This window comes from Variovorax sp. GrIS 2.14, assembly GCF_046115955.1.
In the GTDB taxonomy this organism is placed as follows: domain Bacteria; phylum Pseudomonadota; class Gammaproteobacteria; order Burkholderiales; family Burkholderiaceae_C; genus Variovorax.
Window position 1 is genome coordinate 1 of record NZ_JBJXIA010000001.1, and the last position, 112,591, is coordinate 112,591.

At 65.0% G+C, this 112,591-nt stretch carries 104 protein-coding genes, 2 pseudogenes and 1 riboswitch (1 of these 107 cut by a window edge); of the genes and pseudogenes, 39 read left to right on the forward strand and 67 right to left on the reverse strand.

The features are described 5' to 3' along the window. Positions 1 to 207: pseudogene (locus RCH10_RS00005) on the reverse strand (hypothetical protein); the annotation flags it as partial. Between the two features lie 213 nt (positions 208 to 420). Here RCH10_RS00005 and RCH10_RS00010 point away from each other — a divergent pair. Continuing rightward, on the forward strand, positions 421 to 1,959 hold the full coding sequence (locus RCH10_RS00010; RefSeq protein ID WP_409050767.1) for a YifB family Mg chelatase-like AAA ATPase: 1,539 nt from the start codon (positions 421 to 423) through the stop codon (positions 1,957 to 1,959). 30 nt (positions 1,960 to 1,989) lie between these two features. Here the strand turns inward: RCH10_RS00010 and RCH10_RS00015 are convergent, their stop codons facing one another. From RCH10_RS00015 to RCH10_RS00070, 12 genes are all read right to left on the reverse strand, one after another. Beyond that, positions 1,990 to 3,195, reverse strand: a complete 1,206-nt coding sequence (locus RCH10_RS00015; RefSeq protein ID WP_409050768.1) for a fumarylacetoacetate hydrolase family protein — start codon at positions 3,193 to 3,195, stop codon at positions 1,990 to 1,992. Positions 3,196 to 3,253: 58 nt separating this feature from the next. Continuing rightward, positions 3,254 to 7,015: a molybdopterin cofactor-binding domain-containing protein gene (locus RCH10_RS00020; RefSeq protein ID WP_409050769.1), complete on the reverse strand. Its 3,762-nt coding sequence runs from the start codon at positions 7,013 to 7,015 to the stop codon at positions 3,254 to 3,256. A 10-nt stretch (positions 7,016 to 7,025) separates the two neighbouring features. Next, positions 7,026 to 7,499 carry a (2Fe-2S)-binding protein gene (locus tag RCH10_RS00025; protein WP_409050770.1) on the reverse strand — a complete coding sequence of 158 codons (474 nt, stop codon included), beginning with the start codon at positions 7,497 to 7,499 and terminating at the stop codon, positions 7,026 to 7,028. Next, positions 7,499 to 8,167 carry a bifunctional nicotinamidase/pyrazinamidase gene (pncA, locus tag RCH10_RS00030; protein ID WP_409050771.1) on the reverse strand — a complete coding sequence of 223 codons (669 nt, stop codon included), beginning with the start codon at positions 8,165 to 8,167 and terminating at the stop codon, positions 7,499 to 7,501. The genes RCH10_RS00025 and pncA overlap by 1 nt, the downstream gene beginning before the upstream one ends. 102 nt (positions 8,168 to 8,269) lie before the next feature. Beyond that, positions 8,270 to 9,004, reverse strand: a complete 735-nt coding sequence (locus RCH10_RS00035; protein ID WP_409050772.1) for an ABC transporter ATP-binding protein — start codon at positions 9,002 to 9,004, stop codon at positions 8,270 to 8,272. Beyond that, positions 9,001 to 9,837 (reverse strand): ABC transporter ATP-binding protein, encoded by an 837-nt coding sequence (locus tag RCH10_RS00040; RefSeq protein WP_409050773.1) that lies wholly within the window; start codon positions 9,835 to 9,837, stop codon positions 9,001 to 9,003. The genes RCH10_RS00035 and RCH10_RS00040 overlap by 4 nt, the downstream gene beginning before the upstream one ends. Then, positions 9,834 to 11,780 carry an ABC transporter permease gene (locus RCH10_RS00045; protein WP_409050774.1) on the reverse strand — a complete coding sequence of 649 codons (1,947 nt, stop codon included), beginning with the start codon at positions 11,778 to 11,780 and terminating at the stop codon, positions 9,834 to 9,836. The genes RCH10_RS00040 and RCH10_RS00045 overlap by 4 nt, the downstream gene beginning before the upstream one ends. 41 nt (positions 11,781 to 11,821) lie before the next feature. Then, positions 11,822 to 13,027, reverse strand: coding sequence for an ABC transporter substrate-binding protein (locus RCH10_RS00050; RefSeq protein ID WP_409050775.1), 1,206 nt, complete (start codon positions 13,025 to 13,027; stop codon positions 11,822 to 11,824). 154 nt (positions 13,028 to 13,181) lie between these two features. Further along, the gene (locus tag RCH10_RS00055) at positions 13,182 to 13,766 is read right to left on the reverse strand and encodes an amino acid synthesis family protein (RefSeq protein ID WP_323497294.1); all 585 of its coding nucleotides are present in this window, start codon (positions 13,764 to 13,766) and stop codon (positions 13,182 to 13,184) included. Between the two features lie 40 nt (positions 13,767 to 13,806). After that, positions 13,807 to 14,448, reverse strand: a complete 642-nt coding sequence (locus tag RCH10_RS00060) for an amino acid synthesis family protein (RefSeq protein ID WP_409050776.1) — start codon at positions 14,446 to 14,448, stop codon at positions 13,807 to 13,809. 30 nt (positions 14,449 to 14,478) lie between these two features. Beyond that, entirely contained in the window at positions 14,479 to 15,408 is a 930-nt protein-coding gene (locus tag RCH10_RS00065) for a UPF0280 family protein (RefSeq protein WP_409050777.1), read from the reverse strand. A gap of 13 nt (positions 15,409 to 15,421) precedes the next feature. Beyond that, complete coding sequence (locus RCH10_RS00070; protein WP_409050778.1) at positions 15,422 to 17,011, reverse strand: 6-hydroxynicotinate reductase; 1,590 nt, start codon at positions 17,009 to 17,011, stop codon at positions 15,422 to 15,424. A gap of 272 nt (positions 17,012 to 17,283) precedes the next feature. Here RCH10_RS00070 and RCH10_RS00075 point away from each other — a divergent pair, with 272 nt between their 5' ends. From RCH10_RS00075 to RCH10_RS00085, 3 genes are read left to right on the forward strand one after another with little or no spacing between them, the layout of a single operon-like run. Continuing rightward, a complete protein-coding gene (locus RCH10_RS00075) occupies positions 17,284 to 18,057 on the forward strand; it encodes a ferredoxin--NADP reductase (protein WP_323497297.1) in 774 nt (257 codons plus the stop codon). Next, positions 18,057 to 18,812: a TetR/AcrR family transcriptional regulator gene (locus RCH10_RS00080; protein WP_409050779.1), complete on the forward strand. Its 756-nt coding sequence runs from the start codon at positions 18,057 to 18,059 to the stop codon at positions 18,810 to 18,812. Before RCH10_RS00075 ends, RCH10_RS00080 begins: the two co-directional genes overlap by 1 nt. Further along, the gene (locus RCH10_RS00085; RefSeq protein ID WP_409050780.1) at positions 18,758 to 19,957 is read left to right on the forward strand and encodes an amidohydrolase family protein; all 1,200 of its coding nucleotides are present in this window, start codon (positions 18,758 to 18,760) and stop codon (positions 19,955 to 19,957) included. Before RCH10_RS00080 ends, RCH10_RS00085 begins: the two co-directional genes overlap by 55 nt. A gap of 45 nt (positions 19,958 to 20,002) precedes the next feature. Here RCH10_RS00085 and RCH10_RS00090 read toward each other — a convergent pair whose 3' ends face one another. Further along, entirely contained in the window at positions 20,003 to 20,482 is a 480-nt protein-coding gene (locus RCH10_RS00090) for a VOC family protein (RefSeq protein ID WP_323497300.1), read from the reverse strand. Positions 20,483 to 20,605: 123 nt separating this feature from the next. Between RCH10_RS00090 and RCH10_RS00095 the strand changes: the two genes are divergently transcribed. Then, positions 20,606 to 21,520, forward strand: a complete 915-nt coding sequence (locus tag RCH10_RS00095) for a protein NO VEIN domain-containing protein (protein WP_323497301.1) — start codon at positions 20,606 to 20,608, stop codon at positions 21,518 to 21,520. 34 nt (positions 21,521 to 21,554) lie between these two features. Here the strand turns inward: RCH10_RS00095 and RCH10_RS00100 are convergent, their stop codons facing one another. From RCH10_RS00100 to RCH10_RS00125, 6 genes are all read right to left on the reverse strand, one after another. Beyond that, complete coding sequence (locus RCH10_RS00100; RefSeq protein WP_323497302.1) at positions 21,555 to 21,953, reverse strand: GtrA family protein; 399 nt, start codon at positions 21,951 to 21,953, stop codon at positions 21,555 to 21,557. Between the two features lie 40 nt (positions 21,954 to 21,993). Beyond that, the gene (locus tag RCH10_RS00105; RefSeq protein WP_409050781.1) at positions 21,994 to 22,953 is read right to left on the reverse strand and encodes a glycosyltransferase family 2 protein; all 960 of its coding nucleotides are present in this window, start codon (positions 22,951 to 22,953) and stop codon (positions 21,994 to 21,996) included. After that, entirely contained in the window at positions 22,950 to 24,752 is a 1,803-nt protein-coding gene (locus tag RCH10_RS00110; RefSeq protein WP_409050782.1) for a glycosyltransferase family 39 protein, read from the reverse strand. The genes RCH10_RS00105 and RCH10_RS00110 overlap by 4 nt, the downstream gene beginning before the upstream one ends. A gap of 54 nt (positions 24,753 to 24,806) precedes the next feature. Next, positions 24,807 to 27,533 (reverse strand): methionine synthase, encoded by a 2,727-nt coding sequence (metH, locus tag RCH10_RS00115; RefSeq protein WP_409051312.1) that lies wholly within the window; start codon positions 27,531 to 27,533, stop codon positions 24,807 to 24,809. Between the two features lie 74 nt (positions 27,534 to 27,607). After that, positions 27,608 to 27,692: riboswitch (S-adenosyl-L-homocysteine riboswitch) on the reverse strand. A gap of 48 nt (positions 27,693 to 27,740) precedes the next feature. Next, positions 27,741 to 30,026: an ATP-dependent DNA helicase DinG gene (gene dinG / locus RCH10_RS00120; RefSeq protein WP_409050783.1), complete on the reverse strand. Its 2,286-nt coding sequence runs from the start codon at positions 30,024 to 30,026 to the stop codon at positions 27,741 to 27,743. A gap of 35 nt (positions 30,027 to 30,061) precedes the next feature. Further along, entirely contained in the window at positions 30,062 to 30,511 is a 450-nt protein-coding gene (locus RCH10_RS00125; RefSeq protein WP_323499801.1) for a PACE efflux transporter, read from the reverse strand. Positions 30,512 to 30,583: 72 nt separating this feature from the next. Here RCH10_RS00125 and RCH10_RS00130 point away from each other — a divergent pair, with 72 nt between their 5' ends. Then, a complete protein-coding gene (locus tag RCH10_RS00130; RefSeq protein WP_323497307.1) occupies positions 30,584 to 31,468 on the forward strand; it encodes a LysR family transcriptional regulator in 885 nt (294 codons plus the stop codon). Positions 31,469 to 31,496: 28 nt separating this feature from the next. Here the strand turns inward: RCH10_RS00130 and RCH10_RS00135 are convergent, their stop codons facing one another. The 15 genes from RCH10_RS00135 to RCH10_RS00205 all read right to left on the reverse strand — a co-directional run bounded on the left by RCH10_RS00135 (position 31,497) and on the right by RCH10_RS00205 (position 46,624). Next, the gene (locus RCH10_RS00135) at positions 31,497 to 32,264 is read right to left on the reverse strand and encodes an SH3 domain-containing protein (protein ID WP_323497308.1); all 768 of its coding nucleotides are present in this window, start codon (positions 32,262 to 32,264) and stop codon (positions 31,497 to 31,499) included. Between the two features lie 221 nt (positions 32,265 to 32,485). Next, on the reverse strand, positions 32,486 to 33,529 hold the full coding sequence (locus tag RCH10_RS00140) for a homocysteine S-methyltransferase family protein (protein WP_323497309.1): 1,044 nt from the start codon (positions 33,527 to 33,529) through the stop codon (positions 32,486 to 32,488). A 62-nt stretch (positions 33,530 to 33,591) separates the two neighbouring features. After that, on the reverse strand, positions 33,592 to 34,425 hold the full coding sequence (locus RCH10_RS00145; protein WP_409050784.1) for an alpha/beta fold hydrolase: 834 nt from the start codon (positions 34,423 to 34,425) through the stop codon (positions 33,592 to 33,594). Positions 34,426 to 34,505: 80 nt separating this feature from the next. After that, positions 34,506 to 35,318, reverse strand: a complete 813-nt coding sequence (gene hutG / locus RCH10_RS00150) for an N-formylglutamate deformylase (RefSeq protein ID WP_409050785.1) — start codon at positions 35,316 to 35,318, stop codon at positions 34,506 to 34,508. Further along, on the reverse strand, positions 35,315 to 36,724 hold the full coding sequence (locus tag RCH10_RS00155) for a formimidoylglutamate deiminase (protein WP_409050786.1): 1,410 nt from the start codon (positions 36,722 to 36,724) through the stop codon (positions 35,315 to 35,317). Before RCH10_RS00155 ends, hutG begins: the two co-directional genes overlap by 4 nt. Continuing rightward, positions 36,721 to 37,971, reverse strand: coding sequence for an imidazolonepropionase (gene hutI / locus RCH10_RS00160; protein ID WP_409050787.1), 1,251 nt, complete (start codon positions 37,969 to 37,971; stop codon positions 36,721 to 36,723). Before hutI ends, RCH10_RS00155 begins: the two co-directional genes overlap by 4 nt. Continuing rightward, positions 37,950 to 38,525, reverse strand: a complete 576-nt coding sequence (locus tag RCH10_RS00165) for a HutD family protein (protein WP_409050788.1) — start codon at positions 38,523 to 38,525, stop codon at positions 37,950 to 37,952. Before RCH10_RS00165 ends, hutI begins: the two co-directional genes overlap by 22 nt. Beyond that, the gene (locus tag RCH10_RS00170; RefSeq protein WP_323499789.1) at positions 38,522 to 39,190 is read right to left on the reverse strand and encodes an amino acid ABC transporter permease; all 669 of its coding nucleotides are present in this window, start codon (positions 39,188 to 39,190) and stop codon (positions 38,522 to 38,524) included. The genes RCH10_RS00165 and RCH10_RS00170 overlap by 4 nt, the downstream gene beginning before the upstream one ends. A gap of 18 nt (positions 39,191 to 39,208) precedes the next feature. Then, complete coding sequence (locus RCH10_RS00175; RefSeq protein WP_409050789.1) at positions 39,209 to 39,964, reverse strand: transporter substrate-binding domain-containing protein; 756 nt, start codon at positions 39,962 to 39,964, stop codon at positions 39,209 to 39,211. A gap of 38 nt (positions 39,965 to 40,002) precedes the next feature. Next, positions 40,003 to 41,745, reverse strand: coding sequence for a urocanate hydratase (gene hutU / locus RCH10_RS00180; RefSeq protein ID WP_409050790.1), 1,743 nt, complete (start codon positions 41,743 to 41,745; stop codon positions 40,003 to 40,005). Continuing rightward, the gene (hutH, locus tag RCH10_RS00185; protein WP_409050791.1) at positions 41,742 to 43,307 is read right to left on the reverse strand and encodes a histidine ammonia-lyase; all 1,566 of its coding nucleotides are present in this window, start codon (positions 43,305 to 43,307) and stop codon (positions 41,742 to 41,744) included. Before hutH ends, hutU begins: the two co-directional genes overlap by 4 nt. A gap of 17 nt (positions 43,308 to 43,324) precedes the next feature. Continuing rightward, on the reverse strand, positions 43,325 to 44,062 hold the full coding sequence (hutC, locus tag RCH10_RS00190) for a histidine utilization repressor (protein ID WP_323499785.1): 738 nt from the start codon (positions 44,060 to 44,062) through the stop codon (positions 43,325 to 43,327). After that, complete coding sequence (locus RCH10_RS00195; protein WP_409050792.1) at positions 44,059 to 44,856, reverse strand: ABC transporter ATP-binding protein; 798 nt, start codon at positions 44,854 to 44,856, stop codon at positions 44,059 to 44,061. The genes hutC and RCH10_RS00195 overlap by 4 nt, the downstream gene beginning before the upstream one ends. Then, positions 44,856 to 45,635 (reverse strand): ABC transporter permease, encoded by a 780-nt coding sequence (locus RCH10_RS00200; protein ID WP_409050793.1) that lies wholly within the window; start codon positions 45,633 to 45,635, stop codon positions 44,856 to 44,858. The genes RCH10_RS00195 and RCH10_RS00200 overlap by 1 nt, the downstream gene beginning before the upstream one ends. Beyond that, the gene (locus RCH10_RS00205) at positions 45,635 to 46,624 is read right to left on the reverse strand and encodes an ABC transporter substrate-binding protein (RefSeq protein WP_409050794.1); all 990 of its coding nucleotides are present in this window, start codon (positions 46,622 to 46,624) and stop codon (positions 45,635 to 45,637) included. Before RCH10_RS00205 ends, RCH10_RS00200 begins: the two co-directional genes overlap by 1 nt. A 318-nt stretch (positions 46,625 to 46,942) precedes the next feature. Here RCH10_RS00205 and RCH10_RS00210 point away from each other — a divergent pair, with 318 nt between their 5' ends. Together RCH10_RS00210 and recQ are read left to right on the forward strand one after the other, a co-directional pair. Then, positions 46,943 to 48,238, forward strand: coding sequence for an EAL and HDOD domain-containing protein (locus RCH10_RS00210; protein WP_409050795.1), 1,296 nt, complete (start codon positions 46,943 to 46,945; stop codon positions 48,236 to 48,238). A gap of 76 nt (positions 48,239 to 48,314) precedes the next feature. Further along, positions 48,315 to 50,222 (forward strand): DNA helicase RecQ, encoded by a 1,908-nt coding sequence (gene recQ / locus RCH10_RS00215; RefSeq protein ID WP_409050796.1) that lies wholly within the window; start codon positions 48,315 to 48,317, stop codon positions 50,220 to 50,222. 79 nt (positions 50,223 to 50,301) lie between these two features. On the opposite strand, the gene RCH10_RS00220 is transcribed toward recQ, so the two are convergent. Both RCH10_RS00220 and RCH10_RS00225 read right to left on the reverse strand, forming a co-directional pair. Beyond that, the gene (locus tag RCH10_RS00220; protein WP_409050797.1) at positions 50,302 to 51,495 is read right to left on the reverse strand and encodes a YadA-like family protein; all 1,194 of its coding nucleotides are present in this window, start codon (positions 51,493 to 51,495) and stop codon (positions 50,302 to 50,304) included. A 242-nt stretch (positions 51,496 to 51,737) separates the two neighbouring features. Next, positions 51,738 to 54,062, reverse strand: a complete 2,325-nt coding sequence (locus RCH10_RS00225; RefSeq protein ID WP_409050798.1) for an ATP-binding protein — start codon at positions 54,060 to 54,062, stop codon at positions 51,738 to 51,740. A 120-nt stretch (positions 54,063 to 54,182) separates the two neighbouring features. On the opposite strand from RCH10_RS00225, the gene RCH10_RS00230 reads away from it, so the two are divergent. From RCH10_RS00230 to RCH10_RS00240, 3 genes are all read left to right on the forward strand, one after another. Further along, a complete protein-coding gene (locus RCH10_RS00230; RefSeq protein ID WP_409050799.1) occupies positions 54,183 to 55,382 on the forward strand; it encodes a threonine ammonia-lyase in 1,200 nt (399 codons plus the stop codon). A 123-nt stretch (positions 55,383 to 55,505) separates the two neighbouring features. Further along, on the forward strand, positions 55,506 to 55,658 hold the full coding sequence (locus RCH10_RS00235) for a hypothetical protein (protein WP_187053850.1): 153 nt from the start codon (positions 55,506 to 55,508) through the stop codon (positions 55,656 to 55,658). Positions 55,659 to 55,816: 158 nt separating this feature from the next. Further along, entirely contained in the window at positions 55,817 to 57,703 is a 1,887-nt protein-coding gene (locus RCH10_RS00240) for a phosphoenolpyruvate carboxykinase (GTP) (RefSeq protein WP_409050800.1), read from the forward strand. A gap of 94 nt (positions 57,704 to 57,797) precedes the next feature. On the opposite strand, the gene RCH10_RS00245 is transcribed toward RCH10_RS00240, so the two are convergent. Continuing rightward, complete coding sequence (locus RCH10_RS00245) at positions 57,798 to 58,334, reverse strand: hypothetical protein (protein ID WP_409050801.1); 537 nt, start codon at positions 58,332 to 58,334, stop codon at positions 57,798 to 57,800. Between the two features lie 108 nt (positions 58,335 to 58,442). Between RCH10_RS00245 and RCH10_RS00250 the strand changes: the two genes are divergently transcribed. After that, positions 58,443 to 59,417, forward strand: coding sequence for a LysR family transcriptional regulator (locus RCH10_RS00250; protein WP_187053847.1), 975 nt, complete (start codon positions 58,443 to 58,445; stop codon positions 59,415 to 59,417). Here the strand turns inward: RCH10_RS00250 and RCH10_RS00255 are convergent. Continuing rightward, positions 59,401 to 59,586, reverse strand: a complete 186-nt coding sequence (locus RCH10_RS00255; protein WP_323496874.1) for a hypothetical protein — start codon at positions 59,584 to 59,586, stop codon at positions 59,401 to 59,403. The two genes, RCH10_RS00250 and RCH10_RS00255, sit on opposite strands and share 17 nt — an antisense overlap. Positions 59,587 to 59,705: 119 nt before the next feature. On the opposite strand from RCH10_RS00255, the gene RCH10_RS00260 reads away from it, so the two are divergent. After that, positions 59,706 to 60,530, forward strand: coding sequence for a metallophosphoesterase (locus RCH10_RS00260; RefSeq protein WP_409050802.1), 825 nt, complete (start codon positions 59,706 to 59,708; stop codon positions 60,528 to 60,530). Here the strand turns inward: RCH10_RS00260 and RCH10_RS00265 are convergent. Both RCH10_RS00265 and RCH10_RS00270 read right to left on the reverse strand, forming a co-directional pair. Next, complete coding sequence (locus tag RCH10_RS00265) at positions 60,527 to 62,086, reverse strand: alkaline phosphatase D family protein (RefSeq protein ID WP_409050803.1); 1,560 nt, start codon at positions 62,084 to 62,086, stop codon at positions 60,527 to 60,529. The two genes, RCH10_RS00260 and RCH10_RS00265, sit on opposite strands and share 4 nt — an antisense overlap. Positions 62,087 to 62,138: 52 nt before the next feature. Further along, the gene (locus tag RCH10_RS00270) at positions 62,139 to 63,722 is read right to left on the reverse strand and encodes a phospholipase D family protein (protein WP_409050804.1); all 1,584 of its coding nucleotides are present in this window, start codon (positions 63,720 to 63,722) and stop codon (positions 62,139 to 62,141) included. 150 nt (positions 63,723 to 63,872) lie between these two features. On the opposite strand from RCH10_RS00270, the gene RCH10_RS00275 reads away from it, so the two are divergent. Next, complete coding sequence (locus RCH10_RS00275; protein WP_409050805.1) at positions 63,873 to 65,102, forward strand: nucleoside recognition domain-containing protein; 1,230 nt, start codon at positions 63,873 to 63,875, stop codon at positions 65,100 to 65,102. Between the two features lie 95 nt (positions 65,103 to 65,197). Further along, complete coding sequence (locus RCH10_RS00280; RefSeq protein ID WP_323499771.1) at positions 65,198 to 65,713, forward strand: flavin reductase family protein; 516 nt, start codon at positions 65,198 to 65,200, stop codon at positions 65,711 to 65,713. 74 nt (positions 65,714 to 65,787) lie between these two features. Here RCH10_RS00280 and RCH10_RS00285 read toward each other — a convergent pair whose 3' ends face one another. Further along, entirely contained in the window at positions 65,788 to 66,501 is a 714-nt protein-coding gene (locus RCH10_RS00285; RefSeq protein WP_409050806.1) for an alpha/beta fold hydrolase, read from the reverse strand. A 165-nt stretch (positions 66,502 to 66,666) separates the two neighbouring features. On the opposite strand from RCH10_RS00285, the gene RCH10_RS00290 reads away from it, so the two are divergent. Beyond that, positions 66,667 to 67,563, forward strand: a complete 897-nt coding sequence (locus RCH10_RS00290; protein ID WP_409050807.1) for a DMT family transporter — start codon at positions 66,667 to 66,669, stop codon at positions 67,561 to 67,563. Further along, on the forward strand, positions 67,560 to 68,495 hold the full coding sequence (locus RCH10_RS00295) for a glutaminase (protein ID WP_409050808.1): 936 nt from the start codon (positions 67,560 to 67,562) through the stop codon (positions 68,493 to 68,495). The genes RCH10_RS00290 and RCH10_RS00295 overlap by 4 nt, the downstream gene beginning before the upstream one ends. A gap of 21 nt (positions 68,496 to 68,516) precedes the next feature. Here RCH10_RS00295 and RCH10_RS00300 read toward each other — a convergent pair whose 3' ends face one another. Beyond that, complete coding sequence (locus tag RCH10_RS00300; RefSeq protein ID WP_409051313.1) at positions 68,517 to 69,062, reverse strand: DUF427 domain-containing protein; 546 nt, start codon at positions 69,060 to 69,062, stop codon at positions 68,517 to 68,519. 37 nt (positions 69,063 to 69,099) lie between these two features. Between RCH10_RS00300 and RCH10_RS00305 the strand changes: the two genes are divergently transcribed. Further along, on the forward strand, positions 69,100 to 69,591 hold the full coding sequence (locus RCH10_RS00305) for a hypothetical protein (RefSeq protein WP_323496865.1): 492 nt from the start codon (positions 69,100 to 69,102) through the stop codon (positions 69,589 to 69,591). Between the two features lie 37 nt (positions 69,592 to 69,628). Here the strand turns inward: RCH10_RS00305 and RCH10_RS00310 are convergent, their stop codons facing one another. From RCH10_RS00310 to RCH10_RS00330, 5 genes are all read right to left on the reverse strand, one after another. Then, complete coding sequence (locus RCH10_RS00310; protein WP_409050809.1) at positions 69,629 to 70,186, reverse strand: DUF2867 domain-containing protein; 558 nt, start codon at positions 70,184 to 70,186, stop codon at positions 69,629 to 69,631. Positions 70,187 to 70,275: 89 nt separating this feature from the next. Beyond that, complete coding sequence (locus RCH10_RS00315) at positions 70,276 to 70,533, reverse strand: hypothetical protein (RefSeq protein ID WP_409050810.1); 258 nt, start codon at positions 70,531 to 70,533, stop codon at positions 70,276 to 70,278. 153 nt (positions 70,534 to 70,686) lie between these two features. Beyond that, entirely contained in the window at positions 70,687 to 72,381 is a 1,695-nt protein-coding gene (gene treF, locus RCH10_RS00320; protein ID WP_409051314.1) for an alpha,alpha-trehalase TreF, read from the reverse strand. Further along, on the reverse strand, positions 72,378 to 73,610 hold the full coding sequence (locus RCH10_RS00325) for a CaiB/BaiF CoA transferase family protein (RefSeq protein ID WP_409050811.1): 1,233 nt from the start codon (positions 73,608 to 73,610) through the stop codon (positions 72,378 to 72,380). Before RCH10_RS00325 ends, treF begins: the two co-directional genes overlap by 4 nt. 25 nt (positions 73,611 to 73,635) lie before the next feature. Beyond that, entirely contained in the window at positions 73,636 to 74,835 is a 1,200-nt protein-coding gene (locus RCH10_RS00330) for an acyl-CoA dehydrogenase (RefSeq protein ID WP_323496861.1), read from the reverse strand. A gap of 126 nt (positions 74,836 to 74,961) precedes the next feature. Between RCH10_RS00330 and RCH10_RS00335 the strand changes: the two genes are divergently transcribed. Further along, the gene (locus RCH10_RS00335; RefSeq protein ID WP_409050812.1) at positions 74,962 to 75,861 is read left to right on the forward strand and encodes a LysR substrate-binding domain-containing protein; all 900 of its coding nucleotides are present in this window, start codon (positions 74,962 to 74,964) and stop codon (positions 75,859 to 75,861) included. 7 nt (positions 75,862 to 75,868) lie between these two features. Here RCH10_RS00335 and RCH10_RS00340 read toward each other — a convergent pair whose 3' ends face one another. After that, positions 75,869 to 76,723, reverse strand: coding sequence for an oxidoreductase (locus tag RCH10_RS00340; RefSeq protein WP_409050813.1), 855 nt, complete (start codon positions 76,721 to 76,723; stop codon positions 75,869 to 75,871). Positions 76,724 to 76,836: 113 nt separating this feature from the next. After that, on the reverse strand, positions 76,837 to 77,550 hold the full coding sequence (locus RCH10_RS00345; RefSeq protein ID WP_409050814.1) for a YebC/PmpR family DNA-binding transcriptional regulator: 714 nt from the start codon (positions 77,548 to 77,550) through the stop codon (positions 76,837 to 76,839). A gap of 162 nt (positions 77,551 to 77,712) precedes the next feature. Between RCH10_RS00345 and RCH10_RS00350 the strand changes: the two genes are divergently transcribed. Together RCH10_RS00350 and RCH10_RS00355 are read left to right on the forward strand one after the other, a co-directional pair. Beyond that, positions 77,713 to 78,423, forward strand: coding sequence for a 2OG-Fe(II) oxygenase (locus RCH10_RS00350; RefSeq protein ID WP_409050815.1), 711 nt, complete (start codon positions 77,713 to 77,715; stop codon positions 78,421 to 78,423). 37 nt (positions 78,424 to 78,460) lie between these two features. Further along, entirely contained in the window at positions 78,461 to 78,859 is a 399-nt protein-coding gene (locus tag RCH10_RS00355; RefSeq protein WP_323499759.1) for a phage holin family protein, read from the forward strand. Between the two features lie 48 nt (positions 78,860 to 78,907). Here RCH10_RS00355 and RCH10_RS00360 read toward each other — a convergent pair whose 3' ends face one another. Further along, positions 78,908 to 80,386 carry a coniferyl aldehyde dehydrogenase gene (locus RCH10_RS00360; RefSeq protein ID WP_409050816.1) on the reverse strand — a complete coding sequence of 493 codons (1,479 nt, stop codon included), beginning with the start codon at positions 80,384 to 80,386 and terminating at the stop codon, positions 78,908 to 78,910. Further along, positions 80,383 to 81,285, reverse strand: coding sequence for a sterol desaturase family protein (locus tag RCH10_RS00365; protein WP_409050817.1), 903 nt, complete (start codon positions 81,283 to 81,285; stop codon positions 80,383 to 80,385). The genes RCH10_RS00360 and RCH10_RS00365 overlap by 4 nt, the downstream gene beginning before the upstream one ends. 162 nt (positions 81,286 to 81,447) lie before the next feature. Here RCH10_RS00365 and RCH10_RS00370 point away from each other — a divergent pair, with 162 nt between their 5' ends. Then, positions 81,448 to 82,344 carry a LysR family transcriptional regulator gene (locus RCH10_RS00370; protein ID WP_409050818.1) on the forward strand — a complete coding sequence of 299 codons (897 nt, stop codon included), beginning with the start codon at positions 81,448 to 81,450 and terminating at the stop codon, positions 82,342 to 82,344. Here RCH10_RS00370 and RCH10_RS00375 read toward each other — a convergent pair. The 12 genes from RCH10_RS00375 to RCH10_RS00430 form a co-directional block, all read right to left on the reverse strand. Next, entirely contained in the window at positions 82,313 to 83,164 is an 852-nt protein-coding gene (locus tag RCH10_RS00375) for an alpha/beta hydrolase (RefSeq protein ID WP_409050819.1), read from the reverse strand. The two genes, RCH10_RS00370 and RCH10_RS00375, sit on opposite strands and share 32 nt — an antisense overlap. 39 nt (positions 83,165 to 83,203) lie before the next feature. Beyond that, positions 83,204 to 84,193, reverse strand: a complete 990-nt coding sequence (locus RCH10_RS00380) for an ABC transporter permease (RefSeq protein WP_409050820.1) — start codon at positions 84,191 to 84,193, stop codon at positions 83,204 to 83,206. Further along, the gene (locus RCH10_RS00385) at positions 84,190 to 85,107 is read right to left on the reverse strand and encodes an ABC transporter permease (RefSeq protein ID WP_409050821.1); all 918 of its coding nucleotides are present in this window, start codon (positions 85,105 to 85,107) and stop codon (positions 84,190 to 84,192) included. Before RCH10_RS00385 ends, RCH10_RS00380 begins: the two co-directional genes overlap by 4 nt. Next, entirely contained in the window at positions 85,104 to 86,663 is a 1,560-nt protein-coding gene (locus RCH10_RS00390) for a sugar ABC transporter ATP-binding protein (RefSeq protein WP_409050822.1), read from the reverse strand. Before RCH10_RS00390 ends, RCH10_RS00385 begins: the two co-directional genes overlap by 4 nt. Positions 86,664 to 86,672: 9 nt before the next feature. Beyond that, positions 86,673 to 87,749, reverse strand: coding sequence for an ABC transporter substrate-binding protein (locus RCH10_RS00395; RefSeq protein ID WP_323496849.1), 1,077 nt, complete (start codon positions 87,747 to 87,749; stop codon positions 86,673 to 86,675). A 95-nt stretch (positions 87,750 to 87,844) separates the two neighbouring features. Next, complete coding sequence (locus tag RCH10_RS00400; protein ID WP_409050823.1) at positions 87,845 to 88,345, reverse strand: ribonuclease HI family protein; 501 nt, start codon at positions 88,343 to 88,345, stop codon at positions 87,845 to 87,847. A 15-nt stretch (positions 88,346 to 88,360) separates the two neighbouring features. After that, positions 88,361 to 90,376 (reverse strand): acetoacetate--CoA ligase, encoded by a 2,016-nt coding sequence (locus RCH10_RS00405; RefSeq protein ID WP_409050824.1) that lies wholly within the window; start codon positions 90,374 to 90,376, stop codon positions 88,361 to 88,363. Positions 90,377 to 90,473: 97 nt separating this feature from the next. After that, complete coding sequence (locus tag RCH10_RS00410; RefSeq protein ID WP_323496846.1) at positions 90,474 to 90,917, reverse strand: MaoC family dehydratase; 444 nt, start codon at positions 90,915 to 90,917, stop codon at positions 90,474 to 90,476. 34 nt (positions 90,918 to 90,951) lie between these two features. Next, entirely contained in the window at positions 90,952 to 92,250 is a 1,299-nt protein-coding gene (boxA, locus tag RCH10_RS00415) for a benzoyl-CoA 2,3-epoxidase subunit BoxA (RefSeq protein ID WP_409050825.1), read from the reverse strand. A gap of 6 nt (positions 92,251 to 92,256) precedes the next feature. Continuing rightward, complete coding sequence (gene boxB / locus RCH10_RS00420) at positions 92,257 to 93,684, reverse strand: benzoyl-CoA 2,3-epoxidase subunit BoxB (protein ID WP_409050826.1); 1,428 nt, start codon at positions 93,682 to 93,684, stop codon at positions 92,257 to 92,259. A gap of 33 nt (positions 93,685 to 93,717) precedes the next feature. Next, positions 93,718 to 95,415 carry a 2,3-epoxybenzoyl-CoA dihydrolase gene (boxC, locus tag RCH10_RS00425; RefSeq protein ID WP_409050827.1) on the reverse strand — a complete coding sequence of 566 codons (1,698 nt, stop codon included), beginning with the start codon at positions 95,413 to 95,415 and terminating at the stop codon, positions 93,718 to 93,720. 147 nt (positions 95,416 to 95,562) lie between these two features. After that, the gene (locus RCH10_RS00430; RefSeq protein ID WP_409050828.1) at positions 95,563 to 96,492 is read right to left on the reverse strand and encodes a helix-turn-helix transcriptional regulator; all 930 of its coding nucleotides are present in this window, start codon (positions 96,490 to 96,492) and stop codon (positions 95,563 to 95,565) included. 132 nt (positions 96,493 to 96,624) lie between these two features. Between RCH10_RS00430 and RCH10_RS00435 the strand changes: the two genes are divergently transcribed. Genes RCH10_RS00435 through RCH10_RS00465 form a run of 7 tightly spaced genes read left to right on the forward strand, consistent with a single transcriptional unit; the run spans position 96,625 to position 103,480 of the window. Next, positions 96,625 to 98,199 (forward strand): benzoate-CoA ligase family protein, encoded by a 1,575-nt coding sequence (locus tag RCH10_RS00435; RefSeq protein WP_409050829.1) that lies wholly within the window; start codon positions 96,625 to 96,627, stop codon positions 98,197 to 98,199. After that, on the forward strand, positions 98,196 to 98,996 hold the full coding sequence (locus tag RCH10_RS00440) for an alpha/beta fold hydrolase (protein ID WP_409050830.1): 801 nt from the start codon (positions 98,196 to 98,198) through the stop codon (positions 98,994 to 98,996). Before RCH10_RS00435 ends, RCH10_RS00440 begins: the two co-directional genes overlap by 4 nt. Next, positions 98,993 to 100,171, forward strand: a complete 1,179-nt coding sequence (locus RCH10_RS00445; protein WP_409050831.1) for an ABC transporter substrate-binding protein — start codon at positions 98,993 to 98,995, stop codon at positions 100,169 to 100,171. The genes RCH10_RS00440 and RCH10_RS00445 overlap by 4 nt, the downstream gene beginning before the upstream one ends. A 23-nt stretch (positions 100,172 to 100,194) precedes the next feature. Next, positions 100,195 to 101,067 carry a branched-chain amino acid ABC transporter permease gene (locus RCH10_RS00450; RefSeq protein ID WP_409050832.1) on the forward strand — a complete coding sequence of 291 codons (873 nt, stop codon included), beginning with the start codon at positions 100,195 to 100,197 and terminating at the stop codon, positions 101,065 to 101,067. Next, positions 101,067 to 102,017, forward strand: coding sequence for a branched-chain amino acid ABC transporter permease (locus tag RCH10_RS00455; RefSeq protein WP_409050833.1), 951 nt, complete (start codon positions 101,067 to 101,069; stop codon positions 102,015 to 102,017). Before RCH10_RS00450 ends, RCH10_RS00455 begins: the two co-directional genes overlap by 1 nt. A 13-nt stretch (positions 102,018 to 102,030) precedes the next feature. Next, entirely contained in the window at positions 102,031 to 102,777 is a 747-nt protein-coding gene (locus RCH10_RS00460; RefSeq protein WP_409050834.1) for an ABC transporter ATP-binding protein, read from the forward strand. Position 102,778: 1 nt separating this feature from the next. Further along, entirely contained in the window at positions 102,779 to 103,480 is a 702-nt protein-coding gene (locus RCH10_RS00465; RefSeq protein WP_409050835.1) for an ABC transporter ATP-binding protein, read from the forward strand. 32 nt (positions 103,481 to 103,512) lie between these two features. Here the strand turns inward: RCH10_RS00465 and RCH10_RS00470 are convergent, their stop codons facing one another. Continuing rightward, on the reverse strand, positions 103,513 to 104,832 hold the full coding sequence (locus RCH10_RS00470; protein ID WP_409050836.1) for a hypothetical protein: 1,320 nt from the start codon (positions 104,830 to 104,832) through the stop codon (positions 103,513 to 103,515). Positions 104,833 to 104,916: 84 nt separating this feature from the next. On the opposite strand from RCH10_RS00470, the gene RCH10_RS00475 reads away from it, so the two are divergent. After that, on the forward strand, positions 104,917 to 105,372 hold the full coding sequence (locus RCH10_RS00475; protein WP_323499743.1) for a hotdog fold thioesterase: 456 nt from the start codon (positions 104,917 to 104,919) through the stop codon (positions 105,370 to 105,372). Between the two features lie 18 nt (positions 105,373 to 105,390). Here the strand turns inward: RCH10_RS00475 and RCH10_RS00480 are convergent, their stop codons facing one another. After that, a complete protein-coding gene (locus RCH10_RS00480) occupies positions 105,391 to 105,780 on the reverse strand; it encodes a hypothetical protein (protein WP_409050837.1) in 390 nt (129 codons plus the stop codon). Between the two features lie 225 nt (positions 105,781 to 106,005). On the opposite strand from RCH10_RS00480, the gene minC reads away from it, so the two are divergent. The 9 genes and pseudogenes from minC to rutF all read left to right on the forward strand — a co-directional run bounded on the left by minC (position 106,006) and on the right by rutF (position 112,513). After that, positions 106,006 to 106,764: a septum site-determining protein MinC gene (gene minC, locus RCH10_RS00485; RefSeq protein ID WP_323496831.1), complete on the forward strand. Its 759-nt coding sequence runs from the start codon at positions 106,006 to 106,008 to the stop codon at positions 106,762 to 106,764. Positions 106,765 to 106,789: 25 nt separating this feature from the next. Beyond that, positions 106,790 to 107,605, forward strand: a complete 816-nt coding sequence (gene minD, locus RCH10_RS00490; protein ID WP_323499742.1) for a septum site-determining protein MinD — start codon at positions 106,790 to 106,792, stop codon at positions 107,603 to 107,605. Between the two features lie 2 nt (positions 107,606 to 107,607). Beyond that, positions 107,608 to 107,859 (forward strand): annotated as a pseudogene (gene minE / locus RCH10_RS00495) (cell division topological specificity factor MinE); the annotation flags it as partial. Between the two features lie 278 nt (positions 107,860 to 108,137). Next, a complete protein-coding gene (gene rutA, locus RCH10_RS00500; protein ID WP_409050838.1) occupies positions 108,138 to 109,250 on the forward strand; it encodes a pyrimidine utilization protein A in 1,113 nt (370 codons plus the stop codon). 48 nt (positions 109,251 to 109,298) lie between these two features. Continuing rightward, positions 109,299 to 110,051 (forward strand): pyrimidine utilization protein B, encoded by a 753-nt coding sequence (gene rutB / locus RCH10_RS00505; protein ID WP_409050839.1) that lies wholly within the window; start codon positions 109,299 to 109,301, stop codon positions 110,049 to 110,051. Positions 110,052 to 110,087: 36 nt separating this feature from the next. Next, positions 110,088 to 110,477, forward strand: coding sequence for a pyrimidine utilization protein C (gene rutC / locus RCH10_RS00510; protein WP_409050840.1), 390 nt, complete (start codon positions 110,088 to 110,090; stop codon positions 110,475 to 110,477). A gap of 38 nt (positions 110,478 to 110,515) precedes the next feature. Next, complete coding sequence (rutD, locus tag RCH10_RS00515; protein WP_409050841.1) at positions 110,516 to 111,361, forward strand: pyrimidine utilization protein D; 846 nt, start codon at positions 110,516 to 110,518, stop codon at positions 111,359 to 111,361. Then, entirely contained in the window at positions 111,358 to 111,948 is a 591-nt protein-coding gene (locus RCH10_RS00520) for a malonic semialdehyde reductase (RefSeq protein WP_409050842.1), read from the forward strand. The genes rutD and RCH10_RS00520 overlap by 4 nt, the downstream gene beginning before the upstream one ends. Positions 111,949 to 111,985: 37 nt before the next feature. Next, positions 111,986 to 112,513: an NADH-dependent FMN reductase RutF gene (rutF, locus tag RCH10_RS00525; protein ID WP_409051315.1), complete on the forward strand. Its 528-nt coding sequence runs from the start codon at positions 111,986 to 111,988 to the stop codon at positions 112,511 to 112,513. Between the two features lie 41 nt (positions 112,514 to 112,554). Here the strand turns inward: rutF and rutR are convergent, their stop codons facing one another. Continuing rightward, a protein-coding gene (rutR, locus tag RCH10_RS00530) for an HTH-type transcriptional regulator RutR (protein ID WP_409050843.1) crosses the window boundary here: on the reverse strand, positions 112,555 to 112,591 show its end. Its footprint extends 722 nt past the window's final position; the window shows 37 of its 759 coding nt (coding positions 723-759); its start codon lies beyond the right edge, outside the window; the stop codon is at positions 112,555 to 112,557.

Genomic DNA, 112,591 nt, shown 5'->3' on the forward strand with positions numbered 1-112,591 from the left:
GTACAAGCCGTTGTGGCCGATGGTGTCCTGGTCCTGGCCGCGGAACTTGTAGTTCGTGGTCAGCGAGATGTTGGCGGTCAGGGGGGACGTCGCCGCCGGCGCAGCAGCTGGATCGGCGGCCGGCGTTGTCTGGGCCAGGACGGCACCCGTCGCGGTCAAAGCGGTGGCCAGGACAACCAGGGTCTTGGCGGCGGTACGGTGCATCATCGGGTAGCTCCTCAGGGGGTTTTGGAATGGGTTGGAGTGATCCTCAAAGCAGGGAGCGTGCCAAAGTTCACGTAAGCGCGGAACCTGAACCGCTAATCCGAATCGCTCGCCGGGCGAAAGTTAATCAAACTGTTTCTGTCAATTGGCTGTCCGCCAACCGGCAGCAACGACCCCACAAAAGTATGGTGCACCATATTGGGGAAAGGGAGCGAAATGAGTTTGTCTTTGGTGCAAAGCCGCGCTTTGCTGGGCCTGGAAGCTGCCAGCGTGACCGTCGAGGTGCATTTAGCGAACGGGTTGCCCAGCTTCGTGCTGGTCGGGCTGGCCGATGTGGAGGTCAAGGAGGCCCGTGAACGGGTTCGCTCCGCGATCCAGAACGCCGGGCTCGACTTCCCGAACAACAAGCGAATCATCGTGAACCTCGCCCCGGCCGACCTGCCGAAGGACTCGGGCCGCCTCGATTTGCCGATCGCGCTCGGCATCCTCGCGGCCAGCGGTCAAATCGACGGTGCCCGGCTGGCAGGCCACGAGTTCGCGGGTGAGTTGTCTTTGTCAGGCCAGTTGAGGCCGGTGCGCGGCGCCCTGGCGATGGCACTCGCGCTGCACAGCTGCGGTGTCGCGACGAAGCTGGTGTTGCCCACCGAAAGTGCGAGGGAAGCCGCACTGGTGCATGGCACCGAGGTTTATGGCGCGGCGCATCTGCTCGATGTGGTGCGTCAATTTTTGCCAGCCGACGCGACTGCACCAATAGATGCTCCAGTCGACGGCTGGGCGCGCATGCTGCCGGCCGCGAGCGCCGCGCCGCCGCATTACGCCGATTTGTCCGACGTCAAAGGCCACGTCGGCGCCAAGCGGGCGCTCGAAATCGCGGCCGCCGGGAATCACTCGCTCCTGATGGTCGGACCGCCCGGTTCGGGCAAGTCAATGCTAGCGCAACGCTTTGCCGGGTTGTTGCCGGCGATGACGGTCGACGAGGCGCTCGAAAGCGCCGCCGTGGCCAGCCTCGGCGGCCACTTCGCCATCGAGCGCTGGATGCAACGGCCGACCTCGACACCGCACCACACCTCGAGCGCGGTGGCGCTGGTGGGTGGTCCATCGCCACCGCGACCGGGCGAGATTTCGCTGGCGCATCACGGTGTGCTGTTCCTCGACGAATTTCCCGAGTTCGCGCGCTCGGCGCTTGAAGCGCTGCGCGAACCGCTGGAGACCGGCACCATCACGATTGCGCGCGCGGCACGGCGCGCTGAATTCCCTGCGCGCTTCCAGCTCATCGCCGCGATGAACCCCTGCCCTTGCGGCTACCTCGGCTCTACGCTGAAAGCCTGCCGCTGCACGCCCGACCAGGTCGCGCGCTACCAGGGCAAGCTGAGCGGCCCGCTGCTCGACCGCATCGACCTGCATATCGAAGTACCTGCGGTATCGGCCAAGGAGCTGCTCGATTCACCTGCGGGTGAATCGACCGACAGCATCCGCACGCGAGCCGCCGCTGCGCGAGACCGCGCTGTCGAGCGACAGAGCAAGCCGAACCAGGCGCTACAAGGTGCAGAGATCGATCGCCACGCCGGCCTCGAACCGGCAGCCCTGAAGTTCATGCACACGGCCGCCGCCAAGCTGGGCTGGAGCGCGCGGTCTACGCATCGCGCGCTCAAGGTCGCGCGCACCATCGCCGACCTGGCGTCGTCGCCGCTGGTCGAGGTCGCGCATGTGGCGGAGGCAGTTCAATACAGGCGCGCCCTGCGCGGGACGCTCTGAAGTACGCGCTAAAACGTCCGCGCTGAAAAGCTAGAGCAATCCGCGTCCCGCAAGATTGCGCATCAACGCGCCAATGCCGAAGTTCCAGCGCGGCGCCTGATCAGCGTGCACCACGCGATTCACGAGCGCGCCGAGTTCCGGCGCCGAGATCGTCACAAGGTCGCCGACCACATGCGTGAAGCCCTGACCCGGACCGTGCCGGTCTTGCGTCGGTGCGAACATCGTGCCGAGGAACAGCATCAGGCCATCGGGATACGCGTGATGCGGGTTGATCGCCTGGCCGACCAGGTCGAGCGGATCGCGGCTGATCTTCGCGAGCGAACTCGATCCTTCGAGCACGAAGCCTTCAGGGCCGACGACCTTCAACCCGACCGTGATGCGGCGCACATCGTCGATGCCGAAGTGCGCATCGAACAAGCGGATGAACGGGCCGATGGCACATGACGCGTTGTTGTCTTTCGCCTTGCCGAGCAGCAGCGCGCTGCGGCCTTCGAAGTCGCGCAGGTTGACGTCGTTACCGAGCGCCGCACCGAGCGTCTGACCCCGGCTGTTCACCGCCAGCACGACCTCCGGCTCGGGGTTGTTCCAGACCGAGCCCGAATGAATGCCGACCTGCGCACCGGTGCCCACCGCCGCCAGCACCGGCGCCTTGGTGAAGATCTCGGCGTCGGGGCCGATGCCGACTTCGAGGTACTGCGACCACGCGCCTTGTGCGATCAGCAAGGCCTTGACCTTCGCGGCCTCGGCCGAGCCCGGCACGATGCCGGCCAGGTTGTCGCCCAGCACACCGCTGAGAGCCGCACGAATCGCGTCGGCCTTGGATGCATCGCCGCGGGACTGTTCCTCGATCACCCGCTCCAGCAGGCTCTCGACGAAGGTGACGCCGCTGGCCTTGATCGCCTGCAGGTCGCATGGCGCGAGCAACCATGGCCGGCCAAAGTCTCGCGCATTGGTCTCGTCGTCTTGCGCCTCGAAGCTGTTGGCGAGCACATCGGCGAGATGCGCGATGCGTGGCGCTTTGCCAGACTGGATGGCTTCGCGCACGGCATCGGCGGGCGGCGCATCGGCTTCGAGCAGGTCGCTCGCGGTCGGCGCGAGGCGCGAGAGATCGTGGAGTCCGCCTTCGTGCACTGCGGCCAGCGTGGGCCCGATGCCGGGTTGCCAGATGCGCCCGATGAGGGTGGCGCGGTCGGCGTCGCGGGGCAGGCTGGTGTCGGGCGAGAGGGTGGTGGTCATCGGGCGTATCTCCTGGTTCGGCGCTTGAAAGCAGCGTCTGCCGTCGATGGTACGGCGATCAGCGCAAGGCCCGCACGCGTGCGACCTGCGCCGGCAGCTCGTTCCATGCCGGCTCCTGTGGTGCGAAGCGCGCGCGCATGTAGCCCGCGAGTTGCGCGACCTGCGCATCGTCGAGTGCATCGCGAAATGCGGGCATGAAGCCGATGTCTTTGGTCGCCGGCGCGCGCACGCCATCGAGGATCGTGCGCAGCAGGTTGTCGGGTCGCGTGCTGGTGAGGTTGCTGTTGAGCGCGAGGGGCGTGTTGACGCCGAGCAGCGTCGGCCCGTCGCCATCGTGATGGCAGACGGCGCAGGCACTGTCGAACATGCGCTGCGCCGAGCCGAGCAGCGGGCCGCGACCGGCGGCGGCGCTGTCGATAGCGCGGGTCGCCGTGGCGGCGTGCGCTTCGGGCAATGCCGATGTCGTCACCGCATTGAACGTCGCCAGATAGCTTGCCATCGCGCGTACATCATCGTCGCTGACCGCGCCGAGTTCACGCACGACCTCGGCCATCGGACCGCCGGCGATGCCATGCCGTTGCGTGTGACCTTGGCGCAGATAGCGGTACAGCTCATCGGCGTCCCACGGAACGGCCGCCTTCGAAAGCGAGGTGAGTGCGGGCGCTTCCCATCCGTCGGCGATGGCGCCGGAGAAGAGCGCATTGCCGCCCTGCTCCGCGCCGAGCGAATTGCGCGGCGTGTGGCACGCGCCGCAATGGCCCAGGCCGTTGACCAGATAGGCGCCGCGGTTCCACTCGGCTGTCTGCGAGGCGACCGGTTGGTAGGGCGTCGCGTCGTGGAACAGCGCGTTCCATCCCGCCATCAAAGGACGAATGCTGAACGGGAACTTCAACTCGGCAGGCGGCGTTTCGGCGCGGACTGCGGGCAGCGACATGAAGTACGCATAGAGCGATTGAAGATCGTCGTCGCTGGTCTTCGCGAACGCCGTGTACGGGAATGCGGGGTACAGGTGACGGCCATCCCGCGAGACGCCTTCGCGCATCGCACGCTGGAATGCGCTGAACGACCAGTGCCCGAGACCCGTGTCGGCATCGGGCGTGAGGTTGGTTGCGTAGAGCGTGCCGAAGGGCGTCTCCATCGCACGTCCACCGGCGTTGGGCACGCCGCCTGCAGCGGTGTGGCATACGACGCAATCGCCGAGCGCTGCGAGCACCCGACCGCGCTCGATGGTCGAAGCGCTGTAGACCGGCGCGCTGAACGACACGGGTGCAATGACCGAGCGCCAGCCGAGCAGCCCGGCGATGACACCGATGCCACCGATGGCGAGCGCACTCCCCACCGCCCAAATGCTTCTTGTATTGCTGCTTCCCCCTTTGGGAGAAGGCTGGGACGGGGGCACGCGCAGGTCAAGTTGCGCCGGTTTCATGCCCTCACCCATGCCCTCCCGCAGCGGGGGAGGTAGTGAACTGCCGAGCGCAGCACGGATGACTTCGGAGGTGAACGGTGGCGACCGAAACCGCACCCCCGTCGCATCGAAGATTGCATTCGCGATCGCCGCCGTCCCCGGCACCGAAGACGACTCGCCCGCGCCCAGCGGCGGCTCGCCGGGGCGTGCCATCTGGATCACTTCGATGACGGGAACCTGCCGAAAATTGATGATCGGGTAGCTGCCCCATTCGCGGCTCGCGACGACGCCGGACGGCAGCACGCCGGGCAAGCGTTCGCCGGCCTTGTGCTGCGGTGCGAACCGCACCTCCTCCATCAGCGCACGACTCGTGGTCTGGATCACGTTGCCGTGTACCTGGTGTTCGACGCCCGCGGGGTTGATCGTCAGCCCCGCATCGTGGCCGACGACCACGCGCCGCACATGCACCTCGCCGGTCTTGCGATTGACCTCGACGTCGGCCACCCACGCCGCCCAGGCCGCGCCGAAGCCCGGCCATTTGCTGTGCACGTAGCGCGCATACGCGAAGCCTTGGCCGAACAGGATGTCGCCGCCCTCCCCCAGCCCGCCATCGGCGTTTTCCTGCGGCCCGGTACGCATGCGCCAGCCGGCTTTCTGCGCGGTCGCCTGCACCAGCTCGACAGCGCGCGGATCGTGCAGATGGCGCAGCCGGAACTGCACCGGATCGACGCCGGCGGCCGTCGCCAGCTCGTCGATGTACGACTCGTGCGCGAACGAGTTCGGCAGCGCCGACACCCCGCGCAACCACGACGCGCGAACCATTGGCGCCATGTCGTTGACCTTGACGCGCAGGTTGTCGACCGCATACGGCGGACGCGCCGTGCGGTCGCCCATTTCATAGGCATGCGCAACAGGTTCGATGGTGCGCGTCAGCAGCAACGCGAGCGTCGGCGATCCGTTGGAGGGGTAGGAGGTTTCGAAGTCATACGCAGCGATGCCGCCATCGGCGAGCAGGCCGCCGTCGATCTCCATCAGCTGCGCCGCACCCTTCGGCTCCCACGCATGCTCCTGCTCGCGCGTGAGCTGCACCCGCACCGGCGCACCGACCGCACGCGCCAGCAACGCAGCATCGGCGGCCACGTCGTCGGCGCCGTTGCGGCCATAGCAACCCGCGGCTTCCATGCGAACGACATCGACCTGCACATCGCGCACGCCCATCAGCTTGGCGAGATCTTCGCGCAGCACGTGCGGACTCTGCGAGCCGGCCCAGACGCGCAGTGCGATCTGACCACCGCCTTCATGCGTATCAGCATCGGCATCGGCATCGGCATGCCACTCCGCCAACGCGCATGAAGGTCCGACCGACGCGTGCATCTGGTACGGCCAGACATACGTCCGCCTCATCGAGCTGCCGGACGCCGCTAGCGCAGCCAGCGCCCCATCGACATCTCCTTCGTCGACCAGCAAGCGCTGCGTCGACGGGTTGTCGCGAATCGCCTGCGCGACGTCGCCGAGGTCGGGCATGCCGGGCCACGGCTTCCATGTCACGCGCAGTTCGCGCAAGGCTTGCTCCGCGTGCTCTTCGCGCTCGGCGACGATGCCGACGAAGTCGCGGATCACCACCACCGCGCGAATGCCGGGGATGTGAGCGATCGATGCTTCATCTACCGACTCCAGCGTGTTGCCGATGAAGTCGCCATGGTCGGCACCGGCATACGGCGGCCGCACGACGCGGCCGTGCAGCATGCCGGGCACGCGCATGTCGTGCACGAAGACGAGTTCGCCCGCCAGCTTGGCCGGGATGTCGACGCGCGGCTGCGAGGTGCCGACGATGCGGTAGTCGTCCGGATGCTTCAGTTCGCCGTGATGCGCCAGTTGCAGCACAGTGCGCTGGCCGGCCACGAGCTCGCCGAAAGCGACGCGGCGCTCGGGTACATCGGCGACGTGAACCGTGCCGTTGCGAACGACCAGCGCGTCGACCGGCGCATCGAGCCGTGCCGCGGCACGCGCAATTAACCAGGCCCGCGCCTGTGCTGCGGCGAAGCGCAACGGCCTCGCATGGTTCTGGATCGACGCACTGGCGATCGTTCCGCCCTGATTGGGCGCACGCGCGGTGTCGCCCAGCATGATGCGCACGCATGGCATGCCGAGGTCGAGCTCTTCGGCGACGATCTGCGCCAGTGCGGTCTGCAGGCCGGTGCCCAGATCGACGTGGCCGTTCAACCCCGTCGCGCTCCCGTCGTCCCACACCGCGAGCAGCACCTCGTCGCCTTCGATCGGGTTGCCCGACACGAGCTCAGGTTGGCCCTTGGCAGGCGGCGGTGCCGGCGGTGTCGGACGCACGATGACGAGCACGCCATCGGCATTCAAGAAGTCGGCGCGGGTGCGCGGCTGGTCGGCCCGCCGCGATGTCATTGCGCAGCGCTCATGACGCGGCCTCAGCCAGCCGCAGCGCCGCTATCTGGACCGCGCGAACGATCTCGACATGCGTGCCGCAACGGCACAGGTTGCCGGACAGCTCGGCGCGGATACGGTCTTCGCTGGGATTCGGCTCGCGCGCCAACAGCGCCGCAGCCTGCATCACCATGCCGTTCAGGCAGTAGCCGCACTGCGCGGCCTGCGCGTCTTCGAAAGCTTGCTGAACGGGGTGCCAATCGTCACGCGAACCCAGCCCTTCGAGCGTCGTGATCTCGCGCCCTTCGACGCCGTGCGCCGGGATCACGCAGCTGCGCGCCGCCACGCCGTCGACCCACACGGTGCACGCCCCGCATTGGCCAAGTCCGCAACCGTACTTGGGTCCGTTGAGCCCGAGGTCGTTGCGCAGCACGTGCAGCAACGATGCCTCGCGCGACACGGACAGCTGTTGCGCTCGGCCGTTGACGGTCAGGGAAAAGGCCATCAACCGATCAGCTCGGCCGACTGGATGCGCCCGACGCCCTGCGCGGCCATCTGCGCCCAGGCCTTGTCGAGCGAGCCATCGAGATCGATCGCACGCGTCGCGTCTTCGATGACGAACGCGGTGAAGCCGGCGGTGCGCGCGTCAAGGGCGGTCCACGCGACGCAGAAGTCGGTCGCCAGTCCGGTCACATAGACCGTGTCGATGCCGCGCGCATGCAGATAGGCGGCCAGGCCGGTCGACGTCTTGCGATCGGCTTCTTCGAAGGCGGAGTAACTGTCGATGCCGGGATGGAAACCCTTGCGGATGATGAGCTGCGCAGTGGGCAGGTGGAGGTCCTTGTGCAGCGCGGCGTCTTCGGTGCCCTGCACGCAATGGACCGGCCACAGCACCTGCTCGCCATACGGCATCGTCGCCATCTCGTAAGGGCTGCGGCCCGCGTGGTTGACAGCGAACGAGGCGTGGCCGGGCGGATGCCAGTCCTGCGTGATGACGATGTTCTCGAAGACCGACGCGAGGCGGTTGATCACCGGCACGACCTCGGCGCCGCCTTTCACAGGCAGGCCACCGCCGTCGATGAAGCCGTTCTGCACGTCGACCACGATCAGTGCGGTCCTGGCGCGAGAGCGGCCAAGGGAGTTCGCAGCGGAGTCGGGAAAAGAGGCGTTCACAGCTCAGCCCACCGCGGCGACGTTGCCCGACTGAGGGCGCGTGACAGCTTTGCGATGCATGGTTGGGTGTCCTTGGCTGGATGGTTGAGATGAAGCGACGAATCAAACGCTGAGATATTGCCGCCGCACATCTTCGTTGGCGGCAAGTTCGGCCATCGACGCGTGATAGCGGATCTGGCCTTTTTCGAGCACGTAGGCACGATCAGACACCAGTTCCGCAAAGTGCATGTTCTGCTCCGACAGCAGGATGCTGACGCCCTGCGACTTGAGCTCCAGGATCATGTTGACCATCTGTTCGACGATGACCGGCGCGACGCCTTCTGACGGTTCGTCGAGCAGCACCAGATACGGGTTGCCCATCAGCGTGCGCGCGACGGTCAGCATCTGCTGCTCGCCGCCGCTCATGCGGCCACCCGGCCGGTTCGGCATTTCGCCGAGATTGGGAAACAGCTTGAAGAGCCGCTCGGGCGTCCAGAGCGGTGCCGCCGTGCCGTCGGTCCAGTGCCGTTCGGGCTGCTTGCCGACCTCGAGGTTTTCCATCACCGTGAGATCGGTGAACACGCGCCGGTCCTCCGGAACGAAGCCGAGTCCGAGGCGCGCCGCCACATGCGGCTCGCTCTTCGAAATGTCGTGCCCCAGGAAGCGCACGGCACCGCGCCGTTTGGTCAGCATGCCGATCAGTGTCTTCAGCGTGGTCGACTTGCCGGCGCCGTTGCGGCCCATCAACGCGACGACTTCACCGCGTCGCACTTCGAGGTCGACGTCGTACAGTATCTGTGCCGCGCCGTACCAGGCGCAGAGCGACTTGGCTTCGAGCAGCAGTTCGTGTGCACTCATGCCGAGGCTCCAACAGCAGCATTGACAGCCGCTGCCTTCTCCGCGATTTTCTCGAAGGTCTTGCCGCTGCCGAAGTACACCTCCTGCACTTTCGGGTGGTCGCGGATCTCGAGCGGTTTGCCCTGCGCGATCAGACGTCCGCGCGCCAGCACGATCATGCGATCGGCGTACGCGAACACCACGTCCATGCTGTGCTCGGTGAAGAGAACGGCCAGGCCACGGCTGATCACGAGGTCTTTGGTCAAAGCCATCAGCGAGTTGCGCTCCTTCGGTGCCATGCCGGCAGTGGGCTCGTCCATCAGCAGCAGCTTGGGTGCGTTGGCCATCGCGATGGCGAGTTCGACGCGCTTGACGTCACCGTAAGCCAGTTCGCTGCACGGCCGATCGGCCTGCGCCTTCATGCCGACCTGGTCAAGCAACGCAAGTGCTTCGTCGCGCTTGTGCTCGGCCGCGCGACGCCACATCGAGAAAAGCCTGCCGTCGTGCGACAGCATCGCCATCTGCACGTTCTCGATCACGGTCAAGGAAGCGAAGGTTTCGGCGATCTGGAAGGTGCGGCCGACACCCAGGCGCCAGATCGCGCGCGGCTTCATGCCCACCAGCTCGTGACCGTCGAACAGGATGGAACCCTGGTCGGCCTTGAGCTGCCCGTTGACCATGTTGAAGGTGGTCGACTTGCCCGCGCCGTTCGGCCCGATCAGCGCCAGCAGTTCGCCGGCCTTCAACTCGAAGTCGATGCCGTCGACCGCCTTCACGCCACCGAAGGATTTGCCGAGGCCGGTGACCTTCAAAAGCGGGACGTCGGTCACGGATGTTGCGATGTCTGCGTTCATGGAAGTTGCTCCTTCCCCTTCCGGGGGAAGGCTGGGATGGGGGCATCCCCCGCCATTACAGTCTTGCGTTTCAGCTTGTCGAACATCTGCTTGGAAAACCCCGCGATGCCCTGCGGGAACAGCAGCACCAGAATCAAAATAATCGCACCCAGCATCGCGCGCCAGTAGTCGGTATTGCGCGCCACCGTGTCGTGCAACCAGCTGAAGGTGACGGCACCGACGACCGGGCCCGCCAGAGTCTGGACACCGCCTAACAACACCATGACGAGCCCGTCGACCGACTTGTCGACGCTCAGGCTCTCTGGCGAAATGCTGCCTTTGGAAAACGCATAGAGCGAGCCCGCGAGACCGGCTGCGGTGCCGGCGATGACGAACGCCGTCCATTGCATGCGCTTGACGTCGATGCCGATGGCGTCGGCACGCAGCACCGAGTCACGCCCGGCGCGCAGCGCGTAGCCGAAGGGCGAGAACAGCACCCGGCGCAGCAGCAGCACGCCGGCCGCCACCAGGATCAGCGTGAGCCAGTAGTACATGCGCTTGTCCGACAGCCATTCCGACGGCCAGACGCCGGTGAGCCCGTTGCTGCCGCCGGTGAACGAATCCCACTGGTAGACGATGGCCCAGGTGATCTGCGCGAAGGCCAGCGTCAGCATCGCCAGATAGACCCCCGACAGCCGCACCGCGAACCAGCCGTAGACGAAAGCGCCGATGGCTGCGACCAGCGGCGCCACGATCAGCGCGAGTTCCATCGGCAGGCCGCTGGCCTTGACCAGCAGCGCAGCGCCGTAGGCACCCAGGCCGAAATACGCCGCGTGGCCGAACGAATGCATGCCGGCCGGACCCATGATGAAGTGCAGGCTGGCAGCGAAGAGCGCGGCGATCAGCAGGTCGATCATCAGCACCGTGGTGTAGGGCGAGTCGACCGTGAGCAGCGGCATCGCCATCAGCAGTACGCCGAGCACGGCAACGGCCCACAGATAGCCCTTGCTGGCGCGACGCAATGGTTCTTCAGCCATGCCGACATAGCGGCTCGGCGCCTGCGGCCGGCCGAACAGGCCCCACGGGCGCCACACCAGCACGATCGCCATCACGATGAAGTCGACCACCAGCGTGAGCTTGGAGAACGAGACGCTGTAGCCGAAGAGTTCCACCACGCCGAGCCAGATGCAGACCGCCTTGATCTCGGAGATGAGCAGCGCGGCGACGTAGGCACCGGGGATCGAGCCCATGCCGCCGACCACCACCACCACAAAGGCGGCACCGATGGTGTTCAAGTCCATCGCCAGCGTGGCCGGCTCGCGCGGCAGTTGCAGCGCGCCACCGAGTCCCGCGAGCATGGCGCCCAGCGCGAACACCGCCGTAAAGAGCCACGCCTGGTTGACGCCCAGCGCACTGACCATCTCGCGGTCTTGCGTGGCGGCACGCACCAGCGTGCCGAAGCGCGTGCGTGTCAACAGCAGCCACATGAGGCCGAGAACGACCGGGCCGACGACGATCAGAAACAGGTCGTAGGTCGGGAACTGCCGCCCGAGGATTTCGACCGCGCCCGACAGGCCCGGCGCGCGAGGGCCGAGCAATTCGTCGGGTCCCCAGAGATAGAGCACCGCGTCCTTGATGACCAGGACGAGTGCGAAGGTGGCCAGCAACTGGAACAGTTCCGGCGACTTGTAGATGCGCCGCAGCAGCACCATTTCGATCAACGCGCCGAGTACGCCGACGGCCAGCGCCGCGATGACGATGGCCGGCCAGAAACCGAGCCCGGTGCCGAGCCGGTCGACCAGCGTGTAGGCAATGTAGATGCCCACCATGAAGAAGGAGCCGTGCGCGAAGTTGACGATGCGCGTGACCCCGAAGATCAACGACAGACCCGCGCCCACGAGGAACAACGAAGAAGCCGATGACAGCCCGGTGAGGAACTGCAGCAGCAGGGACGAGAGGCTCATGAGGCGGGCAGTCGAAAGCTAGCGGTCGAAAAAAAGAACGATCAGTCTGCGGCGCGCGACTTCTTGACGTCGGCGGCGCTCGGCTGGAACTTGGCGCCGTCGAAGTACGTGTAGTCGACCATCACGCCCTTGCCGTTTTCGTTCTTCGTCTTGCCGACGAACGCACCCATCGTCGATTGATGGTCTTCGGCGCGGTAGGTGATCTTGCCGAACGGGGTATCGACCGGCAGGCCCTTGAAGGCGGCGACCAGCTTCAGCGGCTCGGTGCTCTTGGCCTTGGCGATGCCTGCTGCGACCGACTTGATCATGGTGTATCCGACCACCGAGCCGAGGCGCGGGTAGTCGTTGTACTTGGCGTGATAGGCCAGGAAGAAGGCCTTGTGTTCGGGCGTTTGAATGCCGTACCACGGGTAGCCGGTGACGATCCAGCCGTTGGGCGTTTCTTCCTTGAGAGGATCGAGGTACTCGGGTTCACCGGTCAGCACGCTGACGACTGCGCGGTCCTTGAAGAGGCCGCGCGTATTGCCTTCGCGCACGAACTTCGACAGGTCGGCGCCGAACAGCACGTTGAAGATGGCGTCGGGCTTGGCATCGGCCAGCGCTTGCGCGACGGCACCAGCGTCGACCTTGCCCAGCGGCGGCGCCTGCTCGGCCACGAACTCGACATCGGGCTGTGCCGCCTTCAGCAGCGTCTTGAACGCAGCGACTGCCGACTGGCCGTATTCGTAGTTGGGGTACACGACGGCCCAGCGCTTCTTGTTGAGCTTGACGGCTTCAGGCACCAGCATCGCGGCCTGCATGTAGGTACCGGGGCGCAGACGGAAGGTGTACTCGTTGCCGCCTTGCCAGGTCATCTTGTCGGTCAGCGGTTCACCGGCCAGAAAGAAGATTTTCTTTTGCTTGGCGAAGTCGGCGACGGCCAGGCCGGTGTTCGACAGGAAGGTGCCGGTCAGCACATCGATCTTTTCGCGCGCCACCAGTTCTTCGGCCACGCGCACGGCGTCGCCGGGGTTCGCGTTGTCGTCACGCGTGATCAGCTCGACCTTCTTGCCGTTGACGCCGCCCTTGGCGTTGATCTCTTCGACTGCGAGTTCCATCCCCTTCTTGTAGGGCTCGAGGAAGGCGGGCTGCGCCTTGTAGCTGTTGACTTCGCCGATCTTGATCACGCCCTGCGCATGGGCGGGCACGACGGCGATGGCGAACACGGCGAGAGCCGCGGCGCTGAAGACATGACGCAATGGGTTCATCGGAAAACTCCTTGGGGATGGTGACAAGTAACGAATGAGTCGCTCTTCGCCGGGAACACCGCGGAACGGGCTTTGCCCGGCCGCTGGTGTTGCCCCCTGCAAGGGGGTTGGTGAAGCGACACGAAGTGCGCGAAGGCTGGGGGTGTGCTCATGTTCAGCGAAGACCGTCTTCACCTTTGATCTCGCTGGCCTTCAGGCCGCCGATGCGAGGCAGCGGACGGCCGCTGTCGGTAACGGCCACGGCAACGACGATCTCGTTGGCGCGCGGCGCATCGGACACGCGCGCTTCGATCGCGTCGAAGTGGCTGCGCACGAATGCGGCGTCCTTGTGACCGAGCGGCACGTCGATGGCGGTGCCGAGCGTGCCGCGCTTCTTGCTCGACGGCACCAGTGCGGCGCCTTTTTCGACCGCGGCACGCAACGGCGCGCCCAGCTTTGGATGCAGGATGGCGGCCGCATGTTCGAGCTCGCCGGCTTCGCCAACGATAGCCGCCTTGCCGTAACTCTCGACGGCGCCGGGCGCGATGCCCAACGCGGCGACGGCCTTTTGCCCGAGCAGTGCGCCGAGTTCTTCACCGATGGCGATCAGCGCGTCGAGGTTCTCGCTGTAGCGGCCGGCGTACGGGTTCTCGATGACAGCGATGGCGACGGCACGGCGCGTCGGCGGATCGATGGTCTGGCCCATTTCCTTGCGGACTTCATCCACCTGGACGACGAGTTTTCTGATGTTGGCGCTCATGAATTTTTCCTTGTCTTTGTATGCTTCGTGGGTGCCGCGTTCATCGCAAACCATCCCATTTGCTGATGTCATTGGCGAGCAGTCCACCCACACGTGCATGGATGCGGTAGCCCGTGCTCATCGCCAGGATGAAGACAATTTCGTCCGCAGCCGGCGCACCAGGCACGCGGACTTCGATCGCATCGAACTGGCCGCGCACGTAGCTGGCATTGATGTTGGTCAGCGGCACGTCGAGTGCGGCGCCGGGCGGGCCGACTTTCTTGGTCGACGGCACGATCGACAGAGCATTGGCAGGTTGGCCGGCCTTGGCTTCCGCCTTGCCAGCGGTATATGCAGCGCGGTCGCCCTTCCAGCCGAGCAGCTCGCGCATCGCATAGCCGCCGGGCACATGCCACAGCGCACCGTGCTCCAGCTCGCCGGCAGCGCCGACGATGGCGCCCTTGCCATACGTGGCGATCTGGTCGAGGGGCACGTCCATCGCGGCATGCAGCCGGTGCGCCATGTCGACCCCAACCGGATCGAGCAAGGCCATCATCGGCAGGATGTCGGGCTCGTAGCGGCCGGCGAATGGATTGGTCATCACCACGCCGACGGCGCCACGCACCAACGGCGTCTCGGCGCGCGGCCCGAACTCGTGGTGGATGTGCTCGACATGGGTGAAGACGCGACGGATATCGATCATTGCGATCATTGAAAGTTGCCTTGCTTTTCGTTAAGCAAATACTGAACCAATTGCAGACATCGCGACGCGCCCGACGGGCTGCGCGACACGCAGTGCGTCCGAGCATAAGGGCTCGACGACGCGCCATTGCTTCTGGCAAACCAGCACAGCGGCATGGATGCGGCCGGCCGCTTGCAGCGCCTGCGCGCAGGCTGCTCCCGCGTCCAGCGCACGCCGCACCTGCACGGAACCCAGCGTCGCGACATCGACCGTCACAGGGATGTCACCGAGGTCGCTGTCGTCCTTGCATTCGCTGGCCGGTTTGCGTCGAATGCCCACGTCGTCGACATCGACGGCGTTGGCGATCACCGTTGCCGCCGCATCGGCCTCGGCTGCGGTGGCCGCCAGCACGGTGACGCTGTCCGCGATGCCGAGCGACAAGCTGCGGCCGCGCCAGCCGCTGGTCGCGACACCGCGCACCGGCACGTCGGCAGTGATGTCGAATTGGCCGTCGGTCAGGAGCGGGCCGGCGCCGCGCCAATCGAAGGTCCCGATGTCCGCCAGCAGGCCGATGCGCACCTGCGCGCCCGGCGCGAGGTGCAGCGCGATGTCACCGCCATTGTTGATCCAGGCACGTTCGATGCCGGCGCGCAGGTAGCAGGCAACGAGCTCTTGCGCGACCGAGCCGGCGACGGCCGCCATCGGGGTAATGAAGCCAGCACTGAAGGGTGCGCAGGCCGACCACATGCGACGTGCGATGGGGCCGCGCAGCGTGCGCGTCGCTTGCACTGTTTGAATCGGTCGACGCAGTTCGCGCAGCTCGCCCACCAGTTCGTCGAGCACGCAGGCGAAGCGCTGCCAGGCGGCCTCATGCGCCGCGGCAACGACCGCTGCATCGCCATGTGCCTCGGCAATGACGTCGATGGGCCCGTGGCTGAAATGCCAGCGGTCCGCGTCGAGCCGGTTGCGTTGTGCCGTCATTTTCGGCAGTGCCTTAACCCAGCATGGGCGGTTGACCCAGTGGCCACGGATTGGCCTCGTCGATCGTCAGCCACTGGCGCGCGAGCGGGGCGCCATCGTCTTGCCAGGCCCCGCGCGCGAGCGCCTGCTCCAGCGAAAAGATGCTGTCCATGTGGCCACCGAGGGCGGCGTAGTCGTCGCGCCGCATGCTGAACTCGATCGGCGCCACGATGGCCGGCGTCGGCACGGTGCCGAAACTGTTGTCGGGCATGCGCATGACATCCGCCATGACCGTGATGCCGCCGCCGGGCCATACATAGGCCGGCGCGCCGCCGCAGGTCACGTTGACCAGCGCCTGCTTGATGGCACGCGTCAGCAGCACCGGGTTTTCCGTGACGCCGGCGCGCAGGCTGCCGCCGGCGCCGCCGAGAAACAACACCGTGCACAGCGATGGTTCGCAGTTCTCGCCGATGCGCTCGACGATGCGGCGCACCTCGGACGGCATCGGCTGCTCGACGGGCCGCAGCGCGTCGTCCAGCACGTACCACTGCGCGTGCTCGCCGGTGGTCGATGTCATCAGCAGTCGCAGGCCGGGCTTGGCCACACCCTCTTCCCAGCCTTCGATGATGGACAGCGGATCGTCGATGTCGGTTCCGCCCCAGCCATTGCCCGGATTGGCCACCTGAAAGTAACGGCCGGGCGTCGACTTGCGGCCGCGCATCTGCACCCCCGACTTCGGCATATCGAGGCATTTGCCGGCCTGGTGTTCGGTGAGCACCCCGGTAATGTGGTCGTCCACCACCACCACCTCGTCGGCCACGCTGGCGAACTGGCGCGCGAAGATGCCGACGGCTGCCGAGCCGCAACCGACACGCATGCGCTGCTCTTCGACGCCGTTGACGATCGGTGCCTTGCCGGCCTGGATCACCATGCTGGCGCCGCCGTCGATGGTGCATTCGACCGGCTTCTTGTTGCCGAGCAACTGCATCACCTCGACCGTCATACGGCCTTCTTTCTTGCTGCCGCCAGTCAGGTGATGCACACCCCCGAGCGACAGCATCTGCGAACCGTACTCCGCCGTGGTGACGTGCCCCACGACTTCGCCTCGGTAGCGCACGTTGGCCTGCTCGGCGCCCAGAAAACGATCGGTGTCGATCTTCACCTTCAGGCTGCAGTAGCTGAAGATGCCTTCGGTCACGACGGTGATCATGTCCACGCCGCGCGCCTTCGACGCCACGATAAAGGGCGCTGGTTTGTAGTCGGGGTACGTCGTCGACGAGCCGACGCCGGTAACGAAGACTTCGTCGGAATGCAGCAGGTCGCCGTTCCAGTCGGGGTCGATGCCATCGGCGGTCTCTGCTGCCGGTCGGTCGAAGGGCACGAGTGCGGGCGAGGCGCTCGACAGCTCACGACGCAGCAGCACCACGGGATCGACGCGCACCAGTACGCCGTCGCGGTTGGCGTACCGATCGCAGGCGCCGGTGCGGCCATCGGAGATCTGACACAGCACGGGACAGGCGTTGCACTCGATCTTGGCCGGCTTGGCGACGGCGCTGTCTTCGCGGCTGGCCGGCACCGGCATGTCCATGCCGGGCAATCCGTCTGTCTTGGTGTGTTCGGTCATCGTGGCGATCTCGTGAGGATTCTTCTGGACGCGGCTTGCGAATTGCGTGCAACAAACGTGCCGACGGCCGCGCTTGTCGGGCGTCTGACATTTGTGTAGCATTCCCTACACTTTCATGTGGCGTTCACTACATTCACGGTCAATGTAGCAAACGGGCCCGAGGCTTGCAATGGTGTTTTCGAGCGGCGTTTCCAAAGCGGGTTCGCAAGGCTTTTGGCAACCTAGGACAATCGGATGACCGACTTCTGTTCACAACCAACATCGAATCCCGTATGAGTGCATTCAGCGAAGAACGTGTCCTTACCGTCCACCACTGGACCGACCGGCTGTTCACCTTCACCACCACGCGCGATCCTTCCCTGCGCTTCTCGAACGGCCACTTCACCATGATCGGCCTCAAGGTGAACAACAAGCCGTTGTTGCGCGCCTACAGCATCGTGAGCCCCAACTACGAAGAGCATCTGGAGTTCCTGAGCATCAAGGTCGAAGACGGCCCTCTCACCTCGAAGCTGCAGCATATCCAGCCGGGCGACACCATCATCGTGGGTCGCAAGCCCACGGGCACGCTGCTGATCGACTACACGCTGCCCGGCAAGCGGCTCTATCTGTTCGGCACCGGCACCGGCCTCGCACCGTTCATGAGCATCATCCGCGACCCGGAAACGTACGAGAAGTTCGAGAAGGTCATCCTGGTGCACGGCGTGCGCCAGATCGACGAGCTGGCGTACCACGACCTGGTGACCGACCATTTGCCCAAGCACGAAATCCTGGGCGAGATGATCGAAAAGCAGTTGCTCTACTACCCGACCGTGACGCGTGAAGAGTTTCGCAACATGGGCCGCATCACCGAGCTCATCGAAAGCAACAAGCTGACCGACGACCTGGGCCTGCCGCCAATCAACGCCTCAGAAGACCGCGTCATGCTGTGCGGCAGCCCCGGCCTGCTGGTCGATCTAAAGCACATGCTCGAAGCGAAGGGTTTCAAAGAAGGAAATACTTCGACGCCCGGCGACTTCGTCATCGAACGCGCCTTCGCTGAAAAATAATGGAGCGCAAGGCCGCCGCCAAGCCCACACGCCGCACCGGCGTGCGCGAGGCTGCGGCGCAGGCCACGCGCGATTCGATCTTGAAGGCCGCCACCAAGGTCTTCGCCAAGTACGGCTACGACGGCGGCAGTGTCGAGAAAATCTCGAAAGCCGCCAAGTCGTTCGACCGGATGATCTATTACTACTTCGGCAGCAAAGAGGGCCTCTTCATCGCGGTGCTCGAAGGCATCTATCGGCGCATGGACGAGGCAGAGGCCTCGATCGAACTCGATGCCACGCGACCGGTCGAGTCGCTCACCGCGGTGATCCGCTTCGTGCTCGGCTACTACCGCAAGAACCCCGAGTTCGTCACGCTGCTCAACACCGAAAACCTGCACAAGGGCCGGCACATCGCCAAGTCGCTGCGGGCGCGCGAGTACTCCTCGCAGGCCATCGCCATCATCCAGCAGTTGCTCACCAGTGGCGTGGCGCAAGGGCTCTTTCGTGCCGACGTCGCCGCCCGCGATCTGTATCTGCTGATCGCATCGACCGGCTACTTCTATACGTCGAACCGACACACGCTCACGGCGTTTCTGGGCGAGCCGCTCGAAACGCCCGAAGCGGTGTCGCACTGGGAAGACTTCGTCATCGAGACCGTGCTGCGCACGGTCGATGCCGGCGTCCCCGATGAACAAACAACAGTCCCCCACGAGGTCAAGAAATGGCAGAAATCGCAACCGGCGGCAAGTCGGGCAAAGTCGTCATCCAGAACATAGGCCTGCTACTTTCGGGCGACATCGACAAGCCCATTCTCAATGCCGACACCATCGTGGTGAACGACGGTTTGATCGTCGCGGTCGGCAAGTACAAGGACCTGGACGTCGAGGGTGCCAAGACCGTCATCGACTGCCACCAGACCACCGTGGCGCCCGGTCTCATCGACAGCCACGTGCACCCGGTGTTCGGCGACTGGACGCCGCGCCAGAGCCAGCTCGGCTGGATCGAGTCGAGCATGAACGGCGGCGTGACGACCATGATCTCGGCCGGGGAAGTGCACTTGCCAGGTCGGCCGAAGGACATCGTCGGATTGAAGGCGCTCGCCATCACGGCGCAACGCGCGTTCGACAACTTTCGCCCGGCCGGCGTGAAGGTGCTGGCCGGTGCGCCGGTCATCGAAAAAGGCATGGTCGAGAGCGACTTCAAGGAACTGGCCGAAGCCGGCGTCGGCCTGCTGGGCGAAGTGGGACTGGGCACGGTCAAGGCCGGCTACGAAGCCAAGGAGATGGTCGCGTGGGCCCGCAAGTACGGCATCCAGAGCACCATCCACACGGGCGGCCCTTCGGTGCCGGGCTCGGGCTACATCGACAAGGACGTGGTGCTCGAAGCCGACGCTGACATCATCGGCCACATCAACGGCGGCCACACCTCGCTGCCCGAAGCGCATGTGTGCGAGCTCTGTGAGAAGAGTTCGCGCGCCATTGAGATCGTGCACAACGGCAACGAGAAAACCGCCATTGCGGCGGCCCGCGCCGCCATTGAACTCAAGTGCCCGCACCGCGTCATCCTCGGCACCGACGGGCCGGCTGGCTCGGGTGTGCAACCGCTCGGCATTCTGCGCATGGTCTCGTTCATTTCTGCCTTCGCCAACATCCCTGCGGAGCAGGTGTTCTGCTTTGCGACCGGCAACACGGCGCGCATCCGCAATCTGAACAGTGGCCTGATAGAGGTCGGCCGCGATGCCGACTTCGTGTTCATGGACCGGGCGCAGCATTCGCCCGCGTCGGGCCTGCTGGAGAGCGTGCAGATCGGCGACATTCCCGGCGTCGGCATGGTGATGATCGACGGCATCGTGCGTTGCGGCCGGAGTCGCAATACACCGCCTGCGACCGAGGTGCCGACGGTAGTTTCCGGCGCGCACTGAGCGCCACCAGCGCCCCGCGTTGTCGGGCATCGGCCCGGCGACCGTTCAGCCCCGCCGTGCCGCCTCGATCGCAACGACGTCGATCTTCTTCATGGTCATCATCGCGTCGAACACGCGCTTGGCCGCCGTGCGATCGGGGTCCGCGATGGCAGCCATCAGTACGCGCGGCGTGATCTGCCAGGACAGGCCCCATTGGTCCTTGCACCATCCGCACTCGCTTTCCTGACCGCCGTTGCCGACGATCGCATTCCACAAGCGATCGGTCTCGGCTTGGTCGTCGGTCGCGATCTGGAACGAGAACGCCTCGCTGTGCTTGAAATGCGGGCCCCCGTTCAGACCGATGCAGGGGATGCTCGCAACGGTGAACTCGACCAGCATCACATCGCCCTGCTTGCCATCGGGATAGTCGCCCGGTGCATGGTGGACGGCGCCCACAGCGCTGTCAGGGAACGTCTTGGCGTAGAAGGTGGCGGCGTCCAACGCGGTGCCGTCGTACCAAATACAAATCGTGTTTTTAGGGGTCATTTCGTATCTCCTGAAAATTGAGCGAAGCCGAACCCGAAACGAATTCTGCGCGAGCCACCCGACAATGGCCAGAGCGCTTCGCGGCATACTTGAGACGGTCACAACCCGCAGATTCCCTCCCGCATGGAAAAAGAAGTCGAACCCGCCGTCCTGGCCCTCATCAACGAAAAGCGCCTCACCGGCGAAAAGCGCACGCCTGTCGAAATCATCGCCCGCATGGGCGTGTTCGAAGCGCGCGACAAAGCGGGCGACCACGCCTGGCTGGCGACCGGCGACAACGTGATCGCCACCGTCTGGGCGGAGCTGGTCAGCATCTCCGGCGATGGGCGCTGGTTCTATCTCGAGTCGCTGGATGCGCAGCGCCGGCTGGACGGCGGGGAGCGAAGCGCCCAGCAGATTCAGCGCGCCAAAGACCGTCTGACTTTGCTCAAGCGGTCGCTCGACGCGGGCCAAGGCGTGCGGGCCGTATTGCAGACGAACCGCATCGAGATTGCCGACCTGGAAACGGACAAGGCGGCCAAAGTCTCGACACGTGTCCCGGACGAGCAGGAATGGCACGTCGCTTCGTGGGATGCCGACCTGAAGGTCGCAGTGCTGGTGCGCGGCGCGCGCGGCTGGCTGCCCACCGACGAAGACATGCAGGCCGCACGTGCGCGGGGCGGCGTTCCGGTGCCGCCGCCGGAAGTCGTGGTGGTCGTCGCCTCCCGCGAAGAGCTGCAGACGGCCGCGCTGGAGTATCTGACGCGCCACTTCGCGGGCTACGGATACAAGCCTGAGAACGTGGTCGGCCAGAACCTCGGCTACGACATCGAGGTGAAGGACAAGAAGGGCGCCACGTTGCTCAAGCTCGCGGTGAAAGGCACAGCGGCGGGGATGGCCAGCTTTCAGCTCTCGGCGCAAGAGCGCGCGTGCGCCAAGACGACAGACCAATGGCGCCTGGTCGTCGTCACCGATGTCCCCGGCCCGGCGGCGGCGCACAAGCTCTACAAGCCCACCGAAATCGACAGCGCGTCGGGGCTCGAGCCGCTGCTCGACTAGCCTGCCCTACCCTGCGTAGCGCCGCGGTTCGCAGTCAGGGACCGCGCCGGGCCTTGAACACCAGCTGCCGCGCCGACAGGAAGTTCAGCGTGAGGCCGGCGCAGCTGCCGAGCGCCACGCCGAGCGCGGGTGCCCAGCGACCGTCGATCCAGTGCAGGGTCGCGACGTAGACCGCGTAGTTGATGACGGCGCCGCCCAGCATCGTCACCAGATAGCCGAGGTACTCACGCACGATCGACGTGTCTGACGACCGCGCCGCGAAGGTGTAGCGCCGGTTGAGCGCCCACGTCGTGCTGGCCGCGGCCAGAAACGACATGACGCGTGCTGCATACCAGCCGAGCACCGGCGCGGCGAGGTACAGCACGCCGACGTCGACTCCCAGGCCGACGATGCCCACCGCAGCGAAGGTCAGGAATTCACGACCGAGCTTCATCGCGCTTTGATCGCCGGATCACTGCAGATCGATGGATGCTTCAAGGCTCGACAGCGTGTCGCACGCCCGGAATCGCGAGGTAGCGCAGCCGCTTGGCTTCCCGCCGGCCGATGGTCACCGTATGCAGCACCACGCCGCAAACGAAGGCGAGCATGGCGGTCAGCATGCTGCCGGTGAGCAGCACGGCCGTCGGCAAGCGCGGCACCAGACCAGTTTGGACGTAAGTGAGCGCTAGCGGCAGGGCGGCCAACAGCGATACGAGCGCCAGCACCCCTGCGATGCTGGCAAAGAACTGCAGCGGCCGTTCGCTCACGAACAGCTTGCAGATCGTCCTCAGGATGCGCCAGCCGTCGCGGTAGGTCGACAGCTTGCTGTGCGAGCCCTCGGGCCGCGAGCGATAGCGCACCGGCAGTTCGGCGAAGGGCATGCGCAGTTCGAGCGCGTGCACCGTGAGTTCGGTCTCGATCTCGAAGCCCGCCGACACGGCCGGGAACGACTTGGCATAGCGGCGCGAGAACACCCGGTAGCCCGACAGCATGTCGGTGAGGTGGCCGCCGAAGAGTCCGACGACAGCGCCGGTCAACATGCGATTGCCGAGCCGGTGGCCAGCCCGGTAGGTCTCGGCATCGGCGCCGTCGTCGACGCGATAGCCGACCACCATGTCGAGGTTGCCTGCCACCAGCGCATCGATCATCGGGCGCACGCCGTCCAGATCGTAGGTCGCGTCCCCATCGACCATCACATACACGTCGGCCTCGACATCCGCGAACATGCGCCGTGTGACGTTGCCCTTGCCGGCCAGCGCCACGTGCGTGACGCGCGCCCCGCTGGCGCGTGCCACTGCGGCGGTGTCGTCGGTGGAGCGGTTGTCGAAGACATGGATCTGCGCTTCGGGCAAGACGTCGCGGAACTCGGCGATGACTTGGGCGATGGCCAGCGCTTCGTTGAAGCACGGGATGACGGCGGCGATGCGCAGGGAAAGTAAGGAGAGTTCGGTCATGGCGCGTCCGCGAGGATACGGTAGGCCTTGGCACCGTCCTTTTCGAACAGTGGAACGAAGTGCTTGTCGAAGCCGGGCTTGCTGCTCAGGCCCGCCACATAGGGCGAGGCGACGACCAGAGAACCGAAGCCCAGCGACATGAACTTGCGCGCCATCTCGGCTGGCGGCGCAGCCAGAAAATCGGCGTAGCGCCACGGCCCGAGCATGTCGCCCCAAACCTCGTCGGGGCCGTAGTAGATCGCCTCGCTCAGCGCCACCTGATAGAGCTTGCCGTGCGGATGCTCGCGCAGGTAGCGCATCACTTCATAGCCCGGTACGTTCACGCGCAGGAAGGCATCGCGCGTGTCCTGCGTGAGCGAGACCATGGCGCCTCTCTTGAATGTCTGTTGCACCGACATGGCGGCGAGCGTGACGATCAACAGCCCACCGACCCAAACGCCGACCGTCGACCATCGTGACCACGCCGCGAACGCCGGTGCGGCCTTGCGAACGCCCGAAGCGATCGCCTTGAAGAACACGGCCCAGCCCAGCGCAGACATGAGCGCGACCAACGGGTACGACGCCGTCATGTAGCGCGGATAGCGCGACGTCACGAGCCAGACGACCAGCGAGTAGGCGCAGAACACGACCGCCGCGCGCACCGCCGCAGACCGCCTGAACCATGGGCTCAAAGGCGCCAGCACGACGCCCCAGATCGCCAGGTTCGGCCATGCCGCGTGCGCCTTCACGTCGTCGAACTGGTTCTGATAGTCGGCGGCGTTCCAGTTGGTGAAGCCGAACAGGCGCGCGCCGATCGGGTTGAACGGGTCGCCCGTCGTGATGGCGTTGCGCGCGTACCAGTAGATGCACGGCAGCAAGAAGCTCAACAGCGCGAGCGCCAACACCTTGGGCCGACGCTCGCGCCACAGCACGAACACCGCGACCAACGGAAGAAAAGTCAGCGCCTGGTACTTGCACCCTGCCGCCACGCCGAAGAAAAATGTCGCCACGACCAGCCAGCGCGGCGCTTGCGGACTCTTCGCATCCTGCGCCTCGCGCCACCACCACAGCGCGACGCAGCCGGCCAGCACGAACAGTGCGACGCCCATGTCGATCAGCGCACTGGCGTAGTCGCCCAGGCCGAGCCAGATGGCGGCGCCGGCGAGCGCGAGCGTACGGCTGGTGTGCTGTCGTCCGAGCCGATAGACCATCCCTACCGACAGCGCGCCCGCGAGCGCGCTCAGGAAGTGCGGCAGTACGTCGTCGCCGACCAGCAGCGCGGCCGCATAGAGCAGGTTGTAGTTGTACGGAAACCAGGGGTAGCGCAGCCAGTCGTGGATGCCGAGCGTGCCGGTCTGCGCCAGCATGCGCGCGTACGGCAGGTGGTACATCAGTTCGTCGAAGACGGCCGGCGGAGCGAGCGGTGCGACCAGCGCAGGAAGAGCGATCAGCGCGAGCGCGGCGAGTGCGGCTTTGTCGAGCCAAGACATCGACGCGTCGACGCCCCAGGAGGAAGGAAAGACAGCAGCCGCGGCACGCTCACGCAATTGCCGCCGCCATGCCGGCACTTGCAGCGCCGCAGCGCCGATGCCGATAGCGACCAGCACAAGCACGCCCGTCACGCCGAACAATCCCGCAATGGCCAATGCCTGAAACGCGCAGATGAACAGGCCGACCCCGAGCGTGGCGCTCATTGCCGCTTCGAGCCAAACGTCGGCCGGCGTGGGCACGCCGATGCGCGACAACACGGCGCACCCGTAGCCCCAACAGCTCACGACGAACACCGCCAGCGCCGCGTAGTGCGCCGCTGCAAAAATCAACTTCTGGAAAATAGAAACTCCCGGTCGCCGGCCACGGACGCACCGGCCGACGGGTTATAGATTCGGAGCCAGCAGCCGCTCCAACTCGGCCTCGCTTTGTTTCCTGCGCGCCGCCTGGTCCTGCAACTGGTCATGCCCGATTTTGCCGACGTTGAAGTACGTCGAGTCAGGATGGCTCAAATGGAAGCCGCTGACGCTGGCGGCGGGCGTCATCGCGAGGCTTTCGGTCAGCGTCATGCCGATGTCCTGGCACTGCATGACTTCGAACATCTCGCGCTTGACGCTGTGGTCGGGGCAGGCCGGATAGCCGGGCGCCGGACGAATGCCGCGGTACTTCTCGGCGATCATGTCTTCGTTGCTCAGGCCTTCGTGCGGCGCATAGCCCCAGAGGTCGGTGCGCACGCGGTGATGCAGCGATTCGGCAAAGGCCTCGGCCAGCCGGTCGGCCAGCGCCTTCAGCATGATGGCCGAGTAGTCGTCCAGGTCGTCGACGAAGTACTTCTCCTTCTTCTCGACGCCCAGGCCCGCGGTAACAGCGAACATGCCGACATAGTCTTTCAGGCCGCTGTCTTTCGGCGCGACGAAGTCGGCCAGGCAGCGGCTCGGTCGCATCACGCCGTCGATCATCTGCTTCTCGGTCTGCTGGCGCATGCCATACCAAGTCATGGCGACCTCGGTGCGGCTCTCGTCGGTATAGAACTCGATGTCGTCGTCGTTCACCGTGTTGGCGGGCCAGAAACCGACGATGCCGCTGGCGCTGAGCCAACGGCCTTCGATCAGGCGCTTCAACATGCGCTGACCGTCGGCATACACGCGCACGGCTTCGGTTCCGACCACCTCGTCTTTCAGGATGGCGGGAAACGGACCCGCGAGGTCCCAGGTCTGGAAGAACGGGCCCCAGTCGATGTACTTGGCGAGCTCGGTCAGGTCGTAGTTCTTGAACACGCGGCGACCGATGAACTTGGGCACCGGCGGCGTGTAGTTCGCCCAGTCGATCGGCGTCTTGTTGGCCCGCGATTTCGCCAGCGACCACATCGGTATCTGCTTCTTGTTGGCGTGCTGCAGTCGCACCTTGTCGTAGTCGGCGTTGAGTTCGTCGATGTACTTGGTGGCGTTGTCCGAAAGGAGGCTCTGCGCCACACTCACGCTGCGTGAGGCATCGGGCACGTAGACGACCGGGCCCTCGTAGTGCGGCGCGATCTTGACGGCCGTATGCACGCGACTGGTGGTCGCGCCACCGATCATCAACGGGATTTTCTTGATGCGGAAATGGTCGTCGCGCTGCATCTCGCCGGCGACATACTGCATCTCTTCGAGGCTCGGCGTGATGAGGCCCGAGAGCCCCACGATGTCGGCGCCCTCGACCTTGGCGCGCGCCAGAATTTCGTGGCACGGGACCATCACACCCATGTTCACCACTTCGAAGTTATTGCACTGAAGCACGACGGTGACGATGTTCTTGCCGATGTCGTGCACGTCGCCCTTGACCGTCGCGATGATGATCTTTCCCTTGGTGCGCACATCGCGCCCCGCGGCTTCGTCGAGCAGTTTTTCCGCCTCGATGTAGGGCAGCAAATGCGCCACGGCCGACTTCATCACGCGTGCCGATTTGACCACCTGCGGCAAGAACATCTTGCCCTGGCCGAACAGATCGCCCACGACGTTCATGCCGGCCATGAGCGGCCCTTCGATCACATGCAGCGGCCGGCCGCCTTTCGCCAAAATGATCTGGTAGGCCTCCTCGGTGTCGTCGACGATGAAGTCGGTGATGCCGTGCACCATCGCATGCGACAGGCGCTGGTCGACCGCCACCGGGTGCTCCGGCGTGCCGCGCCATTCGAGCTTCTTGCTCTCGTCCTTGGCGCCGCTCTTGGCCGTCTCGGCCACTTCGACGAGGCGCTCGCCAGCGTCTTCGCGGCGGTTGAGCACCACGTCTTCCACCCGCTCGCGCAGCACCGGCTCGAGGTCGTCGTACACGCCGACCATGCCGGCATTCACGATGCCCATGTCCATGCCCGCCTTGATGGCGTGGTACAGGAACACGGTGTGGATGGCTTCGCGCACCGGGTCATTGCCGCGAAAGCTGAAGCTCACGTTCGACACGCCACCCGACACGCGCGCGCCCGGCAGGTTTTGCTTGATCCAGCGCGTCGCGTTGATGAAGTCGACCGCGTAGTTGTTGTGCTCTTCGATGCCGGTCGCGATGGCGAAGATGTTCGGGTCGAAGATGATGTCTTCGGGCGGAAAGCCGACCTCGTCGACCAGGATGCGATAGGCCCGTTCGCAGATTTCGATCTTGCGCTGGTAGGTGTCGGCCTGGCCCTTTTCGTCGAACGCCATGACCACCGCTGCAGCGCCGTAACGCCGCACCAGCTTGGCCTGCCGCTTGAAGCCGTCGACGCCTTCTTTCATCGAGATCGAGTTGACGATGCCCTTGCCCTGGATGCAACGCAGACCGGCTTCGATGACGTCCCACTTGGAGCTGTCGACCATGATCGGCATGCGCGCGATGTCGGGTTCGCTGGCGATCAGGTTCAGGAAGCGGACCATGGCAGCCTTGCTGTCCAGCATGGCCTCGTCCATGTTGATGTCGATTACCTGCGCGCCGTTCTCGACTTGCTGGCGTGCTACCGCGAGCGCCTCCTCGAACTGACCATTCAAGATCATTCGGGCAAATGCTTTCGAACCGGTGACGTTGGTGCGTTCGCCGATGTTGACGAACAACGCGCCCTCGCCGATCGTGACCGGCTCCAGGCCGGAAAGCATCAGCGGCGGAGGAATCGGAGTACCTGGGGTCTCTGGGGACTCGGATTTCGGGGACGTCTGGGACACGGGCTCACCTGTAGATTTTTGAGATCAGGTGAGCGTCGTTACGATCCCGAGCCTGACGTGGCCGGGTCTTGAGAAAGACCGGTCAACGCTGCAACGCTCCTCGAGAGGCTTAATTTTAGGCGGCTTTCGGATCGTCGATGCGGCGTGAGGGTTTGGTCAAACGACCACCGCCACCTCCGTCGCACGCACAGTCGTCAGCGCAAACGCCGGCAAGCCCTGCAGCAACCGTTGCCCATAAGACGTACGAACCAGCCGCCGGTCATAGCAATACACGCTCGCCCGATCGTCCTCGCTGCGGATCGCGCGACCGACCCACTGCGCCAAACGAATCGCCGTCGCCGGCACCACCAACTCGGTGAAAGGATCGCGGCCGACGGTACGCAGCCACTCGGCGCGGGCTTCGCTCACCGGATCGTCGGGTGATGCGAACGGCAGCTTGGCGATGAAGACCGATTCGCACAGCTTGCCCGGCAGATCCAGCCCTTCGCCAAAGGATTGCATGCCGAAGATGATCGACGGCAGGCCCTCGGCGACGCGGTGGCGGTGCGTGGCCATCAACTGCTGGCGCGGCATCGCCGTCTGCAGCAGCACGATGGGCTTCAGGCGGGACGTCAGCGCCTCGACAGCCATGCGCAATTGCTCCCGCGAGGTGAACAGCACGAGCGCACCGTGCCGCACATCGGCCAGATCGCGCATCAATGCTTTCACCATCTCGGCGACATAGGCGGCAGCTTCGCGAGGATCGGCTCGGGTCTCGACCGCGATGAGCTTGCCTTGCTTGGCGTAGTCGAACGGGCTGGGCACTTCGAGCGTGGTCGCGACGCCTTCCTCGTGCAAACCGTGCAGGCCCGACTCGCGCAAGAAAAAATCAAAGCGTCCGCAGCTGGTCAACGTGGCCGATGTGAGCACTGCGCCGCGCACCTTGTTCCACAGGTTGTTGCGCAGCGTCGCTCCAGGCAGCAACGGACTCGCGTGGGCTTGCAGCGTGGCCAGGTCGCCATCGACTTCCAGCGTGAACCATTTGGCGGCCGGCGCTGCACCGGGCGTTGCGTCGCGCAACAGCAATTGAGCGGTGTCGAGTGTCTGTTCGAGCCGTGGCGCCAGCGCGCCGAGTTGGGCATACATGGCGGACAGCCGGCGGGCGAGTGCTGGCTGGTCGCGCATTTCGGCTCGCAACGCGCTCGCGATGACACGCAACGCGTCCAGAAATCCGGAAGCATGGTGCGCCACCCGACCGAGTGGTCCCTGCAGCGATTCCGGCAGTTCACCGAGCGGCAAACGTGCCCGGGATGTGTTGCGACCCGTTGCGTTGAAGGCGTTCGCGAGGCCGGTCTGGAGAGCTTCTCCGTACAGTTCCATCACCAGCCGCTCGACCTGTTGTAGCGCCTGTCGCATCTGCGAGGCATGCATCGGAATGTCGGCCACCTCGGTCACCTCCAGCCGCACGCCAACGCGCACCGCACGCTGGGCCAGCCGCTCGGCCCACACGTGGCGGCCCAGGTCCATGCGGCAGGCAAATTGCGAGAGCGCGGTGGCCGGCAAATGGTGCGCCTCGTCGAGGATCAGCAGGCAGTTGTCGAGCTCGGGCAGCAAGCGGTTGTTGAGCGACGACAGCAGCAGGTCGTGGTTGACCACGATCACCTGCGCGCCGACCAGCGTCTTGCGGCGCTCGTAGTAGACGCAGCCGTTGAACGATGGGCAATGCTTGCCGGTGCACGACGCAGCGTCGGCCGCCATCGGTGCCCAGAGGTCGGCGGCGGGCTGGGCGTCGAGCGAATCACGGTCGCCGTCCCATGCCCCGCGGTTAAGCGCTTGCGCGATACCGGTATGGAACTGGAGGCGCGCGGCGACCTCATGCGGTGGCCGCACGGCGCGCGACGCGCCCTCGCCGGCCTCTTCGTCGGCGAACAGGTCGTCTTCGAAGTTGTCGCCCTCTTCGCCGTGGCTTCCGTGCTCTGCGTCGGCGCCATCCGCCGCCATGCCGGTCAGGCGTTCGAGCTTCAGCTTGCACACGTAGCGACCGCGGCCCTTGGCGAGCGCGAAGCGAAACGGCTCGGGCAGCAACGCGGCGAGCGCCGGCAAGTCCTTGTTCACCAACTGCTCTTGCAGCGCGACCGTAGCGGTGGAAATCACCACGCGCGTGTTGCGCGCCAGGGCAAGCGCGATGGCAGGTGCGCAATAGGCGAGCGACTTGCCGACGCCAGTCCCTGCCTGGATCACGGCAATCGCGCGGACCGGCTCATCGGCGCCGCTGACGGCGCCGATTTGCGACTCTTGCGGAAGATTCGACTTTTCAGCCTTGCCGAGCGTGGCAACGCTCAGCGTGCGCGCCACGTGTTCGGCCATGCGCCGCTGCCCTTCGCGACTGCGAAATCCCTTGCTCGCGGCCACCGCCCCGTCGAACGCCTGCAAGGCCGACGCGGCCCATTCCAAAGATGACATCGAGCGAGTGTTGCATGCCGCAGTGCGGCGCTGGTTCAGGCCGGCTGAGCAGCGCTCGTGGAAGGCGTTGCAGCCGATGTGGGCAGACCGAAAACGGTGTCGAAGCCCCAATTGAAAACGAAGGTGTAGACCAGGAAGAACACGACCAGGCCGAGGTCCATCACCAGCGCCTCCAGAAGACTCACGCCCAGCGCCCAGGCGAACACCGGCACCAGAAAGGCGATCAACCCGCCCTCGAAGCCGACGGCATGCGCGATGCGGCGCTTGACGCTGCGGCCACGCACGGCTTGCCGCGATTCCCAGCGCTCGAAGAGCGCGTTGAAGGCCAGGTTCCAGAGCACGGCGATGACCGAGGCGACCACGGCCAACGCCCCCGAATGACCGAGGCCCTGCCCCGACATCAGCGCGAGCCCGACGCTGGCGGCCACGATGGCGATGCCTTCGTAGAGGGTGATGTAGACGACGCGACGTTTGATACCTTGCATATCCCGACTTTATGTTTGGCGTGCTGACATATAAAGTTATCTACTTTCAATCTGACTGATAGGTAAGACGGCATGGCTTGGTCGAGCGACAGCGTCGAAGTCTTTCTCGCGGTAATCGACAAAGGCTCGTTCTCGGCCGCCGCTCGGGCGCTGGGCCGCGTGCCTTCGGCGGTCAGCATGGCAATCGCCAACCTCGAAGCGGAACTCGATTTGCCGCTGTTCGACCGCGCCGGCCGCGAGCCGCGGCCCAATGCCGCCGCGCGCTCGCTGGAGCCGCAAGCGAGGTTGCTGGCAACGCAGTTGCGGCAGTTGCAGGTTCAAGCGCTTTCGCTGACACAGGGCCTGGAACATCGACTCACGCTCGCCATCGCGCCTGAGTTGCTGGCGGCACCGTGGAGCGCCGCGCTCGCCACACTGGCGCAAGAGCATCCCCTGCTCGAAGTCGAGGTGCTGGCGGCGCCGCAGGCCGATGCGCTCGACATGCTGCACACCGGTCGCGCGCAACTGGCGCTCGTGTTCGAGCGGCCGAGCCTGGACGGTCGCGAAGGCTTTCAGGAAGTGAGCAGCGAGACGATGGTCGCGGTCATCGCGCCAGCGCACCCCGTGCTCGCACAGGCCGCCGGCAAACTGCGTGAACAACACCTCATCACGACGCGGCAGATCGTCGTCGCTGGGCGTGATCTGGCGACGAGCGATCCGCGCTTCGTCTACGCGCGGGACACCTGGCGCACCGACAACGCGCTCGCGGCACTGAGCCTGATCGCGGCAGGCCTGGGTTGGGGCTGGTTGCCGCGCAACGTGGTGCTGCCGCACATAGCCGCTGGCGCACTGGTCGAAATTCCTTTTGAGAACCTCAGCAACGGACTCGACCTATGGGTCGACGTCGTGTGGTCGAAAGAGCGGCCGCTCGGGCTGGGCGCCAGCCGCTTCGTCGACCTGATGCGACGCCGCGGGTGAGCAGCGAGCGAAGTCGCTGTGGGTCAGGTCAGGGACCGTCCTTCTGGAAGCCATTGCTGCGCGGCGGTGTGTTGGACGGCGCTGGCGGCGGCGACGGCTGGAGCCCGACGCCCGGCAGCGGACGAAAGCCGGGCTGCGGCATCGGTTGGGGACGAAACCCCTGCTGCGGCGGGTTGAAGTTTCCGCCGGGTGGACGGTAGCCGGGAGGCTGACCGCCACCGGGCCCGCCGAAATTGGGATTGCCGGGGCGACCGGGGCCATAGCCGGGGCCGTAACCGGGACCATAGCCCGGGCCATAGCCACCTCCGCCACCGCCACCTGGAAACGGATTCGGCCGCCAGCCCGGTTCAGGCGGCCGTTCCGGTCGCCAACCCTGTACGGGCGGCGGTTGCCGATTGCCCCAGTAGCGACGGTCGCCGTACCAGGAGCGATCACGGTAGTTATCGGCCCAGTAGTTGCCGATTGCGAAGCCGACGATCGGGATGCCGATGCTGGCGCCGTAGGTGGCCAACGGCACACGCTGGTCTTCGTAGGCGTAGTCGAGGCTTTGAGCTGCAACCCATCCACGCAGTTCGTCGGGCAACACGACGTCGCACCAGCCGTAGCCGTTGGTGCATCCGATGACGTCGAGCGGCTGGCCCGGACCGAGCCGCGCCACCGTCGGGTAGTCGCCCGAGGGACCGGCGCGCAAGTTGACGGGCCCGCGCGTGAAGGCCTGCTGTGCAGCGGCTGCCACCGGAAGAATCAGCGCGAGGGCGCCGATGCCGATCCATCGCTGAGCATTTGTCTTGTTCATGTTGAGTCCTTGTGCGAGGTCAGGGTAGGCCGCGGTCTGAAGCGTTGTCAATCGGCCTTAACCGCGTCTGTGCCGGCCTGGCCTTGTCGAACAACGCGGCATGAAGCGTCCGCGTGCACGCTCGTTGCGTTTGGAGCGCAAGCTTCATCTGCGCTTCACAAATTTGCTGAAAGTGAAGACTCGCAGAGTCGCCGATCGAACGCAGATTGCGACGCTTCCGATCAGGCGGCTTCGCGATAGAACGCATTGCGCAGCACGCGTCCGTGCAGCGGCGCCACTGCCCGCCCGATGGCGGCGATGTGGTCGGGCGTGGTGCCGCAACAACCACCAACGATGTTGACCAACCCTTCGGCGGCGAACTCGTGCAGCAGCCGCGATGTGACTTCGGGCGTCTCGTCGAAGCCGGTCTCACTCATTGGATTGGGCAGTCCGGCGTTGGGGTAGCAGCTGATGAAAGTGTCGCCCGCGACCTTGGCCAGCTCCTGGATGTACGGCCGCATCAGCGCCGCGCCGAGCGCGCAGTTGAGGCCGACGGCCAGCGGCTGTGCATGCCGGATGCTGTGCCAGAACGCGGTCACGGTCTGGCCGCTCAGGATGCGGCCCGATGCGTCGGTCACGGTGCCGCTGATGATCAGTGGCAGCCGCTCGCCGCTGTTGTCGAAATACTCCTCGACCGCGAACAGCGCGGCCTTGGCATTGAGCGTGTCGAAGATCGTCTCGACCAGGATGACGTCGGAGCCGCCTTCGACCAGTGCCTCGGTCTGCTCGTAGTAGGCCGCCCGCAGCGATTCGAAGTCGACGTTGCGCGCGCCCGGGTCGTTCACATCCGGGCTGATGCTCGCGGTCTTGGGCGTTGGGCCGAGCGCGCCGACCACGAAGCGTGGCTTGTCGGGCGTGCTGAATTTGTCGCAGGCTGCACGGGCCAACCTGGCGGACTCGACGTTCATCTCGCGTGCCAGATGCGCCATCCTGTAGTCTTCCTGCGCGATCGTGGTGGCGCCGAAGGTATTGGTCTCGATCAGATCGGCACCGGCGGCCAGATAGCTTTCGTGGATGTCCTGAATGACATCGGGGCGGGTGAGCGAGAGCAGCTCGTTGTTGCCTTTGACGTCGCGCTCGAAGTCTTTAAAGCGATCGCCCCGGTATTGCGCTTCGTTGAGTTTGAAGCGCTGGATCATCGTGCCCATCGCGCCGTCGAGGATAGCTATGCGTTGGGCGAGGATGCCAGGCAACGCCTGGCCGCGGGTGTAGACGAGAGGCTTCATGCTTCCGATTGTAGAAACCGGGACTTCGGATGCCCGGCGAATAACCCCGAAGCGCCCGGAACTCAGACGGCCAGGAACTCCAGCAAGGCCTTGTTGAATTCGGCAGCGTGCGAGAGGTTCACCCCGTGCGGGCCACCCTTTATCAGGGTGAGGTGACTGCCTGCAATCGCCTTGTGCGTGCGCGCACCGCTCACTTCGAACGGCACGATTGCATCGGCATCGCCGTGAATGACCAACGTGGGCACCTTGATCTTTTCCAGGTCGGCCCTGAAGTCCGTGCGACCGAAGGCGGCCACGCAATCCAGCGTTCCCTTGGGTGAGGCAAAAGCCGCGATGTTGCGCGCATACACCCGCTGGCTCTCGCTGACTTGCACCTTGTCGCCGGCCTTGAAGAAGTTTTCGGTGAAGGCGTCCAGGAAGGCGAGCCGGTCACTTTCGACACCGCCTTGAAATCCCGCAATCGTTGCATCGTCCAGGCCGCCCTCAGGATTGTCCGCCGACTTGTAAAGGTATGGCGTCACAGCGGAAGCAAACACTGCCTTGGCAATTCTTGCGGTGCCGAACTTCGCGATGTAACGGGCAACTTCACCGCCGCCCATTGAAAAGCCGACCAGCGTTACGCCGTGCAGCTCGAGCTGCGTCAGCACTGCATCCAGGTCCGCCGCGAACGTGTCGTAGTCGTAGCCGGCCCACGGCTGCGAGGAGGTACCGAAGCCGCGTCGGTCGTAGGTGATGACGCGATAGCCGGCCTTGATCAGCGCAGGCACCTGCGCCTCCCAGGAACGACCGCTCAACGGCCACCCATGAATCAAGACCACAGGCTTGCCGACACCATAGTCCTCATAGTGAAGTTCGACGGGGTGATGTGCCTCGGTGGCAACCTTGATCATCGGCATACATTTCTTCCTGTGGGGTGTTTGGACAATCGGACGGTATCTTGCGCCACCTCCCTGCTTCTGCTGCCGCCTCGATGTCCCTAGCGTTTCTGGGCGAACTCCAGCGCCGCGTTGAGCATCTGCCGAACTTGAGGCGAGACGCCGGCCGCTGCTTCGGGCAAGTAGTTGAACGGCAGCGCTTCCTGCATGTAGCTGGACTGGGTCATCTCGAGTTGCACCGCGTGCACGCCCGCGGCCGCATCGCCATATTCGCGCGTGATGTAGCCGCCCTTGAAGCGGCCGTTCAACACGCCCGCGTAGGACGGCGCCGACTGCGCAATGCCCAGCAGTGTCGATGCAAGCGCTTCGCTGCAGCTCGCGCCGTTGGCGGTGCCCAGATTCAGGTCGGGCAGCTTGCCTTCGAAGAAGCGCGGCAGTCGCGAGCGGATCGAATGCGCGTCCCACAAGACGACGGTGGTGTGCGCCGCCTTCATTCGGGCGAGTTCAGCTTGCAACTGCCGGTGGTATGGATGCCAGACCGCATCGCGACGCGCGGCGATTTCGGCGTCGTCGGGCACATCACCTGCGGTGTAGATCGGCGTGTCGTCGAAGGTGTCGATCGGGCACAGGCCGGTCACGCTCTGGCCGGGATAGAGGCTGGCGCCATCGGGCGCGCGATTGAGGTCGATGACGTAGCGCGAATGCGTGGCGATCAGCACCGACGCGCCGAGTTCATCGGCGAAGTCGTAGAGCCGTTCGAGGTGCCAGTCGGTATCGGGCACATGGCGCGCTTCTTCTGTCAGGCGCACTGCCAATGCCGGGGGAACGTAAGTGCCGACATGCGGCATGGAGATCAGCAGCGGGCGCGTGCCCTGGCGAAAGCGGAATGGGGGCTGGTCGGTGACGAAGGTCATGTGGTCGAAAGCAGTTGCGTGCGCGCAGCGACGAAGCCTGCTGCTGCACTGTCGTGAAGAAGGTGCCGGCCGCCACTCGCGCGCTGTTCGCCACCGATCCACACAGCGTCTATGGCGCTGGTGCGGTGACTCGCGAATACGTGCGACGAGAGCATGTCCTCCGCGTTCAATCCGGCGAGCGCCAGATGCGCTGCATCGAGCACGACGAAGTCGGCGCGCTGACCGATCGCGAGGCCGGCGACGCATCCGGGGTCCAGGCGGCCAGCCGCCTGCGCGCCGCCCTGCACTGCGGCGAGCGTCATCGCCGTGGCGACATGCGGTTGTCCGCTGTCGGCAACGACGTTGCGCTGGCGCGTCGCGAGGCGCTGGCTGTATTCGAGCATCAGCAATTCCTCCGCGGCGTTGACGCAGATGTGGCTGTCGGAGCCGACGCCCCACACACCACCGGCCGCGCGCCACGCGGGCAGGTCGAAGATGCCGTCGCCAAGGTTGGCTTCGGTCGTCGGGCACAGCCCCGCGACGGCCCCGCTTCGGGCCGCACGCGCGTACTCGTCGGTGTCCATGTGCGTCGCATGCACGAGGCACCAACGCGCATTCACGTTGGCGTGATCGAGCAGCCAGGCGACTGGCCGTTGCCCGCTCCAGGCGATGCAGTCGTCGACCTCTTTGGTCTGCTCGGCGATGTGGATGTGAATGGGCGCGGTGGCATCGATCGCGTCGAGTCCGGCAAGCGCTTGGCGCAAGCCTTCGGGCGGCACGGCGCGCAGCGAATGCGGCGCGAGGCCGAGCCGTGCGCCTTGCGCATCGCACAGTGGCTTGAGGCGTTCGAGCAGTCGCAGCATCGAGTCGGTCGAGCGGATGAAGCGTCGCTGGCCGTCGCCCGGTGCGGTGCCGCCGAAGCCGCTGGTTTGGTACAGCACGGGCAGCAAAGTCAGGCCGATGCCGGCGCGGTGCGCGGCACGCATGAGGGCCAGCGCGAGCGTGGCGTCGTCGGCATACGGACGGCCATCGGCGTCGTGGTGCACATAGTGAAACTCGCAGACCGACGTGTAGCCGGCCTCGATCATTTCGACGTAGAGGCCGAGCGCGATGGCTTCCATTTGCGCCGGGTCGAGCCGCAGCGCGAAACGGTACATCAAGGTGCGCCAGCTCCAGAAGCTGTCTTGCTGTCCGTCGATGCTCCGGCCGCGGAATTCAGTAAGGCCGGCGATGGCGCGCTGAAAGGCATGCGAATGAAGGTTGACCATGCCGGGGATGAGCGGGCCGTTGGCGACCGGGTCACCCGCTACAGGCTTGGCGTCGTGCTCCACGTGCGCAATGTCACCGGCCGCATCCCATGTCAAACGGACGTTGCGTGTCCATCCTCCGGGGAGCAGGGCATCTGCGGCGAAAAGCGCATGGTTCACGTTCTGTTGCTTCCCACAGCGATCTTCCCCTGCCGCACCACAGTCCTCACCGGCCGCTGACCGAACCAATAAGCCAGCTCGGCAGCATCCTGCAAGTCCCACAAAACGAAGTTCGCCGGCCGCCCGACCGCCAACGTGCCGTGCGTTTCCTGCAGTCCCAACGCACGTGCCGCATGCACCGTCACGCCATCGATCGCCTCGGGAACGGTCAGCCGAAACAAGGTGCATGCCATGTTCACCATCAGCAGCAAACTCAGCACGGGCGAGGTGCCGGGGTTGTGATCGGTCGACACCGCCATCGGCACGCCGGCCGCACGCAACGCGGCGATCGGCGGCAGTTGCGTGTCGCGCAATGTATAGAACGCGCCGGGCAACAGCACGGCGACGGTGCCGGCCTCGCGCATGGCGTCGATGCCGGCTTGCGACAGGTGCTCGATGTGGTCGCACGACAGCGCGTCGTAGCGTGCGGCGAGCGCGGCGGCACCCATGTCGGAGAGTTGTTCGGCATGCAGCTTGATCGGCAAGCCGAGCGCTCGCGCCGCCTTGAAGACCTGCTCGGTTTCAGCCAGAGAAAACGCAATGCGCTCGCAGAAAACATCGACCGCATCGACGAGTCCTTCGGCTGCCAGCGCGGGCAGCATCTCGTTGCACACGAGGTCGATGTAGTCGCGACTGCCGTGCGGTCGGCCGGCGTACTCGGGCGGCAACGCATGCGCGCCGAGGAAGGTGGTGCGTACCGTCACGCCATGTGCTCGGGCCAGTCGCCGTGCCACACGCAACTGCTTGCGCTCATGTTCCAGCGCCAGGCCGTAGCCCGACTTGATCTCGATCGCGCAGACGCCTTCGGACAACAGGCTTTGCAATCGATGCGATGCGCTCGAGAACAGTTCGTCTTCGCTCGCCTCGCGTGTGGCGCGCACGCTCGCGACGATGCCACCGCCTGCCTTCGCGACCTCTTCGTAACTCGCGCCGGCCAGCCGCATCGCGAACTCGTTGGCGCGCTGGCCACCGTAGACCAGGTGCGTGTGGCAATCGACGAGGCCGGGTGTGACGAGCGCGCCGCCGCCGTCATGGGTCTTCAACCTCGCGAACTCTTTCGGCACTGCATCGGGCGAACCGATCCAGCGGATGACGCCGTCCGTCACCACGAAGGCGGTGCCATTACCAAAGACAGAACGCAATCCGCTCCACAACCCATCGGCAGAAGGCAACGCTTCGAAAGCCGTCACTGCGCGCTCGGCTTCCATCGCACAGCCACCAGCTTCGCGCTGCGGCTCAACGGCGCCAGCCGCCACTCGGTCCGGACATCGGCCCACCAGATGCCTTCGCCCTGATTCAACTTCTGCTCGCCGACCTGCCAGTGGCCGTCGAGGCTCATCAGCACGCCGTACTCGGCAGCGCCGAGAGTCAGGCCTTCTTCGAATACCCGCACATCGACGACCCAGGCAGACCGCCGCGTCATCACGTTGAAGTCGCTCGACGCACCGCCGATCAACGTGCATTCGACATCGACATCGCCGCTGAACGCGAAGGGCTCGTGCGGCTCGTCGAGCCGGCGCACGACGCTGCCATCGACGGAACGCAGGCGCATGCCTTCGCCGTCGAGCAGCACGATGGTGCGGTCCATGCCGGGGAATACCGAGAACGGTCCGCTCGCCGCGACGGTGCCGACGCTCACGCGCCAATCGAACGCGTCGAGCTCTGCCTCTGGTGGCCAGGTGGCGATCTCCTGGGTGGTACCGCCGCCGTTTTTCCACGGGGTCGAGCGCAGTGCGTTGCGAGCGAAACGTTGCAGGGTCATCTCAGCAGTCCACCTTGGCGAAGTCGTTGTTCGAAATGGCGCAGCACCAAAGTGACAGCACCGGTCAGCACGAAGTACACGAGCGCTATCGCAAGGTACACCTCCAGCGAGCGGTACGACACGCTGATGATTTTCTGCCCTTCATGCATCACGTCGTGAATGGTGAGCAAGGACACGAGCGCCGAGTTCTTGATCAGCGCGATGAACTCGTTGCCCAGTGGCGGGATCATGCGCACGATAGCTTGCGGCAGGATCACCTGTCGCATCGCGACAGCCGGCGTCATGCCCAGGGATTCAGCCGCCAGGGTCTGGCCACGGTCGATCGACTGGATGGCGCCCCGCACGATCTCCGACACGTACGCACCCGAGTACACGCCCATGCCGAGCACGCCGCACAAGAATGCCGGCAGCAGGATGCCGAAGTGCGGCAGCCCGAAGAAGAGGATGAAGAGCTGCACCAGCAACGGCGTGCCCCGAATGACCGCCACATAAGCCGTGCACACCGAATAGAGCCAGCGGCGCTTCGGATTCAGCCGGCCGATGCCAACCAGGAGGCCGAGCACGCAGCCGAGCAGCAGCGCGCACGCCGTGAGCTCGACCGTGACGAGCGCGCCCTGCAAAAGGGCAGACCAGCCTTGCCAGACGGGGGAGAAATCAAGATCCATGGGGCCGGTCAGCCGGCATCACTTCGCCGTGTTGCTGAACCACTTCTTCACGATGGCCGCATACGTGCCATCCGCCTTCATCTTCTCGATCGCGCCGTTCACCGCCTTCGTCAGTTCAGGCGTGTCCTTGCGGATCGCCATGCCGTACTCCTCTGTCGTGAGTTGCTCGTCGAGCACCTTCAGGCCCGATCGCATGCGCACGTATTGATAGGCGGCGGGCTTGCCCGTGACGGCAGCGTCGCTGCGGCCGATGTCGACCAGGTTGAACATCTCCTGGTTTTTCTCGACCTCCATCAGCTGCACTTGCGGGTACTTCTCCTTCACGTACGTGACCGATTTGGTACCAACCTGCACGCTGACCTTCTTGCCGTTCAAGTCGGCGGGCGTCTTGATGCTGGTGTTGTCTGCCTTGACCATCGCGACGAGCCCGCCCGCGTAGTAGGGCACGGTGAAGTCGACGACTTTCTTGCGCTCGTCGGTGATGTAGATGGCCGACACCGCCATGTCGAAGCGCTTGGAGATCAAACCGGGGATGAGCCCCTTGAAGTCGATGTCGGTCCACTCGATCTTCTTGCCCAGCGTCTTGCCGATGGCCTCGACCAGTTCGATGTCGAAACCGGTGCGTTTGCCGTTGTCGACGAACTCCATCGGCGGAAAGGTAGCGTCCGTGCCGACGGTGATGGTGTCGCCGGTTTGCGCATGCAGCGCGGAGGCAAAGCCGAGCGTGGCGAGGGCTGTCGTTGCGACAGCGAGAAACTGACGGCGAATGGGCATGGAAGCTTTCAATGGAAGATGACGAAAAGAAAAGGAAACTACTCGATCATCGGCAGCTTCAACGCATGCTTTTTCGCCGTGGCGATCGCGATGTCGTAGCCCGCATCCGCATGACGCATCACGCCGCTGGCCGGGTCGTTCCACAGCACGTTGCCAATGCGTTTTGCGGCTGAGTCGGTGCCGTCGCACACGATGACCATGCCGGCATGCTGCGAGTAGCCCATGCCGACCCCACCGCCGTGATGGATGCTTACCCAGGTTGCGCCACCCGCGGTGTTGAGCAGGGCGTTGAGCAGCGGCCAGTCGCTGACTGCATCGGTGCCGTCTTTCATGCTTTCGGTTTCGCGGTTCGGGCTGGCGACCGAGCCGGTGTCGAGATGGTCGCGGCCAATGACGATCGGCGCCTTCAGCTCGCCCGACTTCACCATCTCATTGAACGCGAGTCCGGCGATGTGGCGCTCGCCGAGGCCGAGCCAGCAGATGCGCGCCGGCAAGCCCTGGAACGCGATGCGCTCGCGCGCCATGTCGAGCCAGCGGTGCGTGTGCTTGTTGTCGGGGAACAGTTCCTTGATCTTGGCGTCGGTCTTGTAGATGTCTTCCGGGTCACCCGACAAGGCGACCCAGCGAAACGGGCCTTTGCCTTCGCAAAACAGCGGCCGGATGTACGCCGGCACGAAGCCCGGAAAGTCGAACGCGTTCTTCAGGCCCTGATCGAAAGCGACCTGGCGGATGTTGTTGCCGTAGTCGACCGTCGGCACGCCCATCGACTGGAAGTCGAGCATGGCCTGCACGTGCACCGTGCACGATGCGGCGGCGGCGGCGGTGAGTGCTGCGTGTTGCGCGTCGTCCTTCATGGCGGCCTGCCACTGCGGCACGCTCCAGCCTGCGGGAAGATATCCGTGAATCAGGTCGTGCGCCGATGTTTGGTCGGTCACCAGGTCGGGCTTGATGGCGGTGCCGGCCTTCGCGCGCCTGACCAATTCCGGCACGATCTCGGCGGCGTTGCCGAGCAGCGCGATCGAGATCGCTTCCTTCTTCGACGTGTGGTGCGCGATGAGTGCCAGTGCGTCGTCGATGTCCTTGGCCTGCTTGTCGACATAACGCGTGCGCAACCGGAAGTCGATGCTCGACTGCTGGCATTCGATGGCCAGCACGCAGGCACCGGCCAGCACGCCCGCGAGTGTCTGCGCGCCGCCCATGCCACCGAGGCCGGCGGTCAGGATCCACCTGCCGGCGAGGTCGTTGTCATAGTGCTGGCGGCCGGCTTCGACGAAGGTCTCGAAAGTACCTTGCACGATGCCTTGCGCACCGATGTAGATCCAGCTGCCGGCCGTCATCTGGCCGTACATGAAGAGGCCGGCACGGTCGAGCTCGTTGAATTTTTCCCACGTCGCCCACTTGGGCACGAGGTTGGAGTTGGCGATCAACACGCGCGGCGCGTTCTCGTGCGTCTTGAAGACGCCGACCGGCTTGCCCGACTGGATCAACAGCGACTCGTCGTCTTCCAGCACCTTGAGCGACTCGAGGATTTGGTCGTAGCAGGCCCAGTTGCGGGCGGCGCGACCGATGCCGCCGTACACCACGAGGTCTTGCGGTCGCTCGGCGACCTCGGCGTCGAGGTTGTTCTGCAGCATGCGAAACGGCGCTTCGGTCAACCAGCTCTTGCAGGTGAGCGTGCTGCCGCGCGGGGCGCGGATCACGCGGGTTGGGTCGTGACGCGGATCGGCTTTGGCGTCGGGCGAAACTGATTCAGTGGCGATGAATTTGTCGGGCGCATTCATGGTGTCGGCTCCTTTCGGTGACTGGGGAGGATGTCGGTCAAGGCGGGCGGCAAGTCGGCCGCGAGCGCCCACAGGCGCATGGCTTCGATGTCGGCCGCGAGGTAACGATCGCGTTCGAGAAAGGCGACCTGGGTACGAATCTTTGCGAACTCGGCTTCGACCAGCGGCGAACTCTTGAGCCCGCTGTCGGGTCGCTTCAACTCGATGCCCTGCGCAGCACACATCGCCTCGATGCCGACGACGACCGCCGTGTGGGTCACCATGTCGCCCAGCCGGCGCGCCGCGAAGGTGGCCATCGACACATGGTCTTCCTGATTGGCCGAGGTCGGCAAGCTGTCGACGCTGGCTGGATGCGCGAGCGATTTGTTCTCCGACGCGAGCGCCGCGGCCGTGACCTGCGCGATCATGAAGCCGGAGTTGAGCCCGCCATCGCGCACGAGGAACGGAGGCAGGCCCGACAGGCCGGTGTCGAGCAGCAGCGCGATGCGGCGCTCGGCAATGGCGCCGATCTCGGCAATAGCGAGCGCGATGATGTCCGCAGCGAACGCGACGGGTTCTGCGTGAAAGTTGCCGCCCGAGATGACTTCTCCGGTGTCCACGAACACCAGCGGGTTGTCCGATGCCGCGTTGGCTTCGATGACCAGCACGCGCGCCGCATGCGTCAGGTTATCGAGGCAGGCGCCCATCACTTGCGGAATGCAGCGCACCGAGTACGGGTCTTGCACCCGGCCGCAATCGGCATGCGACGGCACGATCTCGCTTCCATCGAGGAGCGTACGCACCGCTGCTGCCACGGCGATTTGTCCCGGTTGTCCGCGCGCTGCATGGATTCGCGCATCGAAGGGTTTGATCGAGCCTTGAATGGCTTCGAGCGACAACGCACCGGCCATCAGCGCAGACGCGAAAACGCTCTCGGCGCCGAACAGGCCGGCCAGCGCGAGCGCAGTCGAGACCTGCGTGCCATTCAGCAGCGCCAGCCCTTCTTTCGGGCCGAGCACGAAGGAATCGAGGCCGATGCGCTTCATCGCTTCGGCGCCGCTGACGATACTGCCGTCAGGCATCGTTGCCTTGCCTTCGCCGATGAGCACGCAAGCCATGTGCGCGAGCGGCGCCAGGTCGCCCGATGCGCCGACGGAACCCTTGGCCGGGATGTGCGGCATGACGCCGGCATTGAAGAGCGCGAGCAGCGCCTCGACCAGCGCCGGCCGCACGCCCGAGTGGCCGCGCGCCAGGCTGACCGCCTTGGTCGCCAGCACCAGCCGCACCACCGCCGGCGCCAGCGGCTCGCCGGTGCCCACGCTGTGCGACAGCACCAGGTTGCGTTGCAACTCGGCCAGATGGTCGTTGCCGATGCGCGTGCTGGCCAGCTTGCCGAAGCCGGTATTGATACCGTAGACCACTTCGTCGTTATCGACGATGCGCTGCACCGCCGCCTGCGCGGCCGCCATCCCGTGTGCGGTCGATGGGTCGAGCGCCAGCGTGATGTCGCGGCCGGCGTGGATGCGGCGCAGCAGTGCGAGATCGACGTGGCCTGGCAACAGGAGAGTGGGTTCTATTGGCATGGAATTCGGCATGTGATTCATCCGGAACGCGGGTTGCCGTCGGCACTGAAACGACTGCCCAACCGATAGCGCGACGCCGGGTGCAGGCAGCGCACCAGCGTGACCGGCACCGTACGCGTCCAGGTGCGACGCGTGAGCAACAAACAAGGCTCGGCGGCGGGCATCGCGAGCCGCACCGCCTGCTCGGCGGTGGGCAGCACCGCGTCGACCAGATGCTCGATCTGGTCGAACGGCACGTTGCGCACGAGGTACTCGCTGGGCTGCAGGTTGGAAAGGTCCAGGTCGAGGTAGTCGGGCACCACACGCGGGTTGACGTAGCGGTCTTCGAGCTGCACGGGCACGCCGTTTTCGAGGTGCAGGCAGACGCTGTGAAACACCGACTCGCCCAAGCGCAGGTCGAGCCAGGCCGACACATCGGCGGGCGACGCGATGCGCTCTGCGGCAATGAGCTGATAGCCATAGTCGTGGCCGCGCGCGCGGATTTCGCTGGCGATGTTGGCGATCTGCAGCAATGTCGATTGCGGCTTGTTCTCGGCCACGAAACTGCCGACGCCTGCCACGCGCACCACGCGTCCCTGTGTCACCAGCTCGCGCAGCGCGCGGTTGGCCGTCATGCGCGAGATGCCGAACTGCACAACCAGCTCGTGCTCCGAGGGCAGCCGATGCCCCGCGGGCCACGAGCCGTCCTGGATCTTGCGGACGATGTGCTCCTTGACCTGCTCGTAGAGGGCGAGGGACGGCAGGTCGCGCTTCATGGTGTCAGTGCTCGTGAGTGCTCGACAGAGGCCATGGACTCGGCGCGGATCTCTTCGGTCAGCCGCGCCTTCAGGGCCATGAACTCGGGCGTGGTCTTGACGGTGTAGTGGCGCGGGTGAGGCAAATCGACGGCCAGCTCGGCTTTGATGCGGCCGGGTCGCGCGCTGAACACGGCCACGCGATTCGCCATGAAGATGGCCTCGTCGATGTCGTGCGTGACGAAGAGCACCGTCTTGCGCTCGGCCTCCCAGATGCCGAGCAACAGCTCCTGCATCAGCACGCGCGTCTGGTTGTCCAGCGCGCCGAAGGGCTCGTCCATGAGCAGGATCTTGGGGTCGTTGGCGAGCGCACGCGCGATGGCTGTGCGTTGCTGCATGCCGCCTGAAAGCTGCTTGGGGAAATGCTTCTCGAAGCTGCGCAGGCCGACCTTGGCAATGAAATAAGCGGCGCGTTCTTTCTGCTGTGCCTCGGGCATGCCGCGCTCGCGCAGGCCGAAGCGGATGTTCTGCTCCACATCGAGCCACGGAAAGAGCGTGTAGCTCTGGAACACCATGCCGCGATCGGCGCCGGGGCCGATGACTTTCTGACCGTTGAGCAGCACCTGGCCACTGCTCGGACGACCGAGTCCCGCGACGATGCGCAACAGTGTCGACTTGCCGCAGCCCGAGGGGCCGAGGATGGTCACGAAGTCGTTCTCCTTGACCTCGAAATCGATCGGTTGCAGCGCCTGCGTGCGCTGGCCTTTGGTGCCTTCGAAAACGCGAGTGACCGCCTGGATGGAAAGCTGGCTCATCAGATGGCACTCCACGCGAAGAGGCGGCGATTGAGGGCCTTGAACGCGAAGTCCGACACCAGCCCGATGATTCCGATGACGATGATCCCGAAGATGATTTGCCCGGTGTTGAGCAGCGCCTGGCTGTCGGTGATCATGTGGCCGATGCCCGACGACGAGCCGATGAGTTCGGCCACGATCACGTAGGTCCAGGCCCAGCCCAGCACCAGCCGCAGCGTCTCCGCGATGCCCGGCGCCGCGCCCGGAATGAGCACCCGCTTGACGATGCCGTTGCTGTCGGCGCCGAGCGTGTAGGCCGCCTCGACCAGGTCGCGCCGCGCACCGCCGACGATGACCGCGACCATGAGGATGATCTGGAACACCGAGCCGATGAAGATGACCAGCAGCTTCTGCGCTTCGCCGATGCCGGCCCAAAGAATCAGCAACGGAATGAAAGCGGAGGCCGGCAGGTAGCGGCAGAACGATACGAAGGGCTCGAGGAGAGCTTCGACCGGCTTGTACGCACCCATCGCGATGCCGAGCGGCACCGCGACGATCGCGGCCAGCACGAAGCCGCCGAACACGCGCCACACCGTCATGCCGATGTCGCGGATGAAGCCGTACTCCACGAAGAGCAGGTACGCCTCCTTGACCATCGTCGACGGGCTCGCCAGAAAGGTCGGCGAGACGAAGCCGCCCAGCGTGAAAAAGCTCCACACGCAAACGAAGAGCACGAAGAAGCCGACGCCGAGCACCCATCGCGCACGCGCGTCCACCGGCTCCAGCGGCGCCATGCGCATCACTTGATGTAGCTTGCGTCGAAGGTCACGGCCAAGTCGTCCGGCGCTTTGCGAATCACGCCGGCTTCGAGCAGGATCGGCACCGACTCTTTCATGAACTGCGTGAGCTCACCCGCAAAGAACTTCTGGTTGGCGGCCTTGTCTTGCCAGCGCAGGTAGGCGGACGACTTGGCGAAGGCTGCGCCGTCTTGCTTGACCGCCGAGCCCATGATCTCGTTGGCCTTGGCCGGGTCCGCCTTGATCATTTCGAGCGCTTCGAAGTACGAGTCGGTCAGCGCCTGCGCCGCCTTGGCGTTGGTTTTGAGCCAGGTCGGCGCGCAGCCGACCGTGTCCATCACCATCGGGTAGTCGAGCGTGGTCGCCAGGATCTTGCCGGCGGCGGGGTTGGCACGCACGGTCGACAGGTACGGCTCGTACGTCATCGCGGCATCGTTCTGGCCGGCGACGAAAGCTTGCGCCGAAGCCTGCGGCGCAAGCGTCACGACCTTGACGTCTTTCAGGGTCATGCCGTTCTTGTTGAGCATCCAGGCCAGGCCGAAGTAAGGCGCGGTGCCCGGCGCATCGACGCCGATGGCCTTGCCCTTGAGATCGGCGAAGGTCTTGACGTCGTTGCGCACGGCCAGGCCGTCGGCGCCATAGGACTTGTCCATCTGGAAGATCTGGGTGATCGGCACGCCGTTCGCATTCCACGACACGTGTGTTTCGACCGTCGTGGCCGCGCACTGGATCGCGCCGGACGCCAGCGCCAGGTGGCGATCTTTTTGCGGAATCATCTTCAATTCGACGTCCAGACCGTTCTTCTTGAAGATGCCGGCCTTGTCGGCCAGCGACAGTGGCGCGAAGCCGGTCCAGCCCGACATGCCGAGCGCGATGCTGGTCTGCGCACTGGCGCCGATCGACGCCGTTCCGGCTGCGACGCAAACACCGGCCGCCATCAGCGAGCGGGCGAATTTTTTGAGGCTGGGAACGGTAGCAACTGTGATGGCCATGCGGCTCTCCTGTGGATGGGTGAAGCGTCGAACAAGATGGGAACAGTGTCATCCGCCTGCGTCCAGCCTGTATATACAAGATAACCCCGAGACAACGTGCACGGAAAGTGCCAGCGCCTTGGCGCTATTGGTGCAGTAGCCGTGACCGATGCACCAGATTGCTGTCTATACAGGTCGTTCTAAGGCGAATGCCGGACTCCGTTTGCAAGGCGTATGCCAACGCGACGATCCACACGCTGCTCAAGTTCGCCATCGGCACGCCGATAACAAATACGAACCTCCGGATGAGCCTCCGGACCTGAGAAAGAGGAGATTGCGATGTTCACCACCACTGCCAGCGCGCCTCGCGCCGCTGCAAACAGCCAGCCGATGCCGCTGATGCAGCAAGACGACTTCGTCCCTGTGCCCGCACCGCCCCGGGCGCGGCGCATGCTCGTGGACGAGAAGCGCGTGGTCAGTGGCTATCAACTCGTCCCCTCCGTGGCAGCGCCCAAAACGGCCGGCGCGTGTTTCGACGATGCGGGCACCGCCAGATCGGCCGAGAGTGCGACGCGCCTCGCCAAGCCGACCTTCATCCGTTGCACCTGCCGCGACCTCATGAATGGCCAGCTCGACAAGCTCGACCCGAAAACCGTGGTGCTCGAAATACGCGACGGTGCCGACAGCGACCCCGGCGGCCCTGAAGGCGGCGGCGGGCTCGACGAAGCCGTGCTCAAGGAGGCCCGGGCCAAGGGCTTCAAGCTGGCGTTCGATGCCCGCCTGTTGAAGAAGGAGTACGCGGGATTCGTCTCCCTGGCCTCCTACATCATTCTCGAAATGGGTGTCATGAAGCTGGACCGTGCCGCGGCGCTGGCACGCGGCATCCGCTCCAGCACCAGGGCGGTGCCGATGGCCGCCCAGGTACGCACTTCGGCTGAATACGAAACGCTGGCCGACGCCGGCGTGCAGATGTTCGAAGGCCACTGGTACGCGCAGCCACCCGTCAGAACCGACAAGTCGATCCAGCTGTCGTACGCCGGCCTGATCAAGCTGTTGAACATGGTGATGCGCGAAGCCGACTCCACGGAAATCGAAGAGCTTCTCAAGCACGAGCCGACGCTGGCGTACAAGCTCTTGCGGCACATCAACTCGGTCGGCTTCGGCTCCAACATCGAGATCACCTCGTTCCGGCACGCAGTGCTGACGGTCGGCCTGAAGAAACTGTTTCGCTGGACGGCGCTGCTCATCACCAACACGCCGCCGGGCAGCGTGGCGCCGGCTGCGGGCACGCGGGCCATCGTTCGCGGAAGGCTGATGGAGCTGCTGGCGCTCGAAACGATGCCCACGGCCGACGCCGACCTGGCCTTCGTCACCGGCATGTTCTCGATGCTCGATGTGTTGCTCGGTATGCCGCTCGAGGACGCGCTAGCGCTGGTGAATCTGCCGAAGGCCGTCACCGATGCGATCCTGTCGGGCGACGGACCGTTCGCGCAATACCTCGCCATCGCCAAGGCCTGCGAGCACACCGACGAAGCGCTTCTGGAAATTCTTTCTGTGCGCAACCGCATCGCGTCCAGCCACATGATCGACACGCATCTGCAGGCGCTTGCCTGGGCGGAACAGTTCGGGCACTGAGGCGCCGCGCCGCGACCGAACGGCGACAATGGCGGCTTGCGCGCCGCAGGGTGCGCGTCACTTCAGCTTGCCCGTTTTGTCCGCACTGCCCTCCGACACTCTTTCCGCCGACCCAGCGCAGATCCTCCACGAAATCTTTGGCTACGAGCACTTTCGGGGGGCGCAGGCCGAGATCGTCGACCACGTCGTGCATGGCGGCGACGCGCTGGTGCTGATGCCCACTGGCGGCGGCAAGTCGCTCTGCTACCAGATCCCGGCGATCGCACGGCAGCGCGCGGGCCACGGCGTGTCGATCGTGGTGTCGCCACTCATCGCGCTGATGCACGACCAGGTCGGTGCGTTGCACGAGGCCGGCGTCAACGCGGCCTTTCTGAATTCGACGCTCGACTGGGAGCAGACGCAAGACGTCGAGCGTCGCATGCTGAGCGGCGAGATCACGTTGCTCTACGCCGCACCCGAGCGCGTCAACACGCCGCGCTTTTTGCAGCAGCTCGACTCGTTGCATCAGCGCGGCAAGCTGTCGCTCTTCGCCATCGACGAGGCGCATTGCGTGAGCCAGTGGGGTCACGATTTCCGGCCCGAGTACCGCTCACTCACCGTGTTGCACGAGCGCTATGCCGGCGTGCCGCGCATTGCCCTCACCGCCACGGCCGACGACCTGACCCGGGCCGACATCGTCGAGCGGCTGCAACTCGAAGAAGCGCGCCAGTTCGTCTCCAGCTTCGACCGGCCGAACATCCGCTACACCATCGTCGAGAAGAAAGAAGCGACCACGCAGTTGCTGCGCTTTATCGAGCGCGAACACGAAGGCGATGCCGGCGTGGTGTATTGCCAGTCACGCAAGCGCGTCGAAGACGTGGCGGTCGCCTTGCAGGCCGCGGGCATCAACGCGCTGCCGTACCACGCAGGCCTCGACGCTTCGATCAGGCAAAAACATCAGGACCGATTTCTGCGCGAAGAAGGCGTCGTCATGACTGCGACCATTGCCTTCGGCATGGGCATCGACAAGCCCGACGTGCGCTTCGTCGCGCACCTCGACATGCCCAAGAACATCGAGGGCTACTACCAGGAAACCGGACGCGCCGGTCGCGACGGTTCGCCCGCCGATGCCTGGATGACCTACGGCCTGCAAGACGTGGTGAACCAGCGCCGCATGATCGACGAGAGCCCGGCCGGCGAAGAGTTCAAGCAGGTGATGCGCGGCAAGCTGGATGCGCTGCTGTCGCTGGCCGAAGCCAGCGACTGCCGCCGTGTGCGCCTGCTCGGCTACTTCGGCGAGCAGAGCACGCCCTGCGGCAACTGCGACAACTGCCTGACGCCGCCGCAGGTGTGGGACGGCACGGACGCCGCGCGCAAGCTGCTCAGCACCATCTACCGCGTACAGCAGATGAGCGGCATCAGCTTCGGTGCCGGCCACATCATGGACATCCTGCGCGGCAAGGCCACCGACAAGGTGACGCAGTTCGGCCACGCGTCGGTCAGCACCTTTGGCATCGGCAGTGATTTCAGTGAAGTGCAGTTGCGCGGCGTGCTGCGGCAACTGATCGCGACCGGCGCACTGGCCGTCGACTCGCAGGCTTTCAACACCCTGCAGCTGACCGATGGATCGCGTGCCGTGTTGAAGGGCGAGGCGACGGTGATGTTGCGGGAGTCGGTGTCGTCGCCGGTGGGGCGCAGTGGCGGCGGCAGTGGTGCTTCAGGCAAATCGCGGCGCGAAAAGACGCCGCGCGGCGCGCCCTCGCCAGCCGCAGCCAAGCTCGACGAAGCGGGGCAATCGCGTTTCACCGCGTTGAAGGCCTGGCGCGCCGAAGTGGCGCGCGAACACAACCTGCCGGCCTACGTGATCTTTCACGACGCCACGCTCGCCGCCATCGCCGAGTGCGCACCTGCGACCCTGGAAGACCTGCAGGGGCTCAGCGGCATCGGGGCGAAGAAGCTGGAAGCGTATGGGGCGGATGTGCTGCGGGTCGTGGCCGACCACTGATGCGGCGCGGCGAACGCAAAAAAGCCCGGCAAGGCAATTGCCTTCCGGGCTTGAAACGACTGCACGCCGCTTCGGATTCTTACCAGGAGAACATGCCGCCCGCGCCGGCCGACACACGGCCGCCATTGCCGCTACCGACCGTGAACTTCAGTTGCAAAGATTCGGAGACACGCGCCGCGACGCCGAGCGCAAATGCAGAGCTGCCGTCGTAGTTGCCGACACCCAGGCCGACGCCCACCTTCTTGTCACGCTCGAGTGCTGGAATCGAAGCTGCAGCCACTGCAGATGCCACCCCTGAACTCGCGACCTTTCGGTTGTCGACGAGTTGCTGCTGCACCCTTGCATTGGTGCCGGACTGCAACGCATTTGTCTGCGCCTGGACCGCATTGATGTTGGCCTGATTCGTATTGAACGTCGACTGGCTGGCATTCGTCGTGGCTTGGTTGACGTTGACCGTCGCCTGCGCATCAGAGATTTGCTTAAGCTGACTTACGTTAGCTGCATCGGTACTCGCCACACCCGCTGCAACGCCACTGATGACGTTGTTGTTGTTGTTGATGCCGCTGGTCGATGTGACGCCCGCCACGCTCAAATTTCCGCCGATGGTGGCGTTCCCCGTGGTGCCGAGCGTGGTCGTCGAGAGATTGCCGTTGTTGGTGATGCCGTTGGTCGCTGTCGCGCCGCTCACGCTCAGGCTGCCCGCAGACACCAGCCCGCTTGCGATGAGCGAGGTGACGCCCGAGATGGCACCGGCGTTGGTGATGCCGCTGCCACCATTGTTGAAGCCACCGGCGTTCGTCATGCCACCGACGTTCGCGATTCCTGCCGCATTGGTCAGACCGAGGAACGTGTTTTGTCCTGTCGTGCCATCAGAAAACAGCCCGGTCGTCGCCATGAACGTCGTGCCATCGGACACGCCGACAAAGGTGCCTGAAGGCAGAGCCTGAAAGTGCGAGATCGTGTTGGTCGCGTTGTTCGTATAAGAGACGCTGCCCCCAGAAGCGCCCAACGACATGGACGTCACGTCGCCATTGATCTGCAGATGATCTGCTCTTGTAAAAGCCGCTGTCGTTGTGACGACGCTGAGCCCCGCAGCCCCCAACACCGCGGTTTGCACTTGCGGCGCGCCCGAAGTAGTGCTGGTTGTCGAGCCGTTGGGCCCATACGTCGTTGCTGCGACGCCATTGTCGACGACGACATTGCTAAATTGAGCCGAAGCGTTCAGCGAGACAAATGCAGCGGCCAGCGCCACGAAGCGAAACGAATGTTTCATTGTGATTTCCCTGAATATTGTTCTTGAAAGCCGACCACGCAGACTGCGTTTCCGTGCTGCGCCGATGCTCGGGCTTGCGCCCATTGGCCGGGGCGTCAGCGCGTTGATAGGCTCGGCATGCTCGTGCAAAAGAACACGAACTCCGGTGCAAACACGATTTCAAGTAGGGCGGCTACAACGGTTGGTTGTGACCCTGTCCGCGCGCCTGAACGGCGGTCGCAGATTTTCAGAAAACTTTTGCCTTACTGCACGAATCCGATCCCACGAGATTCACGCACTTCAGGCTTTATGCGGTGCTCCGCTTCGAGCTGATCCAGAAACTCAGCGGCTGAAAACTCAGCCGCCAAGATCTCGGTCTGCCGCTTGATCGCCGCGAAGTCACCCGGACACAACTGCGTGAGGTGCGCAAGGCGCTTGCGGATCTCCGGAGTCATCAGCGACGCGTCGCCGGCGAGCGCCTCGGTCACGAACATGCGCTCCCGCTGCGTTGCCGTCAGCGGCATGAACTTGATCTTGAAGGTGAAGCGCCGCAACGCCGCCTGGTCGAGCCTTTCGAGCAGGTTGGTCGTGCACACGAAGATTCCATCGAAGCGCTCCATGCCCTGCAGCATTTCGTTGACTTCCGTCACTTCATAAGTACGTTGCGCGCCGCGCCGATCTTGCAAAAAGCTGTCGGCCTCGTCGAGCAGCAGTACGGCCTTTTCAGCCTCGGCCTCTTTGAACATGGCCGCCATGTTCTGCTCGGTTTCACCGACGTACTTGCTCATCAGGTCACTGGCCTGCTTGATGATGAGCGGCCGGCCGATCGCCTTGGCGATGTGCTCGGCCAGCGCCGTCTTGCCGGTGCCCGGCGCGCCGTAGAAGCACATCGTGCCGTGGCCCCGCGCCTTCAATGCCTCGACGATGCGCGGGATCTCGAACCGGGTTTCGACATTCAGCATGTCGAGGTCGTACGTGGTCACGCTGCGCCGGTTGCCAGGTGATTTGTCGAGCGTGCCCAATGCGAGGTCTGCATTTTTCAGCTGGCGTTCGATCAACGATTCGACCGAGGCATCGTCGGTTTTGGCGAGGCCTGCAAAGCGCACTGCGGTGCGAATCTGCGCTGGCGTCAGGCCCTTGCGCTCGGCCAGTTTGGCGGTGAAGGCTTCAGAGACGATCACGCCTTCCAGCGTCTTCTTGATGAGTTGCTCACGCGCGCCGGGCGGTGGCGACTTGAGCTCGAGGTGGTACGCAAAGCGGCGCCGAAAGGCCGGGTCGATCTGCTCGATGCGGTTGGTGACCCACAGCGTCGGCACCGGGTTCGACTCGAGGATCTGGTTGACCCAAGCTTTGCCGCTGACGCTGCCGCTGGTGGACGACGACACTTGCTCGGCGCGCGCCATGAACTGCGCGGCCTCGGTGCTGATGGGCGGGAATACGTCTTCGACTTCGTCGAACAGCAAGGCGGCCTGCGCGCTGCCCTTGAGAAAGACCTGCGCAATCTGCAGCGACCGATAGCGGTCGCGGCCGCTCAACGAATTGCCGTCGCGGTCGGCGTACTCGACCTCGAACAGTTCGAGCCCCGCAGCCTGCGCCACGACCTTGGCCAACTCGGTCTTGCCGGTGCCGGGCGGCCCGTAGAGCAGCACATTCACGCCGGGCTCCTTGCGCGCAACGGCAGCCTGCAGCAGCGTAACGAGCATCTGCGCGTCTTCCTGTACGAAAGAAAAGTCGTGCGGCGTGAGAGTGCTTTTGGACGATGGCCGGGTGAACACCGCCATCAGTTCGTTGTGGTCGCGGTACTCGCGCATCAATACCGGCGGCAGCTTTTCGCTGACCTTCATCAGGTCGGCCAGGTCGGTGATGTTGTGTTCGGAGATCAGGTTTTCGACCAGCCCGATGCGCTCCAGCCGTGAGCCCGCGCGCAACGCCTCGCCCACGTCGCTGGCGCTCACGCCCGCGATGTCGGCGATGGCGGCATACGCCTCGGGCGCATTGTTGACCTTGAACTCGACGAGCAGCGAGCGCAGGTCGCGCTGATAACGCGCCAAGGTGCCGTAGAGCAGCAGGGCGCGCTCGGCCTTGTTCAGTTGCAGCAGGCCGGCCAGCGCCTCGATGTTTTTCTCGACCAGCGTCGATTGCTTGCGCAACGCATGCGTCAGCCAGTCGCGCGTGACCGACAGCACCGACAGCAGATCCTTCGGCTGGTCCTTTGCGTATTCATCGAGATAGAAGAAGAGCGTGCCTTCTTCGTAGGGACCGCGCCACATGCCGTGGCGTTCGAGCAGCGTTCGCCCATCGAGCGTTTCGACGCCCTTCCAGGCTTCGTTGCCGGCGCAGCGTCGGCCCAGGAATTCGCCCAGGCGCTTGAGCACCGTCTCGGGCCAGACCAAGTGGCGACCGGTCAGCGAAAGCAGTCCATTGAGGTCGCGCCGCACGTTGAAACGCGGTCCCTGCTTGGCCGCGAGCGTGAGCACGAAATGCGAGCACATCAGCTCCAGCACCGGCGCTTCCTTTAGCCCGGGGGACGGCAATGCCTGCCCGCGCACGGCAGCAGCCACCACATCGACCCCGGAACGCTTGACCATCGGACAATCTCCAGCTAGCAAAAGGAAACCCACGCAAACCATAACGCAGACCTCCGGATTGGGGAAGACTTGGGAAGAGTAAAAACCCTAGCGTTTGCGATCCCGTCCACAATCTCTCACATGGTTGGCATCGAAGACATCCGGCGAGCTGCGGCGCGCCTGCAAGGACAATTGCTCGACACCCCGTGCGTCGAGTCACGCACGTTGTCGGAGATCGTCGGCGCGCAGGTGTTTCTCAAGTTCGAGAATCTGCAGTTCACTTCATCGTTCAAGGAGCGGGGCGCCTGCAACAAGCTGGTCGACCTGTCCGACAGCGGCGTCAAGGGCGCGGTGGCGATGTCGGCCGGCAATCATGCGCAGGGCGTGGCGTACCACGCGCAGCGGCTCGGGATGCGCGCATTGATCGTCATGCCGCGCTTTACGCCGGGCGTGAAAATCGAGCGCACGCGGGGTTTCGGCGCTGAAGTCGTGCTGCACGGCGACACGCTCGAGTCAGCTCGGGCCCATGCTTACGAGTTGGCGGAAAGCGAAGGCCTGTCGTTCGTGCATCCGTACGACGACGAAGCCATCATCGCGGGCCAAGGCACGGTGGCACTCGAAATGCTGGCATCCGTGCCAGACCTCGACATGCTGGTCATCTCGGTCGGCGGCGGCGGGCTCATTGCCGGCATGGCGGTGGCGGCCAAGGCGATCCAGCCCGGGATCGAGATCGTCGGCGTGCAGACGACACGCTTCCCGGCCATGGTCAACGCGATTCAGGGCACGCACTATAAGCAGGGCAGGAGCACGATCGCCGAGGGCATCGCGGTGGGTACGCCCGGCGTGCTGACGCAGGCCATCGTCGCAACGCACGTCGACGATTTGCTGCTGGTCGACGAGGGCGACATCGAGCAGGCAGTGCTGATGCTTCTCGAGATCGAAAAGACGCTGGTAGAGGGGGCAGGCGCTGCAGGGTTGGCCGCGATGATCCGGCATCCGGAGCGCTTCAAGGGCAAGCGCGTCGGCCTGGTGCTGTCGGGCGGCAATATCGATCCGCTGCTGCTGGCGGCCATCATCGAACGCGGCATGGTGCGCGCCGGTCGGCTCGCTCGTGTGCGGGTGAGTGCGCGCGATGTGCCGGGATCGCTTGCCGAGATCACGGCCACTGTCGCGGAAGCGGGCGCTAACGTCGATGAAGTGCATCACCAGCGCGCCTTCACCATGCAGGCAGCGCAAAACGTCGATGTCGAACTGGTGTTGCAGACCCGCGGTCGGCCTCACTTGGCCAGCGTGCTCGATGCACTCCATGCGGCCGGTTTCGAGGCCGAAGAGCAGCACTGAGCGTCTTCGCGACGCGCGACAAGCAGGTGTCGCGAAGGTGCAGGGGCTGGCAAGCACCTACACCGCATAAAGGCCCGTCGCCAGTAAAATGACACCAGTTTTTTGGTCCCCCGAGGTAATTCAATGTCCACCCCCACCCCTGTCGATCCAGGCCACGCGGCCGCCGTCGAACACGACGCTGTCGAGTCGATCGTGCCGATGATGCCCATCGTGCTGCCGCTTGCCGGCGCCGTGCTGATGCTGCTGCTGGCGTCCATCGCCGTCTTCCTGGCCTGACAGCGCTTCGCGCTGTTGTCTGCGGGCGGTGCGGCCCGCGTCGATGCACTCTTAAAAAAAGAAACGTTTTCTCAGACGGCTTTTGCGCCGGTGCCCTCTGTTGATGCGCCTCGCCAAGTCCCGTTCGAAAAGACGATTTTCAACTTAGGAGACTTCCGATGAACGCACCCGTGATGCAGGGCCTGAATACTCAGGCACCCTCGTACGTAAAAAACGCCAAGCTAATCGCCTGGGTCGCCGACATGGCCACCTTGTGCAAGCCAGACGCCATTCACTGGTGCGACGGCAGCAAAGAAGAATACGACCGCCTCTGCCAGCAACTGGTCGACGCCGGCACATTCAAGAAACTCAATCCCGCCAAACGGCCCAACTCTTTCCTCGCCAATTCCGACCCGGTCGATGTGGCCCGAGTCGAAGACCGCACCTACATCTGCTCGGCCAAAAAAGAAGAAGCCGGCCCGACCAATAACTGGATGGCACCGGCTGAAATGCGCACGACGCTGCAACCGCTATTCGACGGCTGCATGAAGGGCCGCACGATGTATGTCGTGCCGTTTTCGATGGGCCCTTTAGGTTCACCGATTGCGCATATCGGCATCGAGCTGTCCGACTCGCCCTATGTCGCGGTCAACATGAAGATCATGACGCGCATGGGCAAGGACGTGTACGACGTGCTGGGTGCCGATGGCGAGTTCGTTCCCTGCGTGCACACGGTAGGCGCGCCGCTCCAAGCCGGGCAGAAGGACGTGGCCTGGCCCTGCAACACGACCAAGTACATCGTTCATTACCCCGAGACACGCGAGATCTGGAGCTACGGCTCGGGCTACGGCGGCAATGCGTTGCTCGGCAAGAAATGCTTCGCGCTGCGCATCGCTTCGACCATGGGCCGCGAGGAAGGATGGTTGGCTGAACACATGCTCATTCTTGGCGTGACGAATCCCGAGGGCAAGAAGTACCACGTGGCCGCGGCCTTCCCCAGTGCGTGCGGCAAGACCAACTTTTCGATGCTGGTGCCGCCCGCCGGCTTCGAAGGCTGGAAGGTCACGACCATCGGCGACGACATCGCCTGGATCAAGCCCCAGGCAGACGGCTCACTGCGCGCCATCAACCCTGAAGCCGGCTATTTCGGCGTGGCCCCGGGCACCAACATGCTGACCAATCCCAACTGCATGCGCAGCCTGAACGACGGCGTGATCTTCACGAACGTCGCGCTGACGGACGATGGCGACGTGTGGTGGGAAGGCCTGGAGCAGGACGCGCCCGGCAAGGCGTTGCCGGCGCACCTGATCGACTGGCAGGGCAAGGACTGGACGCCCGCCATCGCAAAGGAAACCGGTGTCGGCGGCAAGCTCAAGCCCGCGGCGCATCCGAATGCGCGCTTCACTGTCGCCGCGACCAACAACCCTGCGCTCGACGAAGCTTGGGACGACCCGAAGGGCGTGCCGATCGACGCCTTCATCTTCGGCGGCCGTCGCTCGACGACGGTGCCGCTGGTGACCGAAGCGCGCGACTGGGTGGAAGGCGTGTACATGGCTGCCACGATGGGTTCGGAAACCACGGCCGCAGCAACCGGCCAGGCCGGCGTGGTGCGCCGCGACCCATTCGCGATGCTGCCGTTCATGGGCTACAACATGAGCGACTACTTCCAGCATTGGCTCGATCTGGGCAAAAAGCTCAAAGCATCGGGGGCATCGTTGCCGAAAATCTACACGACCAATTGGTTCCGCAAAGGCGCAGACGGCAAGTTCGTCTGGCCCGGCTATGGCGAGAACATGCGCGTGCTCAAGTGGATGATCGACCGCATCGAAGGCAAGGCAGGGGAAGGCGTGGCGCACATCACAGGGGTGAGCCCGCGCTACGAAGACCTGAACTGGACTGGGCTCGATTTCAGCGCCGCGCAGTTCGACACCGTGACCAGCATCGACAAGGCCGCCTGGCTTGCGGAGCTGAAGCTGCACGATGAGCTGTTCACCCAGCTGGCGCACCATCTGCCTGCGGAATTGCCGGCGACCAAGGCAGCGATCGAAAAGCGGCTGGCGGCGTGATCACTCGTTAGCCCATAGAAAAAGCCGCCCTCGGGCGGCTTTCTCTTCGTTGGCACAGGAAGCGAAACGCCGAAGTGCCCGGCGTATGCCTGTCTCAGTAGTAGCGCGACAGGTTATGGCTGACCAGAACCTGGTGCAGCGACGGCGTGCGGCGGGTTTGCTGAGCGCGAACCACGGCGTCGACCTTTGCGGATGCTACCAATGGCAGTTCTCCGTCGACCTGCTGGCGCGTAATGGCAGCTTGCAGTTCCTTCAGTACGCGGGGGTCGTACGAGGCATGCGCCAGAAAGCGCTCATCGGCCAGAGCGCTGGCGCGGCGCTGTGCCATACCGCGCCAGGCGGTGGCGATGCGGCTCGTCGTCGGGCTGATCTTGTTGGCGCTCAACGCGATCACGCCAAAAGCGATGGCGCACAGCGAGATCCAGGCGGCCATCCAGCCGGCATCGAATTCGTGCGTGGTGAGTTGGGTAGACACAGCGAGCAGCACGACGCCGGCAGCGATCAACAAGCGGAAGGCAAGGCCGAAGCGCGTCACGCCTTGGCCAGCATTGCGAATGTTGTCGAAGGCGGCGGTAGCGCGGTTCAGGCCGGCGTGCTGCGAGGGTTGGTCGACATGGACGAAAGAAGTCATGGTGCTCCTCCTAAGGAACGGGTGTGGCGTGAGCCGATGCATTGATATTAGGGTTTGCCCTACTGCTTCACCACTTTATCTTTTTGATGTTTATCATTCACGCCACTGATGGACGTTAACTTCCGCACACTCGATCTGAACTTGCTTCGCGTTTTCGACGAAGTGATGGCGGAGCGCAACCTCACGCGAGCGGCCCGCAACCTCGCCATCACCCAGCCGGCCGTCAGCAACTCGCTCCGGCGCCTGCGCGACGTGCTCGGCGACGAGCTGGTGCGTCGCTCCGGTGCCGGAGTGGAACCAACGGCTCGCGCCCTGGCGCTGTGGCCCACCGTGCGCGATGCATTGCGTCAGCTGCAACACACACTCGCACCGGGCGAATTCGACAGCAGCACATCCGACACCACATTTCTGCTGGCCATGGCCGACGCCACCGCCGCCGAGCTCATGCCGGGCCTCGTGCGGATCGCGGAACTGGAAGCGCCCGGCATCTCATTGCGCGTGTTGCCGCTCACAACGCGCGACCCGCGGGGCTTGCTTGAGCACGAGGAGGCCGACATGGCGATCGGCTATTTCCCGGCGGTCACCGCCAGCCTGGCGGCGCGCAGCCAGTCGGGCGTCGGCGTGCCGTTCGAAACGCAACGGCTCTATGTGGGTCAATACGTGTGCGTGATGCGGCGCGACCATCCGCTGGCCGCCAGCCCGCTCACGCTGGACGCCTACTGTGCCGCACGGCATCTGCTGGTGAGTTTCTCGGGCCGGCCGTACGGATTCGTCGACCAGACGTTGGGCGCCCTGGGCCGCGAACGACGCATCGCCGTCACGGTGAACCAGTTCTTTACCGCGGGTCGTGTCGTCGCAGGCTCCGATTTGCTGACGGTGCTGCCGCGCCACTTCGTCAACGTCACCGGGGTGGACGAGCGATTGGTGATGCGCGACCTGCCGTTCGACCAGCCGCTGGTGCATGTCGATGCGGTGTGGCACCGGCGCGCGCAGCACATCCATGCGCACGAGTGGCTGCGGGATGCTTTGCTGCGGTCGGCCGCAGCGGCGTTCGCAACATCGGTACTCAGCGGACGACGCTGAGCCAGGCGCTGGCTGCGACGCGCAGCTCTTGTGCCTGGCGGGCGTCGCTACCGGCACGGCTGCCAGCGCTTTCCATCAACACGGCAGCCAGGCTTTCGGGCGCGGCGCTGGCGCTGGTTTGGAGGAGCGAACGAACGAACGTGGCTGAAAAGGCAAATAGACTGAACATGACATTGCGCGGCCTGGGGCGGCGCCTAAGTAGATAGAAAAGAATGATAAGGGTTATCCCTTAGATATCTAGAGCGACCTTATGCGCGCTCTGCATGGCGTCATGGAAACTGATCGACGATGAAACTGCAGTTGCTCTCGGATTTGCACATCGAATCCCACCCCCGCCTCCAGATTGCACCGGCGCCGGGCGCCGACCTGCTCGTGTTGGCCGGCGATGTCGGCTCGTACCAGGAAGGCTCGCGGCTGACCGCGCCGGACTTCGGGCTCACACGCTTTTCTCCGCTGCATGGCTGGCCGGTGCCTGTCTTGTATGTGCCTGGCAACCACGAATACGACAACGCCGATTTCGACGCCACGCATGCGCGGCTGCGCGAACTTTGCGGGGTACTCGGCATCCAGTGGCTCGAACGCGAAACTTTGGTGATTGATGGCGTTCGTTTTGTCGGCACCACCCTCTGGGCTGATTTCGATGCCTTGGTCGAACCGTCGGACGGCCTGGCTCAGGCGCTCAAGAAGCGAGGCAAAGCGATGCGCGCTGCCGACTTCTACTTGAGAAAGGCCGCCACTACGCGCGGCGGTCAGCCCTTCATGTCCGGCCTTCTGAGAGAGCACTCACTTACGTGTCAAGCTTGGCTACGCAAAGCCTTGTCTGAACCGTTTGACGGCCCCACGGTCGCTGTCACCCACTTCGCGCCGACGCTCGCCAGCGCCGACCCGCGTTACGGCCTCGCACCCGGCACCGCTGGCTTCTGCAATTCCCTGGATGGACTGTTGCCGTTCACCGACCTCTGGCTGCACGGGCATCTGCACTGCGCTTTCGACTACGTCGAGGACGGCTGCCGGGTGGTCGCCAATCCCCTGGGTTACCGAAGCAAGGGGGAGCAGGATGCGTTTCGACCGGACATGCTGATCACCGTGCCCAAGCCCAAGCAGCCTCGTTAAGCCGCTTCGATCCCGGCACGGTCTGCCAGCACAGTGAACGCCGCCTGCCGGCTGAACACCGCATCGGCCGCCACCGGATGTGCGGTCGCCCTGAACTCGCATTGCAACGCATCGGGCCGCAGATCGAGCAATGCCCAGCCACGCTCGTCGCCGCGGGCATGCAGCACGTCCGGGTTGTCGCGGCGCATGCGCGCCATGGCGGCCTGGCTGGCGCCGCGTGAGGTCAACGAGCCGCCGACGAACTCGGTCGCGACGATCGGCGACGCTGCATCGTTAGGCACCACGCGCAGGTTGGCGGCAGCATGGCGATGCACGTCGCCGCCGAGCGCGACGACATTGCGCACGCCGGCCTCCGCGATGCCCTGCAGCAAGCGGCGGCGCGCCGCCGGATATCCATCCCAGCCGTCGGTCCAGACGCTGCGGCCTTGCGGCGTGTCGGCGCTCGTGGCGCTGATCTGCGTCTGCTGTCCGATCAGCTTCCAGCGACGCGCCGCCCCCGCGAGGCCAGCCGCCAGCCATTGCTCCTGCTCAGCGCCGAGCATGGTGCGTGACGCGTCTTCGAGCTCGGCGCAGCCGGTCACGCTGCGGCCGTTGTCGCGTTGCGAATCGGGGCAAGCGTGGTGGCTGCGGTGCTGGCGGGAATCGAGCGTCCAGATGTCGGCCAGCCGGCCCCATGTAAACCGGTCGTGGATCTGCATGGCCGCGCCCTGCGGCGGAACCGACAGCGGCATGTGTTCGAAGTAAGCGCGATAGGCCGCAGCCCGACGCTGCAAAAACCGCGCGGGATCGGTGTACGCCGGATCGCGATCGTCGGCGTAGTCGTTGACCACCTCGTGATCGTCCAGCGTCACGATCCACGGATGCGCGGCGTGCGACGCCTGCAGGTCGGCGTCGCTTTTGTAGAGCGCATGCCGCGCCCGGTATTGGGGCAGCGTGTGCGGCGTCCAGCTGCCGTGCTGCCGCACGGTGTAGGCCGGGCTGCTGCCCTCGTAGATGTAGTCGCCGACGAACATCACGAAGTCGAGATCGCGCTGCGCGATCTCGCGGTGCGCCGCGAAGAAACCTTGCTCCCAATGCTGGCACGAGGCCAGGGCGAAACGGAGGCGTTGCACCTCGGCATCGGCTGCCGGCGCAGTGCAGGTACGCCCGACCGTGCTCACCGCATCGCCGCATGTGAAGCGGTACCAGTAACTGCGCCCCGGCGCGAGCCCGTCGGCGCGCACATGCACGCTGTGCGCTCGTGACGGCCAGGCCATGACCTCGCCGCTTCGCACCGGTTGCCGGAGCGCCTCGTCGCCGAAGATTTCGTAGCGCACCGGGCACTCGGCTTCGGCATTCCAGCCGGATTCGATTGCCGAATCCGGTAGCAAGCGTGTCCACAAAACGGCGCTGTCGGGCCGCGGCTGGCCGCTCGCCACGCCGAGCGAAAACGGATTGCCCTGCCAGCGCGGCGCACTCACCGCGCCTGCCGCACGTGTCGTCGTCGGCCGCACTCCCCAAGCGCCCAGGGCCAGCCAGAGAGCGGCCCGATTCAAATCACGACGGCGCAAATTCATCGCCCGGATTGTGCGGCGCCGCGAATTGTGAAAAGCAGGCGAAACGAAGCGCCTAAAGCAGGTCTTCCCCCACGATCGGCAGCAGCAGCCAGTTCTTGAAGCGCAGCCACAGGAACTCGCCCGGCACGTCTTCATGAACGATGTCGCCGCCCTGGTCGTCGTACTCGACCCACTGCGCGCGGCGGCCATCGGGCGTCAGGCGCAGGCGGTAGCCGAGGTCGTCGGTGCGCGGGCCGGTCACGAGCTTGTTGTACTCCTCGACCATCGGCGGGCTGTCGATGACCAGCCCGAGTTCGGTGTTGACCGCGGCGGATCGATGGTCGAGATTCATCGAGCCCACGAACATGCGCGAGTCATCGATCATCGCGAGCTTGGCGTGCAGCCGACTGATCGATTTGCCGAAATCGCCGAAGCGCTTGTTGAAGGTGTAGCGCGGCGCGATCTCGTAGATCGTCACGCCGACCTTCAGCATGTCGGCCCGGTATCGCTCGTAGCCCGCGTAGGCCAGCGGCTCGTCGGTCGAGCCGAGCGAGTTGGTGACCACCACCACGCTGACGTTGGCGTCGATCTGCTTGCGCATCATCGCCATGCCGATCGGCCCGGGAATGAAATACGGCGAAGCAATGACCACTTTCTTCTTCGCGGTGTCGATCACGCCCAACGCCCCTTCGGTCACGCTGCCGCGAAACGCCGCGTTACGGTCGCGCGTGATCTTGTCGGGGTTGTCCGCGAAGAGATGCGCCGTGGCCCAGCGGCGATCGATCCTGCCGGTCAGCAGTTCTTCGCCCAATGGCGATTTCTCGAGCACGTCGCGCGGCCGCAGCGGCACGTCGGGCACAGCGGTGCGCGCCAGTTCGTCGAAGCGGTGCTGCGCCTCGTCTTTCGAGACGGTGAGCGGGGCGATGGTCTCGATTGGCCGAACGTGCGAGCTGTTCCAGTACATGTCGAACGCTTTCGACATGTCGTGCACGATCGGCCCGCTCGACACCACGTCCATGTCGATGAAGTTCGCCTCGGTGCTGCGCATGAAGTACTCGTTGGCGATATTGCGACCGCCCGACACGGCGAAGCTGTTGTCGGCCACCAGCAGCTTGTTGTGCATGCGATGGTTGATGCGGTCGAAATCGAAGATCGACAAGGCCAGCCGGGCCGGCAGCGAACTCACTCGCGACGGCAACGGATTGAACAACCGCACCTCGACATTGGGGAACGCAGCGAACGAAGCGAACAACTCGTCTTCTCCGCCGGTGTAGAGGTCGTCGATCAACAGCCGCACGCGCACGCCCCGCTCCGCCGCCTCGCGCAGCTCTCTCAGCAGGAGCAGTCCGACGTCGTCGTTGTTGATGAGGTAGTACTGAACGTCGAGCGACTTCTCTGCATTTCGCGCCAGCGAGATGCGCGCGTCGAAAGCGAAGGCCGCCTCGGGCAACAGGCGGAACCCGGAGAACGGCGAGCCGTCGGGCGCCACGGGCGGTGCTCCTTGCGCCGCCAGCTTGGCAAGCGTCGTCTTCGCGACGTCGGTGATGGCGTAGCTCGGTGTGTTCGGCACGGCTGGCGGCAGTGTGAAGCATCCGCCGAGCAGAAGGGTCGCCAGCGCAACGAGGCCGCTGGCGAAATGTCGTGGGGAAAACTGCATGGGCGAACTGTAGTGAGGAACTGCGGCCTGTGCGCGCCACCATCGAGTCACCCTCAATCGTCTTGAATTCCTTCTCCTGAGTCCGCCGTGAACATCTCCGGGTCTGGCTCGGGCCGCCTCTATCATCGGCCGGCATCGAGAAGGACGCGCGTGCTCAACGGGTTGTGGCTGGGGTTTTTCGTGGTGGCGGCGCTGGCCGCCTTGGGGCGCTGGTTCATCGGCGGCGATGCGGCCGTGTTCGCAGCGCTGGTCGAGAGCCTGTTCGCGATGGCGCGGTTGTCGGTCGAGGTGATGGTGCTGCTGTTCGGCACGCTGACCTTGTGGCTCGGCTTCCTGCGCATCGCCGAGGCAGCGGGGCTGGTCGCTGCACTGGCCCGCGCCCTCGGGCCGCTGTTCCGGAGGCTCATGCCGGAAGTGCCGGCAGGCCATCCGGCGCTGGGACTCATCACGATGAACTTCGCGGCCAACGCGCTCGGCCTGGACAACGCGGCCACGCCGATCGGCCTGAAGGCGATGCGCGAGTTGCAGACGCTAAACCCGAGCACGACCACGGCCAGCAATGCGCAGATCCTGTTCCTGGTGCTGAACGCATCTTCACTCACGCTGCTGCCGGTAACGATCTTCATGTACCGCGCGCAGCAGGGCGCGGCCGACCCGACGATGGTCTTTTTGCCGATCTTGCTGGCCACGAGCGCATCGACGCTGATCGGCCTGCTGTCGGTCGCAGTGGTGCAGCGCCTGCGGCTGTGGGATCCGGTGGTGCTGGCCTATCTGTTGCCGGGCGCGCTGCTGCTGGGCGGCTTCATGGCGCTGCTCGGCACGCTTTCAGCGGCGGCCATCGCGTCGCTGTCGTCGCTGCTCGGCAACCTCGTGCTGTTCTGCATCATCCTGATCTTCGTCGTGGCCGGGGCGCTGCGTCGTGTGAAGGTCTACGAATGTTTTGTCGAAGGCGCGAAAGAAGGCTTCGACATCGCGAAGAACCTGCTGCCTTACCTGGTCGCCATGCTGTGCGCCGTAGGGGTGCTGCGTGCCTCGGGCGCCCTCGACATCGTGCTCGGCGGGCTGCGCTGGCTGGTGACGGCCGGCGGCCTGGACGCACGCTTCGTCGATGCGCTGCCGACCGCGCTGGTCAAGCCTTTTTCAGGCAGCGCGGCACGGGCGATGCTGATCGAGACCATGAAAAGCCAGGGCGTCGACAGCTTTCCGGCGCTGGTCGCAGCCACCATTCAGGGCAGCACCGAGACCACGTTCTACGTGCTGGCGGTGTACTTCGGCGCGGTCGGCATCCAACGCGCGCGCCATGCGGTGGCTTGTGCACTGCTGGCGGAACTGGCCGGCGTGGTCGCGGCGATCGCGGTCTGCTACTGGTTCTTCGGCTAGTCGCCTTTGCGTGCGAACAGGCGCTTCGACGACAGCGAGGCGCCATGCGATCGGCCAGAATAGCGCTCTTCTTTTCGACGACTGCTCAGCCAGTGATGCCAGTGACCCTCCCCGCCCAGGCGCAAGCGCCCTCTTTCTCGGTCGACGAGTTCCGGAACGCGCTGGGCATGTTCGCCACCGGCGTAACCATCGTCACCGCGCGCGCGGCCAACGGCACGCTGGTCGGGCTCACGGCCAACAGCTTCAACTCGGTCTCGCTCGATCCGCCGCTGGTGCTCTGGAGCCTGGCGCTGAGCGCATCGTCGATGCCGGCCATCAGCGCCGGATCGCACTACACCATCAACATCCTCGCGGCGAATCAGAAGGCGCTGGCCCAACGCTTCGCGACCAAGAATATCGACCGTTGGGCCGATGTCGCGTTCACCGAAGGGCTGAGTGGCGCCCCCGTGCTGGTGGGTGCGGCAGCGAGCTTCGAATGCTTCAACCGCAGCCGCTACGACGAAGGCGATCACATCATCTTCGTCGGCGAAGTGGAGCGCTGCACGCACAACGTGGGCGCGTCGCCGTTGCTGTATCACGGCGGGCGCTTCTATACCGAGCACCCTCTTTAGCCAGCGCAGGCTGGTGGTGCGCGGCCTGGGCATGGGGCCGGTTTGGACTGGTCTGGCTGATCCCGCGGCTCGGGTTACTGCGCCCTACCCAACCAATCGACCATGGCCTGCGTCACCTCGTCAGGTCGCTCCAGCGGTGCCATATGCCCGCACGTCTCGATCACGACCAGCTGGGCGCCGGGAATCATTGCGGCCATTTCCTCGCTGAGCGCGAGGGGCGTGGTCAGATCTTCGCGACCGCACATCACCAGAACAGGGCACCGAATATCTGGAAGCGTGGGCCGGCTGTCGATGCGCAGCATGGCCGCTTGTTGCTGCCGCACGAATCCTTCGACGCCGACGGCCCGAGCCATGTCCGTGAACAGGTCGATCAGTTCGTCATCGTGCGCCCGCGAAGGGTGGATGACGCGAGGGAGAAAGGCCGCCGTCACCGCGCCAAAGTTGGCCGGCGCAGCGCCCACGGCAGCGACCATTCGCCGACGCATGTCGGTCGATTCCGGCGTGTCCGCTCGGGCGCCCGTGTCGACCAACGCCAGCGCTGCGATCCGGTCGGGTGCCTGCCGGAGCATCTCCAGAGCGACATAACCGCCGAGCGAAAACCCCGCCAGTGCAAAGCGCGGACCGGGGGCGCTCGCCAGAGCAGCAGAGGCCATCTCGTGCACGCTGCCGTACGCCGTGATGTCGGCGATGCACACTTCGCGGTCCGGCGCGAGGGCCTCCTGCTGGTGCTTCCAGACGCGCTCGTCGTTCATCAGGCCGGGGATGGCCAACAAGGGCAGAGGGGTCATGATTGATCAGGTGGTTGAGGTGAAGGATGCATTCCGGCCCACTCTAGCCCCCAACTGCTCGGTGGCCTATGCCCAGTCGAGACGCACGCTCGGCGTGCATACCCCGCGGAGCCCCATGCCGATGGGTTTATCTTCACGTTTCCAGACAGCGACCCGCCCCCCCGAATGATCGAACGCAAAACCCACCTAGACACCCTCGCCATCACTCTGCTCATCGTCTGCTGCGCCACGTGGGGCGGGCAGCAGATTCTCATCAAGACGACCGTCGCGGAAGTCCCGCCGTTGTGGCAAGCCTCGATCCGCACGTCCGGCGCCGTACTGCTGTTATGGCTCTGGTGCCGGTGGCGCGGCGTACCGCTGTTCCGGCGCGACGGCACCCTGGGCGCGGGCCTGCTGGCGGGCTTGCTCTTCACCGGCGAGTTCATCGGCATCTACATCGGGCTGCAGAACACCTCTGCCTCCCGCCTTACCGTGTTCCTCTATACAGCGCCGTTCTGGGTCGCCTTGCTGCTGCCGCGCTGGGTGCCGTCAGAGCGCATGCGCGCGCTGCAATGGACCGGGCTGGCCATCGCATTCGCGGGCGTCGTGCTGGCTTTCAGCGAGAGCTTCGGCCACAGCACATCGAACCAGTTGCGGGGCGACGCGCTGGGCCTTGCGGCCGGCATGCTGTGGGGTCTGACGACGCTGGCGCTGCGCACGACGAAGCTCGCAACTGCAAGCCCCGAGAAGACGCTGTTCTATCAAGTCGGCGTAGCGGCCATCGTGTGCCCCTTCGTCTCGATGGCGCTCGGTGAGCACTGGAGCCTGAGCTATTCGACATGGGCCTGGAGTTCCATTGCAGTGCAGACCATCGTCGGCGCCTTCGCGACCTACCTGGCGTGGATGTGGATGCTGCGGCACTACCCCGCCACGCAAATGTCGTCGTTCAGCTTTTTGACGCCGCTCTTCGCACTGGTGTTCGGCGTGGTGTTGCTCGGCGAAGCGTTGACGCTGCAACTGGTGCTCGCACTGGTGGGCGTGGCGGCGGGCATCGTGCTGGTGAACCGGAGATCGCTGCGATGAACTACCAAGCCGTGCTCGAAGACATCGTGACCACGCTGCGCCCCTTTCTCGGGGCGGACGGCAAGGTGGCCAGCTACATACCGGCGCTCGCGTGCATCGACCCGAAGCAACTCGGCATCGCGCTGCATACGTGCAACGGCGAAGAAGCCGCGGCCGGCGACAGCGCGACACCGTTCTCGATCCAGAGCGTGTCCAAGGTGTTCACGCTCACACTCGCCATGCAGCGCCTCGGCGACGCGCTGTGGGAGCGCATCGGCCGCGAGCCTTCGGGCAGCGCTTTCAACTCGCTGGTGCAGCTCGAGAACGAACAGGGCAAGCCGCGCAACCCGTTCATCAATGCCGGTGCCATCGCAGTGGCAGACCGGCTGGTGAGCCACGTCCAGGGCAAGGGAAACCGCGGCAGCGCCAAGGCGGACATCCTGGCGCTGGTGTCCAGCCTGTGCGGCGAGCCGATCGAGTTCGATGCGGAAGTGGCGGCGTCAGAGGCCGCGACCGGCTACCGCAACATCGCGCTGGCCAACTTCATGAAGAGCTTCGGCAAGCTCGACAACGACGTGGAGGCAGTGCTCGACACCTACTTTCACCAGTGCGCCATTCGCATGAATTGTCAGCAATTGGCACGCGCCGCCGGCTTCCTGTGCCGCGATGGCGCGCATCCGTTCGAGCAGGATTCCGAGGTCACCAACGAGCGGCAAACGCGGCGCATCAACGCGCTGATGCTGACCTGCGGCACCTACGACGCGGCCGGCGACGTGGCCTTCAACATCGGCCTGCCCTGCAAGAGCGGCGTGGGTGGCGGCATCGTCGCGGTGGTGCCCGACCGGCTCACGCTCGCGGTGTGGTCGCCGGCGCTCGACGCCACCGGCAACTCCCTGCTCGGCATGAAGGCGCTGGAACTGTTCGTCGCCAAGACGGGGTTGTCGGTGTTCTGACTTTTCAGGCAGCGCGTCGCATCACCAGCCGCCCGAGCCCGGCTCGCCCTTGAACGGCCCGACCACTTCCGGCGTGATCCAGCCGGCGTAGAAGCGACCCGGTTGCGGCTGTGCCCGCACACCGTCGACGGTGCACACGAGTTGCTGCGGATAGAAAGCGATGTGGTCGCGCAGTGCATCGAACTCCTCGAACGGCGCCGGGTACGACCAGCCGACCGCGTCGAGGCGGTCGGCGCCGGCCACCACCGACCAGTAACGCGCGTCGCCCTTCCACTCGCAGAACGAATTGCCAGCGACCGCAACGAGCAGTGCCATCTGCACGTCCGCTTGCGGCAGGTAGAAGGTGGGCGGACTCGCTGTTTCGAGCACCCGCAAAGCTTGCCGCGTGCGGGCGATTTCCAGCGCACCGAATGTGACGACGACCTCACGTGCATCAGCCGCGATGCGCGGCGGCCGGGGATAGTCCCAGACCGATTCCTGACCCGGCTGCGGCGGAGTGGCGAAGGCCGGGCGCTCGTCGCCCACGTGGTGCCATTGGGCGCGCGCCTGCCGCAAACGATCGGACATTGGATTCACGATGGGCTCCTTGTGCAAAACTTCAGGCATGAACGACAACAACGATAGCGAAGAGAACCTCCCCATTCAGGAACCAAGGCTTTGGCGCGACGAGGTCTGGACCGCCAAGGTGGTGAAGAACGAAGACGACGACGGCTGGGCGGTCGAGATGACACGCCACGGCGACCCCGAGCCGGCACTGGTCGGCCCGTGGACCATGGGACGCGACAAGAAGAATCCGAAGCCGCTCGACCCTTCTGCCTTTCACACGCTCGTCAAAACGGCTGCCGAAGTGCTGCGGCGCCACGAGCAGCAGCTCCACGGGCAACTCAACAAGCACGTCAACATCGGCGACGGCTCGGGGCGCATACGCGTCGCGCTGCAGATCGTGCCGGACGAAGACAACCCCTACGCCGTACTCACTGCGCAGGACGAGTCCGGCGTGCAACTGGGCGAGGCGCGTGTGCCACCAACCTTCAAGCTAACGTCGGCCAGCGCGGGGGCCTGGATCGAGGGCGGGTACGCGTCGAAGGTGCGCTGATCAGCCACGCAGGCCATCGCGCAGGTGATCACCCAAGTCAGGCCGGCACTGCCATCGGCCAGCCTGATCGCGCCGCGCGGTCGAGCGCCGACCGCACCACCATGCGATGGAACGGCGCGATCAAACGGATGTAGTTGCGACCCAGCAGGTTGTGGCAATGCACCACTGTCACCGCCACCAGCTCGTCGCCCTCGCCCGCCATCGCAGACGGTCCGCGCCGCACCGACACCCGAAAATCCAGATGCCGGTCGTCCTCACCGAGCACGACTTCATCGGCATGCGTTTCGTAAATCCGAAAGATGCCGACGCGCGGCGTGCGAGTCGACGTGTCGGCACGCAGTGCTTTGGCGGTTTTGAGGCCGAACAGCGACACCAGCCTGTCGCGCAGACGCATCAGGCGATCGACCCATGGAGCCGGGCGTTCGAGGGCGAAGCGCGCGAGTGCGAGCGGGTCGTGCGTTGCGCCGGCCGGCAGGCGAATCGCGAAGGCGTCTGCCAGAAAGGCACCGTCGTAGAGGCCGGAGATTCGGCCCGACTTGGGGAGCGCCACGGCATGCGCGCGGTCAGCGAGGGTAACGGACGGGCGATTCGACATGGCGGATTCCTCGGTTTACTCGCAAAAAGCAGACCGGCGCAGCTTATCCCCGGACGACCCCCCCGGCGACCTCAGTCGCCCGACCGCGTCTAGGCCTTGCGTCGGCGCAGCGAGACCGCGTCGACTGCGCCGCCAGCGCCACCCGCGGCCAGCAGGTCGAGCGACTGCCATCCGCTGTCGCCCAAACGGTGCAGCTGAACCAGATCGAAATCGTCGATGCCTTCGTCTTCCTTGATTTCGTTCGCGAACCTGACGAACGCGCCCTCGCTCAAGCCGAGCGCCTGCGCACGCACGACGATCGTGCGTCCGGGCGGCACGTCGCGAATGAGTTGGTCGAGGGCTTTCATGGGATCGGCGATGCCTGCGGGTCAGGGGAAAATACCGACAAAAGTGTCGATTACTTCCTTTACTGCAATCTTCGTTCCAGGCCGTGCCAACGCCTGGATGCCGCGATTTGTCGCCCACACCACGCGTGGGCAGGACCGCTTTCCGGTCGCGGGCTAACGGTGCTTCGGCACCGGTGCGTTCGAGACGCAGTCGTTGGCGGTGTGCGCCGGATGCGCTGCCAGCAACGCCCGCGTGACGCCGTTGGTCCAGCCGAAGCCGTCCTGCAACGGGTACTCGCCACCACCGCCGCCAGCCGATGCGTCGTGTTCTTGCTGGCGCAGCGTGTACTTTTCGACCAGCTTGCCTTCGCGCTCGTACACCGCGGCCACGGTGGCCAGCCAGCGGTGCGCGATGGTGCGTGCCAGTGCCATCTCGCCGTAGTGTGCGAAGCCCTGGATCGCCATCCACTGGAGCGCGGCCCATCCATTGGGTTGGTCCCACTGCTGGTCACTGGTGCATGCGGTGGTCGACAGGCCGCCGGGGGCCAGCAGCCTGCGCGAAACGGTTGCCGCCATCGCTTCGACTTGCGCCGGATCGGCGAGGCCGGCGAACAGCGTCGAGATGCCGGCAGCCGTCAGGCAACTGCGGCGACGGCCGAGCCGCCAGTCGTGATCGAAGAACGCGCCCTGCGCATCGTCCCAAAGCCACTTCACGACGGCCGCCTTGCGCACGGAAGCGCGATGCGCGAAGTCGCTTGCGCCGACCGCATCGCCGGCGCGTGCAGACACGGTCGCGATCACCGATTCGAGCTTGTACAAAAGGGCGTTGAGATCGACCGGCACGATGTCGGTGGTGCAGATGCCCGCCAGCGATGCGGCGTCGGCCGCGCCGCCCTTCACGGCCGCATCCGCATCGCACTGCAACGGCTCGGTCAGCCAGCGCGAACTGAAGTCCCAACCGGATTCGGCCGCCGCGCGCAGGTGCCGATACACCTCCGAAGCGTCGCGCCCCTGCGCTTCCGCGGCCTTGGCGGTGGTGACGTCTTCGAGCCAGGCTTCTTCGCGCGGCGTGTCGCGCTCGTCCCAATAGCGGTTCAGTAATGCGCCATCGGGCAAGCGCACGACACGGCGGTTCGCCGCGCCAGTTTGGCTTGTCCGATCCGATTCGAGCGCGTCGCTGCCGCTCATCCACCACGCGTGCTCACGCTTCAACTGCCGTAAAAAATCAATGCCGTCGACATCGTCGAGTTGTTCCGCCAACTCGACCATGAAGGCGAACAACGGTGGCTGCGACCGCGTCAGGTAATAGGTGCGCGTGCCGTTCGGCACATGGCCATAGGTGTCGATCAGGTGCGCGAAGTTGCCGACCATGTCGTGCAGCAACCCGGCCTTGCCGCTCGCCGACAAGCCCAGCATCGTGAAGTACGAATCCCAGTAGTACAGCTCGCCGAAGCGGCCGCCCGGGACCACGTAGGCGTGCGGCACCTGCAGCAACGAGCCGCGCGGCGGATGGTCGAGCGGCTCCCGCGTCAGTACGCGCCACAGGTCGTCGATGTGATCGGCGATGGGCTGGCCCGGCACCGACACGTAATCGCTGGGGGTCGGCTGCAGCACCTCGAAATGCGCATCGACGAAAGCCGGCAGATCGAAGTCCGCCCGGTCGCGTTGCGCGCGGTACGCCGCGAGGATCGCTGCAGGATCGATGCGCGGCGCGCAATCGACGAAAGTCTTGCTGTCGGCGAAGACGCGCGCGCCCTGCACCGCCGCAAAGAGCTCGGCGTAGCGATCGGCCGGCGTCAGCGTATCGGGCGCAGGCACGGCCGCTGCGCGCTCTGCACGCTCTTCGCTCGAGCGCCGGTGCAGCGTCAGAGCACGCCCGCCGTTCGCAGTGCCGCGATCTGCGCCGCGCCCATGCCGAGTTCGGCCAGCACCTCGTCCGTGTGTTGCCCGAGCGCAGGTGGGGCGTGGCGCAGCACCGGTGGCGTGGCCTGCAGGCGCAATGGGCTCGCGACGCCCACGATGCTTTCGATGCCGTCGCCGGCATCGCGCTGCATCGTCACGGCCAGGCCACGCGACTTCACCTGCTCGTCGTCGAAGGCTTGCGCGATGTCGTTGATCGGGCCGCAGGGCACGGCCTTGTCTTCGAGCAGCGCGATCCATGCGGCGGTGGTCCGCGTGCGCGTGACGGCTTCCATGTCGGGGATCAGCACCTCGCGATGCTTCACACGCAGCGTGTTGGTCGCATAGCGTGGGTCGCTCGCCCATTCGGCATGGCCCGCCGCTTCGCAGAAGCGCGCGAACTGGCCGTTGTTGCCGATCGCCAGCAGCATCGAGCCGTCTTGCGTATGAAAGTCCTGGTACGGCGCCAGGCTCGGATGGCTGTTGCCCTGTCGATGCGGCGCCACGCCGGTGTTCAGGAACGCACTGGCCTGGTTCGCCAGGATCGCCATGCCGACATCGAGCAACGCCATGTCGATGTGCTGGCCCTCGCCGGTGCGGTGCCGCACCTCAAGCGCGGCGAGGATGGCGGTGCTGGCATAGACGCCGGTGAACAGGTCGGTGAGCGCCACGCCTACGCGCAATGGTCCGCCACCGGGCACTTCGTCGGGCCGGCCGGTGATGCTCATCATGCCGCTGGTCGCCTGGATCATCAGGTCGTAGCCAGCGCGCGTGGCGTGCGGGCCATCGTGACCGAAGCCGGTCACGCTGCAGTAGATGAGCCGTGGATTGGCGGCGCGCAGGCTCTCCTGGTCGAGCCCGTACCGCGCGAGGCCACCGGTCTTGAAGTTCTCCACCAGGATGTCGCTCTGCGCCGCCATGCGCTTCAACAGCGCCTGGCCTTCGGCCGTCGTCATGTCGATGGTGACCGACCGCTTGTTGCGGTTGCACGCGGTGTAGTAGGTCGACTGGTTGGTCGTGTTGCCTTCCGCGTCTTTCAGGAATGGCGGGCCCCAGGTGCGTGTGTCGTCGCCCACGCCGGGCCGCTCGATCTTGACGACGTCGGCCCCCAGGTCGGCCAGGATCTGCGTGCACCACGGGCCCGCGAGCACGCGCGAAAGATCGAGAACCTTGATGCCGTCGAGGGCTGCTTGCGCCATGTCTACCCAATGAAGTCTGGTCGGTTCAGTTCGCGAAAGCAGCAATGCCGGTGATCGCGCGGCCGAGGATCAGCGCATGAATGTCGTGCGTGCCTTCGTAAGTGTTCACCACTTCGAGATTGACCAGGTGTCGCGCGACGCCGTACTCGTCGCTGATGCCGTTGCCACCCATCATGTCGCGCGCCAGGCGGGCGATGTCGAGTGCCTTGCCACACGAGTTGCGCTTCAGGATCGAGGTGATCTCGACCGAGGCCGTGCCTTCGTCCTTCATGCGGCCCAAGCGCAGGCAGCCTTGCAGGCCGAGCGCGATTTCGGTCTGCATGTCAGCCAGCTTTTTCTGGATCAATTGGTTGGCGGCGAGCGGGCGACCGAACTGCTTGCGGTCCAGCACGTACTGGCGCGCGCGGTGCATGCAGTCTTCGGCCGCACCGAGCGCGCCCCAGGAGATACCGTAGCGTGCGCTGTTCAAGCAGGTGAATGGGCCCTTCAGCCCCTGCACTTCAGGGAAGGCGTTTTCTTCAGGGCAGAACACGCCGTCCATCACGATCTCGCCGGTGATGCTGGCACGCAGGCCGACCTTGCTGTGGATGGCGGGAGCGCTCAAACCCTTCATGCCCTTTTCAAGCACGAAGCCGCGAATCGGCCCGACCGTGCCGCTCTCGCTCACCTCTTTGGCCCACACGACGAAGACATCGGCGATCGGCGAATTGCTGATCCACATCTTGGCGCCGCTGATCGAATAACCGCCCGGCACCTTCTTGGCGCGCGTGACCATGCTGCTGGGGTCGGAGCCGTGGTCGGGTTCGGTCAGGCCGAAGCAGCCGATCCATTCCCCGGTGGCCAGCTTGGGCAGGTACTTCTGCTTTTGCGCCTCAGTGCCGAATTCGTAGATCGGCACCATGACGAGCGAGCTTTGCACGCTGGCCATCGAGCGGTAGCCCGAGTCGACGCGCTCGACTTCACGCGCAATCAGGCCATAGCAGACGTAGTTGAGGCCGGGGCCGCCGTACTCTTCAGGGATCGTCGGACCAAGCAAGCCCAGTGCGCCCATTTCGCGAAAGATCGCCGGGTCGGTCTCGCCCGAGCGAAAGCCTTCGACCACACGCGGCAGCAGGCGTTCCTGGCAGTAGGCATTGGCCGCGTCACGCACCATGCGTTCGTCTTCGGTAAGTTGCTGGTCGAGCAAAAACGGGTCGTCCCAGTGAAATTGCGCTTTGGCGGCCATGAGGCTGTCTCCGGAAATGAGGTGAGGGGAATAGGCTGATCGTAGCGACGCACGCAGCCTGGCGCAAACGAGCAATACTCAGTCAGATATGCGTCGATGGAATACATGAACCGCCGAAAGCCCTGAATGCGCCGCAAGATTCCGCCCCTTCAAACACTGGTCTGCTTCGACGCCGCAGCGCGCCACGAAAGCTACACGCGCGCCGCACAAGAGCTGGCGTTGACGCAAAGCGCGGTCTCGCGCCAGATCGCCACGCTCGAAGCCTTTGTCGGCGTCGCACTCTTTCGCCGCACGCGGCACGGGGTGGCGCTGACCGCCAGCGGTGCTGCCTACGCACGCCAGATCACCAAGCGCCTCGAAGCCATGGAGCGCGACACGCTCGACGCCATGGCGCACCAGGGCGAGGGCGGCTCCCTGGCGCTGGCCGCAGTGCCGACCTTTGCCACGCGCTGGCTCGTGCCGCGCCTGCCCGACTTCGCGCGGCTGCAGCCCGACGTGGTCGTGCACATCGAAACTCGCACGCGGCCTTTTTTATTCGCGGACACGGAGTTCGACGCTGCCTTGTATGCCGGCACGCCGACCCAGGTCGCCAACTGGGCCGGCACGCGCGCGCTGTTGCTGATGCACGAAGACGTGGTGCCGGTCTGCAGCCCGCGCCTGCTGCCGCGCGGCACGGCCGTGACGCCCGCCGCGATCGCCAGGCTGCCGCTGCTGCAACTCAGCACGCGGCCCGACGGTTGGCGTCAGTGGTTCGATGCGCATCAAATCGAAGCGCCCAGTGCGCGCGGTGGCCCGCGCTACGAGCTGTTCTCGATCCTCGCCGGGGCTGCCACGCACGGCCTCGGTGTCGCGCTGATGCCGACCATGCTGGTCGAAGATGAGCTGCATCGTGGCGACCTGGTCGTTGCGTGTGCCAGGCCGTTGTCCGGGGAACGCAACTACTACCTGGTCATGCCGGACCGCGGCGACGAACGGCCGCTGTTGAAGTCGTTCGGGGAGTGGCTGGTGGGCCGGGCGCGCGCGTAACGCGCAATCACGTGGCCGGAAAGTCGGTGCCCACGCTGGTTTCTTTCCACTGCTCTATTTCCGCCAGGCTCTTCTTCAACGTCTTGGTCACGTTCTCGAAACCGATGGCGCCGAGCACCAGATGCCGCGGCGGATTGTCGATCTCGGTGATGTGGATCATCGCGGCCGCGGCGCGTGCCGGATCGCCCGGCTGCGTGCCGGTCTTGGTCGCGGTCGTGTTCATGCGTGCGCCAGCGGTCTCGGCGTAGTCGGCGATGCGGTTGGGCGTCTGCTTCAGGGAGCGACCGGCCCAGTCGGTGCGAAACGGACCCGGTGCCACACAGGTCACCTTGATGCCCAGCGGCTCGCCTTCGAATGCCAGCGCATCCGAGAAACCTTCGACCGCGTGCTTGCTCGCCGCGTAGTAGCCGGAGCCCGGAAAGCCGAGGAAGCCTGCCACCGAGGTGACGTTGAGCACATGGCCCTTGCGCCGTGCGCGCATGCCGGGCAGCACCGCGCGCGTCATCGCGAAGAGACCGAACACGTTGGCGTCGAACTGCGCGCGAATCTCGGCCTCGTCGCCTTCTTCCACCGACGATTGATAGCCATAGCCCGCGTTGTTCACGAGCACGTCGATGCGGCCGAACTTCGACTCGGCGGCCGCGACAGCCGATGCGATCTGCGCCGCATCTGTCACATCGAGATCGAGTGCCAGTGCGCGATCGCCAGCACCTTCGATCAAGGGAGCCAGCCTTGCCTTGTCGCGTGCGGTGACCACTGCGCGTCCACCGCGCGCGAGCACGAGCGAGGCGAGTTCATGGCCGAAGCCGGTGGAGCAGCCGGTGATGAACCAGACGGGGGAATTGTCGGAAGGGGATGCCATGCAATGTCCTTTAGGTTCGGGTTACGTTGCGCGGTATACGTGCACTGGAGAAGATGCTGACGCCCGCCGTGCCACATGGCAATCGGACAGCGCGCCGTTCCTGCTTTGCAGGTCTAGCCCGCCAAGCCCGCGAACACGTTCTGCACATCGTCGTTGGCATCGATCGCCGCCAGAAACGCTTCGACCTCTTCCAGATGCTCGGCGCTCAACGTGGTGGGGTCGACCGGGTTCTTGGCCTTGTAGCCGAGCTTGGCCGACAGCACCGAAAAGCCTTGCGCCGGCAACGCACGGCTCACCAGATCGAGGTCGGCCGGATCGGTCAGGAACATCGTCGTGCCGTCTTCCGCGCCCGGTTCCATGTCTTGCGCGCCGGCTTCGATGGCGGCCACTTCCGGGTCTGCATCCTTGGTCGAAGGCTCGGCCTCGATCATGCCGACGTGGTCGAAATCCCACGCCACCGAGCCCGACGATCCGAGCTGGCCCTTGCGAAACAGCACGCGCATTTCAGATGCGGTGCGGTTCACGTTGTCGGTCAGGCACTCGACCATCAACGGCACGAGATGCGGCGCAAAGCCTTCGTAGATCACGTGATCGAAGTGCACCGCCTCGCCGGTCAGGCCGGCGCCCTTCTTGATGGCGCGGTCGAGCGTTTCCTTGGGCATCGACACCTTGCGTGCCTGCTCGACCACCAGCCGCAGCCGGGCGTTCGAGGCCGGGTCGGCACCGCCGCGCGCCGCGATCATGATGTCCTTCGCCAATTTGCCGAAGACCCGACCTCGGGCGTTGGCCGCCAGGTCCTTGTGTTTTGCTTTCCACTGCGCGCCCATGCTGTCTCCTTGTTGCTGCCGGCCCCGATTATTCTGCAAACACGGGTCCGGAAACGGCGTGCACCTTGCAGCGAGCAGCAGCAGACTGCGCGATCGACCAAAGCCAACCCGCCCTTTCCGCGTTCCCTGCGGCACACGCTGCTGCTTTTTCTGCTCCGACCCATGACTCAAACCCCCACGGACCGCCTGGACCGGCTCGACTGGCCACGCCTGTTCGACGATCTTGCCGCACGCGGCTGCGCTGCCACCGGCCCTTTGCTCACCGCCACCGAATGCAACGCGCTCACCGCCCTGTACGACCGCCCCGCGCTGTTTCGCAGCCGCGTCGTCATGCAGCGCTACGGCTTCGGCCAGGGTGAGTACCAGTACTTCGACAACCCGCTGCCGGAGGCCATCGTCGGGTTGCGCAGCGCGATGTACACGCGCCTCGCGCCGCTCGCCAATGCCTGGGCGAGCGCGATGAAGCTGCCTGCCGACTATCCGCTCGACCACGCCAGCTACCTCGCACGGTGTCATGCCGCCGGTCAACTCCGCCCGACGCCGCTGCTGCTGCGCTACGACGCCGGCGACTACAACTGTCTGCACCAGGATCTGTACGGCGACCTGCAATTTCCGCTGCAACTCACCGTGTTGCTGAGTGCACCGCAAAGCTTCAGCGGCGGCGAGTTCGTCCTGACCGAGCAACGACCGCGCATGCAGTCGCGCGCCGAGGTCGTGCCGCTGGCGCAAGGGGAAGCGGTGATCTTCGCGGTCAACCAACGGCCGGTGACGGGGACGCGCGGCATCTATCGGGTGGCGATGCGGCACGGCGTCAGCCGCGTGCGATCGGGTCGGCGCGAGACGATGGGGCTGATCTTTCACGACGCGCGCTGAACGGTGGCACACCGGCTGATCGCCCTATGATCGATCGATGCAAAACCTGATGCCTTTTCTCGTTCAATGGGCCATCACGGCGCTCTCGCTTTGGGTCGCCAGCCTGATCTTCCGGGGCCTGAAGTTCGAAAGCACTTCGGCGCTCGTCGTCTCCGCCCTGCTGCTCGGCCTGGCCAACGCGCTGGTCAAGCCATTGCTCATCGTGCTGACCTTGCCGCTCACGCTGCTGACCTTCGGGCTTTTTCTGCTCGTGATCAACGCGCTGATGGTGTTGCTGGTGTCGGCGCTGGTGCGCGGCTTCAAGGTGTCGGGCTTCTGGACCGCCTTTTTCGCCAGCATCTTCGTCTCGATCCTGAGCATCGCGGTCGGCTCGCTGGTCGACAGCGGCACGCCGGAAACGACGATCCAGATGCCGAGCGGCGGCAACTGGCTATAGCCCTGTCACCCTGCCTGGCTGCCGCGCAGCGCGCCTCGCCGGCCAAGCTCAGGTGATGATCTTGAGCAGCCGCGTCATCCGTTCGAATGTCTTTCCGTAAGGCGGGAACAGCAGCCGCGTGCCCGACAGCGGCGACTGAAAGAACACGGGCTTGTTCATGCTGAACGTGCGAAAGCCGTACTCGCCGTGGTACGCCCCCATGCCGCTGGCGCCCACGCCGCCGAAGGGCAAATCTTCTTGCCCAAAGTGCCACATGCAATCGTTGACCGTAACGCCGCCCGAGATGGTGCGAGCCAGCACCTTGTCGCGGTCGGCCTTGTCGGCGCCAAACCAGTAGAGGGCCAACGGACGCTCGTGCCGGTTGACGTAGCCGATGGCATCGTCGAGCGCGTCGTAGGCCAGCACGGGGAGTAACGGGCCGAAGATTTCTTCCTGCATGACCCGCATGTCGTCGGTCGCGCCGAGGATGAGCATTGGCGGAAAGGTGCGTGTGTCGGCGTGCGCGACGAGGCCTTCCGGATGCAGCGGCACCACGCGAGCGCCGCGCAAAAGCGCATCGTCGACCAGCGCCTGCAGCCGCGTGAAGTGACGCTCGCTGACGATGCCGGTGTAGTCGGCGTTGCCGGCGATGGTCGGGTATTGCAGCGGCACTGCGAGGCGCATCGCGTCCACGAACGCGTCGATCGCCGGTCGATGCACCGCCACGTAATCGGGCGCGATGCAGGTCTGGCCGGCGTTGAACAACTTGCCCATGACCAGCCGCGCGGCGGCGTGCGTCATGTCGACGTCGGGGCTCAACAACGCCGGCGACTTGCCGCCGAGTTCGAGCGTGACCGGCGTGAGGTTGGCCGCGGCCGCCAGCGCGACGTGGCGGCCCACCGCAGTGGAGCCGGTGAAGAGCAGATGATCGAACGGCATCGCGACGAACGCGCTGCCGATGTCGGCGTCGCCGGTGACGACGGTCATCTCGTCGGGCGCGAAGGTCTCGGCGACAGCCTGCAGCATCAGCTCGGAGGTGCGCGGCGTCAATTCCGATGGCTTGATCATCACGCGGTTGCCGGCTGCCAATGCGGCGATCGCCGGTCCCATCGCCAGCTGATACGGGTAGTTCCACGGACTCACCACCCCGACGACGCCGAGCGGTTGCGCAACGATGCGGTTGGCGCCCGGCCAGAACGCCATCGCCGTCGGCGCACGGCGGACTTTCATCCACGACTTGAGATGGCGGCGCGCGTGCTTGATGGCGGACAGCACCATCATCACGTCGGCCAGTCGCGTGACCTGCACCGGCCGATGGCCGAAGTCGGCAGAGGCGGCGCTTTCAAGTGCTGGCGCGATGCGCTCGGTCATGGCGAACAGGCGATCGAGCCGGTCGAGCCGCATCGCGTACGACGGCGCCATGTCGGCCGCGAAGGCGGTGCGCTGCACATCGAAGGCGCGGTGCATCGCGTCGCGTGGACCGGTTGGGTCGATCGACTCGATCGGCTCAACATGCAAAACCGAAACGGAATTCAGAACAGCAGTCATGTCTTTCCCGCCAAAGGTTGCAGCGCGGGATCGCGATGCTCAGCCGTCTCGACCTCCGCATAAGCCCGGCCGCCCGGCACCAGCGCCGAGTGCGCACGGCGCGAACGAAAGACCGGATAGAACATTTCCACGAACCAGCGCTCCTTGCCGAAGACCAGATCATCCTGCAGGCCGACCTTGGGTGGATAGAGGCGCGTGATCTTCGCAGTGCCGAAGAGCAGGTCCCACACGAAGAGCAGGTTGCCGAAATTGCCCTTGTAGTGACCGATGCCATCGTCGTTGGTCAGCGCGTGGTGCGCCCAATGCGTGGCCGGCGTCGACACCGTGCGTTCCAACACCCAGGCGAGCGGGTGCAGCCACTTGTTGCGGTACAGCGGCGCATCCCAAGGCACCGCGCTGTGCGCACCGAGGATCACTGTAAGCTTGATCACGATGTAGCCCAGATAGGCGTCACCAAAGCCGAGGTAGACCAGCACGCCCGCGACCCACAGCCCCGGCATCATCAGGTAGTAGAAGAAGTTGTTGCGGTAGGTGATGCGGATGCTCATGTAGTGCGCGGTGTGGTGCGCACGGTGCAGCGGCCAGAGCCGTGGCGAATGCGAGATGCGGTGCCACCAGTACTGCGTCATGTCATCGCCGACCAGAAGGATGGCGCCCATCGCCCACCACGGCAGCTGCGCCCAGGCACCGCGTTCGTCCGGCATCACCAGCGCGCACAACTTGCCGGTGACCGCGAAGATCAAGGGCTGCGACACCGCCAGCAAACACAGGAACATGAAGAGTTCCAGCTTGGTGTCGTCGTGCGTCGCATGGAAGTTCCGATGCTTGCCCGAGACGATCTCGGCCAGGGCGAACGCAAGAATGATCGAGGCGAGCACGATGTTCTGGACGAGGTTCACGAGTTTGTCTCCTGGGGCGACGGTCCGGTAGGCGAGGTCCGATAGGCCGAACGCCCGACGGGTGTGATCTCTCCGATTCTTCGTGCGAACGCCGATTGAGTCCAATGCATAGTGACGCTAGGATCGATGCACTGGCTGCAATGGCCGACCGGAGCGACTCGCATGGACTTGAAGCGCTGGACCCACGTCGTGGCCGTGGCCGACCGTCGGAGCTTTGTGCGTGCGGCCGAGCAGGTGCACCTGAGCCAACCGGCGCTGACGCGCAGCATCCAGGCCGCCGAATCCGAACTCGGCCTGCTGCTGTTCGATCGTCGCGGCAACGAGGTCGTGGCCACACCGGCCGGGGAGTTCGTCATCGCGCGTGCGCGACAACTGGTGTTCAACAGTCGCTGCCTGCAGCGCGATGTCGAGTTGTACCGCAGCCATGCGTTGGGAGACACGGCGTTCGGCGTCGGGCCGTTTCCCGCTGCGACCTTTTTGGCGCCACTGCTCACCGAGCTTCGGCGCGAGTTTCCAAAAATCAACCTGCGGGTCGAGGTCAGCAACTGGCAGCGATTGCTGCAGCGGCTGCTCGCGGAAGACATCGAGTTCTTCGTATCGGATACGCGTGACTTGCCTTCCGACACCGGCACGCACATTCGACCGTTACGACCAGAGCCCGGTGGCTTCTTTGTGCGCGTGGGCCATCCACTCGCATCTGCCGCGTCGGTGACGCTGCCCGAGTTGTGGGCCTATGGCGTCGTGTCGGTGCGCCTGCCGGCAAGCGTGCGCGCCGCCATCGCCGGCTCGCTCGGGTTCGCGTCCGGCACCGACTTGTCGCTGGCACTGGAGTGCGACGATGTCGAAGTGCTGAAGGCGGTTGCGGTGGCCGGCGACTCGGTGCTGGCCGCGCCGCACGCCGCAGTCAAGAAGGAGTACGGCGAGCGCACGCTGAAGACGCTCAACGTCGCCGGTCTGCCGCCGCTGGCGTCGCGCATGGGGCTCGTCACGCTGCGCGGCCGCACGCCATCGCCAATGGCGGAACTCATCATGGGCCGGCTGCCGACGCGGGCCGGTTAGTCGAGGCGGCATGGGTCGAGCCGGCCACTTCCATCGACTGCGGCGCACCTCGCCCGCCCTGTCCGTCGCCCGCGATCGACCGGATGAAGGCAATGGTCTCGCGCGCGATCAGGTCCTTGTCGTTGTCGATGGTGGCGACGTGATACGAGTCTTCCAGCCACAGCAATTCGGCGCGCCCGGAACCCACTCCGCCGACGATGCGCGGACCGTTGGCCGGATTGACGACATGGTCCTCGCGTGACTGGATGACCAGCGTCGGACATTTGATGAGCGGCAGCAGGTCTTGCGTGACCGCCGCCAGCGCATAGACCTGACTGAAGGCCGTCACCGGCACCTCCTTGTACGCGAGCTCCTTGACCTTCGGGTCCTTCACATCCGAGTCGATGCCCGGAAGCATCTCGGGCATCGAGCGGTCGAACGCCACCCCGGCCATCTCGGCTTTGCCGATGTGCACCACCGCGTTGATCGGGATCGCCCCTTTGATGACATCGGCGTGCTTCGCAGCGGTGTAGAGCGTCAGCGTGCCGCCCATCGAGAGCCCCGCCATGAAGATCTGCGAGCACGTCTTGCGCAACTCGACCAGTGCCTCGTCGACCGAATCGATCCAGTCACCCGCCGTCGTTTTGGCCATCGCCTGCGGCGATACGCCGTGGCCTTTGAGGCGAGGACCGATGACGGTGTAGCCGGCACCGTGCAACTGCTCGCCGAGATAGTGCATGCTTTGCGTGGTGCCGGTGAAGCCGTGGCACAGCAGCACCCCGATGTCGTTGCCCTTGAAGAAGAAGGGTTCGGCACCGGCCAGGATGGTTTCGTCTGTCATGGTTTGCCTTTGGTGAAGAAAAAGCGGGTCGAGGCCGGGTCAACGTTTTCCGATGCTGTAGATCAGCGCGGCGCCCGCAATGATGGCGCCCTGCAACATCAGTCGACCGGGCTCGCCCAGGCCGAGACTGGTCAGAAAGTTGAACAGGAAGGTGAGCATGAAAGCGGCCACCGCCGGGCCCACCATGCCGCCTTTGCCATTGCCGAAGTTCACGCCACCGAGGATCGCCGCGGCGAGTGAATTCAGCGCCAGTTCCTGCCCGAGCGTGACGCTTCCGAAGCCGACGAATCCGACGAGGATGAAGCCGCACAGCACCGAGATCAGGGCAGAGGCGACATGCCCCACGAAGATCACGCGCAGGTACGGAATTCCTGACAGCGCCGCGGCCTGCGGATTGGCGCCGACGGCGTCCAGGTAGCGCCCGAACACCGTCGTCCGGAGAAACAGCGCCGCTGGAACAAGGAGGGCCAACCAAACGAGCACCGGCACCGGCAAGCCGCTCAATCGCATTCGTGCCAGCGCCCGCAGGGACTCCGGGGCTTCGCCCGGTGCACGAAACTGCGACAACGCGATCACCACGCCGAGCAGGATCATCGCGACGGACAGCGTCACGATCATCGACGACGCCCTCGCACGGACGATCAAGATCCCGTTAATTGTTCCGACCACCAATCCCAGCACCACGCACATCGCCATCGCGACGGCATCCGGCACCTGAAAAAAGCCACTGGTAAGGATGTACGACACAGCGACGATCACGCCGCCGGAGCTCAGGTCGATCGACCGCGACCGCATCACCAGCGATTGCCCGATCACGGCAAGACCGAGCGGCGCGGCCTGACGCACGATCAGCGGGAGCAGCGTGAGCGACAGCAATTGGGGCCGCATGAATGCTGCCAGCAGCAGCAGGATCACGGTGCCAGGATAGGCCGGCGGCACGGCGACGATCGCTGCAGCGATGGCGCGCCATCGCGATGCGATACGGCGCGGCGCCGTCAAGCCCGCAAGGGAATCGGCGGGCGTGCTCACAGGCCTACCGCCGTGCGACGCTGCGAACACACAGCCGCCAGCAACAGAACGCCAGTGATCGCGCCGCGCAGGAACGGCGAAATGCCGAAGAGGTTGATGCCGTTGGTGATCAAGCCGAGACTGAGCGCCCCGGTGACGACACCGACGATGCTGCCGACGCCGCCCGTGAGCTGAACGCCGCCGAGCGCGATGGCGGTCACCGACTCCAGGCTGAAAGAGGCGCCCATGCTCGGGTCACCCGACGCGACACGCGCGGCCAGGTACACGCCCGCGACCACGGCGAGCAGGCTGCAGATGACGTAAGCCGCGACCACCACACCCTGGGTCCGCACCCCGTTGAGATTGGCGCTGCGGGCATTAGCGCCCACGGCGAAGATGTGCAGGCCCAGTCGCGAACGATGCAGCAGCCACGCCACCAGCGCGGTGAACAGCGCACACCAGAACAGGGATTGAGGAATGCCCCACAGGCTACCGTTCGCAAGCACGCCCAGGCCGGCTGCGACCTGGCCGCCAGGGATCGGGAGGATCAGGTAGGCGAGGCCCTGCAAGAACGTCATCGAGCTGAGGGTCATCACCAGCGGGTGGATGTTGGCGAATGCCACGCCTATGCCGTTGACGAGGCCCACGACCACGCCGAGTGCCAACGCCAGAGTGATGCCCCAGACCGGATCGGCATGCGTCGCGACGATGCAGCTCGCCAGGCTCATCACCGAGCCAACCGACAGATCGATTCCGGCGATGAGCGCCACCACGAGCTGCCCCAGCGTGACGATCAGCAGCGCCGTGATTTGCGCACTGATGTTGGCCAGGTTGCGGGTCTCAGTGAAATTTGGCACCGCCACTGCCAGGACGATAAACAGCAGGATCGGCAGGCCGATCGTGTAGCGGCTGAGGCCGGAGCGCGTCTTGCTCATGCGACCGCTTCGCACGCACCGGAAAGCGCGAGCGCCAACAGCGATTCTTCGGTGGCCGCTTCTGCCTGGACGTCGCCGACGATCTCGCCGGCGCGCACCATGAGAATCCGGTCGCACAGGCCGATCAGTTCGAGCAGGTCGCTCGATACCGCGAGCACCGCGCCGCCCTGCTGGACGAACTCGCACAGCAGAGCGTAGATCTCGGCCTTCGCACCCACGTCGACGCCACGGGTCGGCTGCTCGACCAACAGGGTGTCGACGCCGGCCGCGAGCCAGCGTCCGAGCATCACCTTTTGCTGGTTGCCGCCCGACAGCGCACCCACCTCTTGAGCGAGGTCGCGTGCACGCAGTTGCATGCGCTCGGCGATGCGTGTCACGACCGAGCGATCGCGCGGCGCCTTGCGCATCAACCCCATGCCGCGCAGCCCACCCAACCAGACGTTGTCGATGATCGGCAGCTCCAGATACAGACCCTCCAGTTTTCGGTCTTCCGGAATCAGGCCGATGCCCTTCTCCACCACGCGTACGACGCCGTCGCGCGGGTCGAAGCGCACCGGCTGTTCGCCCGCCCGACTTCTCCAGACATCGCTGTGCGCCGGGAGCATCACGCCAGCCAGCGAGCGCACGATCTCGCGCTGGCCCTGGCCCTCCAGCCCGCCCAAGCCGACGATCTCACCATGCCGCAGTGCGAAGCGCGCAACCGGCCCACCGACGCGCGGCGTGAGCGACCGGACATCGAGCGCGAGTGCACCTGAATCGCTGCCGTCATGCGGCGGGAACAACGCCTGCAGCGGACGCCCGACCATCAACGTGATGAGCCGCTCGGACGTCAGCGCAGCGGTGGGTTCGGTGACGACGAGTTGTCCGTCCTTCAGGACGGTCACGGTGTCGCAGAGTCGGAAGATCTCGTCGAGCCGATGGCTGATGTAGAAAACCAGTTTCCCCTGCGCCTTCAGGTCGGTGAGCAGGGCTTCGAGCTTGTCGACCTCGGCCCGGTTCAGCGCAGCCGTAGGCTCGTCAAATATGAAGACCTTGGCGTCGGTCGACACGCCCTTGGCGACCTCGACCAGCTGCTGCTCGCCGACGGTGAGACTGCCGCAGAGACGATCCGGATCGAGGTCGATGCCGATGCGGCGCAAGACATCGCGCGCTTCACGCAGCATGCGGGAGCGGTCGAGCATGCCGAAATACGTCGGCTCCCGCCCCAGCATCAGGTTCTCGCCGACCGTGAGGTTGGGCAACACGGTCAGCTCCTGGAAGACGGTGGAGATGCCGGCGTGGCGCGCAGCGGTCGGGCTGTTCAACCGCAGCGACTGGCCGTCGACCACGAGCTCCCCCGCATCGGGCCGGTGCACGCCAGCCAGCAGTTTCATCAGGGTCGACTTGCCCGCCCCGTTCTCGCCGGTGATGGCATGGATGGAAGCCGAGCGGCCGACCAGGCTGACATCGCGAAGTGCCGCGGTGGATCCGAACGCTTTCGAGACCCCGCGCACCACGATCAGGTCGCGCACCGCCCCGTCGCCGGTCCTCGGCGGCTGTGCCGTGTTCGTGGACATGACGCTGACTCAGCGGTGGAACATTTCCTTGAGCTTGGCTTCGGGCAAGGTCGAAGGCAGCCAGTAGGCGTCGTTCAGGTCGGGCCGGTAGAACTTGTCGAGATCGCCCTGTTGCACGGCAGCGGGCGCCGAAAAGTACGACTTGTAGAGCGGCTTGCCTTCGAGCAAGGCGACGGACGCACGCACCACCGCGGCGCCGAGTCCGGGCGTGAACAGCGGGGCGACGCTCTTCACGCCGGTCTGCTTCCAGGCCCGCAGAAAACCGTTGTTGCCTTCGCCGGTCATCGGCACAAGTGCCTTGCCGCTTTCCTTGAACACGTCCAGACAGGCCCGGGTCATCTCGGCACCGGAGAACCAGATACCGTCGACCGCGTTGCCTGACAACACCAGGTTCTCGCAGAGCTGCTTGCCCTTGGCATAGCCCCAATCGCCGAATACCTCGTTGGTGATCTTGATATCGGAGCCGACCAGCGACTTGCGAAAGCCCTCATAGCGAAGCGTCTCTTCATCGACACCGGCAACACCGCGGAAGGCCCAGACGCTGCCCTTGCCATTGAGTTCCTTGCGCAGGAATTCGCCGCCCTGGCGGCCGAACACTTCGCCCCCCGCGCCGATCTCGGTGGTCGACTGCATCGCCTTACCAAAAGCACCGAAGACAACGACCGGGATGCCCTGCTTGACGGCCTTGGCGGACAACGGCGCGCCGATGGCGGCGGAAATTGGCCCGATGATGATGGCGTCGACTTTCTTGGTCAGCAGGTCTTCCACGTCGGCGACCTGCTTGGCAGGTTGCCAGTTAGCTTCCACGAAGATGAACTCGCCGACTTCCTTGTGCAGCGATGCTTCGTATTTCATCTCCTGGATCATCTGGACGATCCATGTGTTGCCCACACCGCCGAACGACACGCCGATGCGCCACGGAGGCGCCTTCTTGAACTGGTCGGGCTTGGTTTGCTCTGTCGTGGTCGGCGCCATCAGCCCGTTCGGCAGGATCTCGACATCGGCGGCCAGCGCCGCACCTGACATGGCAACGGTGGCGGCCGCTGCAGCCACCCAACGCGTGGTTCTACTGATGGTTCGGGACATGGAAGTTTTCCTTGGACAGAGCACTGAGTGAACAAAGCGAACAGTTCGCTTGTGTTCCTATCGATTCATTTTTACGCGCTGCCGCGTGGAATTAATCAGTGCTTTCCCTGAAGTGAGTTCGCTTTGTTGCGAATTCGATCAGCTCCCCGTTTTCCGAAGCGCGCCACGCGCTTCGGCTCCAGCCCAAGGGCCGAGCGGGCCAGTGCATCGGCTTCGGCATTGCGACGGCGCGGAATCCAGTGGACGCTGGCGCTGTCGAACGACTGCAGCAACGTGCGCGCGACGTCGAATAAGGTCGCGAGGCGTGCAATCGGCTTGACCACATTCGCGCCGAGTTGTTCGACCAGCACGCTGTTGTCGCTGAAGGCTCGAACAGTCGTCGCGCCGCGCCCCTTCGCATCTTCGAGCGCATGAGTGAGTGCCTTCAGTTCCGCCTCGTTGTTGCACCCGATGGCGTGCGTGGCGACCGAGAGTTCATGCCGCGTGCCGTCGGGCTCGGTGACCACCGCACCGATGCCCATGCGACCCGGATTGGGCATGGCACTGCCATCGCAGTAGATGGTCCACGGCAACGCGCTCAAAGATTCAGCCTGCATTGGCATCACAGCGGCTCAGGCGGCCACCGCGCGCAGCCGCTGAATGCGCTCGTCCGCCGCGAGCGCCAGGTACCAATCCAGGCTGCCCGGGTTGGCCATCGCTTCCTTGTTGACCACCTTTTCGATCGGCTGGCCGAGCAGCAGCTTCTTGATCGGAAGTTCCTGCTTCTTGCCTGACAGCGTGCGCGGAATCTCCGGTACTTCGAAGATGTCGTTCGGCAGGAAACGGGGCGACAACTGCGTCTTGATCGCGTGGTTGAGCTTGGCACGCATCGCATCGTCGAGCGCGATGCCAGGGCGCAGCACCACGAACAACGGCATGTAGCTGTCGCGGCCCAGGTACTCGAGATCGACCACCATCGAGTCGAGCACTTCGGGCAGGCCTTCGACCGCGCTGTAGATCTCGCTTGTGCCCATGCGCAGGCCCTGGCGGTTGATGGTCGCGTCGCTGCGGCCATAGATGATGCAGCCGCCATCGAGGCCGATCCTGAGCCAGTCGCCATGTCGCCACACGCCGGGATAGGTGTCGAAGTAGCTCGACAAGTAGCGCGCGTTGTCGGTGTCGCCCCACAGGTAGAGCGGCATCGAAGGAATCGGTTGCACGCAGACCAGCTCGCCGACCTCGCCGATGACCGGCAGCCCTTGCTCGTTCCACGCTTCGACCGCATGGCCGATCTGGCGGCATTGCATCTGGCCGGGCACTTCGGGCAATTCGCGGTGGCTGCCGACGAAGGCGCCGCAAAAATCCGTGCCGCCGGAAATGTTGCACCACCACACGTGGTCCGCACCGGCCGCCTTCAGCTGCGAGGTGCCCCAGCGCTGCACGTCTTCGGCCAATGGCGAGCCGGTGCTGCCGAGCGCCCGCACGCGTGACAGGTCGCCGCTGTCCTTGAGTTCGATGCCGGACTTCATGCAGTTAGCGAAATAAGCTGCGCCCGCGCCAAAGAACGTGACCTTGTGCCGCACCACGAAGCGCCACAACACGCTCCAGTCGGGCTTGTCCTTGCTGCCGGCCGGATGACCGTCGTAGATGCAGATGGTCGCGCCGAAGGCGAGCCCCGACAGCTGCGCGTTCCACATGACCCAGCCGGTCGAGCTGTACCAGTGGTAGCGCTCGCCCAGGTTGTTGGCACTGTAGCTGGCGCCGACATCGTTGTGCAGGCCGCACGCGTACATCGTGAGGATGATGCCGCCGTGGCCGTGCACGATCGGCTTGGGCAGGCCGGTGGTGCCGCTCGAATACAGGATCCAGATGGGGTGATCGAAGGGCAGCCACTCGGGCTCGAAGGCGTGGACCTCGGCATCGTCGCGCGCCGTGGCCGTGGCCCAGTCGCTTTCTGCCGCGACCGCCTCGGCCGCGAACGGCGTGCGCAAGACCAGCAGGCTTTGCACGCTCGGCAGCGCATCGCGCAACTCGCGCACCACCATGCTGCGGTCGATCGGCTTGCCGCCGTAGTGCACGCCATCGGCCGCGATCAGCACCTTGGGTTCGATCTGTCGAAAGCGGTCGACCACCGCGGCTGTGCCCATGTCGGGCGCGCACACACTCCACACGGCCCCGAGGCTCGAACACGCGAGGAAGGCCACCATCGTTTCGGGCACGTTCGGCAGGTAGGCGGCGACCCGATCGCCGCGCTGCACGCCCATGCCACGCAACGTGAGCGCGACCGAAGCGACCTGGCGCTGGAGCTCGGGCCACGACATCTCGCGCACTTCGCCGAGCTCGTTGTCCGTGACCATCGCGGGCATGCCGGCCGCGTGCGCCGCCTTGACGTGGCGCAGCACTTCGCGCGCGTAGTTGACCTTGGCGCCGGGGAACCAGACGGCACCCGGCATCCGGCGCTCGGCCAGCACGGCCGTATGCGGCGTCGGCGACTGCATGCGGCTGAAGTCCCAGATGCTTTGCCAGAAAGCATCGAGGTCAGTGACCGACCAGCGCCACAGCGCATCGTACGAATCGAAGGCGATGCCGAGCGTGTCGCGCAGCCAGTTTTGATAGATACGGATCTGAGGAACGAAAGGGGCAGTCATGGGGCCTGAGCGTATCGGCTGAGCTGGTGCAAATCCAGCGGGAATGCCCGGTGACGAAGGCGCGAGGTCGCCAGTGCGACGGCGCGCTTCATCGGCCTCACAGCATCGGGTTCAGGCGAAACAGGCTGGTCGCTTCGAGGTCCAGCACCTCGAGCCCGCGCTGGTTGAAGAGTTGCCAGCGCCAGCGCAGGATCCCCAGCCGCGGCTTGCTCTCGGAGCGACGCACCTCGATCACGTCGACGACGAGTTTCAGAGCATCGCCAGGACGCACCGGGTTCGGCCAGCGCACATAGGCCAGCCCCGGCGAGGCGAAGGATTCCGAGCCGGCCAGCGCCGCGCCGACGACCAGTTGCATCGCGATGCCGCAGGTATGCCAGCCGCTGGCGATCAGGCCACCGAACGGGCCTTCGGCCGCGGCCTCGGCGTCGGTGTGAAACCACTGCGGGTCCCATGCGGTGGCGAACGACAGCACCTCGGCTTCGGTCACCTGATGTGGCCCTGCCTCGATGCGCTGGCCTGCGTGGAACTCGGCGAACTTCATGCGCCGGATTGTCGCGGATCGATCTTCGGCACGCTCAATAGGTCTCGAGATGCAGGCGGCCTTCGCGCTTGAGACCGGCACCCACCGTTTCCCAGTCGAGCCCGGCCTCTTGCGCCACGTCGCGCAGGGCCAGCACCACACCCTCTTCCATGCTCTTCAGGCCGCACACGAAGAAGTGGCTCTGGTCGTCTTTCAGCAGCGCGACCAGGTCGGCGGCGCGCTCGCGCATCAGGTCCTGCACGTAGCGCTTGGGCTGGTTCGGCGTGCGCGAGAAGGCGAAGTTGATGTCGATGAAATCTTTCGGCAGCGACTGCAGTGGGCCGAAGTACGGCAGCTCCTGCTGCGTGCGCGCGCCGAAGAACAGCAGCAACTTGCCGCCTTCGAACTTGCCGCTCTTGCGCAGGCGTCTTCGCCATTCGGTCATGGCCCGCATCGGCGCACTGCCGGTGCCGGTGCAGATCATCACGATGTGCGACTTGGGATGGTTGGGCATCAGGAAGGTCGAGCCGAACGGGCCGACCACCGTGACCTTGTCACCGACTTTCAGGTCGCAAACGTGGTTGGACGCGATGCCGCGCACGGCGTTGCCCATGTGGTCTTCGGTGACGCGCTTCACCGTGAGCGAGACGTTGTTGTAGCCGGGTCGCTCGCCGTTGCGCGGACTCGCGACCGAGTACTGGCGCGGCTGGTGGGCGCGGCCCATCGCGTCGGTGCCCGGCGGCACGATGCCGATCGACTGGCCTTCGAGCACGGGAAACGGCATCGTTCCGAAGTCCAGCACGACGTGGTGCGTCTGGCTGTCGAAGCCGGCCTCGGTGCAATTGAAGTTGCCGACCACCGTCGCACTGGTTGCCTTCTTCGGCGAGAACAGATTGGTGTAAGCGTGCGCGGCCGACCAGGGCGGCATCGTCGCGCCGTAGCCCGAGGAGTTGAAGGGCACGGTTCCGGGTTCTGCGGCTGAAAGGGAAGCGGCGGTGTCCAGCGCGGCGACGACCGCGGGCATTTCCGCTGCCTCGGCTTCGGTCGGCGAAACACCTTCGGCGGCAAGCTGGTCGGCTGACATTTCTGCTGGCAACTCTTCCCAAGTCAGTTGCTCTTCGATCGAGTACGCGCGTGCCATCGGCATGGTGCGCCAGTTGTCGATCGAGCCGGTCGGGCATGGCGAGATGCAGGCCATGCAACCGTTGCACACGTCCGCCCGCACGACGTAATTGTTGTCGTCGTGCGTGATCGCGCCGATCGGGCACGTCGCTTCGCAGGTGTTGCAGCGAATGCATATCTCCGGGTCGATCAGGTGCTGTTTGATGACGCCGGCTTCAACGACCATGTTCATGGCGATTCAGTTGAAGCGCACGTACTCGAAGTCGACGGGCTGGCGATTCACTCCCATCACCGGCGGCGCGATCCACCCCGCGAATTTGCCCGGGTCGACAACGCGGCCCATCAGCGATGCGACGAACGCGAAATCATCAGGCGTCGGGAGCCACTCGTTTTTCTTGGCAGCCCATTCGACTTCGTTCACGACCGCGCCCAGCGGCGACATCTTGATGCCTGCCAGTGCGCCGATCTGCCGGTTGAAAGCCTTGTGTGGCACCACCAGTCGCGTCGCGATGCCGGCCTTTTCCAGCACCTTGTTCCAGCGGCCGACACCGGCCACCGAGTCCTTGATGAAGTCGTCGCGCAGCACTTCGTTCAGTGCGTTGAGCATCGGGACTTCCTTCTCCTGCAGCTGGCCGTTTTGTACTTCGAGGATCTTGTAGCTCTGGCCCTTGAGGACGTGGTCGTCGGTCCGCTTGCCTTCCTCGTAGCGGCCCTTCAAGCCCGAGCTGTAGAAGATGGCGGCGTTGCTCGACTGATCGGCGCCGAACAGGTCGATCGTCACGCTGTAATGAAAGTTGAGGTAGCGCTGGATCGTGCCCAAGTCGATGGCGCCGGCCGCACGCACCTTTTGCGCGTCGTCGGTCTTCAGCTCGTTCATGACGGCGGCAGTGCGCGACAGCACGCGCGACACGCCGCTCTCGCCGACGAACATGTGATGCGCCTCTTCGGTCAGCATGAACTTGGTGGTGCGTGCCAGCGGATCGAAGGCACTTTCAGCCAACGCCGACAGCTGGAACTTGCCATCGCGGTCGGTGAAGTAGGTGAACATGAAGAACGCCAGCCAGTCGGGCGTCTTCTCGTTGAAGGCGCCCAGGATGCGCGGGTTGTCCACGTCGCCGGAAGTGCGCTGCAACAGTGCCTCCGCTTCTTCGCGGCCGTCGCGCCCGAAGTGCTTGTGCAACAAATACACCATGGCCCACAGGTGGCGGCCTTCTTCGACGTTGATCTGGTAAAGGTTGCGCAGGTCGTACATCGACGGCGCGGTCAGCCCCAGGTGGCGCTGCTGCTCGACCGATGCGGGCTCGGTGTCGCCCTGCGTCACGATGATGCGTTTCAGGTTGGCGCGGTGCTCGCCAGGAACATCCTGCCAGGCCTTCTCGCCCTTGTGGTCGCCGAAGTGGATCTCGCGGTTGGCATCGCCCGGGTTCAGAAAAATACCCCAGCGGTAGTCGCGCATCTTGACGTGGCCGAACTGCGCCCAGCCCTGCGGGTCGACGCTCACGGCCGTGCGCAGGTACACATCGTGGTCGGTCGATCCGTCCGGGCCGACGTCGTCCCACCAGTTGATGAAGTTGGGTTGCCAGCCTTCGAGCGCGCGCTGCAGCGTGCGGTCTTCACCCAGGTTGACGTTGTTCGGAATCTTCTCGCTGTAGTTGACGGTGCTCATCGTTGTTCCTTGGGTTGTCTCTGTTGATGTAGTTCAGACACGGGTCGTGTCGAAGCCGGCCTTTTCGCCAGTGCCGTAGACCTTCAGCGCGCCCTTGGGGCCGACGGCGTTGGGCCGCTGGAAGATCCAGTTCTGCCAGGCGGTGAGCCGGCCGAAGATGCGCGTGTTCATGTTCTCCTTGCTGGCGAAACGCAAGTTGGCTTCGAGGCCGGTCAGCGAATCGGGCGACATGGCGGCGCGCTCTTCGATCGCGATGCGAATTTCGTCGTTCCAGTCGATGTCGTCCGGTGCGGCGGTGACCAGTCCGAGCGCGAGTGCAGCGTCGGCATCGAGCGCTTGACCCGCCGCGCCGCGCACCGCTTCGAGCGGCGCAGCCTCTTCATAGAAGCGGCGCTGCAGCCGGCTCTGGTCGTTCACCATCGGATAGAAGCCGAAGTTGAATTCGTTGAGCGTGAGCTTGGGTGCCTTGGCGGCATCGTCGGGCAGCGCCAGCATGTAGCTGCGGTCGGCCGCGAAGGCGATCTCGGCCAGCGTGCCGGCAAAGCATGAGCCCGGCTCGACCAGAGCGAACAGGCTGCGCGACGACACATCGAGCCGCGCCAGCGTACGACGCAGCGCACCGATGGTTTCGCGCACCAACCAATGGTCTTTGTGGGCGAGCAATGTCGCGTCGCTGGCGAGCACGGCTTGCGCGTCGCCTTCGGTTTTCAGGAGCCAGGTGCCGGTGTCGAGTTCGTTGGTGCGCAGATTGAGGATCGCGTCGTCGAGCTGGCGGCACATCGCCAATGGCCACCACGCAGCACCTGCCGCCTCGATGCCGGCGATGTCGGTCGGCTGTGCCGACGGCGGCGCCTTGACCGTCAGCGTCGCGGTGCGGCGCGTGCGGTCGATGACGACCGTGACGTGCTCGTAGGCGATGCCGTCGGCGCTGTCGGTGCGCTCGATGCGGGTCAGCAGCACGCCCTGGCCTGCAACGCCGGAACGCAGGCTGCCCTCGCCCAACTTCGCAGCCCGCTCCTGCACCGCTGCCGCGAACTGTGCCGGCTTGGCGATGGCATCGACCAGTCGCCAGTCGACCGCGCGCTGGCCGCGCACGCCTTCGACGCTGGTGCAAAAAATGTCGGCCAGGTCGTGCCGCACATGGCGCTTGTCGGTCACGCGCGTCAGGCCGCCGGTGCCGGGCAGCACGCCGAGAAGCGGCACCTCGGGCAGCGACACCGAAGACGAGCGGTCGTCGACCAGCACGATCTCGTCGCAGGCCAGCGCCAGTTCATAGCCGCCACCGGCGCAGGCACCGTTGACTGCGGCCAGGAACTTGACGCCCGAATGCTTCGACGTGTCTTCGATGCCGTTGCGCGTCTCATTGGTGAACTTGCAGAAATTGACCTTCCAGGCGTGGCTCGAAACACCCAGCATGAAGATGTTGGCGCCGGAACAAAAGATGCGGTCCTTGGCGCTGGTGACGATGACCGACTTCACTTGCGGATGCTCGAAGCGCACGCGGTTCAGCGCATCGCTCAGTTCGATGTCGACGCCCAAGTCGTAGCTGTTGAGCTTGAGCTTGTAGCCGGGGCGGATGCCGCCGTCCTCGGCGATGTCGAGCGACAGGCGGGCCACGGCGCCTTCGACGTCCAGCTTCCAGTGGCGGTACTGGGTGGGGTCGGTCCGGTAATCGACGCGGGGCGGTTGCGGAGCCAGCTGGGACTGCAGGGGCTGAGAAAGGTCGCTCATGGTAGGTTATCTCCTGAAGGCTTTGGCAAACATGAAAGATAGTGCATGTCTCTGCGCCGTCTTTCTCCGATCGCATGCATGATCGTGCATGCAACGGGGCGAGTCAAGGCCGCCCGACGACTGGAATGCTTTATTTCAAAATCGGCCTCAGGTGTCGTTTTGCGCGCCGACCACAGGCAGCACCGCGCTGCGCAGCGCGTCGAAACTTTGCTGCAGCGTCTGGCCGTGCGTGTCGATCGTCAGGTCGGCCTTCGAATAGAAAGCCGCCCGGCCGTCGAGGATGCGCCTGAGGTCCTGCATCGCTTCCTTGCTGGCCGCCATGGGCCGCGTGTCGCCCTGCGCGACCACCCGGCCCATATGCTCTTCGGGCGCGGCCTGCAGCCACACGGTGGTGCAGTGCGCCAGCAGTTCATTGAAGGTGGCCGGATCCGACACGATGCCGCCCGGCGTCGCGATGACCACCTCGCCGTAGATCTGGATCGCCTCTTCCAGCGCACGCCGCTCGTAACGGCGATAGGCGTTGGTGCCGTACAAATCGTGGATCTCACGCACGCTGCAGCCGGCCAGCTTTTCGACCTCGCGACTGAGCTCGACAAAGGGCAGTTCCAGCTCGTCCGCGAGCATTTGGCCGAGCGTGGATTTTCCTGCGCCGCGCAGGCCCACGAGCGCGATGCGCCGGTGCCGTGCCGCGTCGATGCCCGCGGTGCCGAGCAGCTCACCGATGGCCACGCGCACGCGGCGCAGATCGGCCTCGTCGCGGTGCTCCAGCAGCTCTCGAATCAACAGCCATTCAGGCGAACTCGTCGTGAAGTCGCCGACCAGCTCGGCCAGCGGGCAGTGCAGTGCGGTCGCGACCTGCTGCAACACCAGGATCGATGCGTTGCCGGTGCCGTATTCGAGGTTGGCCAGGTGCCGCTCCGACACGCCGGCTGTCTTCGCCACCGCCTTGCGCGTGAGACCGCGTTGGGCGCGCAGGTTGCGCACCCGGTCGCCCAGCGCGACCAGCAGTGGATTCTTTTCCTCGCTCTCCGCGATCTCTGCGGGTGCCAACAGCACCGCCTCGACTTGCTCGTTCATTCCATCCCTCGGGGTAAACACCATACATGCACTATATTGCTTGACACCCTATGGGGCCGTGCTTATGGTGCGTGCACAAGCAAGATACTGCACATGCACTGATACCGCAAGTGATCGAGACGGAGACCCACGATGAGCCTGCCGAGCCCCTTCAATTTTTCAGAGCACCTGTTTGCACTGAACCGCGGACGTGCGCAAAAAACTGCTTACCTCGACGACCATGGCGCGCTCAGCTACGGCCAGCTCGAAGATCGGGCACGTCGTTTTGCCGCCGCACTCCACGCTGCGGGAATCCAGCGCGAGGAGCGAGTGCTGCTGCTGCAACTCGACAGCATCGACTGGCCCGTCAGTTTCCTCGGTTGCCTGTATGCCGGCGTGGTGCCGGTGGCCGTCAACACACTGCTCACGGCCGACGACTACGCCTACATGCTGGACCACAGCGGCTCGGTCGCGGCACTGGTGTCGGGCGCGTTGCTGCCGGTATTGCAGGACGGCATGTCGCGCGCACCGCACGCGCTGCGTCGGCTCTTCGTATCGCATCCGGTCACCACACTGCCCGACGGCGCACTGGATTTCGATTCGATGATCGCCAGCCACGCACCGATGGCCGAGCCGGTGGCAACCAAGCCGACCGACCACGCCTTCTGGCTCTATTCCTCCGGCTCGACCGGGCGCCCCAAGGGCACGGTCCATGCGCACGGCAGCCTGTGGTGGACGGCAGAACTGTTCGGCAAGCCGGTGCTGGCGCTGACCGAAGACGACGTGTGTTTCTCGGCCGCCAAGCTGTACTTCGCCTATGGACTGGGCAACGCACTGACCTTTCCGCTGTCGGTGGGTGCGACTGTGGTGCTAATGGCCGAACGCCCGACGCCCGATGCCACGTTCAAGCGCTGGACCGGCAATGCCGCGCACGGCGTAGCTGCGGCGATGAAGCCGACCGTCTTCTTCGGCGCGCCGACCGGCTTCGCGGGCATGCTCGCCTCGCCTGCATTGCCCATGGCCGACACCGTCGCACTTCGCATGTGCTCGTCTGCGGGCGAAGCTTTGCCGGGCGAGATCGCGCAGCGCTTCAAGGCGCACTACGGCTGCGAAATCATCGACGGCATCGGCTCCACCGAGATGCTGCACGTCTTCATCTCGAACCGGCCGGGCGACATTCGCTACGGCACCACGGGCAAGCCGGTCGAAGGCTATGTGATCGAGCTGCGCGGTGAAGACGGCAAAGCCGTGGCTGACGGCGAGGTCGGCGACCTCTACATCAAAGGCCCTAGCGCCGCGCTGATGTACTGGGCCAATCCCGAAAAAACAGCAGCCACCTTCAAGGACGGCTGGACCCAGAGCGGCGACAAATACTCGCGCGATACCGACGGCTATTACACCTATGCCGGCCGCAGCGACGACATGCTAAAGGTCAGCGGCATCTACGTGTCGCCCTTTGAGGTCGAGTCGACCCTGATGCTGCACCCGGCCGTGCTAGAAGCCGCGGTGATCGGCAAGCCGGATGCGGACGGCTTGACCAAGACCAAGGCCTACGTGGTGCTCAAGGCCGGCCAGACCGCTAGCGACGACGAGCTCAAGGCCTTCGTCAAAAACCGACTGGCGCCCTACAAATACCCACGCTTCATCGAGTTCGTCGACGAGCTGCCCAAGACCGCAACCGGCAAGATCCAGCGCTTCCGCCTGCGCGAGCGGGAACAAGTCGAGTGAGCGCGAAAACCGAATTCGCCGCCATCCATTGGCGGGAAAAAGACGTGCGCATCGAGGTCGTGCGCATCGCGCCCGAGCGCGTCGGCGCACCGTTGATCGTGTTTCTGCACGAAGGCCTCGGCTCGGTCGCGATGTGGAAGGAATTCCCGCAGCGGCTGTGCGACGCGGGCGGCTTTCGGGGGCTGGTGTTTTCGCGCCCCGGCTACGGTCGCTCGACCCCGCGCGGCGTCAACGAGAAATGGGAGCTCGACTTCATGCACCGCCAGGCGCAAGAGGTCTTGCCCAAACTGCTTGGCGCACTCGGCATCAACGAGCCGATCTGGCTGTTCGGCCACAGCGACGGCGGTTCCATCGCCTTGCTGTTCGCGGCGCACTCGCCCGATCAGGTCGCGGGCATCGTGGTCGCGGCACCGCACATCTTTGTCGAAGACAAGACGGTCAAAGCCATCGAACAGGCGCGCACGGCCTACGAGACCACCGACCTGCCGAAGAAGCTAGCCCGCTATCACGACAGCGCCGACTCGGCTTTTCTGGGATGGAGCCGCATCTGGCTGCACCCGCCCTTCAAGCACTGGAACATCGAGGCCGAGCTGACCGGCATCGGCTGCCCGGTGCTGGCGATGCAGGGTGTCGACGACGAATACGGCACGCTGGAACAGATTCGCGGCATTCAGCGACGCTTGCCGCAAACCGAGTTGCTCGAGCTCGCCGACTGCGGGCATTCCCCGCATCGCGATCAGCCGGAACAAGCCATATTGGCGACCGTTTCGTTCATCAATCAAAGGAGACTTTCATGACCCCTCGATTCACACGCGGTGCCCTGGCGACGTTCACGGCATTGACCCTGGCCTGCATAGCCACGCTCGGCCATGCGCAGCAAGCCAAGCTCAAGGTCGGCCTGATGCTGCCCTACAGCGGCACCTACACCGCGCTCGGTGTCGCGATCGAAAACGGCTTCAAGCTGCGCGTCGAAGAACAAGGCGGCAAGCTCGGCGGCCGCGAGATCGAGTACGTGAAGGTCGATGACGAGTCCGACCCCTCCAAAGCCACCGACAACGTCAACAAGCTGATCAAGCGCGACAACGTCGATGTCATCGTCGGCACGGTGCACTCGGGCGTGGCGATGGCGATGGCCAAGGCGGCGAAGGAAAGCGGCACGATCCTGATCGTGCCCAACGCCGGCGCCGATGCGGTGACGGGCCCGATGTGCGCACCCAACATCTTTCGCAGTTCGTTCAGCAACTGGCAACCGGCCTACGCCATGGGCGAGGTCGCGGCCAAGCAGGAAAAGAAGAAGAAGGCGATCACCATCACCTGGAAGTACGCGGCCGGCGACGAGTCCGTCAACGGGTTCAAGGACGGCTTCGAGAAGAACGGCGGGCAGGTCACCAAGCAACTCAACGTGCCGTTCCCCAACGTCGAGTTCCAGGCGCTGTTGACAGAGATCGCTGCGGCCAAGCCCGATGCGGTGTACGCCTTCTTCGCGGGTGGCGGCGCGGTGAAGTTCGTCAAGGACTATGCCGCGGCCGGCCTCAACAAGACCATCCCGCTGTACGGCCCCGGCTTCCTCACCGACGGCACGCTGGATGCGCAACGCGAAGCCGCCCAAAGCATGCTGACCACGCTGCATTACGCAGACGGACTCAACACACCGCGCGACACCAGCTTTCGCACCGCCTACGCCAAGGCGTTCAAGCTGCAGCCCGACGTCTATGCCGTACAGGGTTACGACGCCGCGCAGATGCTCGGCATCGGCCTCGCCGCGGTCAAGGGCGACATCACGAAGAAGGCCGAGTTCGCTGCCGCCATCGAGAAGACGAAGATCGACAGCCCGCGCGGTGCGTTCTCGGTCAGCAAGTCGCACAACCCGGTGCAGGACATCTATCTGCGCAAGGTCGACGGCAAGGAAAACAAGATGGTGAGCATCGCGACCAAGTCGTTGGCCGACCCGGCCCGCGGCTGCAAGATGTGACTGTTTGAAGAGCGATCGACTGCATGGACTTCGGTACCTTTCTCGTTCAGTGCCTGAACGCCGTGCAGTACGGCTTGCTGCTCTTTCTGGTGGCTTCGGGGCTGACGCTGATCTTCGGGATCATGGGCGTCATCAACCTAGCGCACGGCAGCTTCTACATGCTGGGCGCCTACATGGCGTTCGCGTTGGCGCCGCTCTTCGGTGACCAGTTCATCGTCATGCTGCTGGCCGGCGTGGTGCTCGCTGCGGTGTTCGGCTATCTGCTCGAATGGGCCTTCTTCAGCTACCTGTACCAGCGCGACCATTTGCAGCAAGTGCTGATGACCTATGGCCTCATCCTCGTGTTCGAAGAGGTGCGCTCGATCTTCGTCGGAAACGACGTCCACGGCGTCAAGGCGCCACCGTGGCTCGAAGGCAGCTTCGCGCTCGGCGACCTCATGAGCTACCCGTGGTATCGGCTCTTCGCATCGGCTGCGTGCATCGCGCTGGCGATCGCGTTGTACTGGGTCGTGAACCGCACGCGGCTGGGCATGATGATCCGCGCCGGTGCCAGCAACCGCGACATGGTGCGCGGCCTGGGCATCGACATTCGCAAGCTCTATCGCATCGTGTTCGCCGCCGGCGTAGCGCTCGCCGCATTGGCCGGGATGATCGCGGCACCGATGTCTTCGGTCTATCCCGGCATGGGCGCCAGCGTGCTCATCGTCTGCTTCGTGGTCGTGGTGATCGGCGGCATCGGCTCGATCACCGGGGCACTGGTGGCATCGCTTCTGGTCGGCTTCGTCGACACCTTCGGCAAGGTGCTCTTTGCCGAAGTGAGCGGCATGGGTATCTATGTGCTGATGGCGATCGTGTTGATCTGGCGGCCTGAAGGTCTTATGGGGCGCAGGGCTTGATGAGCCAGTTCAACCGATTTCTTCCGCTCGCCTGTGCCATTGCACTGGCGCTGCTAGGCCCGCTGCTGAGCCCGTACGTTTCGGATTTCATCGTCAAGGTGATGATCCTGTCGATCTTTGCGCTGAGTCTCGAACTGCTGGTCGGCATGACGGGCTTGGTGAGCCTTGGCCACGCGGCGTTCTACGGCATCGGTGCCTACGCGACGGTGCTCGGCTCGGGCGCCGAAGGCGGCTCCATCGCATGGCTGCTGCCGCTCGCGATGGGCTCGGCCGCGGCCTATGCGCTGGTGGTCGGTGCGTTGAGCCTGCGCACGCGCGGCGTGTACTTCATCATGGTCACGCTGGCTTTTGCGCAGATGGCGTTCTTCGTGTTCCACGACACCAAGCTCGGCGGCGGCAGCGATGGCATCTACATGTACGTGCGGCCCGCGCTGGGCGCTCTCGACATGGAGAACCGCAGCGTGCAGTTCTATTTCGTGCTGGCGGCGCTGGTGTTCACTTTCGGCTTGCTGGCGTTGATCCGCCGCTCGCGGTTCGGCGCGGCACTGGCCGGCATCCGCGTCAACGAACAGCGCATGCGCGCGGCCGGGTTTCCGGTGTATGGCTACAAGCTCGCGGCCTTCGTCATTGCCGGCGCACTGGCCGGCCTCGCGGGCTTCTTGCTGGCCGCACGCGACGGCGTGGTCAATCCTGAACTACTGGCATGGCACAACTCCGGCGAGGTGCTGTTGATGATCATCCTCGGTGGTCTCGGCCACCTGCGCGGCGCAGTGATCGGTGCGGTCGCCTTCACGCTGCTGAAGGAGCTGTTGTCGACGCACGCCGTGGTCGGTCCGCTGGCGGATCACTGGCAGCTGACGCTGGGCCTGTCGATCATCGCGTTCGTCGCGCTGCTGCCCAAGGGGATCATCGGCATCGCGGCGCGGCTCTCGCCGAGGGCGGCGACATGACGAGGGCGCCAGCATGAGCGCGCTGTTGTCCGTCGATGCGTTGACGCGCCGCTTCGGCGGGCTCGTCGCCGTCAACGCAGTCAGCATCGACCTGCACCGTGGCGAAATCCACGCGGTGATCGGCACCAACGGCGCCGGCAAGTCGACTTTGATCAACATGCTGTCGGGCGAGATCGCCGCATCGAGCGGGCGCGTGGCGCTCGATGGTGTCGACATCACGACGCGCGCGCAGTCGCGCCGCGCGCGTGACGGAGTGGGTCGCAGCTACCAGCGCACCACGATCTTTCCGGAGTTCACCGTGCACGAGAACTGCCGGCTTTCGGCGCAGGCCGCGACGGCACGGCCGTGGGCGGTCTGGCAGGCATCGGGCACTTGCGCGGCGAGCAATGCAGCGGCGGGAGAAGCACTCGCTGCCGCCGGCCTCGAGGCCGATGCAGGGCGCATTGCCGGCACGCTGAGCCATGGGGCCAAGCGACAGCTCGAAGTCGCGATGTGCCTGGCGACGAAGCCGCGCGTGCTGCTTCTCGACGAACCGCTTGCGGGCATGGGCGCTGAAGAAACCGAACGCATGCTCGCCTTGCTGGCGCGTCTGAAAATGACGCATGCGATCCTGCTGGTCGAGCACGACATGGACGCGGTGTTTCGCATCGCCGATCGCATCACGGTGATGGCGAACGGCACCGTCATCGCGACCGGCGATCCGGCCGCGATCCGCAACAACGCCGATGTGCGCACCGCCTACCTCGGCGAAGGACATTGACGTGCTCCAGATCGAAGCCATCAACACGTATTACGGCGACAGCCACATCCTGCGCGGTGTCGATATCGAACTCCCTGCCGCCACGTCGCTCGGCTTGCTCGGGCGCAACGGCATGGGCAAGACCACGCTCATCCGCACGCTGATGGGCTACGTGCGGCCGGCGTCGGGCCGTTTACTGCTCGACGGCATCGACGTGACCGGCAGCGCACCGGAAAAGATGGCGCGACGCGGCATCGGCTACGTGCCGGAGGGCCGCGGCATCTTCCCCAACCTGTCGGTGCGAGAGAACCTGGTGATGAGCGAACGGGCGGGCATCGGCGGCGCACGCGACTGGACTTTCGATCGAGTGATGGCGACCTTTCCGCGGCTGTCCGAGCGGCTCAATTTCGGCGGGCAGCAACTGTCGGGCGGCGAACAGCAGATGCTCGCGATCGGCCGGGCCCTGATGACGAACCCACGCCTGCTGGTGCTCGACGAAGCTACCGAAGGACTCGCACCGCTGGTGGTCGCGGAGATCTGGCGCGTGATCGGCGACATCAGAGCCACCGGTATCGCGACGCTGATCGTGGACCGCGATTGGCGCCGTGTGCTGGCGCATACCGATCTTGCGGTGGTGATGGAGAAGGGTCGCATCGTGCTGGCGTCTTCTTCCGCTGATTTGAGTGCGGCGCCTGTTGAACTGGCTGGGTGGCTGGGGGTCTGATTTCCTGCAACGGCACACAACCCGCCAAGCAGCTAAGGCCGCCCCACTCCGGCCTTCGCTTTACCGTCCTTCTTCCCACCGAACATCCGCTCGACCTGCTGCCCGATGCGCGCTCCGATCGCGGTTCCCACGCCCGGCAGCACCGCGGTGCCTATCGCAGCCCCGGTGAGCGCAGCGCCAGTCAGCGACACCTCCGGTTCATCGACCGTGCCAGCCACTTTCAATGGCACGCCCACCACGCCGTCGACGATGTCGACCGCCACATCGCCATCGATCTTGCGATTGAACAAGCGCACGTTGCCCGTGGCGGTAAGTACGCCGGAGCGTGCCTTGAGGTTGGTGTACTTGAGGACGACGCCGTCGTCGGTGCCTTGGGTGTCGAGCGTTCCGCTGAGCTCATCGAGCGGCGTGCGACCGCCGCGGCTGATGCCGGCGGTGCTGACTGCTTTGGCGAGATCGATTCGTGTCAGCGCTGCGGGCTTGACCGAGAACCGCGTGCGCGTGTGCAGCTTTCGGGCGAACTCGGTGACCTGCTCGCCCTCGACATCGATCTCGGTCGTGCCCGACAGTTTGCCGGCCAGTGGCGCACGCCGGTCGAATGCTTTCACCAGGCTTTCGATGTCGATCGCCTTTGCTTCGAATCGACCTGTGACACGCAGCAGTCCGGCGGAGGTGGTGTCGAGCCTGGCTTCGCCGTTCCACGTGCCGCCACCGGCTTCCATAAAAACGCGCCATCGGTCTTCGTTGCTGCCGACGCGCTCGGCGCGGGCTTGCGTCACAGGCTCGACGCCCAGCCGGCGAATCGCCGCCACCCGCGGTCGCCAGCTGGCGTCGAAGGTGACCTCGCCGTCATAGGCGAGTTCGATGTCGCGCCGGTCGATCCAGCGGACGTCGCGCCAGCGCAATTGCTCGACCGGTGTCGATGCCAACGTCCACTTGCTGGGCAGGTGTTTCTTCGCCAGGTCGTCTGGTTTGCCGGCACCGCCACGCCCTCGAAACGCCCGCACCGACGCACTGGGAAAAACGGCGCCTTCGACATCGACCGCGTCGAACGCGATCTCGCGGCGCCACAACGGTGCGACGCGCAGCCGGAGCATCACGCGCCTGGCGACGATGGGCTGCGCTTGCGCAGTCGCCAGCTCGCTCAGCACCAAGGTCGGCATGGGCCACAGCGTGCGGTGCGCGCTACCGATCTTGAGACCGATGCCGAAGTTCTCTTCGAAGCGTGCGCTGAGCTGGGCTGCGATCTTTTCGTCGCTCGGCAAAAGCGCGCTGGCCGTGACGACCAACGCACTCACCACCACGCCCGACGCCACGGCGATTCCGGTCAGCCAACGTTGGGTGCGGGTCATCGTTTCAGCTTAGCGCGCGGTGGCTCCGCGGCCTGTCAGCCGCCGTCGCTATAGTTTCGGCAATCGTTCACTGGAGCAACACCCATGCGGATCTGGAAGAAAGAAATCTCGATAGAACTACTGACCCAGAGCCACGTGGGCACTGCGGTCGAACACCTCGGCATGGAGTTCACCGAGGTCGGCGACGACTTCATCACCGGTCGCGTGCCGGTCGACGTGCGCACCCGCCAGCCGTATGGCCTGCTGCACGGCGGCGTGTCGGTGGTGCTGGCCGAAACGCTGGGATCTTGCGGTGCCCACTATTCAGCCCCGGAAGGCGACCGCGCGGTGGGGCTGGACATCAACGCCAACCACCTGCGCTCTGCCACCAGCGGCTGGGTGACGGCCACGGCGCGCCCTGTTCACCGTGGTCGGACCACGCAGGTGTGGCAGATCGACATGAAGAACGACGCTGGCGAATTGACCTGCGTCTCGCGCATCACGATGGCGGTGCTGCAGCCGCGTGGTGGCGCCAACCACGCGAACGGGGCGAAGAGCTGACGCGACCCGCCCGGCGACTTACGAATCGACTCGTTCGACCGCGGGCGTGCCTGTCGATGGAACCGCCATGGAAACGGTACCCAATCCCAATGCGCGTGGCGTCGTGACGTAGCCTCTGGTTCGCATGCGGAAAGTCGCAATCAGGCGCTGAAGCAGATCATCGAACAAACCGAGCGGATCGTTGACCAAACGCGACACGGCGTAGGTTCCGAGTGCAATGCCTTCGTAGCGAATTTGCACGCCGTCGAAGTAGTGCTGGAGCGCGAGCCCGGCGTCGTAAAGACAGCGCTCGACCGAGTCGAACAACTCGCCGGGAGATCCCTGTTCCGGAACCACAACGGCGCTCACCGAGTAAGTGAAGTGCACGCCGCCGGGATGTGCCTTACGCACATCCAGAATAGGCTGCAAGGCAATGCTTGACTGCGCAATGGTCGAAGAAGTATTTTTTTCCAAGTGGAGCAGTTTGCCGCTGCGAAAACGCTTCGCTGTAGGAGTGCGTCGCCTTTGCCTGACGGCTGAAAAAGTGCAACCGCATGCAAGAGGTGTAGATCGTCCCGGTCATCGGGCCTGCTTTTTGCCGGGCAGTCGCAGCGAGCCCGGTAGACTCGCCAGCTTTTCGAACGAACGTTTCCCATGGCCGATTCATCCGCCGCGCGCACCAAGGCGGTTTTCGAATTCAAGAGCGCCACGCTCCCGCTGATCGCGGTGATCCTCAAGACCGCCGACCTCGCGGTGCTGGCTGAAGCGCTCGATGCGCAGCTCGCCGACTCACCCGACTTCTTCGAGCAAGAGCCGGTGGTGATCGACCTGTCTGTGCTGCAAGAAACCGGTACGGCACCCGACATCGACTTCGCCCGGCTGCGCAGCCTGCTGGCGCGCCACCAGACGCAGCCCATTGCCGTACGAGGTGGCAGCGAGCTGCAAAACATCGCGGCACGCGCGGCCGGTCTGTCGCTGGCGGCCATGCCGGTGTCCCCGGCGCCTCGGGCTCCAACGCAAGAAGCGGTTGCCGCTGCACCGGAAGCACCGCAGATCGTGCGCGAGGTGCCCGTGCCTGCCAACGGCACGCTCGTCATCGACAAGCCGCTGCGCTCGGGCCAGCAGGTCTATGCACGCGGTGGCGACGTCATCGTCACCGCGGTCGTGAGCTTCGGTGCCGAGATCATCGCCGATGGCAACATCCATGTGTATGCACCGTTGCGTGGCAAAGCCATTGCGGGCGCTCGCGGCAACATCGATGCGCGCATCTTTTCGACCTGCCTCGAAGCGCAACTGGTGGCCATCGCGGGCATCTACCGCACCGCGGAGGTTCCGCTGCCCGCCAATGTGCTCGGCAAGCCGGCGACCATCCGCCTAGACGGCAAAAAATTGGTGATCGATCCGATCGCCTGAACAGAAACATAAAAGAGGAATGGCCATGGCCAAAATTGTGGTGGTGACTTCGGGCAAGGGCGGCGTCGGCAAGACGACGACGAGCGCCAGCTTTGCATCCGGCCTGGCGCTGGCCGGCAAGAAGACGGCTGTGATCGACTTCGACGTCGGCCTGCGCAACCTCGACCTCATCATGGGTTGCGAACGCCGCGTGGTGTACGACCTCATCAACGTGATTCAGGGCGAGGCCAACCTCAACCAGGCATTGATCAAGGACAAGCAGTGCGAGAACCTGTTCGTGCTGGCTGCCTCGCAAACGCGCGACAAGGAAGCGCTGACGCAAGAGGGCGTCGAGAAGGTCCTCAAGGACCTGTCCGACATGGACTTCGACTACATCGTGTGCGACTCGCCGGCGGGCATCGAGACCGGCGCCATGATGGCCATGCATTTCGCCGACGAAGCGCTCATCGTGACCAACCCCGAAGTCTCTTCGGTGCGCGATTCCGACCGCATCCTGGGCATGCTCGGCAGCAAGACCAAGCGCGCGATCGACGGTGGTGACCCGATCAAGGAGCATCTGCTCATCACGCGCTACAACCCGAACCGCGTAGCCGGCGGCCAGATGCTGTCGCTCGACGACATCAAGGACATCCTGCGCATCAAGCTGATCGGCGTCATCCCCGAATCCGAGACGGTGCTCAACGCGTCCAACCAGGGCGTGCCCGCCATCCATGACAAGGGCACCGACGTGGCCGAGGCCTACCAGGACGTGGTCGCCCGTTTTCTGGGCGAAGACCGTCCGCTGCGCTTCATCGACGCTGACAAACCGAGCTTCTTCAAACGCATCTTCGGAGGAAAGTAAGCATGTCGCTTTTCTCGTTTCTCCTCGGAGAGAAAAAGAAGACTGCCAACGTCGCCAAGGAGCGGCTGCAGATCATCCTGGCGCACGAGCGATCCAGCCTCAACAGCAAGCGACCCGACTACCTGCCCGAGCTGCAGCGCGAGCTTTTGGCAGTGATCTCCAAATACGTGTCGATCCGCCCCGAAGACCTCAAGGTGCATGTCGAGAGGCAGGACAACCTCGAAGTGCTCGAAGTGAAGATCGAGTTGCCCGATGCGGTGAAGAAGGCGGTCACGCGGCCGGCCGCGCCTGCTGTCACAGCGGCACCTGTCGCTGCGCCCGCTCCCAAGGCTCGCTGATCCAAAAAGGGGTCGGGCGGCGCCAGTGCGTGGCTGCACAACCGGCGTGCGCCAAACGATCCACTTTGGACCATTTGGACAAATTGATCAGGCTGGCTTGACGTAGGTCGTTGATTTCATTGGTTTTATGACTTGGCACGCTGCATGCATGTAGCGTTTCCCATGTTCATCCTGCTGCGGCGAGGACCATTCCAATGAAAGTCGGCATCTTCATTCCCGTCGGCAACAACGGCTGGTTGTTGTCCGAGAACGCACCCCAGTACAAGCCGAGCTTCGCGCTCAACAAAGAGGTCACGCTGAAGGCTGAGCACTACGGCCTGGACTTCGTGCTGTCGATGATCAAGCTGCGCGGCTTCGGCGGCAAGACCGAGTTTTGGGACCACAACCTGGAGTCGTTCACCCTCATGGCCGGGTTGGCCGCGGTGACCACCAAGATCAAGCTTTTCGCCACCGCCGCATCGCTGGTGATGCCGCCCGCTATCGTCGCGCGCATGGCGTCGACCATCGATTCGATCTCGGGCGGGCGCTTCGGCGTGAATCTGATCACCGGCTGGCAGAAGCCGGAGTATTCGCAGATGGGCCTGTGGCCGGGCGACGAGTTCTTCGCGACGCGCTACCAGTACCTGTCCGAGTACATCCAGGTGCTGCGCGAGCTGTGGACCACCGGGCAGTCCGACTTCAAGGGCGACCACTTCAAGATGGACGACTGCCGCCTGAGCCCGCAGCCACAAGCCGACATGAAGGTGATCTGCGCCGGCCAGAGCGACGCCGGCATGGAATTCTCGGCCGCGCATGCCGACTACAACTTCTGCTTCGGCAAAGGCGTGAACACGCCCAAGGCGTTCGCACCTTCGGCGCAGAAACTGATCGACGCGGCCGCCAAGACCGGCCGCAACGTGACGACCTACGTGCTCATCATGATCATCGCGGACGAAACCGACGAAGCGGCGCGTGCCAAGTGGGAACACTACAAGGCCGGCGCCGACCAAGGCGCGATCCAGTGGCTCGGCGTGCAGGGCGCGGCCGACACCAAGTCGGGCGCCGACACCAACGTGCGGCAGATGGCCGATCCGACCTCGGCCGTCAACCTGAATATGGGGACGCTGGTCGGCTCGTACGCCACCGTCGCGCGCATGCTCGACGAGATGGCGGAAGTGCCCGGCACCGAAGGCGTGTTGCTGACCTTCGACTATTTCGTCGAAGGCATCGAGGCCTTCGGCCAGCGCATTCAGCCGCTGATGAAGAGCCGCAGCGACGTCGAAACGCCGGTTCCCTCCGCGGTGCAGGGTGAAGCGATCGCTGCTTGAATTGAATCGCGCCGCCGCTGCATCACCCAGGATCCGAAGGACATCGCCATGACCACCGCCGCCCCGAAGAACACCACGATCACGTCGACCACGCCGGTCGGCGTGCCGAGCCTTCCCGGCGCGCCGGCACCGCTGGTGCTGCCCGCGCGGCCCGAACCGGTCGCGCTGCACGCGGCCAACTCGGCACTCATCGTGGTCGACATGCAGAACGCCTATGCGTCGCTCGGCGGCTACGTCGACTCGGCGGGCTTCGACATCTCGGGCGCGCAGGGCACCATCGTCAACATCGCACGCACCATCGAGGCGGCACGCGCGGCCGGCATCCTCGTCGTGTTCTTGCAGAACGGCTGGGATGCAGGCTACGTCGAAGCGGGTGGTCCAGGCTCGCCCAATTGGTACAAATCGAACGCACTCAAGACCATGCGCAAGAAGCCGGAGTTGCAAGGCAAGTTCCTTGCAAAAGGCGGCTGGGACTACGAGCTCATCGACGCGATGAAGCCGCAGGCCGGCGACATCGTCATCCCCAAGACACGCTACAGCGGCTTCTTCAACAGCACGCTCGACAGCACGCTGCGGGCTCGCGGCATTCGCAATCTGGTGTTTACCGGCATCGCGACCAACGTGTGCGTCGAGTCGACCTTGCGCGACGCCTTCCACCTCGAATACTTCAGCGTGATGCTGGAAGACGCAACGCACGAACTCGGCGGCGCGGCGATCCAGAAGGCGACGGTCTACAACGTCGAGACCTTCTTCGGCTGGGTCTCCACCGTCGAAGATTTCTGCAAGACCGTCAGCGCCTGACAGTGCCTTAGATCCGACTTATCCCCAGGAGCATCCATGCCCAAGCAAGCCATCATCCCGCTCGGCACCACCACGCCGATCGCGCCTTTCGTGCCCGGCACCATGGCCGACGGCATCGTCTACGTGTCGGGCACGCTGCCCTTCGACAAGGACAACAACGTGGTCCACGTGGGCGACGCCACGCTGCAAACGCGCCATGTGCTGGAGACCATCAAGAGCGTGATCACCACGGCTGGCGGCACGATGGACGACGTGACTTTCAACATGATCATGATCAAAGACTGGGCCGACTACGCCAAGGTCAATGCGGTCTACGCCGAGTACTTTCCGGGCGTGAAGCCAGCGCGCTATTGCATCCAGTGCGGCTTGGTCAAGCCGGAGGCGCTGATCGAGATCGCGTCCATCGCGCACGTCGGCAAGCCCTGACTGCAGTCCGGCTCACATGAATTTTCCATGCCCCTGAAATGACTTTGCACTTCGAAGTCCACGGCGTCGACTCGGACGCACCCAGTGTGCTGATGTCGTCCGGCCTCGGTGGTTCGGCTGGCTTCTGGCGTCCGCAGTTGCCCGGCCTGGTCGCCGCCGGCTGGCGCGTGGTGGTGTACGACCAGCGCGGCACCAACCGCAGCCCCGGCGTGCTGCCCGACGACTACGCCATCGCCGACATGGCACACGACGTGGTCGAGGTGCTGGATGCCAGCGGCACGGCACGCTGTCACCTCGTCGGTCATGCGCTTGGCGGGCTTGTCGGCTTGCAGTTGGCACTCGATGCGCCGGAGCGCGTCGCGAGCCTGGTGCTCATCAACGCATGGTCCAGGCCGAACCCACATTCAGCGCGTTGTTTCGACGCCCGCATCGCCTTGCTCGCCGGCTCGGGCCGACGCGCCTATGTCGAGGCGCAGCCGATCTTTTTGTACCCGGCCGCATGGAGCGCGGCGCATGCGGAGCACGTGGCCGCCGAAGTCGATCACGCTTACGACAACTTTCCGGGCGACGCCAACCTGCTTGCGCGCATTGGCGCGTTGCGCGCGTTCGATGTGGATGCGCGGCTGGGTGACATCGGCGTACCGACCCTGGTCGCAACCGCTACCGACGACGTACTCGTGCCGTGGACCTGCTCGCAGCGGCTGGCCGATGGCCTGCCGAACGCGACGATGGATCGCGTCGTACATGGCGGTCATGCGCACAACGTGACCGAAGCCGACGCCTTCAATCCGGTGCTGCTGAAGTTCCTCGCGCAACAAACGCAGCAGCAAAAACAGCCAACGCATAACCAACCTGACGCGACTTTCAGCGGACAACGCAAATGACACAGACCCTCGACCACGCCGCACTGGCCACCCTCTTCACCGAGGCCCGCACCCACAACGGCTGGACCGACGCACCGGTGTCCGACGAGTTGCTGAAGAATGTCTACGACCTGACCCGCATGGCGCCGACGTCGGCCAACTGCTCGCCAGCGCGCTTCGTGTTCGTGCGCACGCCCGAAGGCAAGGCGAAGCTCTCGCCGGCGTTGTCCAAAGCCAACCATGACAAGACGATGAGCGCACCGGTCACGGTGATCTGTGCGTGGGACAAGCTTTTCTACGACAAGCTCCCTGCCCTGTTTCCGCATGCCGATGCGCGCGCCTGGTTCACCGGCAGCGCCGAAGCCGCGCACGAGACCGCGTTCCGCAATGCCTCGATGCAGGCCGGCTACTTTTTGTTGGCAGCGCGTGCGCTCGGGCTCGACTGCGGTCCGATGTCGGGCTTCGACAAGGCCGTGGTCGACGCCGCGTTCTTCGAAGGCACGAGCTGGTCGGTCAACCTGCTGATCAACCTCGGCCACGGTGATGCGAGCAAGGTGTTCGGCCGCTTGCCGCGCCTGGCGTTCGACGAAGCCTGCGTGCTGGCCTGACGTCATGCCTTGCACGACCATGCCCGTGCCCGTACCCATGTCCGAGCTGCCAGTACCGTCCGAGCGCGAGGCAGCACTCGGGCGCAGCGACTTTCGCAATGCGATGTCACGGCTCGGCGCATCTGTGAACATCATCACCACCGATGGCCCTGCAGGCCGCGCGGGGTTCACCGCATCGGCAGTGTGCAGCGTGACGGACGAGCCGCCGACCCTGCTCATCTGCCTCAACCGCACCGCCTCGGTGTACCCGGCCTTCCGGGCCAATGGCGTGCTGTGCGTCAACGTGCTGGGCGCGGGACAGCGAGCGCTCTCAAGTGTCTTTGGTGGCAAGACGCCGATGGACGAGCGTTTTGCCGGCTCGCAATGGGAGCGAGGCGCCACCGGTTCGCCGGTGCTCGAAGGCGCCTCCGTGTCCTTCGACTGCCGCGTCACCAGCAGCACCAGCGTCGGCACGCACGACGTGCTGTTCTGCGAGGTCGTGGCGGTGGCGATGGGCGAAGCGGCGCACGGGCTCATCTACTTCGATCGTCGCTATCACGACATCGTGACGCCACCGGCGCACTGAGCCGGCTCGGGACAAAAGGCCGAGTCTGACTTCGCGTCCGTTCAGTTCTTCGCGGCCGACAGGATGCCCTGCAGCACG

What these genes read in the sequence shown, in the direction of transcription:
- RCH10_RS00095 (WP_323497301.1), top strand. Translation starts at nt 20,606, where the DNA reads ATGGAAAAAGAAGTCGAACCCGCCGTCCTGGCCCTCATCAACGAAAAG.
- RCH10_RS00085 (WP_409050780.1), top strand. Translation starts at nt 18,758, where the DNA reads ATGGCAGAAATCGCAACCGGCGGCAAGTCGGGCAAAGTCGTCATCCAG.
- RCH10_RS00435 (WP_409050829.1), top strand. Translation starts at nt 96,625, where the DNA reads ATGAGCCTGCCGAGCCCCTTCAATTTTTCAGAGCACCTGTTTGCACTG.
- minC (WP_323496831.1), top strand. Translation starts at nt 106,006, where the DNA reads ATGGCCGATTCATCCGCCGCGCGCACCAAGGCGGTTTTCGAATTCAAG.
- RCH10_RS00390 (WP_409050822.1), bottom strand. Translation starts at nt 86,663, where the DNA reads ATGTCCACGAACACGGCACAGCCGCCGAGGACCGGCGACGGGGCGGTG.
- RCH10_RS00080 (WP_409050779.1), top strand. Translation starts at nt 18,057, where the DNA reads ATGGAGCGCAAGGCCGCCGCCAAGCCCACACGCCGCACCGGCGTGCGC.
- RCH10_RS00145 (WP_409050784.1), bottom strand. Translation starts at nt 34,425, where the DNA reads ATGCCGATGATCAAGGTTGCCACCGAGGCACATCACCCCGTCGAACTT.
- minD (WP_323499742.1), top strand. Translation starts at nt 106,790, where the DNA reads ATGGCCAAAATTGTGGTGGTGACTTCGGGCAAGGGCGGCGTCGGCAAG.
- RCH10_RS00135 (WP_323497308.1), bottom strand. Translation starts at nt 32,264, where the DNA reads ATGAACAAGACAAATGCTCAGCGATGGATCGGCATCGGCGCCCTCGCG.
- boxB (WP_409050826.1), bottom strand. Translation starts at nt 93,684, where the DNA reads ATGAGCACCGTCAACTACAGCGAGAAGATTCCGAACAACGTCAACCTG.
- RCH10_RS00355 (WP_323499759.1), top strand. Translation starts at nt 78,461, where the DNA reads ATGCAAAACCTGATGCCTTTTCTCGTTCAATGGGCCATCACGGCGCTC.
- RCH10_RS00395 (WP_323496849.1), bottom strand. Translation starts at nt 87,749, where the DNA reads ATGTCCCGAACCATCAGTAGAACCACGCGTTGGGTGGCTGCAGCGGCC.
- RCH10_RS00060 (WP_409050776.1), bottom strand. Translation starts at nt 14,448, where the DNA reads ATGATCGATATCCGTCGCGTCTTCACCCATGTCGAGCACATCCACCAC.
- RCH10_RS00040 (WP_409050773.1), bottom strand. Translation starts at nt 9,837, where the DNA reads ATGAACGCAGACATCGCAACATCCGTGACCGACGTCCCGCTTTTGAAG.
- rutB (WP_409050839.1), top strand. Translation starts at nt 109,299, where the DNA reads ATGACCACCGCCGCCCCGAAGAACACCACGATCACGTCGACCACGCCG.
- RCH10_RS00360 (WP_409050816.1), bottom strand. Translation starts at nt 80,386, where the DNA reads ATGACTGCTGTTCTGAATTCCGTTTCGGTTTTGCATGTTGAGCCGATC.
- RCH10_RS00245 (WP_409050801.1), bottom strand. Translation starts at nt 58,334, where the DNA reads ATGACTTCTTTCGTCCATGTCGACCAACCCTCGCAGCACGCCGGCCTG.
- hutH (WP_409050791.1), bottom strand. Translation starts at nt 43,307, where the DNA reads ATGCCAATAGAACCCACTCTCCTGTTGCCAGGCCACGTCGATCTCGCA.
- RCH10_RS00325 (WP_409050811.1), bottom strand. Translation starts at nt 73,610, where the DNA reads ATGGCGCAAGCAGCCCTCGACGGCATCAAGGTTCTCGATCTTTCGCGC.
- RCH10_RS00345 (WP_409050814.1), bottom strand. Translation starts at nt 77,550, where the DNA reads ATGGGCGCGCAGTGGAAAGCAAAACACAAGGACCTGGCGGCCAACGCC.
- RCH10_RS00140 (WP_323497309.1), bottom strand. Translation starts at nt 33,529, where the DNA reads ATGAAGCCTCTCGTCTACACCCGCGGCCAGGCGTTGCCTGGCATCCTC.
- RCH10_RS00385 (WP_409050821.1), bottom strand. Translation starts at nt 85,107, where the DNA reads ATGAGCAAGACGCGCTCCGGCCTCAGCCGCTACACGATCGGCCTGCCG.
- RCH10_RS00405 (WP_409050824.1), bottom strand. Translation starts at nt 90,376, where the DNA reads ATGACTGCCCCTTTCGTTCCTCAGATCCGTATCTATCAAAACTGGCTG.
- rutA (WP_409050838.1), top strand. Translation starts at nt 108,138, where the DNA reads ATGAAAGTCGGCATCTTCATTCCCGTCGGCAACAACGGCTGGTTGTTG.
- RCH10_RS00520 (WP_409050842.1), top strand. Translation starts at nt 111,358, where the DNA reads ATGACACAGACCCTCGACCACGCCGCACTGGCCACCCTCTTCACCGAG.
- RCH10_RS00450 (WP_409050832.1), top strand. Translation starts at nt 100,195, where the DNA reads ATGGACTTCGGTACCTTTCTCGTTCAGTGCCTGAACGCCGTGCAGTAC.
- RCH10_RS00050 (WP_409050775.1), bottom strand. Translation starts at nt 13,027, where the DNA reads ATGAACCCATTGCGTCATGTCTTCAGCGCCGCGGCTCTCGCCGTGTTC.
- RCH10_RS00290 (WP_409050807.1), top strand. Translation starts at nt 66,667, where the DNA reads ATGATCGAACGCAAAACCCACCTAGACACCCTCGCCATCACTCTGCTC.
- RCH10_RS00300 (WP_409051313.1), bottom strand. Translation starts at nt 69,062, where the DNA reads ATGTCCGATCGTTTGCGGCAGGCGCGCGCCCAATGGCACCACGTGGGC.
- RCH10_RS00055 (WP_323497294.1), bottom strand. Translation starts at nt 13,766, where the DNA reads ATGAGCGCCAACATCAGAAAACTCGTCGTCCAGGTGGATGAAGTCCGC.
- RCH10_RS00460 (WP_409050834.1), top strand. Translation starts at nt 102,031, where the DNA reads ATGAGCGCGCTGTTGTCCGTCGATGCGTTGACGCGCCGCTTCGGCGGG.
- RCH10_RS00285 (WP_409050806.1), bottom strand. Translation starts at nt 66,501, where the DNA reads ATGACCCCTCTGCCCTTGTTGGCCATCCCCGGCCTGATGAACGACGAG.
- RCH10_RS00270 (WP_409050804.1), bottom strand. Translation starts at nt 63,722, where the DNA reads ATGCAGTTTTCCCCACGACATTTCGCCAGCGGCCTCGTTGCGCTGGCG.
- RCH10_RS00240 (WP_409050800.1), top strand. Translation starts at nt 55,817, where the DNA reads ATGAACGCACCCGTGATGCAGGGCCTGAATACTCAGGCACCCTCGTAC.
- RCH10_RS00410 (WP_323496846.1), bottom strand. Translation starts at nt 90,917, where the DNA reads ATGAAGTTCGCCGAGTTCCACGCAGGCCAGCGCATCGAGGCAGGGCCA.
- RCH10_RS00175 (WP_409050789.1), bottom strand. Translation starts at nt 39,964, where the DNA reads ATGCCCATTCGCCGTCAGTTTCTCGCTGTCGCAACGACAGCCCTCGCC.
- RCH10_RS00035 (WP_409050772.1), bottom strand. Translation starts at nt 9,004, where the DNA reads ATGAGTGCACACGAACTGCTGCTCGAAGCCAAGTCGCTCTGCGCCTGG.
- hutI (WP_409050787.1), bottom strand. Translation starts at nt 37,971, where the DNA reads ATGGAAGCCGAGCGCGCAGTGACGGCTTTCGAAGCGTTGCCTTCTGCC.
- RCH10_RS00305 (WP_323496865.1), top strand. Translation starts at nt 69,100, where the DNA reads ATGAACGACAACAACGATAGCGAAGAGAACCTCCCCATTCAGGAACCA.
- RCH10_RS00065 (WP_409050777.1), bottom strand. Translation starts at nt 15,408, where the DNA reads ATGACGGCACAACGCAACCGGCTCGACGCGGACCGCTGGCATTTCAGC.
- RCH10_RS00075 (WP_323497297.1), top strand. Translation starts at nt 17,284, where the DNA reads ATGAGTGCATTCAGCGAAGAACGTGTCCTTACCGTCCACCACTGGACC.
- RCH10_RS00475 (WP_323499743.1), top strand. Translation starts at nt 104,917, where the DNA reads ATGCGGATCTGGAAGAAAGAAATCTCGATAGAACTACTGACCCAGAGC.
- rutC (WP_409050840.1), top strand. Translation starts at nt 110,088, where the DNA reads ATGCCCAAGCAAGCCATCATCCCGCTCGGCACCACCACGCCGATCGCG.
- RCH10_RS00195 (WP_409050792.1), bottom strand. Translation starts at nt 44,856, where the DNA reads ATGAGCCAGCTTTCCATCCAGGCGGTCACTCGCGTTTTCGAAGGCACC.
- hutU (WP_409050790.1), bottom strand. Translation starts at nt 41,745, where the DNA reads ATGAATGCGCCCGACAAATTCATCGCCACTGAATCAGTTTCGCCCGAC.
- RCH10_RS00170 (WP_323499789.1), bottom strand. Translation starts at nt 39,190, where the DNA reads ATGGATCTTGATTTCTCCCCCGTCTGGCAAGGCTGGTCTGCCCTTTTG.
- RCH10_RS00375 (WP_409050819.1), bottom strand. Translation starts at nt 83,164, where the DNA reads ATGACAGACGAAACCATCCTGGCCGGTGCCGAACCCTTCTTCTTCAAG.
- boxA (WP_409050825.1), bottom strand. Translation starts at nt 92,250, where the DNA reads ATGAACATGGTCGTTGAAGCCGGCGTCATCAAACAGCACCTGATCGAC.
- RCH10_RS00200 (WP_409050793.1), bottom strand. Translation starts at nt 45,635, where the DNA reads ATGCGCATGGCGCCGCTGGAGCCGGTGGACGCGCGTGCGCGATGGGTG.
- RCH10_RS00125 (WP_323499801.1), bottom strand. Translation starts at nt 30,511, where the DNA reads ATGCAAGGTATCAAACGTCGCGTCGTCTACATCACCCTCTACGAAGGC.
- RCH10_RS00100 (WP_323497302.1), bottom strand. Translation starts at nt 21,953, where the DNA reads ATGAAGCTCGGTCGTGAATTCCTGACCTTCGCTGCGGTGGGCATCGTC.
- RCH10_RS00015 (WP_409050768.1), bottom strand. Translation starts at nt 3,195, where the DNA reads ATGACCACCACCCTCTCGCCCGACACCAGCCTGCCCCGCGACGCCGAC.
- rutD (WP_409050841.1), top strand. Translation starts at nt 110,516, where the DNA reads ATGACTTTGCACTTCGAAGTCCACGGCGTCGACTCGGACGCACCCAGT.
- RCH10_RS00265 (WP_409050803.1), bottom strand. Translation starts at nt 62,086, where the DNA reads ATGAATTTGCGCCGTCGTGATTTGAATCGGGCCGCTCTCTGGCTGGCC.
- RCH10_RS00370 (WP_409050818.1), top strand. Translation starts at nt 81,448, where the DNA reads ATGGACTTGAAGCGCTGGACCCACGTCGTGGCCGTGGCCGACCGTCGG.
- RCH10_RS00340 (WP_409050813.1), bottom strand. Translation starts at nt 76,723, where the DNA reads ATGGCATCCCCTTCCGACAATTCCCCCGTCTGGTTCATCACCGGCTGC.
- RCH10_RS00310 (WP_409050809.1), bottom strand. Translation starts at nt 70,186, where the DNA reads ATGTCGAATCGCCCGTCCGTTACCCTCGCTGACCGCGCGCATGCCGTG.
- RCH10_RS00330 (WP_323496861.1), bottom strand. Translation starts at nt 74,835, where the DNA reads ATGGCCGCCAAAGCGCAATTTCACTGGGACGACCCGTTTTTGCTCGAC.
- RCH10_RS00130 (WP_323497307.1), top strand. Translation starts at nt 30,584, where the DNA reads ATGGCTTGGTCGAGCGACAGCGTCGAAGTCTTTCTCGCGGTAATCGAC.
- RCH10_RS00455 (WP_409050833.1), top strand. Translation starts at nt 101,067, where the DNA reads ATGAGCCAGTTCAACCGATTTCTTCCGCTCGCCTGTGCCATTGCACTG.
- RCH10_RS00225 (WP_409050798.1), bottom strand. Translation starts at nt 54,062, where the DNA reads ATGGTCAAGCGTTCCGGGGTCGATGTGGTGGCTGCTGCCGTGCGCGGG.
- RCH10_RS00230 (WP_409050799.1), top strand. Translation starts at nt 54,183, where the DNA reads ATGGTTGGCATCGAAGACATCCGGCGAGCTGCGGCGCGCCTGCAAGGA.
- RCH10_RS00445 (WP_409050831.1), top strand. Translation starts at nt 98,993, where the DNA reads ATGACCCCTCGATTCACACGCGGTGCCCTGGCGACGTTCACGGCATTG.
- RCH10_RS00210 (WP_409050795.1), top strand. Translation starts at nt 46,943, where the DNA reads ATGTTCACCACCACTGCCAGCGCGCCTCGCGCCGCTGCAAACAGCCAG.
- RCH10_RS00025 (WP_409050770.1), bottom strand. Translation starts at nt 7,499, where the DNA reads ATGGCCTTTTCCCTGACCGTCAACGGCCGAGCGCAACAGCTGTCCGTG.
- RCH10_RS00235 (WP_187053850.1), top strand. Translation starts at nt 55,506, where the DNA reads ATGTCCACCCCCACCCCTGTCGATCCAGGCCACGCGGCCGCCGTCGAA.
- RCH10_RS00205 (WP_409050794.1), bottom strand. Translation starts at nt 46,624, where the DNA reads ATGGCCATCACAGTTGCTACCGTTCCCAGCCTCAAAAAATTCGCCCGC.
- boxC (WP_409050827.1), bottom strand. Translation starts at nt 95,415, where the DNA reads ATGAGCGACCTTTCTCAGCCCCTGCAGTCCCAGCTGGCTCCGCAACCG.
- RCH10_RS00295 (WP_409050808.1), top strand. Translation starts at nt 67,560, where the DNA reads ATGAACTACCAAGCCGTGCTCGAAGACATCGTGACCACGCTGCGCCCC.
- RCH10_RS00280 (WP_323499771.1), top strand. Translation starts at nt 65,198, where the DNA reads ATGCCAGTGACCCTCCCCGCCCAGGCGCAAGCGCCCTCTTTCTCGGTC.
- RCH10_RS00090 (WP_323497300.1), bottom strand. Translation starts at nt 20,482, where the DNA reads ATGACCCCTAAAAACACGATTTGTATTTGGTACGACGGCACCGCGTTG.
- dinG (WP_409050783.1), bottom strand. Translation starts at nt 30,026, where the DNA reads ATGTCATCTTTGGAATGGGCCGCGTCGGCCTTGCAGGCGTTCGACGGG.
- hutC (WP_323499785.1), bottom strand. Translation starts at nt 44,062, where the DNA reads ATGAAGCGCGACCTGCCGTCCCTCGCCCTCTACGAGCAGGTCAAGGAG.
- RCH10_RS00020 (WP_409050769.1), bottom strand. Translation starts at nt 7,015, where the DNA reads ATGACATCGCGGCGGGCCGACCAGCCGCGCACCCGCGCCGACTTCTTG.
- RCH10_RS00220 (WP_409050797.1), bottom strand. Translation starts at nt 51,495, where the DNA reads ATGAAACATTCGTTTCGCTTCGTGGCGCTGGCCGCTGCATTTGTCTCG.
- RCH10_RS00070 (WP_409050778.1), bottom strand. Translation starts at nt 17,011, where the DNA reads ATGACCGAACACACCAAGACAGACGGATTGCCCGGCATGGACATGCCG.
- RCH10_RS00315 (WP_409050810.1), bottom strand. Translation starts at nt 70,533, where the DNA reads ATGAAAGCCCTCGACCAACTCATTCGCGACGTGCCGCCCGGACGCACG.
- RCH10_RS00165 (WP_409050788.1), bottom strand. Translation starts at nt 38,525, where the DNA reads ATGACCCTGCAACGTTTCGCTCGCAACGCACTGCGCTCGACCCCGTGG.
- RCH10_RS00400 (WP_409050823.1), bottom strand. Translation starts at nt 88,345, where the DNA reads ATGCAGGCTGAATCTTTGAGCGCGTTGCCGTGGACCATCTACTGCGAT.
- RCH10_RS00430 (WP_409050828.1), bottom strand. Translation starts at nt 96,492, where the DNA reads ATGAACGAGCAAGTCGAGGCGGTGCTGTTGGCACCCGCAGAGATCGCG.
- rutF (WP_409051315.1), top strand. Translation starts at nt 111,986, where the DNA reads ATGTCCGAGCTGCCAGTACCGTCCGAGCGCGAGGCAGCACTCGGGCGC.
- RCH10_RS00335 (WP_409050812.1), top strand. Translation starts at nt 74,962, where the DNA reads ATGCGCCGCAAGATTCCGCCCCTTCAAACACTGGTCTGCTTCGACGCC.
- RCH10_RS00255 (WP_323496874.1), bottom strand. Translation starts at nt 59,586, where the DNA reads ATGTTCAGTCTATTTGCCTTTTCAGCCACGTTCGTTCGTTCGCTCCTC.
- RCH10_RS00010 (WP_409050767.1), top strand. Translation starts at nt 421, where the DNA reads ATGAGTTTGTCTTTGGTGCAAAGCCGCGCTTTGCTGGGCCTGGAAGCT.
- hutG (WP_409050785.1), bottom strand. Translation starts at nt 35,318, where the DNA reads ATGACCTTCGTCACCGACCAGCCCCCATTCCGCTTTCGCCAGGGCACG.
- RCH10_RS00470 (WP_409050836.1), bottom strand. Translation starts at nt 104,832, where the DNA reads ATGACCCGCACCCAACGTTGGCTGACCGGAATCGCCGTGGCGTCGGGC.
- RCH10_RS00260 (WP_409050802.1), top strand. Translation starts at nt 59,706, where the DNA reads ATGAAACTGCAGTTGCTCTCGGATTTGCACATCGAATCCCACCCCCGC.
- RCH10_RS00105 (WP_409050781.1), bottom strand. Translation starts at nt 22,953, where the DNA reads ATGACCGAACTCTCCTTACTTTCCCTGCGCATCGCCGCCGTCATCCCG.
- RCH10_RS00045 (WP_409050774.1), bottom strand. Translation starts at nt 11,780, where the DNA reads ATGAGCCTCTCGTCCCTGCTGCTGCAGTTCCTCACCGGGCTGTCATCG.
- RCH10_RS00350 (WP_409050815.1), top strand. Translation starts at nt 77,713, where the DNA reads ATGACTCAAACCCCCACGGACCGCCTGGACCGGCTCGACTGGCCACGC.
- RCH10_RS00250 (WP_187053847.1), top strand. Translation starts at nt 58,443, where the DNA reads ATGGACGTTAACTTCCGCACACTCGATCTGAACTTGCTTCGCGTTTTC.